Here is a 115343-nt window from a genome sequence, read left to right on the forward strand (position 1 = left end):
AGTATCAACAGCTAAATTAAAAAAAGTAGGTAAAAGAATTGAGATGATTAAACCTTATTATTCTGAAGTTTATGATGCATTCAATCAATTAATACCTAAATTAAGTAATTCAATTTATTTAAAAACAAAAGATCAAGTTATTAATAAAGCAATATGAGTCGTTTTTAATTCTAATTTAGGATTATGTGGTGGTTTTAATAATAATTTAAATAAATTAGTACTAGAACAATATCAACCACAAGATGAAATAGTTGTTATTGGTAGTAAAGGAGTTTCATACTTTACTAATCATCATTGTAAAATTATGCAATCTTATACTGAAATTAACATTCAATCATCATATAATGATTCGCAAGAGATATCTTTGTTGTTACTTTCTAAGTTTAATAATAAAGAAACTGATGCTATTAAAATTGCATATACAAAATATGTAAATACGGTAACAACAATTCCAACAATTATTGATTTATTACCAATTGTTTCTATTAAAACTAATCAAGAAAGTAATTTAATTCAAACTGATTTTGAACCAGACGCTAATACTGTTATTAATAGTGCTATTCCTTTATATGTTGGTGCCATTGTTTATGGTGCATTAGTAGAATCACAAGTGTCAGAGCAAGCATTACGAAGATTAGCAATGGAAAATGCTTCAAATAATGCCAAAGAAATGAAAGATAAATTATTAGTAAGTTATAATCGTGCCCGTCAAGGTGCTATTACCCAAGAAATTTCAGAAATTATTGGTGGCGCTGATGCCCAATCATCATAATAAAGGAGTAAACTAAAATGAAAAATGCAACTAGTAAAAAATCTATAACAATTAAAGAAAAAAATGTTAGTGATAAAAACTCTTTAAAAAAAGATAACACTAAAGTTATTGCTAAAGTAAAAGCAAAAGTGACTAAAAAAGTAGTTAATAGCAAAGAAAGTGTTAAAACTAGTAAACAATTACCAACTAAACGAAATATTGGAAAAATTGTTCAAATTTCAGGTCCAGTTATTGATATTCGTTTTAATGATAATAGTTTACCTAATTTAAATAATGCTATTAGTATTGATAATAATGGTCAAAAATTAATTGTTGAAGTTGCAAAACATATTGGTGATGATAGTGTTCGTTGTATTTCAATGGGTCCAACTGAAGGATTACTACGTGGTCTTGAAGCAGTTGATTTAGGAATACCAATTAGTGTTCCTGTTGGTGAAGAAGTTTTGGGTAGACTTTTTAATGTATTGGGTGAAGTCATTGATGATGGTAAAGAACTTAAAACTAAATTAAAATATCCTATTCATCGTACACCTCCTAGTTTTGATGAATTACAATCAAAATCTGAAATTTTAGAAACAGGAATTAAAGTCATTGATTTATTAGCACCTTATGCTAAAGGTGGAAAAATTGGTTTATTCGGTGGAGCTGGAGTTGGTAAAACAGTTTTAATTCAAGAATTAATTAATAACATAGCTAAAGAACATGGTGGTATTTCTGTCTTTTCAGGAGTTGGCGAAAGAACACGTGAGGGTAATGATTTATATTATGAAATGCAAGAGTCAGGTGTTATTAGTAAAACTGCTTTAGTGTTTGGTCAAATGTCAGAACCACCAGGTGCTAGAATGCGTGTTGCATTAACTGGTTTAACAATTGCTGAATACTTCCGTGATGAAAAACAACAAGATGTATTATTATTTATTGATAATATATTTCGTTTTACACAAGCTGGTAGTGAAGTATCAGCTTTATTAGGAAGAATGCCTTCAGCAGTAGGGTACCAACCAACATTATCGACAGAAATGGGTGCTTTACAAGAACGTATTGTATCAACAACACGTGGTTCTATTACATCTGTACAAGCAGTATATGTACCAGCTGATGATTTAACTGATCCAGCTCCTGCGACAACATTTACTCACTTGGATGCCAAAATTGTTTTAGATCGTAATATTGCTGCTTTAGGGCTTTATCCTGCTGTTCATCCTTTACAATCTTCATCAAGAATGTTAGATCCTGCTATTGTTGGTCAAGAGCATTATGATGTTGCGCAAAGAGTTATTGAAACAATTCAACGTTTTTCTGAATTAGAACCAATCATTGGTATTTTAGGAATGGATGAGTTGAGTGAAGAAGATAAAAAAATAGTAGCTAGAGCAAGAAGAATTCGTAATTTTTGTTCACAACCATTTCATGTTGCTGAAAAATTTTCGGGTTTAAATGGTATTTATATTCCGATTAGTCAAACTGTTAATAGTTTTAAACAAATTTTAGATGGTGAATGTGATGATTTACCAGAGCAAGCGTTTTTATATGTAGGAACTATTGAACAAGCAATTGAAAAGGCAAAGAAATTGAGATAATTGAAGGTGATAGTATGGCATTAAATCTTAAAATTATTACTCCTGATGGTATTTTTTTCGATGGAGAAGTACAGTGAGTTAATGTTAAAACAACTGAAGGATATGTTGGTATTCTTGAATGGCATACACCTTTGATTGCTAATATTCAAATATCGAAAATGTCATTTAAAATTAAAGAAAAAATTCGTAATTTAACGATTTCTGGTGGACTTTTGGTAACTGATTTACATATGGTTCGTATTATTAGTAATAAAGTTGAATATACATCAATTTTAAAAGAGCAAGAAACAAAGGTATTTGATGAGCGTATTAAAAGGGTTAGTGGAGGTTAATAAATATGCATGATTCACATTTAATAAAATGAATAATTGAAATAAGTATTTATCTTTTTAGTTTTATTGCTAGCGGATTTGCTGTAAAAGCAATTCCTTTTAATAAATTTCTTGATCATAAAAGAATAAAAGAATCATGAATTTTATATATGTTAACAACTTTAGTTTTTACTTATTGTATTGGTACGTTAATTATTAAATTTATTGGTTTAGATATTTGGTTTAATTTAAATTAATACTTAAAATTAAAAAAATAAAAATAGTAAGTGTTTTAAAATACTTACTATTTTTTTAATTACAATATATTATTAAAATTTATAGTAGTTATTGATAATACCTATATATATTATAAAATTTCTCCGAAATTACAATTATAGTAGTAAAAAAATCGTTTTTATTTATTTTATTGTTGTTTTTACTATTATATATATATATAATATTTTTATCTGTATAGAATAAAATTCTCATCTGTATAGAACAATATAGAATGGAGGTGAGAAAATGAGTAATTTTTTTCATAGTAAACAAACAACTCCTGAGGATAAGAAAAATCCTAGTTTTACTTTTAAAGGAACTTTCAATAAATTAGGTGGCAAAATGTTTGGCAAAATGCAAAACTTATCAAGAGCCATTGTTTTACCAATAGCTACATTACCAATAGCTGGCTTATTGTTAGGAATTGGTGGTGGTGGTGCTAGTGCTTTAAAGCAATTACCTAATCATGATAGTCTTGTTGGTATTATTAATATTTTTTCAATTATGCAATCAGCCGGAAACGTTGTTTTTGCTAATTTAGGATTGATTTTTGCTATTTCTATTGCTTTTGGTTTTGCAAAAGATAGTAAAGGTGTAGCTGCTCTTTCTGGATTTATTACTTTTATTGTTATGACTTCAGTTATTAGTGGCATGTTTTTTTGAAATCCTAAAACAGGAATGTTGGGATTTGATCCATGAGGTTTAGGTGAAGGTGCAAAGATTACTCCAGAAAGTGGTAAATCTTCTGGTTTATTTTCTTCTGTCTTAGGATTATTTCCTACGTTTGATACTTCAGTTTTAGGTGGCATTCTTGTTGGTTGATTAGTATCAGTTGTTCATAATCATTCATACAATATTCGTATGCCAAGAGTATTAGTTTTTTTTGGTGGTGAACGTTTTGTGCCAATTTTAGCTGTTTTTGTTGGAATAGGAATGGGATTAGCTTTTTTCTTTATTTGACCAATGTTATTAATTGCTTTTAGAGAAATTGGTAATGGCTTAGCAGCTGGTATGAATACAGGTCAACTTACCGATGGACAGTTAACTGGTGATAATTTTCATCCAACAGTTGGTGGAGCGTTTATTGCAATGTTTTTTGGAATTACTGAACGTTTATTAATACCAACAGGATTGCATCACGTTAATTATGCACCTTTCTGATATACTGGAATTGGTGGTACGTGAACTAATGGATCTGAGACATTTGTAGGAGCGTACAATATTTTCTTTGGACAATTTGCTTCTAATGCAGTAGGACACATGAATCAAACACCAGGAACAATGTTTATGAGTGGGCGATTTGCATATATGCAATATGGTTATCCATTTGCAGCGCTTGCTATGTGAATGTTAGCACGACCAGAAAATAAAAAAATGGTTGGTGGTATTTTAGGATCTGCTGCTCTAACTTCTTTCTTAACAGGAGTTACAGAACCATTGTTGTTTTCGTTCTTATTTGTAGCACCATTATGTTTTGTTTTCCATGCATTTATGGCAGGAATTAGTTTTATGATGGCGTATTTATTAAATATAGTTGTTGGTCAAGGTTTTGCTGCTGGATTTATTGACTTTTCTTTCTTTGGAATATTACCAAGTATTCTTGGTAAAGAAACAAGCTTCTATTGAGTATTTGCTACTGGATTAATTATGGCACCTGCTTATTTCTTTGGGTTCTATTACATTATTAAGTGAAGAAATTACAAAACTTTAGGTCGTGAAGAAGGAGAATTAGCAACCAACTTAGCTTTACAAAATGTTGAAAGTTCTTTAGATAAGTCTTCAAAAAAAGGTAGAACAAAAGTAGAAAATTTATTACTTGGACTTGGTGGAGCATTAAATATTATTGATGTTAACGCTAAAGATAAAGTATTAGTTGCAACTTTAAAAGATGCAAATATTTATTCAAAAGCTTTATTAAGATTAAGTGGAACTAAAAATATTAAAGTAATTGCCAATAAAGTTGAAATTACTTATCTTGATGGTGCAGAGTCTATTCATAAAACTTTACAAGCAGAAATGACAAAGAAACAAACATCAACACCTGATACTAATAAAGATAAAAATAATGATATGTTAGAAAATATTTTTAAAGGTCTTGGTGGACGAAGTAATGTTAAATTATTAGACAATTGTGCTACAAGATTGCGTGTTACAGTTTTTGATGAAACTAAAGTTGATGATAATATTTTAAAATCAACTGGTGCAGTTGGTATCTTTAAAAAAGGTACAGCTATTCAGGTAATTTATGGGCCACAAGTAGGTAATATTAAAAATGATTTATTAAAAACTTGAACTCCAAAATAAACTATTACTAAAATAAAAAAATGAGCAACTTTTTGAGTTGTTCATTTTTTTATTTTTAGTTACGGATAATGTTAAAATTATAATATAGGATGGAAGGAAAACTATGTTTTTTGATGATGAAGAAGAAAAGTTAGAAGAAGCTAGGTATGAAGAAATACAAACAAATATACAAAATTTAACATTAACAATTGATGTTAATATTGTTATTAAAGATTTATTTAAATATATTAAATTAAAATGTACACAAAAAATTAGAATTATGGATATATTAGCATTGTTTTTATCAATATTTTCAATAATTCTTTCAATATTATTAACTGTTATTGATAAAACTGATCAAAAAATTAGTTTTGAACTTCGAAAATTATTGTATGCGGTAAATATATTTAAAGATTTAACGGTGGTAATGGTATTAGTAATTGCATTATTTATGATTATTTATGAGATTAAATATTGAATTAAACAAAATAAACAATTCAAATCTTTTTATGCAGCAAATGCTGATTTTACACCTGAAGAAATTGTTTCGGAACTAATGGATCTTAATAATATTTTTAGTTTTAAGCATTGAAATGAAATTTCATTCCATATTAAATACTATAAAAAATGTAAATCATTTAAACGACATGCAATTTTAATCGCTATTTTTGATTATTATCAATTGCCAATTAATAAATGAAATTTAATGTATTTAAATCAAACAATTAATTATTTAAATAAAAAACATTTTCGTCATATTCTTAGAACCTGTTTAGGATCTTTTTTAACTTATTTTTGATTAAATTAATATCATAAATGTTATTTTATAGTTGAAAAATAAATTTTTAATCGATAAGTTGTCAAATGATAAAATCTTTTTAACAAAAAAATGACAAAGAAAATAAAATGTTAATTAACTGTCAGGTTAGAAATAATTATTCCCTTTTTTAGTTTAATTATGTTTAAAAGATTCCAAACAGGTTCTTAGATTATGCATATTTAGTTGTTTAGCAATAATAATGATTATTTTAATGAGTACTTTCCCTTCAATATTTTTAAGATAAAATATTTTATATAGATAGAAAGGTATATATGGAAAAATTTAATGAAGAAATAAAAATATTAACGACAATTTTTATTAATAATGCTAATATCAATACTAAAATTAAACAAGAAAAATTTTTAATCAATAATTTTGAATTTTATGGAATTTTAACTAGTAAACGAAAACCATTAGTAAAATTATTTTTAAATAAATGAAATAAAAATTTATCGTTAGTAAATAAAAAACAGTTATTTGAAACATTATATTTACAAAAAAATCGTGAATTTCAATATACAGCAATGGAATTTTTAAATCTTTGATGAAAGAAAAACTTAAGTTTTAATGACTTAGATTGGCTTTTATCGATAATTAAACATAATATTTGATGAGATATTACTGATTATTTTGATAATATTATTGGTGTTCTTATATTTAGCAACAATAATATTAGTGTTAGAGATCAATATTTATTTAAGTTAATAAATGATAGTAATTTTTGAATTCAAAGAATAGCAATTCAATCACAATTAATGTTTAAAGAAAATACTGATTTTAATTTACTATTTGCATTAATTAAGCCATTGTTATTAACAACAAATTTTTATCTAATACGTTCTATTGGTTGAGCATTGCGTAATGCCAAACGAGTTAATTCACAAAAAATTAATGATTTTATTAAAATTAACAATGTTAGTCAAAAAATAATTGTTGTTATTGATGAACATTAAAATTAAAATTGCTTATAAATAATATTTATAATAATATTCTTAAAATAGTGTAAGATTCACTTAATAGATAGAGAAAAATATTAAAATATAAATATAAGTTTTTGACCTATTTACTTTATTTTAAAGTAAATGGGTTTTTATTTGGAAAGGAAAAGCACATGCCTAATAATTATTCATTGATTGTTAAACCTCTTTTACAAGAAGAAGATATCATTAATAGTAATATTTCATTTTTTAAGACTTTACAAGTAGAATCTAGTACAACAATGATTTCAATAATACCTTCAATAAAAATATCAATTTTAACAGATCATGAAATAAAAACGGGAGATTGTCAAAAATCCGGAATAAATTAATTCATATAGTCTTATTATTTTTTAGACAAGAAATAATTTGGATTTTTATGAAATTGTACATTCATCTTACTATTTTTTAAAAGATAATACAACTAAAATACTTATAATTAAGTTTAGTAAGTGTTAAACTTATGAAGTAATATTTAAGGAGAATTTAAAGATGAAAATTAAAACACTGAAAAAATTACAGTTAATAACTGTATCACTATTTATTTTAACTATTTTAATTATAATTAATGGACTATTATTACTTGGTTTATTTCACGGAAAAGAAGTAGTAACTGTTAAAAATAATTATTTATTTAAAAATACAAAACGTTTAATATATGAATATAATGGTTTTACTTTGTGAAGTAAATATAGTTGATATTACATATTAACCAATAATAATATTTCTTTTAAAGATTTTGGAAATGAATATATTATTGATAATTATTATAGTTATCCTTTATTATGGTTAAAAATTGCAGTTATTTTTTCTACAATTGTAGTTCCGATTTTTGTCTCTATAATTTTGTCATTAACATTCTTAATTATTGGTTTAAAAAGAAAAATAAAAAATAATAATTTTTGAGATGCTATTGCAAATTGTGAAATAATAAGTAATTATTACATTCATTAAATTATGTTTCTAAATTTATTTTATTACATTTAAAAATAACCATTTTAATGTAAATACTAATATTATATGTTCTATTACCAAGCATTTCTTTTAAAACATGTCAAATATTAGTTTCAGTAAAGCAACCTATATTTCACTTTGCACCTTGATTTTCAATACCTTGTTTATTATTTTTAAAATACTGTTTTTTTAATTTTTTATGATTATCTAATTCTTTATATAAATAGTTAATTAATTCATCATATTGACCATTATTAATTAAATTTTTACAGTGATTATATTCTTTTAAATATTTTCCTTTATTTCCCGCCATTATTCCAAGATATAATGTTCTAATTAAATGAAATTTATCTAAAACAAACTGTGCACCTAAATAATCAGGCAACTTCTTTAATTCATCCTGCACTATCACCACAAATAATAATTTTTGCTTGTTCAATATTTTCATAAAATTTTTGACAATGCTCTTTAACAAATTCAGCAGTCTTTTTAACTCCAATTACTGTTCTTGTTGGTCTTATAATTGCCTTTACTCTTTTATTTTGTACTTTGTGATTAATATTATCTGTATATGTTACTATTAATCGCATAGAGTGTTTTATACCTTTACGTTTAAAATTTCAAAATTTTCGATGACCATCATCAATTGCTACAAAAATAGGTTGATTTTTTTCTAATTTTACTTTTTCTGGATTTGCTTCAATTACTTCTAAATTTTTAAAAATTCTATGAACAGTACTAACACTAATACCTGCTTTTTTACAAATAGCACAAATATCATGATATCTTTTTCCATCAGCAAAATATTCAATAATAGTTTGTTCAACATCTTCACCAATTCTTTTATATTTAGGTAATTTTAGTCATTCATCAACTAAACAAACACGAACTCATTTTTGTAATTCTTCATTAAAATATTCATAAATTCTTCTTTTATAAGTTACCATTCCATATAATGTTTTTCTTGTTCGATATTGATAATCAACAATTTTATATTTCTTTTTATCTCTTGTTTTAAATATTCTTCAATCTCATTTTTCTAATTTATTTGTTATATGTTCTAAAACTAGTTTATCAATTTTGGCATATTGTTCTCTAAAATTTCATTTATAATTAAAATCCATATTATTCTCCTAACTATTTTTTAAAAATCTAAATTTATTGTAAATATTTTTAAAATATTAATTTACTTGTTTATTATATAAATATATAAGTGTAATTTAAAATTAAATAAAAATTATTTAAAAAACAACTTTCATATTTAACATATAATAAACAATTTCAATATAATTAATAGTATAGGTCTCATAAAATAAACACCATTTATTTAGGCGTTATTTTGCATTTAAAAGCATACTTGTAAAAATAATCAAAAATAGTACAATTTATAAGTAAAATCAAGGAAAAAAGGAGATAAAAAAATGGGATGTACCAGTTATCACTATTTATTTTTAAATACAAATCAAAATTTTAGAAATAAAACAATTATTGATAATCCACCAACATATGAAGAAATATTAAAACAAGATAAAAAATCATTACCAACATATGAAGAAGCAACAAATAATTTTGAGATAGGAATTGATGCTTTTGATTATTTTAAAAATGAAATAAATTCTATTGATTTACAAAATAAAAATTCAACAAATGAATATAAATCATTTTTTTTAAAAATTTAATAAAAAATAAGGAGTAATTTAATATGAAAACATGAATAAAAACAAATTTAAGTAAAATAACATTAGCATTAGCACTAACTGGTGCAACAACTGGAACAATAGGATTAATCATGGGGGGTGCTTACCCATGAAAGTAAAAAATTAGATTATTATTTAACACCAGATGGACAAGCAATACATGGAAGCAGTATTATATGATGAAATAAAGCAATAAGTCCTGACAAAACATACTTGTATTTTGCTTGAAAACCTACTAATAAAGAAGACATAAAATGGGATGGTACTTATACACCAAATTACTTTAATAATTAAATTTCTAAGTTAATATAGGTAATATTTTCGTTATATTTATCAAATAAATTAATATTTTTTAAAATTATTTCTTGTTTATCAGTTACTAAAATTAAATCATAATTACCAGCACCAAATATTCCACTAATTTCAATCCGATTTAAGTTATTAATCGGGTTTTCAATTTGTAATTCAAATTCATTATTATTATCAATTTTTGATATTTCTTTATAAAATTCTAATTTAGAAAATAATTGAAATTTATTTGAACCATATAAGTTTAATGCGATTTCAATCTTATTATTTTTAATAAGCGCTCTTGTAAAGTATTTTCCATATTCACCATTACCAAGAGTCCAATCCGCTGGAATTAATGACGGAATGTTATTACTTTCTAATTCATTTGTAATAGATAATCAATTAAATTGGTTATCATCTAGTTTAAACAATTCGTTTTGACTGATATCATTATTTTTTAATTTAACATTATTAATATCTGTAAAATCAAAGTATGCAGATTTTAATAATACTTTTGCGTCTTTAAAATTTCAAATTTCACCAGTACCAGTATGAATAGGATTTGATTTTAATTCAAAGTAATAAGGTAATAAAATTTTGTTATCATCATTTAAACCTTTATTAATTGACATAATTGAATAAATATTATTTGATAACATAATAACTATTTGTTTAAATATTTTTATTTGTGGTAAATTTATGTAATTAGGATAATCTAATTTTCATTGTTTCAATAAATTAGTAATTACATCTTCTGGTTTTTGTCCTTCGAATTTTTGTCTTAATTCTGCTATTTTATTGGAAGGATTACCATTAGTATACTGTGCACCATCAAAGTTTCTATTATAACTATATGTATAAGTTAGCATATCTAATAATACTTTTTGTAAACTATCAATTGGTGGTCTATCTTTTATTTCTAGTTCAACATCATGAAATTTATTAGTTGTAGAAATAAATAAATTATAGTTACCTACTAAAAATCATGACTCTAATTTTTTATCTTTTAATTCTAATTCATCAGATAATGGTCATACTTTTGAATTTTTAGTAACATCATAACCAATTTTAGCATTAGTTACTCTTGCATTATTAATAATTTCTTTTCTTGTTTCACTTCCACCACCAATAGCAATTAAATCTAAAACTGATTTTTCTTGTCCTATAAATTGTTTTGCTAAATTTCAAGGTAAAATTTGTTCACTAAATCATTGTTCTAATATTCTAACTTTTGGTTGAGTTTCAATAGGCATTGATAATAGCGGAAATGCTATCTTATCTTTGACAAATAACTTAGGGTATACTTCCATATTGTCAACTTCACCAAGTACCTTTATATTGCCAAAAATCATGCTTCTAGGTGCTTTAATTTTTAAACCAGTTACTTTGATATCTTTATCTAATGGTTTTTGTAATTTAATAATAATTGGATAGCCATCTCTTGTTTTAAAGTCTTTAATTTTAATAATAGTAATACTTTTAGTACTTCTTGTTTTTGGATTTTGATAAGGCTGAGAATAGTTATTAATGATATATAAATTATCAATATTAGTTTCAGTCAATGGTTCATTAATAGATACTGCATATAACTTAAATTGATTTAATAAATTTATTTCTTGAAAAATTAAGTTTTTAATATCAGTCATACTATATTCAATAGTATTATCATTAATATTTGTACTTGCTCTTTGATTTAATTGCATAGTAAAATCTGATGTTTCAACAGCAGTAGTTTTTAATACTTTATCAATATCAATAAAACCTATTTTAATAGTGTTTGCTGAAAATTTTAAACTATTATTTTCATTATTTTTAAATAAACGTTCAATTTCATAAATATAAATTGTTCTTTTTTTAAATTCATCATATGCTCTATTAATATCTGGGTCACTAGTAGCACCCATCATATTTGTAAAATCATAAGGAATATTATCAATTAAATAATCATTTTCTACTTCTGCTTGATTAAGTTTAGTTTGTTTCTGTGGAAACTTCGTTTGTGGTTTGTTGTTGTTTTCCATTGTTCTCTCCTATTAATTGGTTATTTTCGGGATTAAATAATTGTAGTTTAACTGTTAAATTATTAATTTCTTGTTCATCATTAATATTAAATGTTTTACTATTTAATAAATCTTTATCTAAACGTACTAATATTTGAATAAATTTAAGAATATCAATATTAAATTGTCATAATTTTTGTTCAATATAATTAATAGTTGAAATATTTACAGCTGTACTTTCGGGAACTGATTGTTGTGCTGACTTCTTTTGACTTGGTATATGAATACCACAACGTTTAAATATTTCATTAACATTTCAGTCGTATATATCAGTTAAATTTTTACCTTTAAAATTACTACTTGTCATATTGATATTTTCGTTTTGTTCATTATTATCTCCACCACTTTTAAATATATAGTTTTTAGTAACCAAAGTTCTTACTGCATCTTCCATTAAAGATTGGATGGGTTACACTTTATTGGACACTAATTACGTAGACAAGTGAACAAATTAGTGAAAAGAAAGGAAGTATAATTATGGCCAATATTAACTCATATTCAGATGAATTTAAAAAACAAATAGTAGCTTTATATCAAAGCGGTAAGTCAGTGTCTTGTCTTGCTAAAGAGTACAATGTTACAAGAGCAGCTACTTATAATTGAATTAAGCAATTTACTAATTCAGGTAGTTTTAAAACTAAAGATAATCGTTCTGTTGAAGAAAATGAATTAATTAAATTAAGAAAAGAATTAAAACAATTAAGAATGGAAAATGATATTTTAAAGCAAGCAGCACTAATAATAGGCAGAAAATAAAAATTATTGTCAAAAATAAAGTTAAATATAAAATTCGCACAATGTGTCGTTTTTTGAAAATATCTAAATCAACATATTATTTTAACTTAAAGAAAAAAGAAAATAAAATCAAAAATAATATGTATGATGAAGCTGTTATTAGTGCTTTTAAAGAAAATAAAGAAGTTTATGGTACTAGAAGATTAAAAAAAATTTTAGAAAACCAAGAAATTTATTTATCACGCAGAAAAATTAAAGAAATTATGAATAAGCATAATTTAATATCAAAATACACTAAATTATCATTCAAAAATCATCATAATAAAGTCAATAATAGTCAAATAACCAATCTTGTTAATAGAAACTTTAATAATAGGGTTAAAAATGAAGTTATTGTTAGTGATTTAACTTACGTTCAAGTTAATGGTAAATGAAACTATATTTGCCTATTAATAGACCTATTTAACCGAGAAATTATTGGACATAGTGTTGGAGTTAAAAAAGATGCATTACTAGTATATCAAGCATTTATGCAATCAAATCGCTGTTTAAAAGATATCCAAATATTTCATAGTGATCGAGGTAATGAATTTAACAATAAAATTATTAATAATCTTTTATTAGCATTCAATATTACTCGATCTTTAAGCAAAAAAGGTTGTCCTTATGATAATGCTGTTGCTGAAGCAACTTTTAAAACTTTCAAAACTGAATTTATTAATGATAAAAATTTTACATCATTAATCCAATTAAAATTAGAATTATTTGATTATATCAATTGATACAACAACATAAGAATCCACAGCACTTTAAACTACTTAACTCCTATCAAATATCAAGAACAAGTGTCTACCAAAAAATAGTCCTAAAAAGTGTTGCCATTCCACTAAAACAATTTGTTCATAAATAACATCTAATGCTTTAATTTTATCCATTACTTTATTACAATCTGCTAATTCATTTGCTTTATTTCTCATAATTGCTATTGGTATATAGTTAATATTTAGTGTTTGTTCTTGTGCTAAATTAGGGTTATTAATGAATGATTTAAAATCTAGTGGAAATTGTTTTTTACTATCATTAACACTATAAATTGCACGATTAATAGTTACTTGTTCATTATTTAATGTATAAACTTCAAATAATCTTACAGTTTGTGCATTTTGTTGATAACTATCATAAAAAATAGTACATTGAATTAATTTACCAGTAATATCATAAACTCTTTGTTGTATATCAACTACTTGAAAATATAAGTCATCATTTGCAATAAAAATTAAATAACCACTAATTCCCAATTTACTTAATTTAAAAATAGAATTTCAATTTTTTCTATAAAATTCTTGTTGAATTAAATACTGCTTAATAGTTTCATTGTTAATATCTAGTGGAGCATTATATAAATTAGCATTATTTTCTGCTACAAAATCAGTAAAATATGTTTCATGATTAAAATCATTAAAACCAAAATAACTTAAAATAGAAGCATGTGTACTTTTACCTTTTAAAAAAGTTAATTTAGTTTTTTCTTCATTATTAGTGCTTTTATCTCTTCTTAAAAATCTACCTAACATAATATTCACCACCTTTTTTTAAAATATTTGATTAATTTTTAATACAATTTTTACTATAATAAATATAATTAAACCAGCAACAGCAGAAGATAATAAAACTCCTATTAAACCTAAAATAATTTTTATTATTTTAAAAAACATAATATTATTCCTGCAATTCTTGTAATTTTCATAAATTACCACCACTAATATTCATGTCTTCTCATTTAAAAACATCAATATTTTCATTTCTTGAACATAATAATTGTAATCTTCCACCCTCTTTTATATAAGTACTATATACTGTTACAGTTTGTGGAATACCAGAACCTAACGAATAAACAAAATCAGTAAATGTATAAATATCTGGTAATATTATTTTTTGTTGTCTTGGATTTAAATTAAATCATATACGATATAATTTATTTTCTTTACAATCATATCTAATTTCTTGATTTTTTATACCAGTAGTACTAATATTAAAGGCTACATCTTTTCATTTACCAATTTTTAAATCTTTTATTTTTTTAATTAATTCATTAATAGCACCAGCAATAGTTTTATCACTAGTTTCTAAATTAGCAATTTCAGTACCAAAAGTATTGAGAACAAAAGCATATTGAAATTGTGTTTTATCTATTTTATCTTCTAATTCTTTATCTACTTCTTCTTTTTTATAATAATCAGTTAAATCTGGGATATTTTTATTTAATGTTCTTAAATTAACAGCATCTTGTGGTTGTGTAGGGTCTGCTATATAAACAATTCTAGTATTATTTGAAGTAATAATTCTTTTTTCTTTAGGTTGAATAATATTAGGCGAATTAGGGTCTATTAATCATAATGATTCACCACTACCACCAGTAGCACTAATAGTATTAGTTTCTTTATCAATCTTAATATTTTCACCAGCAATTAATTTATCTTGTTTTTTGTCTAAGAACCTGTTTGGAATCTTTTAAACATAATTAAACTAAAAAAGGGAATAATTATTTCTAACCTGACAGTTAATTAACATTTTATTTTCTTTGTCATTTTTTTGTTAAAAAGATTTTATCATTTGACAACTTATCGATTAAAAATTTATTTTTCAACTATAAAATAACATTTATGATATTAATTTAATCAAAAATAAGTTAAAAAAGATCCTAAACAGGTTCTTAAATACTGGTTGTTCTTTAATCATTTTTTTAATAGTTTCTTCAATTTTTGAATTTTCTAAATTATTAGTTTTAAATTTTAAAAAATCATAAAATTCAGTTTTAACTTGATATTTTTTAAATATATTAATCATTTCTTTTTCTTTAATTTCTTGATTAAGTTGATTTAACTTATTTTCTAATTCAACAATTTTAGTTTCTTGTTGTAAATTATTATCTTCAGTTAAAGGTTCCGTATTTTGTTCAATATTAGTTTCATTTTCTAACATTTAAATCACACCTTTATTATTTATTTTCTTTACCATTAATTTTTTCATTAAGTTTTGCTAATTTTTTTTGATGTTTCATTACTTTATTATTTCTTCTAATATGTTTTGGAGTTGTAATAAATCTTTTAAATCAAACAATTAATTCTCTGCAAATTAATGTTCCTACACTTGTTCCAATAATAATTAATTCATGTAAAAATTCTTTCATTTTCAATTCTTTCCTTTCAATTATTTATTTTTAATTATTCATCAAATTGACCATTATTAATTCTTTCAATCATTGATTTTGAATTACTTATAATAGTTACCAATAAAGATATTTCTTTATTTAATTGTTCCATTCTTTCTTTATATGTCTGAATTTCATTGTTGTAATATTCAATCAATTTTTCTTTATTCATTAGTTATCATTCCTTTATAAACTATCATATGTAGTTAGTCTTTCATATAAAACATCACTACTTTGACTATGATTACTAATAGCATCACTATTAATTAATCTTCTTGTTTCATTTGTAAATGATGTTTCTTGCATTTCTTGATTATGATTTGTAGTTTCCATAGGTAATAAATTATGTATAATTTCCCTTGCACCAGCAACTATTGTTGGTACTGCATAAGCATTATTGAAATCATTATTAATCCCCATAGCAACACCACTACTAATCAAACATCCACCAGTTGCCATATTACATATTTTTCTTATTATTTCAAATCTATTAGGTATTAATTCACTTAATCCACTAATTAGTGGAATGGCAACACTTTTTAGGACTATTTTTTGGTAGACACTTGTTCTTGATATTTGATAGGAGTTAAGTAGTTTAAAGTGCTGTGGATTCTTATGTTGTTGTATCAATTGATATAATCAAATAATTCTAATTTTAATTGGATTAATGATGTAAAATTTTTATCATTAATAAATTCAGTTTTGAAAGTTTTAAAAGTTGCTTCAGCAACAGCATTATCATAAGGACAACCTTTTTTGCTTAAAGATCGAGTAATATTGAATGCTAATAAAAGATTATTAATAATTTTATTGTTAAATTCATTACCTCGATCACTATGAAATATTTGGATATCTTTTAAACAGCGATTTGATTGCATAAATGCTTGATATACTAGTAATGCATCTTTTTTAACTCCAACACTATGTCCAATAATTTCGCGGTTAAATAGGTCTATTAATAGGCAAATATAGTTTCATTTACCATTAACTTGAACGTAAGTTAAATCACTAACAATAACTTCATTTTTAACCCTATTATTAAAGTTTCTATTAACAAGATTGGTTATTTGACTATTATTGACTTTATTATGATGATTTTTGAATGATAATTTAGTGTATTTTGATATTAAATTATGCTTATTCATAATTTCTTTAATTTTTCTGCGTGATAAATAAATTTCTTGGTTTTCTAAAATTTTTTTTAATCTTCTAGTACCATAAACTTCTTTATTTTCTTTAAAAGCACTAATAACAGCTTCATCATACATATTATTTTTGATTTTATTTTCTTTTTTCTTTAAGTTAAAATAATATGTTGATTTAGATATTTTCAAAAAACGACACATTGTGCGAATTTTATATTTAACTTTATTTTTAGCAATAATTTCTACTTTCTGCCTATTATTAGTGCTGCTTGCTTTAAAATATCATTTTCCATTCTTAATTGTTTTAATTCTTTTCTTAATTTAATTAATTCATTTTCTTCAACAGAACGATTATCTTTAGTTTTAAAACTACCTGAATTAGTAAATTGCTTAATTCAATTATAAGTAGCTGCTCTTGTAACATTGTACTCTTTAGCAAGACAAGACACTGACTTACCGCTTTGATATAAAGCTACTATTTGTTTTTTAAATTCATCTGAATATGAGTTAATATTGGCCATAATTATACTTCCTTTCTTTTCACTAATTTGTTCACTTGTCTACGTAATTAGTGTCCAATAAAGTGTAACCCATCCATTTGTGTTTATTTAACAGTGTAACTTTCCAAAATAATTTAATTTTTTGATAAATATTTTTAGGAAATTTTCATTCGATATTGACACAAATTTATTAATTTTTAAAACATAATTTTTATAAATGTATTTTAGTTGTAATTCAATTTTATTAGTAGTAATATTTATTTACAATTACATAACAAAAGTCTTAATTTATTCTCGTCTAAATGACAATAAAGACAATATTGATAAAATTATTCCGCATTTTTGTTACCCGTCCATTAATTTTTAAAAGCAAAATAGGGAACTGTATTAATACAAGAATAAATTAGTATTGAAAATCAATTTAGTTTATATGAGAAAATTTAGTGATGTTTTTAAAAAAAGCATTAGAAGATTTAAAAGCTGAATACGAAGATAATCAAGATTATATATTCCTCATGATACAAGAACAAGAAAAATTAATAATATCTGTGCTATCAATACCAAACATTGAGATAAATATAAATATCATTATGTTTATCTTTTTAATTTAACATTAGGTATTAAAAAATATCAAAGCATTACTAATCATTTACAAATTAAAATTTTATCTTTAATTACTGAAAGTAAATATTTTTTATTGTATTTAATTAACTGAAAAATATATTAGTTGTGTAAATAATATTTTTTTATTCATATAAAAACAATTTTTAAGTTTTAGATTTCAATAGAATATATAATTTAAAAAAAATAAAATTCATGATATCTAGTTAATTGAATTAGAACACATTTTTACAATATAATCTATCAAAATAAAAACTCTATCTATCATTAATATTTATTTGCTTTTTTATATTGTTAATGATATTATTTTTAAGTACTTTTTATTAATAGTAATTTTATAAGTGAGGTGAAACCATGGCAAAAGCAAGCATCCATCCAGAGTATTTTCAAACTAAAGTAACATGTATAACATGTAGCAATAATTTTATAAGTGGTTCAACTAAGGGTAAAGAAATCCGTGTTGATACATGTTCAAGTTGTCATCCATTTTATACTGGAAAACAATCATTTGTTTCAGCAAAAGGAAGAGTTGAACGCTTTAATACAAAAGCAAGTAAACAAGTTGAAACAAAATCAAAAACTGTTCAAATAAACAAAGCAAAACCACAAAATACTAAAACTATTGTATTAGAAACAGCAAAAGATGTTCTAAAACTAACTGATACTAAACAAGTTAAAAAATAATTTTAATTAAACTAGAAACTAATAATAGTTTCTTTTTTTTATACTTTAAAAATAAAATTATTTACAGACATATTTACCATTAATTAAGTTAAAATATTGTATGTATACAACCCAATAAATATAGAATATAATTTTAATAGTATATGAAATAAAAAACTTTAAGGTAGGGAATGGTTTTATGGAAAAATCATCTGATTTTAATAAATTGGTAATAAGTAAAGGTATTAGATATAATACTGAGCAAACTAGTAACTTTAATTTTAGTATTATTAATTTATCCGTTGAAAAAGCCGTAAAAGATTGAAGTTTTGAAGGAAAATATCCTAGTTGCTTGGCAATTTTTAGTAATGATGAAGATAATATTGAAAAATTAATTAATGCTCTAGCAGGTTCTTCTGCTATTATGGAGGGTAAAATTTTAATTGATGATATTGATGTTACTTATAATAGTATTGGTTTTGAACGAAAAATGGCTTATGTTAGTATGCATTTACAGAGTTGAAATAAATTATTTAGTATTCAACGTAACTTAGCAAGAACAGCAATTACTAATAAACCCTTTTTACAAGAAATAAGCAATATTAATCAAAAAATTAAGACTGATATTGAAAACTTAAAAAATACAGGTTTAAATTTAGACAGTGGTTATTTTAAAGAAAAATTAATTAATATTATTAAAAATTTTATTAATGAAACACAAAGCACTCGTAATAATTTTATTAAAGAATATCAATATCAAATTAATCATTTTCATAAAAACTTTGCTCAAGAGAAATTTAATTTTGCTGGAAGTGAAAAATTAACAGATATTCTAATTAAAAAATTTACTGCCGAAGAAAAAAATATTATTGCAAATAATAACTTATTATTTTTACAATCTTTGCAAGATCGTATTTCTAGTTTAGAAAGTTTAGTGGGACCATGTTTTTGTGGATGTAATCCACCAAAAGAAAGAAAATGAGAGTTTCAACTACGAGAAATTAGTTTTGTTATTAAAGAAATAAATAATTATTTAAATAGAGAGATTAGTACTACTAGAAGTGAAATTAGAACTACGTTAAAAACTTGTAACAATCATAATCAAAATTTTAATAGCGAACTTAATCATTTAGTTTCATATCAACAAATTAAATGTACTCGTAGTCAAATTGATCAAATTTTAGACCAGTGAATTGACTTAGCAGAAGTACAAAGAATTAAATTTAATATGAAACAAGATTTTGTGGCAATGCAACTTTTACCAGATGAAATGCATTTACTTTTAAAAAATATTAAAGATGAAATTAAAATTTATCATGATAAAATTTTAAAAAATCCACAGTTACAAGATAAAGAAACATATCAACAACAATTACAAACTTTATATTCACAGTTAATTGATGTCCGTGATTTAATTAGTGAAAATATTGTTATGATATTTAAACATTTAGAACTAAGTCATTTATTGTCACTACGTTTAACACAATTAACAATAGTAGAACGACAAATAATAAAAATCATTCAACAATTAATTGTACCTACTAAAATTTTAATTTTACATAACCCATTTGAACTTTTAAATGTTGATAATAAAGAACAATTAGCAAATTGAATTAAAAAATTACAAAAATTTTTGAAAATAATTATTATTTTTACAACTAATAATCAAGTTGATATTAATTTATTAGCGACTAATGTTACTGTTATTGAAAATGAAATAATTATTCAACAAGGGAATGTTAGTGAAATCACTGATAAACCATTATCTTTAAATTTATTGAAAGAAATAAATGAACAGCATATTAATATTGCAAAGGGAGAATGAAATGCTCATAATTTATATTTTTATAATGTAAATTTAGGTAAGTTTGATGTTAAAACTGCTTCTACTATTGCTTTTAAATCAAATGCCATTTTGTTTAGTGCAAAGAAACCACGATTTACTTTTTTAAAAAATTCAATTATTATTAATGGTGTTATTAAAAATATTACTAAAGTTGATGATAAAAAAGCATATTTATTGATTGAAACTACTAAATCAGAACAATTTGAAGTTTTAACAAATAATAATGATAATTTAGAAGTGGGAACTGTTGGTTGAATTAGTATTACTAAAAATTCAATTTTTGTTTTTGATGATGAAACAAAACAATTAATTGGTACATGATAGAAAGGATATATAATATGAATAAGTTTAAAAAAGAAGCACAAGCAATTTATGAATTAATAAAAATCAGTAATCCAATTATTATTCATCGTCATATTAATCCTGATGGAGATGCTTTGGGTTCACAATGAGGATTAAAAAAAATTATTGAAGATAATTTTCAAAATAAAAAAGTACTTGTTCCAGGCGAAACAAATGAACATATGGCATCATTATTTCCACAACCAACTTTTGTTAAAAAAGAAGATTATGAAAATGCACTAGTAATAGTCACTGATACAGCTAATCGCGAACGAATTAGTGGTCAATTTTGAGAAGAAGGAAAAAAGATAATTAAAATTGATCATCATCCAATTGTTGATAAATATGGTGATATTGATTTAATTGAAGAAAAGGCTTCTGCTGCTTGCCAAGTAGTGGCGAAATGAGCACAAGTATTGAATTTAAAAGTTTCAGCTTTAGCAGCTAGAAATTTATTTCTTGGTTTAGTTACTGATTCTGGTAGATTTTTGTATCGCTCTGTTAATGAAGAAACTTTTCAGGTTGCTAGTTTTTTAGTTAAACAAAATTTTAATTTATTAGACTTATATCAAAGTTTATATATTCAAAATTTAAAAATCACAAGATTGAAAGGATATATATTATCAAATTTTAAAATTACTGATAATGGTGTTGCTTATATAATATTTAACGATAAAATAATTACTGACTTACAAACAAAAATTATTAGTCAAAATAAAATATTAAATATTAAAGGCGAAGTTGTTTTAAGTAGAGAAGATTTAACTAGTCAAGTTAATGTAATGTCAAATATTGATGGTATTAAAATTTGATTAATTGCTGCTTATGATCAAATGAATAGTAAAATTAAAGTTAGTGTTCGTAGTGCAAGATGAATAATTAATGATGCTATTGCAAAGTTTGGTGGTGGTGGTCATCAGACAGCTGCTGCTGCATATTTACAAAATATTAATGAAGTTGAAAAATTGATTGATAGTTTAGATAAAATTGCTAGTAAATCACCAGAATTAACAAACAATTAAAATTAGAGATGGAGTTGGATATAAATGTATAGTCGTTATAATGAGGGATGAATTGAAGTAATTACTGGTTGTATGTTTGCTGGAAAAACCGAAGAGTTTATGCGACGTATAAATCGTTTACAGTATGCTAAACGCAAAGTGCTAGTTTTTAAACCCAAGGTTGATATTCGTTATGATGCTAAAAAAGTAGTAAGTCATAAAGGAGTATCTATCACAGCGATAGTAATTGATGATCCAATGCAAATATTAAAACATATAGATAAAGAAATAGAAGCAGTTGCAATTGATGAAGTACAATTTTTTAAACCATCAATTATTGAAGTGATTAAAACATTAGCAAATCAAAATAAGCAAGTTATTGTTGCTGGTTTAGATCAAGATTTTCGTGGTGAACCATTTCCTGTTACTAAAGAATTATTAGCTTTAGCAGAATTTGTAACTAAATTAGATGCTGTTTGTGTAAAATGTGGTAAAGCAGCAACAAGAACACAACGTATTATTAATGGCCGGGAAGCTAGATATGATGATGAAATTATTTTAATTGGTGCGCAAGAACAATATGAAGCTCGATGTCGTAGTCATCATCGTGTCTTAACAAATAATCAGAATAGATAAATCAGGTGTGATATTATGAATGAAAAAACATTAGAACAGTTAATGCAACTTACTAAAAAATATAGTGAAATTGAAAAGCAATTAGAAAATCCCGAATTAATTCCTCGTGATAAATACACTGAATTAACAAAAGAACATAGTAGATTAGAACCAATTATTGAACAATATTGAAAATATGAAAAAATTGACAAAGAAATTATTGAAGCAAAAAAGGCATTAGCAACCGAACAGGATCAAGAACTTTGTGAAATGCTTAAAACAGATATTAAAGCAAATGAAATTGAATTAGAAAAAGCAGAAAATGAATTAAAACTAACACTAATTCCTAAAGATATAAATGATGATAAAAATGTTATTATTGAAATTAGAGGAGCTGTTGGTGGCGATGAAGCAAATATTTTTGCTGGTGATTTATATCGTATGTATAGTAAGTATTGTGAAATTCAACGATGAAAAATTGAAACTATTGAAGCAAAAGAAGCAATAAATGGTGGATTTAGTTATATTGCTTTTATGATTAAAGGTAAACATGTATTTGCTAAATTAAAGTTTGAAGCTGGTGGACATCGTGTTCAGAGAGTTCCAAAAACCGAATCACAAGGACGAGTTCATACTTCAATTGCAACGGTTGCTGTATTGCCAGAAGTTAATGAAGTTGAAATTAAAATAAATAATTCTGATTTAAGAATTGATACTTATCGTTCTAGTGGTGCTGGTGGTCAACATGTTAATACTACCGATTCAGCAATTAGAATTACTCATATTCCAACAGGTGTTGTTGTAACTTCACAGGACGGACGAAGTCAACATGATAATAAAGATAAAGCAATGCGGGTATTAAGAGCTAAACTTTATGAAAAAAAAGTTGAAGAAGAACAGGGAAGAATTGGTAATTTAAGAAAAACAGCTGTTGGTAGCGGTGATCGTTCAGAAAAAATTAGAACATACAATTATCCACAAAATAGAGTAACCGATCATCGAATTGGATTATCTTTATTAAAGTTAGATCGTATTATGGAAGGTAATATTGATGAAATTATTATTGCTTTAATTAGTAGTGAACAAAAAGAAAAATTAGAAAATATTGATGAAAATATTACAGTATTAAAATAAAAAAAGGAAGAAATTATTATGGATTTTAAGATTTTAGACTCTAGAACAAAAATTTTGTTTTTAATATCAGTTATTTTTTTATATGCGACATTAGGAACATTTATTACATTAACTTTTAGTAGTGGTATTATTCACATTTTATTTTTAGTTTTAACATTATGATTTGCTAGTGCATCTAGTTTAATTTTTCATTATTTATTATGAAAAAATTTAGAATTTTTACGAAATATTAATGGTAATAATATTAATAATTTTGGTTTTATTATTAGTATTTGTAGTTACATTATTCTTTTTCCAATTATTTGTTTATTAACAATTAGTTTTTTATTTATTTTTAGTATTATTGTTTTAATTCTCGTTGTTAATAATTTAATAAAAAAAACTTCAAGAAATAATAATTCATCTGTTAATTTTCAATAAAATATTTATTTTTGGAGTATAAATTAATGACTTATAGAGATTATCTTTTATTAGCAAAAAAAATTAATAAAAAAAATGAACAAATTAATAAGATAATTTTATTAAAGTTTATTAATAAAGATTTATCTTGATTATATGCAAATCTTAGTCAAACAATAGCAATAGATTTTTTAGAATCATATTTACAACTAGTTAAAAAATTTGTTGCTGGCTATCCTTTACAATATATTATTGGTTATCAATGATTTCTTGATCATAAGTTTGTTGTTGATAATAAAGTATTAATTCCCCGTAATGAAACTGAAGAACTAGTTAAAAATGTTTTTGTCTATGCGCAAAACATTTTTAATAATGATAATTTAAAAGTATTAGATTTAGGGACAGGCAGTGGTGCTATTGCTATTAGTTTAGCGTTAAAGAAACCTAATTGAAATATAGTAGCAAATGATATTAGCAAAGATGCATTAACTATTGCTAAGATTAATAACGATAATTTTAACCTAAAAAATATTAATTTTGTTGAAAGCGATATATTTACAAATCTTAAAAATCATAAATTTAATATTATTATTTCAAATCCACCATATATTGATGAGACAGCAAATACTTTTTCAAAACATAATTTACAATATGAACCAAAATTAGCTTTATTTGCTGATCATAAAGGATTATATTTTTACGAAGTAATTTTTCAACAATGTCATGCAGTTTTAGAAAAATCTTTTTTATTAGCATTTGAATTTGGTTTTGATCAAAAAGAAGCACTAACTATTCTTATTAAAAAGTATTTACCACAATATAATTACAAATTTATTAAAGATATTAATAATAAATGAAGAATGCTATTTATTTGGTAAGCATTATAACATATAAAAATAATTTAAGAACAATAATTTTGTCACTCAAAAGGTGACTATTTTATTTTTTGAAAAGGAAAATCTCATTTAATCTTTCAATTAGGATAACGGGGGCAGTTTTAATGTGGCGTATCATTGAAATATTAAAATATTTTCAGTATTCTTGTTCGGTTAATATAGCATTTCTAATGGAAAAATTTAATGTTACATTTCGAACTTTACAAAGAAATATTACTTTTATTAATACAATGTTAATAAAAATTAGTAATTGTAATATTTCCAGAAAGCAAGATTACTTTGTAATTAATGGTGACAATGAAATAATAGCAATAAATACTTTGCTTACACAGTTTATCCACATATCCAATGAATATCCTTTTGTTAGAATGAGTAATTTGTTCTTAATATGTGTATGACAAAAAAATATTTAAGTAGTGAGTGACTTATCAATATAAGCAACACAAATAAGTATAATTTAAAAAAAGACATTATTTACTTGAATAACTTTTTCTTTGAACAAAATTTAAGATTAAAATTAAAATTTGAACATAATAAAGGGTTTCAATTAGATGGTTATGAATGACATTTAAGATTTATAACCGCTATTATTATTATAAAACTTATTAGTAAAGATAAAAAAATTCTCTTAACTAACGATAAAGTCCTAACCTATATATACAAAAAAATAGAAATTATAATGATCAATATCGGTTATAAAAAATATTATGATGATCAACTAATATGATTTTTAACAATTCATGTACGAAAAATTAAACTTAATTTTTTTCTTGAAAAAGATGAACAAATTGAATTTAATTTAAACTTAAGTATAAAAAGAGAAGTCGAACACTTTAGATTAATAATGAGGCTTTTTAGAAATCTGTGTATCTTTGTTTTACAAAGTACTAGTTAAGATTAATTCTATCTTCAAATTTTATCATAAAATGAGCAATTGCTGTATTTCAATTTTGAATGGGCATTGTTCATTTTTTTGTTATATTTTCAATTGTTAAATAAAATATTTTCAATTCTTCCATATCATTAGGAAAAACTTTTTTATTTCTGATAACTTTTCGTAATTGACTATTAACAGATTCAATAGCATTTGTGGTATAAATTACTCTTTTAATTTCTGTTGGATAACTAATAAAAAATATCAAATTTTCTCAATTTTTATATCAAGATTTAGCAATTTGAGGATATTGTTTATTTCACTTATTTTCAAATGTTTCTAAAGCCTGCATTGCTTGTTCTTCACTACATGCAGTATAAATTGGTTTTAAATCTGCAACTAGAGATTTTCTATGCTTATATGAGACATATTTCAAACTATTTCTAATTTGATGAACGATGCATAATTGATGTTCTGTTTTAGGATAAACTGATTGTATTGCTTCTGACATTCCTGTTAAATTATCACTACAAGCAATAAGAATATCATTTAAGCCTCGATTTTTCATTTCTGTGAAATTGGCTAATCAAAATTTAGAACCTTCATTTTCACTAATTCATAAGCCTAAAACATCTTTTTTACCTTCTAAATCAACTCCTAAAGCTATATACACAGATTTGTTAATAATGCGTTTATCTTGTCGTATTTTAACTACTATGCAATCAAAATAAACAATCGGATAAACACTATCTAATGGTCGATTTTGCCATGCTTTTACATCATCAATAACATCATCAGTAATTTGACTAATAACACTTTCACTAATATCAGCACCATGATATAACTCTTGTAATTGCATTCTAATATCTGATAATGTCATACCTTTTGCATATAAAGAAAGAACTTGTTGATCAAAACCATCAAATCTTCTTTGTCTTTTTGCAATTATTACAGGATTAAAATTACTATTGCGATCTCGTGGTACATCAATCTCAATTTTACCTTGTTGAGTTATTAATTTTTTTGAACTTATACCATTACGAGCATTGTCACTATTACTATGTTGATTCTTATCATATCCTAAATAATTTTGCATCTCAGAATTCAACATTTTTTCTACTAATCTTTTTGTTAATTCTTTATACAAACCTCCTTCTTTAAAAACTGTTGTTAAATCTTCAGTATTTTCTAATAATAAATCTACTGCTTTTGATATTGGATCATTATTATTAATATTTTGCTTTTTAGCCATCTGTAATTCACTCTTTCTAGGTTTATTATAGAATTAATTAAACATAGTTATTTTTGTAAGTTACACAGATTACTAAACATTACCTTAATAATTGCTAAAGAGTTTGCTATCGAGTTTGATAAGTTTGAAACCAATTATTTTAATTTCATTTGTTTACTTAATATTAAAGTTGACAGTCAATTATTTCCAAATATAACTTCAGAAATTAGTAACATTACTCAAAAAATATTTTCTTTTATTACTTATGAATATCAGGTGTCTTTATATTCAAATACTTTTAAAAGTAATTTGAATAGTTTTCTTAGTGATAATTGATTTAAATTACAATTTAATTATTATAGTGATATTATTTTTACCTTGGATGATGCTTTTAAAATAGAAAGTGACTACCAATGAGGGCAACAACTCCTTTTTATTATAAATTCGCAATTAAAAAATAATTATTTTCCCAATCTTAATCTTTTACAAAATAAATTTTTAATGATTACTTTTCATAAAAGTTTTATAGCAAATGAGAACTGAAACATTCCCTTATATATATTCTTAATTGATGACTCCTATGCTAATAAAATTCAAATAGCTTCATTTATAAAAGTAAATTTCCCTAATATTTTAATTATTTCCCTAAAAAATAACTTAAGTAATAATTTGGGAGCATACCGATGTTGTCAATAATATTCAAATTTGTCTTAAAATTATAAAGTTAGACGAGAATAATTTTGACTTCAATATGCAATTGTATGTTAATCTTAACACTTGTAAAATATTAGTCAATAATAATACTTACTTTTGTCATTATTTAGTAAAAATTTCCTATTAGTTATCGAGTAATAATTTTCCAAAAGTGAAGTTATTTATATAACTTATAATTAATAATAATTCGATTTAAAACAGCCCTAAAAAGGGCTGTTTATTTTTTGAATACTATAAACCATATAAATTTTTAAATCGTTTGAATATGAGCAAATTTGGTGCCTTAAAATTAATTTTAAATATATAAAGATATTGCAATTGCAATATCTTTTTTATAATTTTAGTGAGTTTATTTTAAAACCCTTATAATTTTTATTTTCAAAGCTATTAATTTCAACTTCATCAAACTTTTTTATTTTTAACTTTTCTAAATTTTTGTTATAAATTTCCATTTTTAAATTTGATATTTTTTTTAATTCTTCTTTTATTGAATTAAATTTAATTTCAAAATAATTTACTTTTTGAGAAATAATTCTATGTTCATTTTCATATTTTCTTATTTCATTTCTTATTTTTAATTCATTTTTATTGTTAATATCTTGATTTGTTAAACAAGATATTTTTTTATTTATTTCTTTTTCTTTTCTTTTTTCATTATCTAGCTTTTTCTCCAAACTTCTAAATTCATTACTTAACTTAGAAATTTGATTTTGACTTTCTTGTAATTGTTTATCCATATATTAAAAATCCTTTCAAAATTAGAAACCTAATTGTTTAAAAATAAAACAATTAGGTTTCTAAAACTATTTTTAATTCATATTTATTATATTCATTAAAAATTGGTTTGTAAATAAAAAAGTTCCTATATGAAAACAAGGAACTAAATTTTTAGGGGTTATTTAGAATTTGTGTTTATTTAAGAACCTGTTTGGAATCTTTTATAAAATAACGTAAAATGACTATATATTTTAAGATAAGGGGTATATATGCATAAAAATTATCCAAGTCATGTTACTAAAGAACAATTTGAGAACATAAGATCAATTTTAGAAAATAGCAAAAAGAAAACAAAACCAAGAAATTTAGATTTATATGAAGTATTTTGTGCAGTTTTATATGTATTAAAAAGTGGATGTCAATGAAGAATGTTACCAAAAAATTTTCCAAAATGACAAACTGTATATTATTATTTTCAAATTTGAAGTAAAAATAGTGATAAAGAACCTAGCACTTGACAAGTAATTTTAAAAAAAATTAGTTAGAACCTGTTTAGGATCTTTTTTAACTTATTTTTGATTAAATTAATATCATAAATGTTATTTTATAGTTGAAAAATAAATTTTTAATCGATAAGTTGTCAAATGATAAAATCTTTTTAACAAAAAAATGACAAAGAAAATAAAATGTTAATTAACTGTCAGGTTAGAAATAATTATTCCCTTTTTTAGTTTAATTATGTTTAAAAGATTCCAAACAGGTTCTTAGAAAAGTTCGTATCAATAATGGTAGAAAAGAACAAACTAGTTTTTGTATAATTGATTCACAAAGTGTTAAGAACACAGATACTGCTAAAAATAAAGGTTATGATGCTGGTAAAAAAATTTCAGGAATAAAGCGTCATATTGCTGTTGATTCTCAAGGTTTACCACATACAATTTACATAACCACAGCAGAAAAAACAGATCGTAACAGTGCTATAATAATGATTGAAAATGAAAAAGAAAATTTATCTAAAGTTCAAAAAATACTAGTAGATGCTGGTTATACTGGTGAAAAATTTGCTTTTAAAATCAAAACAATCATAAATGCAAATGTTGAAGTTATCAAACGTAATGAATTACATTCTTTTGTATTATTGCCAAAAAGATGAGTTGTAGAACGAAATTTTGCATGATTAGAAAAATGCAGAAGATTATGAAAAAATTGTGAAAGAAAATTAAATACTAGCTTACAAATGGTTGTTCTTTCCTTTATTTCAATTTTATTAAAAAGATTTTAAACAGGTTCTTAGAATTATTTGGAGAAATTTTTATGAAATTTTGAAATTTGCCAATGGCAGATTTAGGTTTTAATTTAGGTAATTTTGTTGTTTTTATTCTTTTAATAAAGTTTGCTATGTCAGAACCTGTTTGGAATCTTTTAAACATAATTAAACTAAAAAAGGGAATAATTATTTCTAACCTGACAGTTAATTAACATTTTATTTTCTTTGTCATTTTTTTGTTAAAAAGATTTTATCATTTGACAACTTATCGATTAAAAATTTATTTTTCAACTATAAAATAACATTTATGATATTAATTTAATCAAAAATAAGTTAAAAAAGATCCTAAACAGGTTCTAACAGTGTAACTTTCCAAAATAATTTAATTTTTGATAAATATTTTTGGGAAATTTTCACTCGATATTGACATAATAATACTTACTTTTATAATTCAAAAATTCTTATTAATAATTACTTTAATAAGTTTTATTTTATTTTTGGTTTTTTTAAAATCTTTAATTTTAATTTATAATAACTGGATGGCAGTATTTATTTGATAGCATTTAAAATTAACCATTTTTGTATATATCAATATTATAAGTTCTATCACCAATCATATGTTTTAAAATTTGTTTAATATTAGTTTCAGTAAAGCAACCAATATTTTCAACTAATGCTTGGTTTAATACACCATCTTTGGCATTAATAAAATAACCAACTTTTAATTTTTTATATTGTAAAGTTAGTAATTGTAAAAAATTAATTAATTCATAATATTTACCTTTTGCAAATAAATTTATTGCATTTTCATAATGTAGTTTAGCAATTTTATTTTTTCTTCTTCCTGCCATTATACCAAGAAATAAAACATGAAAAGCATGAAATTTATCCAAAATAAATTTAGCATTTAAAATTGTAGCAGTTTTTCTAATTCATTTTGCACTATCTCCACAAACTATTAAATTTGCTTGGTCAAAGTTTTCAAAATATAAATTACCATATTTTTGAATAAATTTAACTGTTTTTTCTGCACCAATTTCTGTTTTTGATACTCTTATTTTACAAACTGCTCTTTTATTAATTAATTTTCCATTTTTCTTTTTACCAGTACAAAATACTATTAATCTCATAGAACATTTTTTACAATTTTTAGTATTGTGTTTTTCATTAAACTTAAATTTTCTATGTCCATCATCAATATTTATATATAAAGTTTGATTTGGTTGTAATACTATTTTAGGGATATTTGCTTTTGGCAATTCAAATTTTTGATATGTTCTACAAACTGTACTAGTACTTATTAAATCTTCAATAAAAGTATCACAAACATCACGATACTTTTTTCCATCAGCAAAAAATTTTAAAATTTGTTTAATAACATTAGGTGCAAGTTTACTATATTTTTTAACACCAAGATAGTTATCTAATAACGATACATATTCAGTTTTTTGTTTTTCTATGTTATAATATTTACAAATACGTCGTTTATAATTTAATAAACCTTTTTTTGCTTTTAATTTTCGTTCTCTGAATCTATATGATTTATATACAGATTTATCACATTCATTTCATAGTTGTTCATCTATTTTTGCAAATAATTCTTCTGTTTGTTTTAAACTTAATTCATCTTGATTAAAATCGTGTTTGTCTCAATCAAAAAGATTAAGGAATGGTAATTTTAACATTTTTAATGTTCCTTTCTTTTAAATAATTTAATTTTAACTTATATATGTTAATAAGGAGTAAATATGGCTTTTATTACTAGTTATGCACAACTAAATAAAAAATATAATCTTAATTTTAGTGATAATAATTATGGTTTTAGTTGAGATATTTTTAAACAATTTGTTGGTGATGAATGAGCAGAATTTTTCACTACTAATTGTTTTTATCGTTTTATACCAACAGCACGTGGAACAAGAAAAACTTGAAACTGCTTAGCATTTGATTTATTTATATGTTGTAATTTTAGTGATAGTAGTGTTCAAGAAGTAAGACGATATGAAAATACTCATAGTGAAACTACAATTGGTGCTTTAATGAATGTTTGTCAAGTTTTATTAGATACATATAATATTAATTTATTACCTAATAATACACATGGTATTAAATGAAAAATAACCAAAGATGGTCGATGTATTATTTTTCCTAATAATCAACAAATTGATTTTATTGGTTATGCTAATGGTAATAAAATTTTTGGAAAAGAAGCGGGTGGGTCAAGTTTTTTGGGTTCACGTACTGATGAAATAATAATGGCAGAAGAAAAAGAAACACTAACAGAAAAGCAATTAACACATAGATATGAGCGTTTACAAAATTCTATGTTTAGAAGTAATCATATTAAAGTTTCAAATGAACCAATTAAAGAATGAAGTTGAACTTTTATTGATAAAAATATATATAGTCCTACTTTTGGAAAATTAATTACTCGTTATTTTTATAAAAGTTTCTTTATTACTTTTACATGTAATCCTTATGATAAATATCATCCATTTTATTTAAAATACTGTACGCCATTTTTACCATTAAATGATGAAATAATTAAAAATCTTAAAAAAATTGGCAAAGTTTATTATGAAAATAAAGATATATTTAGTGGTTTAGGCTTATTTATTTTAAGATTTACTATTCAACCATTTTGAAAAAAATTACCTGAAATTCAACAAAAAACTTTATTAGAAATGGAAAAAAGTAATCCTGATGAATTCAATACTGTTTTTTATGGTTTTGAATTTTTAGATAGTGATGCAACAATTTTTCCATTTCAAAAAACAGTAAAATATTGACAACCATATGATTTAAAACAATTTTATAATCAAGAACAAGATATGTATAAATTTGATTTTTATTCAGTTGGTATTGCTTGAGCTACGGGACCAAAAGACCATATTGTATTTATGATAGTTGGTTTTAAAGAATATAATAATACTGGATATTATGACCCTTATGTTATTTGTGAATTAGTAGTTACATCCAATGATTTTATTAATGAAAATGAAAAAATTAATGCTTATGTAAATGAAATTTTAGGATTAATGGATAATTTTGAAAATTTTGACCAAGCAATTTATTTTTATGATGATAAAGCAAGAACAGCAATTGATTATAGTAAAAAATATTTTCCTTATAAAAATAACAAAGTTCAATATATACAACCTAGAACTGATGTAATTGTACTTAAATCATTTATTAATGACTTATATCTTAGTTACAATAATCAAATGTATGAACTAAAAGAAATAGCTTTAAAACCAATTATCAAAGAAAATTTAATAAAAACTAAAAAAGTTTATATACCCAATAAAAATCATCCTTGAAGATATGGATATTAATAATTCCTAATTAAAGTTATATAAGATTTACATTTTGTGAATACTAAACCATATAAATTTTTAAATCATTTGTATATGAGCAAATTTGGTGACCTAAAATTGATTTTAAATATAAAAGAAATTGTAATTGCAATCTATCGTTTTTACATTTGTGGTAAGTTTGATTTATTCGGATTTATTAATAAATTATTTAAAGTTGCATTATTAATTTTATTAACATCTATATTTATTTCACTATTTGATTTTCTTATATATAATTCTTTTACTTTTTTAATATTTCCAAAAAGTTCTTTTGATATTTTTATAAAAAAATCATTTTTTTCTTTAATTATTTTATTTTTATCAATTTTTCCGAAAGTAAATATTTTTAATATTAAATAACTAATTTTTTTAAATTTGCTAATCTTTTGTTTTTTTAAATTTTCATTAATATCAACAATAGTAGTTTGGGCTAAATTAACTCTATTACTAATAATTTCTGGAGTAAATTGATTTTTATCAATGATTATTTTTATCAATTCTTTATTAATTCATTCATATTCTTCTTGTAAATTTTTATTCATTTTTTCATCCTTTCAAAATAAAAACTCATTTACTTTGAAATTAAAGCAATGAGTTAAAAACTTATATTAAGTTTAATTAAATTATACAAAAAAATCCTATATTAAAAACAGGAATTAAAATTTTAAAGGTTATGGTTATTATAATGTCTTTTATCAAATTTTAACTAAATATGGCATACCAAAAGCATTTTATACTGATAACAGAACAGTTTTTGGATATAAGAAAAAAATCGATGCGGGTAAAATAAAAACAGAAAATGACACTTATACTCAATTTCAAAAATGCTGTAATGATTTGGGTGTTGAAATAATTAGAACTTCAATTCCACAAGCTAAAGGTCGAATTGAACGCTTATTTGGAACACTTCAAAGTCGATTAATTAGCGAACTAAGACTTAATAAAATTAAAACTTTAGAAGAAGCTAATCAATTTCTTAAAACGTACATAAACTTTTTTAATAAACAGTTTGCTTTTCCTATTGATGATAATAAATCTGCTATGATTAAAGCTCCTACACAAGAAGAAATAAATATTTATCTTTCAATATTTTCTAAAAGAAAAACAGATAGTGGTTCAACTATAACATATTATAGTAAAAAATATTTTCCTTATAAAAATAACAAAGTTCAATATATACAACCTAGAACTGATGTAATTGTACTTAAATCATTTATTAATGACTTATATCTTAGTTACAATAATCAAATGTATGAACTAAAAGAAATAGCTTTAAAACCAATTATCAAAGAAAATTTAATAAAAAGTAAAAAAGTTTATATACCCAATAAAAATCATCCTTGAAGATATGGATATTAATAATTCCTAATTAAAGTTATATAAGATTTACATTTTGTGAATACTAAACCATATAAATTTTTAAATCATTTGTATATGAGCAAATTTGGTGACCTAAAATTGATTTTAAATATAAAAGAAATTGTAATTGCAATCTATCGTTTTTACATTTGTGGTAAGTTTGATTTATTCGGATTTATTAATAAATTATTTAAAGTTGCATTATTAATTTTATTAACATCTATATTTATTTCACTATTTGATTTTCTTATATATAATTCTTTTACTTTTTTAATATTTCCAAAAAGTTCTTTTGATATTTTTATAAAAAAATCATTTTTTTCTTTAATTATTTTATTTTTATCAATTTTTCCGAAAGTAAATATTTTTAATATTAAATAACTAATTTTTTTAAATTTGCTAATCTTTTGTTTTTTTAAATTTTCATTAATATCAACAATAGTAGTTTGAGCTAAATTAACTCTATTACTAATAATTTCTGGAGTAAATTGATTTTTATCAATGATTATTTTTATCAATTCTTTATTAATTCATTCATATTCTTCTTGTAAATTTTTATTCATTTTTTCATCCTTTCAAAATAAAAACTCATTTACTTTGAAATTAAAGCAATGAGTTAAAAACTTATATTAAGTTTAATTAAATTATACAAAAAAATCGTATATTAAAAACAGGACTTAAAATTTTAAAGGTTATTTGGAATTTGTGTTTATTTAACAGTGTAACTTTCCAAAATAATTTAATTTTTTGATAAATATTTTTAGGAAATTTTCATTCGATATTGACACCAAATAAGTATTATTGTTGACTAATATTTTTCAAGTGTTAAGATTAACATACAATTTCATATTGAAGTCTAAATTATTCTCGTCTAAACTTATAATTTAAAGACAATAATTGAATGTTATAGACAACATCGGTACGCTCCCGAAATTTTATTACGTGATTTATGAATAAAACCAATTTTACCTTCTTTATTAAAAATTTGAATTAATTGATTAATTCTTCTAATAGTTAAGTTAAGTTTACTTTTAGCTTGATGCTTAGATAATTTTTTAATAGTACTGTCGTTTATAATCTTATATTTATATTTTTCTTTCATAGTCATGCTTCTTTCCATATTTATCACCAAGTATATTTAACTTCACTTTTGGGAAATTTTTACTCGATAACTAATAGGAAATTATCACTAAATAATGACAGATACAACTTGTTCTCTTGTCAATGACTGAATTTGTGATAACGTAAAAGATTAAATTTGTTCTGCTGTAAATGATACAACTTGTTCAATTATTGATGAATTATTTTTTGTTTATTAAAAGTTGAAATTATTTTTCTTCCAAAAAATTTACGCTGCTCTAATGTAAAAATTTGTTTTTGTTCTGGTGTAAATGATGCAATCGGTTTTTCTGTAAATTCTGGGATTTGTTCTTTTGTAAAAGCAGAAATTTGTAACGGTGTAAACGTAGGAATTTGTTCGATTGTAAAAAGAGGAATTTGTTCTGGCGTAAATACAGAAATTTGCAACGGTGTAAACGCAAGGATTTGTTCTGGTGTAAAAATTGGGATTTGTTCATATGTTAAATACGGAATTTGTTCTGGCGTAAATGATGCAATCTGTTTTTTTGTAAATGACTGAATTTGTCATAATCAAAATCATTGAATTTGTTTGGGTCTAAGAACCTGTTTAAAATCTTTTTAATAAAATTGAAATAAAGGAAAGAACAACCATTTGTAAGCTAGTATTTAATTTTCTTTCACAATTTTTTCATAATCTTCTGCATTTTTCTAATCATGCAAAACTTCGTTCTACAACTCATCTTTTTGGCAATAATACAAAAGAATGTAATTCATTACGTTTGATAACTTCAACATTTGCATTTATGATTGTTTTGATTTTAAAAGCAAATTTTTCACCAGTATAACCAGCATCTACTAGTATTTTTTGAACTTTAGATAAATTTTCTTTTTCATTTTCAATCATTATTATAGCACTGTTACGATCTGTTTTTTCTGCTGTGGTTATGTAAATTGTATGTGGTAAACCTTGAGAATCAACAGCAATATGACGCTTTATTCCTGAAATTTTTTTACCAGCATCATAACCTTTATTTTTAGCAGTATCTGTGTTCTTAACACTTTGTGAATCAATTATACAAAAACTAGTTTGTTCTTTTCTACCATTATTGATACGAACTTTTCTAACTAATTTTTTTTAAAATTACTTGTCAAGTGCTAGGTTCTTTATCACTATTTTTACTTCAAATTTGAAAATAATAATATACAGTTTGTCATTTTGGAAAATTTTTTGGTAACATTCTTCATTGACATCCACTTTTTAATACATATAAAACTGCACAAAATACTTCATATAAATCTAAATTTCTTGGTTTTGTTTTCTTTTTGCTATTTTCTAAAATTGATCTTATGTTCTCAAATTGTTCTTTAGTAACATGACTTGGATAATTTTTATGCATATATACCCCTTATCTTAAAATATATAGTCATTTTACGTTATTTTATAAAAGATTCCAAACAGGTTCTAAGAACCTGTTTGGAATCTTTTAAACATAATTAAACTAAAAAAGGGAATAATTATTTCTAACCTGACAGTTAATTAACATTTTATTTTCTTTGTCATTTTTTTGTTAAAAAGATTTTATCATTTGACAACTTATCGATTAAAAATTTATTTTTCAACTATAAAATAACATTTATGATATTAATTTAATCAAAAATAAGTTAAAAAAGATCCTAAACAGGTTCTTATATCCAAAAACTGTTCTGTTATCAGTATAAAATGCTTTTGGTATGCCATATTTAGTTAAAATTTGATAAAAGACATTATAATAACCATCTAATGTTTCTTGATGATCAAATCATAGCCCGACAATATTGCTTGTAGCATCATCAATTGCAGCATGTAAAAATGCTTTTGGTTTATCATTACCAAATCAATGATGATTACTTGCATCCATTTGAATTAATTCACCAAAATTTGTTCTACGATTTCTTGTTGGATGTAAGTTATTTTTCTTATTTTTATGTTTTTTTGGTGAAGTGAGTTTTTCTTTAATTAATATAGTATAAGAACCTGTTTAAAATCTTTTTAATAAAATTGAAATAAAGGAAAGAACAACCATTTGTAAGCTAGTATTTAATTTTCTTTCACAATTTTTTCATAATCTTCTGCATTTTTCTAATCATGCAAAACTTCGTTCTACAACTCATCTTTTTGGCAATAATACAAAAGAATGTAATTCATTACGTTTGATAACTTCAACATTTGCATTTATGATTGTTTTGATTTTAAAAGCAAATTTTTCACCATTATAACCAGCATCTACTAGTATTTTTTGAACTTTAGATAAATTTTCTTTTTCATTTTCAATCATTATTATAGCACTGTTACGATCTGTTTTTTCTGCTGTGGTTATGTAAATTGTATGTGGTAAACCTTGAGAATCAACAGCAATATGAAGCTTTATTCCTGAAATTTTTTTACCAGCATCATAACCTTTATTTTTAGCAGTATCTGTGTTCTTAACACTTTGTGAATCAATTATACAAAAACTAGTTTGTTCTTTTCTACCATTATTGATACGAACTTTTCTAACTAATTTTTTTTAAAATTACTTGTCAAGTGCTAGGTTCTTTATCACTATTTTTACTTAAAATTTGAAAATAATAATATACAGTTTGTCATTTTGGAAAATTTTTTGGTAAGTGGAATGGCAACACTTTTTAGGACTATTTTTTGGTAGACACTTGTTCTTGATATTTGATAGGAGTTAAGTAGTTTAAAGTGCTGTGGATTCTTATGTTGTTGTATCAATTGATATAATCAAATAATTCTAATTTTAATTGGATTAATGATGTAAAATTTTTATCATTAATAAATTCAGTTTTGAAAGTTTTAAAAGTTGCTTCAGCAACAGCATTATCATAAGGACAACCTTTTTTGCTTAAAGATCGAGTAATATTGAATGCTAATAAAAGATTATTAATAATTTTATTGTTAAATTCATTACCTCGATCACTATGAAATATTTGGATATCTTTTAAACAGCGATTTGATTGCATAAATGCTTGATATACTAGTAATGCATCTTTTTTAACTCCAACACTATGTCCAATAATTTCGCGGTTAAATAGGTCTATTAATAGGCAAATATAGTTTCATTTACCATTAACTTGAACGTAAGTTAAATCACTAACAATAACTTCATTTTTAACCCTATTATTAAAGTTTCTATTAACAAGATTGGTTATTTGACTATTATTGACTTTATTATGATGATTTTTGAATGATAATTTAGTGTATTTTGATATTAAATTATGCTTATTCATAATTTCTTTAATTTTTCTGCGTGATAAATAAATTTCTTGGTTTTCTAAAATTTTTTTTAATCTTCTAGTACCATAAACTTCTTTATTTTCTTTAAAAGCACTAATAACAGCTTCATCATACATATTATTTTTGATTTTATTTTCTTTTTTCTTTAAGTTAAAATAATATGTTGATTTAGATATTTTCAAAAAACGACACATTGTGCGAATTTTATATTTAACTTTATTTTTAGCAATAATTTCTACTTTCTGCCTATTATTAGTGCTGCTTGCTTTAAAATATCATTTTCCATTCTTAATTGTTTTAATTCTTTTCTTAATTTAATTAATTCATTTTCTTCAACAGAACGATTATCTTTAGTTTTAAAACTACCTGAATTAGTAAATTGCTTAATTCAATTATAAGTAGCTGCTCTTGTAACATTGTACTCTTTAGCAAGACAAGACACTGACTTACCGCTTTGATATAAAGCTACTATTTGTTTTTTAAATTCATCTGAATATGAGTTAATATTGGCCATAATTATACTTCCTTTCTTTTCACTAATTTGTTCACTTGTCTACGTAATTAGTGTCCAATAAAGTGTAACCCATCCAAACATTCTTCATTGACATCCACTTTTTAATACATATAAAACTGCACAAAATACTTCATATAAATCTAAATTTCTTGGTTTTGTTTTCTTTTTGCTATTTTCTAAAATTGATCTTATGTTCTCAAATTGTTCTTTAGTAACATGACTTGGATAATTTTTATGCATATATACCCCTTATCTTAAAATATATAGTCATTTTACGTTATTTTATAAAAGATTCCAAACAGGTTCTAAAGTGTGCTATATGAAATTTTAATTTTTTCTTCATTAATTAATTTCTCATGGAAACGTTGAAAATTAAAATTATAATATTTGGTTTTATACAAGTTTATAATTTCATTTTTAATTTTAATATTTGTTGCTTTATTAGAAATTTTATTACGTGATTTATGAATAAAACCAATTTTACCTTCTCTATTAAAAATTTGAATTAATTGATTAATTCTTCTAATAGTTAAGTTAAGTTTACTTTTAGCTTGATGCTTAGATAATTTTTTAATAGTAATGTCGTTTATAATCTTATATTTATATTTTTCTTTCATAGTCATGCTTCTTTCCGTATTTATCACCAAGTATATTTAACTTCACTTTTGGGAAATTTTTACTCGATAACTAATAGGAAATTATCACTAAATGATGACACGGGGCAGGAGATGCTGCAAATGCAGCAATTTTTGGTAAAATTGTTCATGGAATGGCTTTTTTTGCATTAATTATTTCATTAATTAATGTACCGCAAATTATTGCTAACATATTATTAATTAAGGGAAAATTAAATAGTTCTATTCTTCCAGGAGTATTAACTATGCTTGGATTGGGAATTGTAATTATTGGAATTTTCTGTGGTGTTGCATTTTTACTGGAAAATTTGAAGACGAAGTTGAAAAATCACAAGATGAAAACTTCATTCATCGTAACTTTAACGTTCCGAGTTGAGAATCAAAAACAACTAATGAAACTGTTGTTAATGCTGAAGTTAAATCAGAAACTTCTAACAATGATGAATTAGCTACAATGAAACAAAAGATTCAAGATTTATAAGAAAAAATTACAGAACAAAAAGATAAAAAATAAATTATTTGTAAGAACCTGTTTAGGATCTTTTTTAACTTATTTTTGATTAAATTAATATCATAAATGTTATTTTATAGTTGAAAAATAAATTTTTAATCGATAAGTTGTCAAATGATAAAATCTTTTTAACAAAAAAATGACAAAGAAAATAAAATGTTAATTAACTGTCAGGTTAGAAATAATTATTCCCTTTTTTAGTTTAATTATGTTTAAAAGATTCCAAACAGGTTCTAAGAAAGATTCTCCTTAAATTGTAATAATTATACTCTAGTGAAAAAATAATTGAGATACTTTTTCTAGAGTATTTTTAATTATTAAATTTTTTGTGGAATCTATATATTAAAAATTATGTTCGAAAAATATAAAAATTTTTATATATAAATAAGTTTAAAAATAATAATATGGAAGTTAACTAAAAATAATAGATTTAAGTTAGAGTAAAATTTATATGTTATGATAAATATAGTTATTAAAGGGTGTATAGAATCAAGAAAGTGTATTATCAATAATTTTAAAAATACAATTGATATTACGTTAATCTTTGAAAATATAAGGAATAAGTTTTAGTAAAAAAAGTAAAATTTAATTTATTAAATATTTTTTAAAATTTTTTATTTGGAGGGAGAAAATTTATATATTAAGATAAATTAATTGTAATCATATATTATGGGAGGCAAAAAATGAAAATTGTATTATCTGGTGTAGTTGGTGTTGGTAAGAGCACTATTAGTAGAGAATTAGCAAAATTATTAAAATATAAAATTATGGACGAGCCAGTTACTAGTAATCCCTATTTAGATGATTTTTATCAAAATCCTTTAGAATATGCTTTTAAAATGCAAGTATTTATGTTGATGGCACGAAGTAAACAATTAAAAGAAGCACAAAATTTTAACAATGTTATTTTTGATCGCAGTATTTTAGAAGATCCTATTTTCGTTGAAGTATTAAAAGCTCAAAACAATATGAATGATAGAGATTATGAAGTGTATTTAAATTTTTATAATAATGTTATTATTTCATCACTTTATTTTGATCCACAAATTAAACCCGATTTAATTGTCTATTTAAAAGCAAATCTTGAAAACACAATTGAACGCATAAACCTTCGTGGTCGTGAATCAGAAAAACATGTACCTCATGAATACTGAAGTTTATTAAATAAAAAATATGAACAGTGATATGAAAAAGAAAAAAATAACTTTAATTTTTTAGTAATTGACACTAATGATTTAACTCCTAAGGAAATAGTGCAAAAAATAATTGATTATATAAAATAAAATTTCTTATTGAAATCAAATTTTTATTTAGTCATTTTTTCTCATGTTATATTAATAATTATTGTTATTTTTCCTGTCAATATCGAATGAAAATTTCCTAAAAATATTTATCAAAAAATTAAATTATTTTGGAAAGTTACACTGTTAAATAAACACAAATTCCAAATAACCTTTAAAATTTTAATTCCTGTTTTTAATATAGGAATTTTTTTGTATAATTTAATTAAACTTAATATAAGTTTTTAACTCATTGCTTTAATTTCAAAGTAAATGATTTTTTATTTTGAAAGGATGAAAAAATGAATAAAAATTTACAAGAAGAATATGAACGAATTAATAAAGAATTGATAAAATAATCATTGATAAAAATCAATTTACTCCAGAAATTATTAGTAATAGAGTTAATTTAGCTCAAACTACTATTGTTGATATTAATGAAAATTTAAAAAAACAAAAGATTAGCAAATTTAAAAAAATTAGTTATTTAATATTAAAAATATTTACTTTTGGAAAAATTGATAAAAATAAAATAATTAAAGAAAAAAAGAGGCTTTTTAGAAATCTGTGTATCTTTGTTTTACAAAGTACTAGTTAAGATTAATTCTATCTTCAAATTTTATCATAAAATGAGCAATTGCTGTATTTCAATTTTGAATGGGCATTGTTCATTTTTTTGTTATATTTTCAATTGCTAAATAAAATATTTTCAATTCTTCCATATCATTAGGAAAAACTTTTTTATTTCTGATAACTTTTCGTAATTGACTATTAACAAATTCAATAGCATTTGTGGTATAAATTACTGGATGGGTTACACTTTATTGGACACTAATTACGTAGACAAGTGAACAAATTAGTGAAAAGAAAGGAAGTATAATTATGGCCAATATTAACTCATATTCAGATGAATTTAAAAAACAAATAGTAGCTTTATATCAAAGCGGTAAGTCAGTGTCTTGTCTTGCTAAAGAGTACAATGTTACAAGAGCAGCTACTTATAATTGAATTAAGCAATTTACTAATTCAGGTAGTTTTAAAACTAAAGATAATCGTTCTGTTGAAGAAAATGAATTAATTAAATTAAGAAAAGAATTAAAACAATTAAGAATGGAAAATGATATTTTAAAGCAAGCAGCACTAATAATAGGCAGAAAGTAGAAATTATTGCTAAAAATAAAGTTAAATATAAAATTCGCACAATGTGTCGTTTTTTGAAAATATCTAAATCAACATATTATTTTAACTTAAAGAAAAAAGAAAATAAAATCAAAAATAATATGTATGATGAAGCTATTATTAGTGCTTTTAAAGAAAATAAAGAAGTTTATGGTACTAGAAGATTAAAAAAAATTTTAGAAAACCAAGAAATTTATTTATCACGCAGAAAAATTAAAGAAATTATGAATAAGCATAATTTAATATCAAAATACACTAAATTATCATTCAAAAATCATCATAATAAAGTCAATAATAGTCAAATAACCAATCTTGTTAATAGAAACTTTAATAATAGGGTTAAAAATGAAGTTATTGTTAGTGATTTAACTTACGTTCAAGTTAATGGTAAATGAAACTATATTTGCCTATTAATAGACCTATTTAACCGCGAAATTATTGGACATAGTGTTGGAGTTAAAAAAGATGCATTACTAGTATATCAAGCATTTATGCAATCAAATCGCTGTTTAAAAGATATCCAAATATTTCATAGTGATCGAGGTAATGAATTTAACAATAAAATTATTAATAATCTTTTATTAGCATTCAATATTACTCGATCTTTAAGCAAAAAAGGTTGTCCTTATGATAATGCTGTTGCTGAAGCAACTTTTAAAACTTTCAAAACTGAATTTATTAATGATAAAAATTTTACATCATTAATCCAATTAAAATTAGAATTATTTGATTATATCAATTGATACAACAACATAAGAATCCACAGCATTTTAAACTACTTAACTCCTATCAAATATCAAGAACAAGTGTCTACCAAAAAATAGTCCTAAAAAGTGTTGCCATTCCATGAGATTTTCTATGCTTATATGAGACATATTTCAAACTATTTCTAATTTGATGAACGATGCATAATTGATGTTCTGTTTTAGGATAAACTGATTGTATTGCTTCTGACATTCCTGTTAAATTATCACTACAAGCAATAAGAATATCATTTAAGCCTCGATTTTTCATTTCTGTGAAATTGGCTAATCAAAATTTAGAACCTTCATTTTCACTAATTCATAAGCCTAAAACATCTTTTTTCCTTCTAAATCAACTCCTAAAGCTATATACACAGATTTGTTAATAATGCGTTTATCTTGTCGTATTTTAACTACTATGCAATCAAAATAAACAATCGGATAAATACTATCTAATGGTCGATTTTGCCATGCTTTTACATCATCAATAACATCATCAGTAATTTGACTAATAACACTTTCACTAATATCAGCACCATGATATAACTCTTGTAATTGCATTCTAATATCTGATAATGTCATACCTTTTGCATATAAAGAAAGAACTTGTTGATCAAAACCATCAAATCTTCTTTGTCTTTTTGCAATTATTACAGGATTAAAATTACTATTGCGATCTCGTGGTACATCAATCTCAATTTTACCTTGTTGAGTTATTAATTTTTTTGAACTTATACCATTACGAGCATTGTCACTATTACTATGTTGATTCTTATCATATCCTAAATAATTTTGCATCTCAGAATTCAACATTTTTTCTACTAATCTTTTTGTTAATTCTTTATACAAACCTCCCTCTTTAAAAACTGTTGTTAAATCTTCAGTATTTTCTAATAATAAATCTACTGCTTTTGATATTGGATCATTATTATTAATATTTTGCTTTTTAGCCATCTGTAATTCACTCTTTCTAGGTTTATTATAGAATTAATTAAACATAGTTATTTTTGTAAGTTACACAGATTACTAAACATTACCGAAAAAAATGATTTTTTTATAAAAATATCAAAAGAACTTTTTGGAAATATTAAAAAAGTAAAAGAATTATATATAAGAACCTGTTTGGAATCTTTTAAACATAATTAAACTAAAAAAGGGAATAATTATTTCTAACCTGACAGTTAATTAACATTTTATTTTCTTTGTCATTTTTTTGTTAAAAAGATTTTATCATTTGACAACTTATCGATTAAAAATTTATTTTTCAACTATAAAATAACATTTATGATATTAATTTAATCAAAAATAAGTTAAAAAAGATCCTAAACAGGTTCTTAGGAACACATGATTATATTAATAGTTTAGCAATAGGTGAAGATGGTTCTGTTTTTGCTGGAGCTAATAATCATGGTAAAATTTATAAAAGTAATGGTGTAAATGATTTTCAATTAATTAAAGAACAAAATGATGCTGGGTCAATAAAAAGTTTAGTCGTAGATACTATTGGAACTATTTTTGCTGGTTCTGATAATGGTAATATTTATCAAATTAATAGTGGAAGTATGTATTCTAAAATTTTAAATACAGGTCATGAAATTAAACGATTAATTATTGATAGAGATGGTGTTTTGTTCGCTGGTGTTGATTCAAATCAAATATATAAAAAAGTAAAAAAAATCATCTATTTTTTGCAATATGTTAGGAATAGATAATGATAATGAACATATTCTTGCCTTAACAATTAATTCAGAAAATACTTTATATGCTGCAGGAACTGAAGGAATTTTGTATTCAAATAAAAATTTTAAGTAACATTTTAAATGTTACTTAAAATTAAATATATTAAAAAAAATTTAATTAAAAAAAATGTTGGTTCTTATGATATAAAATTAGATTTTTTTAATGCTATACTTATTTATAAAGTTTAAAATAATATGAAAGGAAGAAATTATGAAAGTAATTAAGGTTAAAAATATTACGAAATCGTATAATGGTAATGTTGTACTCGGACCTATTAATTTAGAAATTGAGAGTGGTAGTTCTGTTGCTATTTTTGGTGCTAATGGTGCTGGTAAAACCACATTATGTGAGATTATTAGTAATACTAAAAATGCAAGTACAGGAGAAATTGAATATAACTTTAATAAAAAAGATATTCCATATGTTGTTGGAATAAATTTTCAAGATCAAGTTTATCCTAACTTTATAACAGTTAAAGAATTAATAAATTTTTATCATAAGATTTATTTAGATAAAATAAAACCCGAAATTTTTAATAGTATGTTAGATAAGTTTCAATTAAAAGAATTATACAAACGTAAAGTAAATAGTTTATCGGGTGGTCAAAGACAAAGAGTTAATTTATTTTTATCATTATTTCATCAACCAAAAATTTATATTGGTGATGAGATTTCAACTGGTTTAGATGTTAAAACAAGAATTGATATTATTAATTTTTTACAAGAACAAATTAGTTTGAATAACATTACTTTAATTTTAGTTAGTCATAACTTAGATGAAATCCAAGCTTTATGTAAACGTATTATTTTTTTAAAGGATGGTCAAATTATTGATGATACTACTGTTGTTGAAGTTACTAAAAAATATGGTTCATTATTAAAATATTATTTAGAAAAAACAGAAACACCATTAGAAATAACTACGAGAAAGGAAAAAAAATAATGCTAGCAATGTTTCAATTATTATTTGGTTATTTTAAGAAATCTTTCCATAGTATTTTCTTTGGCTTTATTTTCCCTATTATTATGTTAACAATTTTAGTTGCTGTATTAACACCCGGTAACCCAAATGTTGCACAAACAGTATTACCGGGGTTAGTGATGTCAGCTTCACCAGTATTAGGAATTGTTACTTTATCAATGACATATTCTGATTTTAAACAATCAATAATTATTAAAAGAATTGGTGCAACACCATTAAAACCATGACAATTTATTAGTAGTATTTTAATATTTCATGTTATTTTAATTTTTATTGGTAGTTTTTGAACATTAGGAATTGGTGCAGCTTTATATCATAATCAGATTAATTGAGAACTAATTAATTGAGGTTATATATTACTAGCAATTCTGCTTTCATCAATTATGTGTTCAGCAGTAGGAATAATGGTTGGTATTCTTGCTTCTGATTTTAAAATTGCTAATGCTTTTGCTTTATTATTATATTTGCCAACATCATTTTTATCGGGTCAATATATTCCGTATGTAGCCATTAAAGGACAACCAGTTTTAGTTATTATTGCTAAAATTATTCCTTTTTCTTATCCTGTTTCTATTATGAATAGAGGATGAAATAATTATGGTACTCCAAATGATTTAATCAATGCAGCACTTTTTGATAATTACTGAATACCAATTTTAGTTAGTTTACTTTGAATTGGAGCATTAATATTTGGAGCAATTATGGCTTATAAATATCGACGAAAATAAATTAATCTATAATAATAAAAATAGTTACCATTTTGATAACTATTTTTATTTCAATCAACAACTAGCAAACTTAAATCTACTGTAAGAACCTGTTTAGGATCTTTTTTAACTTATTTTTGATTAAATTAATATCATAAATGTTATTTTATAGTTGAAAAATAAATTTTTAATCGATAAGTTGTCAAATGATAAAATCTTTTTAACAAAAAAATGACAAAGAAAATAAAATGTTAATTAACTGTCAGGTTAGAAATAATTATTCCCTTTTTTATTTTAATTATGTTTAAAAGATTCCAAACAGGTTCTAAGAAAATCAAATAGTGAAATAAATATAGATGTTAATAAAATTAATAATGCAACTTTAAATAATTTATTAATAAATCCGAATAAATCAAACTTACCACAAATGTAAAAACGATAGATTGCAATTACAATTTCTTTTATATTTAAAATCAATTTTAGGTCACCAAATTTGCTCATATACAAATGATTTAAAAATTTATATGGTTTAGTATTCACAAAATGTAAATCTTATATAACTTTAATTAGGAATTATTAATATCCATATCTTCAAGGATGATTTTTATTGGGTATATAAACTTTTTTAGTTTTTATTAAATTTTCTTTGATAATTGGTTTTAAAGCTATTTCTTTTAGTTCATACATTTGATTATTGTAACTAAGATATAAGTCATTAATAAATGATTTAAGTACAATTACATCAGTTCTAGGTTGTATATATTGAACTTTGTTATTTTTATAAGGAAAATATTTTTTACTATAATATGTTATAGTTGAACCACTATCTGTTTTTCTTTTAGAAAATCTTGAAAGATAAATATTTATTTCTTCTTGTGTAGGAGCTTTAATCATAGCAGATTTATTATCATCAATAGGAAAAGCAAACTGTTTATTAAAAAAGTTTATGTACGTTTTAAGAAATTGATTAGCTTCTTCTAAAGTTTTAATTTTATTAAGTCTTAGTTCGCTAATTAATCGACTTTGAAGTGTTCCAAATAAGCGTTCAATTCGACCTTTAGCTTGTGGAATTGAAGTTCTAATTATTTCAACACCCAAATCATTACAGCATTTTTTAAATTGAGTATAAGTGTCATTTTCTGTGTTTATTTTACCCGCATCGATTTTTTTCTTATATCCAAAAACTGTTCTGTTATCAGTATAAAATGCTTTTGGTATGCCATATTTAGTTAAAATTTGATAAAAGACATTATAATAACCATCTAATGTTTCTTGATGATCAAATCATAGCCCGACAAATATTGCTTGTAGCATCATCAATTGCAGCATGTAAAAATGCTTTTGGTTTATCATTACCAAATTAATGATGATTACTTGCATCCATTTGAATTAATTCACCAAAATTTGTTCTACGATTTCTTGTTGGATGTAAGAACCTGTTTAGGATCTTTTTTAACTTATTTTTGATTAAATTAATATCATAAATGTTATTTTATAGTTGAAAAATAAATTTTTAATCGATAAGTTGTCAAATGATAAAATCTTTTTAACAAAAAAATGACAAAGAAAATAAAATGTTAATTAACTGTCAGGTTAGAAATAATTATTCCCTTTTTTAGTTTAATTATGTTTAAAAGATTCCAAACAGGTTCTAATAGTTAAGTTAAGTTTACTTTTAGCTTGATGCTTAGATAATTTTTTAATAGTAATGTCGTTTATAATCTTATATTTATATTTTTCTTTCATAGTCATGCTTCTTTCCATATTTATCACCAAGTATATTTAACTTCACTTTTGGGAAATTTTTACTCGATAACTAATAGGAAATTATCACTAAATAATGACATTTTTGTTATTTTTCCTTTACTTTAAAGGTAATTACGTTATAATATTGTATGAGTCAAATATTTAAAAATCAAACTTAATATATTTACTCCTTGCTCATCAGAGCCATTGCCCAAAAGGAGGTCTTCGAACATTGGAAGATTTAAAACAAAAGCATAATTATGAAATTATGTACATCGTTGATGATCAAAATCAAGAAAAAGCACAATTAATTAAAAAAGAATTTTGTGAAATTTTAACTAAAAATGCTGGAAAAATTACTAAAGAACAAGATTCTATTCGTCAATTTGCTTATCCTATTAACAAAAAAGTTAAGGGTCATTATTTTATTATTGAAGTGTTAACTTCGCCAGAAAACATTGCTAACTTTAATCGTGTAGCTTTAAATAAACAAAGACAATTAGACGTAATGCGTTTTTTGGTTATTAATTTAGATAGTGAAAAAATTAATAAGTTTAAACCAAAACGCCAAGTAGAATCTAGTTCTTTCTCTAGACCAACAAGACCAGGAAATCGTCCTTCTTATAATCGTGATGAAAATGGTGAAAGAAAACCAAGACCAATCGCTGGTACTGAGTCATCTTATCGTACAAAAACTAATTACCAAAATTCAAAAATAAATACTAATAATAATGCATCGAATACTGAACAAAAAGATTAATAAAATCTAAGTTAAAAGTGAGGATAAAAAATGAATATTGTTACATTAATTGGTAGAATCACTCGTGATTTAAAGTTACATCAAACTTCAACAGGAAAACCTTTTACTTTTTTTACACTTGCAGTTAATAATATTCAAAATCAAGCTGATTATATTTCGTGTGTGGCTTGAAATAAAGTTGCTGAAAATATGACTAATTATTTAGTTAAAGGTTCTTTAATTTCAGTTTCAGGAAGACTGTCAGTAAGAAAATCAACAGATCAGAATGGAAAAGAACTATATATTACTGAAGTGGTTGCACAAACTGTTACTTTTTTAGATAATCGTAAAAAAGATAGTAGTGGTAATAACACTAATATTAATTATTCAAAACCAAGAGATGAGAATAAAATTCATTTAGATGATGCTTTTAAAAGTCCTAATTATAGTACTGATATTGCCTTTACTAATAATAATCAGCTTCAAGAAAAAGAAGCGGCTATTCAAAATATAGAATTTGATGAAGAAGATATCATTTGAGATTTAAATAATTAAAGGAGGATAATTATGAACACTGGTAAACCAAGAAATTTTACAAGAAGAAAATCTTGTTTTATTACTAAAAATAATATTACTTATATTGATTATAAAGATATTGAATTACTAAGTAAATTTATGGGTAATAATAACAAAATTTTGCCAGCAAGAACAACAGGTACTAATCCAAAGTATCAACGTTTAATTGCTAAAAATATAAAACGTGCCCAAATCATGGGATTATTAAAATATTCAAGATAAAAAAATTGAGTAAGTTTACAAATCTTACTCAATTTTTATTTATTTTTATCTTAAAAATATTTTATTTTAAATAATAGTTTAAAATTAAAATAAAAAGACTTTAATAGTATTATATTACATAAAAGATAATGGCTGTTTTTAATATTAGTGTTATAGTATAATTAATAATATTAGAAGGAAGTGACAAAGTGTTCAAATCGTTAAGAAATTATCATTTAATAATGATTGTTTGATTAGTAATTGAAATTTTAATTGGCTTGACTTATTTTATTGTTAATATTGAGACAGCAGAACAAGTGGTCACTATTACTGTAATTTTAAGTTTAGTTTTAGGTAATTTTATTATTGTTTGTCTTTATATTTTTCTATTTAGTTTATGAATTCGTCATCGTTATATTAACACAGCTGAAATCATAAAATTAAATAATGCACAAGCTTTAACTTTTGGTAGTGTTGGTATGATTGTTTTAGATAGTGATTTATCAATTATGTGAGTAAGTGAATTTTTAGAAGATAAAGGTTTAGGTAGATTAATTGGAAAATCAATTGTTAAACTATCAAGAGATTTAGAACAATTAATTAGTAATAATATTACTCAAATTACACTTAAAATTGAAGATATGCTTTATGATGCTATTTATTTAGTACAAACTAGAACAATTTTGTTACAAGAAACAACTAAATATCATTTCTTATATAATAAATTGCAGCAAGAAAAATTAGTTTTTGGTGTAATTAGTATTGATAATTTTTATAATTCTTTACAAAAATTAAGAGTTGAGAATCAAATTCGTGTTGAAGCATTTATTAAAACTGAATTAAATGATTTTGCTAATAATTATTCAGGTTTATTATTAGGTAATATTGAAGATGGTTACAATATTTTGCTTTATCAAAATGAATTTAATAAAGCAAGAAATGATAACTTTCTACTTATTAAAAATATTCGAGAAGGTGTTAAAAAATTTAAAGCAGATATTACGTTATCTGCTGGTTTCTCTTATGGTAATGCTATTAGTAAAGATCTATATGATTTGGCTATTGAAAGTAAAGAGTTAGCAGTTTATCGTGGTGGTGATCAAGTAGTTATTCGTGAATTTGGTGGTAATACAGTTTTTATTGGAGGTACTATTGAAGCAAAACAATCAGAATCTAAAATTAATATTAGAATGTTTGCACAATCATTATATAATGAAATAAAATTAGCAGAAAACATTTTAGTTATGGGACATGCGGCTGCTGATTTTGATAGTATTTCTTCAGGAACAGCTATTATTGAAATTGCTAAAAGCTTAAATAAAAGTGCTCATTATGTTATTAATCAAAATGAAGTTGATGAAAAAACATTAAAAATTCTTCATGAACTTGTTCCTGAAAGTTATATTAGTCGTAATTTTATTACAGGTAAACAAGCACTTAAATTTCTTCATGCAAATACTTTATTAATTGTTGTTGATACTCATAATCCACAACGTGTTGATAGTCCTGATTTATTAAGTAAAGCTGTAAAAATTATTATTATTGATCATCATCGTGTTTCTGATGAATCAATTAGTAGCACCATTACTTCTTATATTGATGCAGGAACTTCTTCAACAGCTGAAGCAATGACAGAAATTATTTATTATAATGATTTTAATAATATTGAATCAGAATTTTTATGAAATATAATGTTTGCAGGTATTTTAATTGATACTAATAATTTCCAAGTAAGAACAACAAGAAGAACTTTTGAAGCCTGTGGATTATTAACTGATTGAGGAGCTTCTCCTTCTAAAGTTAAAGGATTATTGAAAAATAGTTTAAATGAACTAATTGATAAATTTGCTTTAATTAGTCACGCCCAAGAAATTAAAAAAGGATTTTTAGTTGCTGTTGGTGATGAAAACTTAGAAGTACATACTTCATATTTAGCCCAAATTTCAGAAATGTTGTTAGAATTACGTGATTGTAAAGCATCATTTACTATTGCTTATGATCGTCAAGGACGTGCTTGTTTATCAGCACGAAGCAACGGTGAAATAAATGTTCAAATTATTTGTGAAAACTTAGGTGGTGGTGGTCACTTTAGTGCTGCTGCTGTCCAAAGTAGTAAATTGGGAATTAGAGCATTGTATGATGAATTGGTAAAATTAATTGAAAGTGGCGTATATCAAAGCGAGAGTGCTACTACTGAAAGGTATTAAAATTATTAAAATAGAAAGTGAGATGTTTACAATGAAAGTTGTCCTTTTAACGGATGTTAAAAATTATGGTAAAAAAGGTGAAGTTGTTAGTGTTAGTGATGGTTATGGTAAAAATTATTTATTACCAAGAAAATTAGCTGTAATTGCTACATCAGAAGCATTAAAAATTAATCAAAAAGTAATTGAAAATAAAAAAATACAACGAGAAATGGAATTAGAAGATTTACAAAAAATTAAAGAACAATTAGTTTTAATTACTTTACAATTTAAATTAAAAAGTAATAATGGTAAAATTTCTGGTGCTATTTCTTCAAAACAAATTTGTGAACAACTAGTGCAAAAATTTAACATTAAAATTGATAAACATAAATTTGTTAAATTTAATCCTATTAATGAATTAGGTATAACTAACATTAATATTAAATTAGATGTTACAATTATTGCACAATTAAAGGTTGAAGTTTTAGGAGAATAATTATGTCTAACAATGGTCAATATATAAATAATGCAGAAGTTAATGTTTTAAGTGCGATGATTCAATCATCACCAGCATGTGAAAGTGCATTAAATTTATTGGCACCACATGATTTTACAATTAATTCTAATCAAATTATTTTTAAAACAATTACCAATCTTTATAAAAATAATTCTGGTATTGATATAACAACTATTGCCGAAGAATTAGTTAAGCAAAATAATTTGGATAAAATTGGTGGAATTGAATATTTATCTTCTTTAGTGGCTCAATATATTACTGATGCTAATTTAAAAGAACACATTGATATTTTGATTGAAAGAACTACTAAACGACAATTAGAAAATGCTTTAAAAAATATAGGTAAAGAGTTACAAAGTGAAAAGTCAATTAATGAAGTTTTAATTGCTGCTGAAGCTCAAATTGTACAAGTAAGTAGTGAACGTAATCATGAAGAGATGTTGCCAATTAGTGAACACATTGATGATGTGGTAACTAAAATTGAACAACTACAAAAATCAACAGTTAATATTACTGGTACAAGTTCAGGTATTAACAATTTGGATATGATTACTAGTGGTTTTCAGCGAGGTGACTTAATTATTTTAGCAGCTAGACCTTCAATGGGGAAAACCGCCTTAGCACTTAATTTTGCTTTAAATGCTGCTAATGAACAAGATAATAAAAACGATGTTGTTGTTATTTTTTCATTAGAAATGCCAAAAGATCAATTAATTACAAGAATGATTTCTTGTCAAGGACATTTTGATGCTAATCGTTTACGTAATAAGTCTAAATTTACACAGGCTGATTGAAATCGTATTAGTGCTACTGCTGAGCAATTGAAACAAAAAAGAATTATTATTGATGATACACCTGGTTTAAGAGTTTTAGAGTTACAAACTAAATTAAGAAAATTAAGTCGTGAAAATAGAATTAAGTTAGTAATTATTGATTATTTACAGTTATTAACTGGTAGAGATAGTGAATCACGTCAACAAGAAGTTTCAAATATTTCTCGTAGTTTAAAAATTTTGGCAAGAGAATTAAGAGTACCAATTGTTTGTTTATCACAATTATCAAGAATGGTGGAGAGACGTGAAGAAAAACGTCCTTTAATGTCTGATTTACGTGAGTCAGGGGCTATTGAACAAGATGCTGATATAATTATGTTTTTATATCGTGATGATTATTATAAGGAAAAAAATAGTGAAGAAACAACAAGTTCACAAGAAAGTAATCTTGCTGAAATTCTTATTTCTAAACATCGAAATGGCCCAACAGGAAAAGTAGTAACTGTTTTTATTCCAAAATGAGGTAAGTTTGAAAATTATACAGGATAAAAATAATAAAAAACCTAAAATTAAATTTTAGGTTTTTTTTAAAAGAAGTTAATAAATTAAATTAATTAGTTTTTATTATCCTTCTGGATTTAAACTTTTAAATAGTTTTCCTTTATTATCACTAATTTTAGTTCCAGCGTAAACAGTGCCATTGACATTTAATAAACTATGTACTTCACCCCCACTGCTACTTCAACTAAAAATACCAATTGCTACTGTATAGACAACTTTAAATAATCTTCCTTTACCATCAGTAGTTTTTGTTCCAACAAAGATTGTATTATTGTCATTAACTAGACTTAAAACTTCGAGGCTTTTTAGAAATCTGTGTATCTTTGTTTTACAAAGTACTAGTTAAGATTAATTCTATCTTCAAATTTTATCATAAAATGAGCAATTGCTGTATTTCAATTTTGAATGGGCATTGTTCATTTTTTTGTTATATTTTCAATTGCTAAATAAAATATTTTAAAAACTGACATATCATTAGGAAAAACTTTTTTATTTCTGATAACTTTTCGTAATTGACTATTAACAGATTCAATAGCATTTGTGGTATAAATTACTCTTTTAATTTCTGTTGGATAACTAATAAAAACTATCAAATTTTCTCAATTTTTATATCAAGATTTAGCAATTTGAGGATATTGTTTATTTCACTTATTTTCAAATGTTTCTAAAGCCTGCATTGCTTGTTCTTCACTACATGCAGTATAAATTGGTTTTAAATCTGCAACTAGAGATTTTCTATGCTTATATGAGACATATTTCAAACTATTTCTAATTTGATGAACGATGCATAATTGATGTTCTGTTTTAGGATAAACTGATTGTATTGCTTCTGACATTCCTGTTAAATTATCACTACAAGCAATAAGAATATCATTTAAGCCTCGATTTTTCATTTCTGTGAAATTGGCTAATCAAAATTTAGAACCTTCATTTTCACTAATTCATAAGCCTAAAACATCTTTTTTACCTTCTAAATCAACTCCTAAAGCTCTATATACACAGATTTGTTAATAATGCGTTTATCTTGTCGTATTTTAACTACTATGCAATCAAAATAAACAATCGGATAAATACTATCTAATGGTCGATTTTGCCATGCTTTTACATCATCAATAACATCATCAGTAATTTGACTAATAACACTTTCACTAATATCAGCACCATGATATAACTCTTGTAATTGCATTCTAATATCTGATAATGTCATACCTTTTGCATATAAAGAAAGAACTTGTTGATCAAAACCATCAAATCTTCTTTGTCTTTTTGCAATTATTACAGGATTAAAATTACTATTGCGATCTCGTGGTACATCAATCTCAATTTTACCTTGTTGAGTTATTAATTTTTTTGAACTTATACCATTACGAGCATTGTCACTATTACTATGTTGATTCTTATCATATCCTAAATAATTTTGCATCTCAGAATTCAACATTTTTTCTACTAATCTTTTTGTTAATTCTTTATACAAACCTCCCTCTTTAAAAACTGTTGTTAAATCTTCAGTATTTTCTAATAATAAATCTACTGCTTTTGATATTGGATCATTATTATTAATATTTTGCTTTTTAGCCATCTGTAATTCACTCTTTCTAGGTTTATTATAGAATTAATTAAACATAGTTATTTTTGTAAGTTACACAGATTACTAAACATTACCAAATACACTAAATTATCATTCAAAAATCATCATAATAAAGTCAATAATAGTCAAATAACCAATCTTGTTAATAGAAACTTTAATAATAGGGTTAAAAATGAAGTTATTGTTAGTGATTTAACTTACGTTCAAGTTAATGGTAAATGAAACTATTGGAATGGCAACACTTTTTAGGACTATTTTTTGGTAGACACTTGTTCTTGATATTTGATAGGAGTTAAGTAGTTTAAAGTGCTGTGGATTCTTATGTTGTTGTATCAATTGATATAATCAAATAATTCTAATTTTAATTGGATTAATGATGTAAAATTTTTATCATTAATAAATTCAGTTTTGAAAGTTTTAAAAGTTGCTTCAGCAACAGCATTATCATAAGGACAACCTTTTTTGCTTAAAGATCGAGTAATATTGAATGCTAATAAAAGATTATTAATAATTTTATTGTTAAATTCATTACCTCGATCACTATGAAATATTTGGATATCTTTTAAACAGCGATTTGATTGCATAAATGCTTGATATACTAGTAATGAATCTTTTTTAACTCCAACACTATGTCCAATAATTTCGCGGTTAAATAGGTCTATTAATAGGCAAATATAGTTTCATTTACCATTAACTTGAACGTAAGTTAAATCACTAACAATAACTTCATTTTTAACCCTATTATTAAAGTTTCTATTAACAAGATTGGTTATTTGACTATTATTGACTTTATTATGATGATTTTTGAATGATAATTTAGTGTATTTTGATATTAAATTATGCTTATTCATAATTTCTTTAATTTTTCTGCGTGATAAATAAATTTCTTGGTTTTCTAAAATTTTTTTTAATCTTCTAGTACCATAAACTTCTTTATTTTCTTTAAAAGCACTAATAATAGCTTCATCATACATATTATTTTTGATTTTATTTTCTTTTTTCTTTAAGTTAAAATAATATGTTGATTTAGATATTTTCAAAAAACGACACATTGTGCGAATTTTATATTTAACTTTATTTTTAGCAATAATTTCTACTTTCTGCCTATTATTAGTGCTGCTTGCTTTAAAATATCATTTTCCATTCTTAATTGTTTTAATTCTTTTCTTAATTTAATTAATTCATTTTCTTCAACAGAACGATTATCTTTAGTTTTAAAACTACCTGAATTAGTAAATTGCTTAATTCAATTATAAGTAGCTGCTCTTGTAACATTGTACTCTTTAGCAAGACAAGACACTGACTTACCGCTTTGATATAAAGCTACTATTTGTTTTTTAAATTCATCTGAATATGAGTTAATATTGGCCATAATTATACTTCCTTTCTTTTCACTAATTTGTTCACTTGTCTACGTAATTAGTGTCCAATAAAGTGTAACCCATCCATTTTAAAACATATAATTGGTGATAGAACTTATAATATTGATATATATACAAAAATGGTTAATTTTAAATGCTATCAAATAAATACTGCCATCCAGTTATTATAAATTAAAATTAAAGATTTTAAAAAAACCAAAAATAAAATAAAACTTATTAAAGTAATTATTAATAAGAATTTTTGAATTATAAAAGTAAGTATTATTATTGACTAATATTTTACAAGTGTTAAGATTAACATACAATTGCATATTGAAGTCAAAATTATTCTCGTCTAACTTTATAATTTTAAGACAAATTTGAATATTATTGACAACATCGGTATGCTCCCTAGTATTTTAGCGAAAAAACTAGGAACAGAACTATTACCAGCTTGATATCAAAAAGGTAATAACTATGCTGTAGGTGGAGCACAAGCCGGACAAAATCATAGTTGAGAATATCAATTATTCTTAAATCATTATTCTATTGACCACCAAGCTAATCAATTATTAAAAGATCATAAAATACAAAAAAATGATGATATTTTTATTGAAATAGGTGGTAATGATCTGCTTTCTGCTATGGATGAAAATTCAACAGCAAAATAAAAGTCAATTATTAATAATGCAATAACAACTGAATTTGAAACTGTTGATACATTAATTAATGCTGGTGCTCAAAATTTAATAATTGCCAATGTGCCTAACATTAGTAATATTCCAAAATATGTTAATGAAAAACAATCTGTTAAAGAAGTAGCAAACCACTTATCAAATGAATATAATAACAAATGAAATGATAAAATTACTGAATTAATGAAAAATAATTCTGATATTAATATCAGACCGTTTGACTTAGAAACTAATTTTAGTGATTTATTATCTGAAGCACAAGAAATAGGAAAAAATATTACTAATGAATCAATAAAATGATCAATTCCCGGTTTAGCTTTAAATTTAAATCCAAGATATATTGATGGAACAACTCCAGAAACTATTAATAATAATTTTTTCTTTGATTATGTTCACCCAAATAAATGAGCACATGATCAAATTGGTCTTGAACTATTCACTGAACTTACTTCATAAAAAATGTAACACAAACAATTAATTAACAATATTTTTATTCTTAATTTATTTTAATATATATAGTATTAAAGTAGTATAATACATATAAAGCCAAGAAAGAAGGTGTATTTAATGATTAAAAAGATTAACGATGATCTAAATGATTATATTAGTGAACATCTAAAATATCAAATGCTTAGTTTTAAATTAAGTAATGATGCAAATCAAAAAGGATATCCTGGGTTTGCACGCTTCTTCCAAGTAGAAGCAGCTGATGCTGTTGTTCATATTCGTAAAATTTGTAACTATTTAATGGATCAAGATGCTCAAGTTGAAATTAAAGACATTAAAGTTCCAACTTTTACTACAAAAAACATTGAAGAAACATTAAAAAAATTAAAATCTACTAAAGAAGAATTACTTGATTTTACTAATAAACTTGTTAAAAGTGCTCGTGAAAATAATGATAATTTAACTGCGAAATTTTATGACTGATTCTTAATTGATTTCTATGAAGAAATTGCTTATGAAAAAGACTTATTGGATTGAATTGCAATGTCTAATAGTAACCTTTATAAAATTGACAAACGTTTACTAAAAACTGAAGAGCCAGATACTTTAAAAGTTATTGTTCCATTTTATGAACCCGAATAAATTTCATATTTAACTCTTAATTTTCACCAAAAATGTATAAAAAAATTATACATTTTTTATTTTTTTATAAAAATTTGTTGTATTTTTTTGTTTTTCTTCTACTTGATAGTTTAAACTGTATTTAATATTTCTGCTTTTGTTTCCAAAGGTAATTGAGATTCTATTAAGCCCCTATTCTCTCATTTTTGTTTGCTTGCATTTTTTTGATTGTTCTGATAAAGGTTGCTGTAACTCTGGAATTTCAGTACTTATTAATTTTCATACTTCATTTAAAGATGTTAATTTTATTTCTTCTTCATTTAATTTATTTTTAATTTTTTGTTCTTCTTTTTTTTGATCTTGTCAACTAGGTTTCTCATTTTCTTCATTTATTTCGGTTTGGATTTCAATACTTACTAATTTTGATTGATTAATTGTTCTTAAAGTCTCCTAAATTTTTTCCTTTTTTTTCTCTAATTGCATTTTCTATTATTTCTTACAGTAATTGGTATTTCTCCAATTCATACAAAATGAATTGAATATTTATTATCTATAACTGGCATTTTTTTAATAACTCTTATATTTTATTTAAATGCATTGTTTAAAAATGATAATTCATCTTCAATATTTAATCTTGGAAATAATAATTCTTTTTTATTAACAGATTTATTAAAAACTTCATTCAAGTTAATATTGACTATTGGTTTAGTAATTTTTAAGACACCCAATTGTTCATGAATTTTTAATGAACTATTAACCAAAATTGGACTTAATAAAGCACTACTAATAATTAAAATATTTGCTAATAAATTTAAAATATTATGTAATTCAATAGTTTTATTATTTTTATGTAAATCTCATGGTTTTGTTAAATCAATTAATTTATTACCACTAGTTATTAATTTAAAAACGACATTAATTGCTTCATGAATTTGATACTCATCCATTTCAATATTAAAATCATTAATAGTACTTTTAATAATTTTAATTATTTCTATTGCTTCTGGTTGTAGCTTATTTAAATTAACTTTGGGAATTTTACCATCACAATATTTAATGATCATTGTAACTGTTCGCGAAAGCAAATTACCTAAATCATTAACAAGATAAGAGTTATAACAATTTAAAAATAATTCATGACTATATTTTGCATCATGACCAATAATAATTTCTTTCATTAAAAAAAACCGTAATCCATCGGTACCATAACGATTTACTAATACTAAAGGATCAATAACATTACCTTTTGATTTTGACATTTTTCCTTCTTCATTAGTAATTCAACCGTGGGCCAAAATTCGATTTGGTTGTCTCAAGTTTAATGCCATTAATAAAATTGGCCAATAAATCATATGAAAACGACTAATTTCTTTACCAACTAAATTCACAATTTCACAATTTGAATCTAGTCAAAATTTTTTAAAATTAATGTCATCATCTTGTAAATAACCTAATCCTGTTAAATAATTACTTAATGCATCAATTCAAACATAAATAACATGTTTTGGATCTTCTAATACTGGTACCCCCCAAGTAAAACTCGTTCTAGTAACACTTAAATTTTCTAAACCTGGCGTAATAAAATTATTAATCATTTCCGTTTTACGATTAAGTGGTCATAAAAATAATGGATGTTCATCATAATATTTTAATAATTGTTTAGTATATTTTTCCAATTTTAAAAAATATGATGGTTCTGATAAAGTAGTAATATTACCTTGACATATTTTACATGTATTATTAGTTTTATTAATTTGGCTATCTGTCAAAAATTCTTCACAAGAAATACAATATGACCCTTCATATTTTCCCAAATAAATATCATTTTGTTTTAATAATTTGCTAAATATTTTTTTAACACTTAAAATATGATTTTTATTAGTTGTTCTAATAAATTTATCATAATCAATATTTAATTTTTTTCATAAATTCTTAAACCCAATAACAATATCATCAACAAATTTTTGTGGAGTTTGTTTATTTTCATCCGCCTTTTTAGCAATTTTTTGACCATGTTCATCACTTCCAGTTAAAAAGAATACTTCATAACCTTGCATTTTCTTATAGCGAGCTAAAACATCAGCAATAATTGTTGTATAAGCATGTCCCAAGTGTAATTTAGCACTAGGATAATAAATAGGGGTAGTAATATAAAATTTTTTTGTCATTATTTGCTCCTAAATTTAATAATTATAATTTTACATTAAAATAGCATTATTTATTGTAATACTTATTTAAATTAATAATATTTTATTAATTTTTATTTTTTTATAAAATGGAACATTTTTGTTGATATTGATTTTCATTAAAACCATTATCAGAGTTAACAGCATCTATATCAACGTTTAAGTAAAACTGATAATCACTATTTACGTGTTAAATAACACTACTTTTTTCATTATCATAATTATTTACTGGTAAATACTGATTACCGTTACTCATTAATGGTTGATTTTGTAATTTTCTTGAACTTGCAAAATCATATCAATGTCTCAAAAGATCATTTTTTTCTCATTGTCTTCTTTTTTCTTTTTCTATTTTTTCTAAAATATTATTAAGTTTTAAAATTTTTAATCCAACCTTTTTCAATTCTTCTTTTTGATTACTTATATTAACTTTTTCACATACTATTTTGTTAATTCGTTTTTTTTCAAAATTATAATAACCAAAAGTTAAAAACTTAACTAATTTATTCTTAAATTTAAAAATTTTACTTGTTTTTTGTTTTTCGAAAATTTCTAACTTTTTAATACTATTTATATTATAAGAAAGAAATATAGATTGTTTTTTAATATTTGACTGCAATGTTTTTTCACATTTATATTTCTTATTATTAATATAATATAATATTATTTTTATTTTATTAATTTTCTTTTTTAATAAATTAACATCTATTTCTCCATTATCTTTTAAGTATCGATCATCTAAAACATCATAAAAGTGTTCTTCACTATCATATCTTGTAATAAAATTAAAATCTTGATCTATAAAAGGAAAACTATTATCGATTTTGTATTTCTTCATAATTTTCACTCCTTAAACTTATATAATCTAGTGATTAATTACAATATTTTCTTAATCTTTTATATTTATTGATTATTAGATAAAATAAAAAAACAAAAATTAATAAATTAAATGCTAATTAAATTTAATATTAAACATTATTTATCTTTAAAAACTTTTTTAAAAATATAATCAACATTTATTAAAAAAATATTATTATTACAACATTCATTTAACTGTTCACTAGTTAAATATTGATTAATATTATTCTTTATTAATACATCTTTAAAATTAATCATTTTATTTTGTGCTTCTAAAGTGCATTTTTGAATAAAATCATAAGCAATTTCACGTGTTATTTTTGGATTATTTTTAATAATAGCCAATAAAACTACTTGTGAAAAATAAAGTTCATTAGCTTTAGCAATATTATTTGCCATGGCACTAGTATTAATTACTAAATTATCTAAAATATTTGTCATTATATTAATAATAAAATCTAATATATGATAAATATCAGGTAACATAATGCGTTCATTAGAACTATGAGAGATATCACGTTCATACCATAATAAATTATTCTCATATACTATACTATTATAACTTCGAACTAATCTTGCTAAACCACAAATATTTTCAGAACCAATTGGATTTTTTTTATGTGGCATTGAACTTGAACCTTTTTGTGAAATAGAAAATCCCTCTAAAAGTTCATTAACTTCGCTACGTTGACTCAAACGAATTTCTAAAGCTATTTTTTCAATTGTTGTAGCAATTGAACTTAATTGTGTAATTAAAAAAATCAAACGATCACGTTGTACTACCTGCGTAGCAGAACTGTCAACTTCCATTTTTCATTTTTTGGCAATAAATTCACTAACTTTTGGCGAAATATGAACAAAATTACCCATAGCACCCGTAATCTTAATAACTTCAACTTGTTTTCTTGCTAATTCCAACCTTACTAACTGTCTATTTATTTCATCGTATCATAAAGCAAATTTTAATCCTAATGAAGTTGGTTCACCAAAAATACCATGACTGCGACCAATTACTAATTGATCTTTATATTTAAACGCTAACTCTTTTAATTTCAATTGTAAAGTAATTAAAGCTTTTTCAATAATTTCATTTGAAAATTTTATTTGTAGATTTTGGACACTATCAACCATATCAGTTGAAGTTAAACCATAATGAATTCAACGACTTTCAGTTTTTAAGTTAGCACTTAACATTCTAGTAAACGCAACTACATCATGTTTAGTTTCTAATTCTAATTTATTCATTAATTCAATATCTAACTTAGCATTTTTTTTAATTAATTGAAAATCTTTAAAAGGAATTATATTTAAATGTTGTAATGATTCACAAACATCAATTTGAAAATTCATTCATAAGTTTAAACGATTTTTCATATTTCAAATATTAGTCATTGCTTTTGTTTCGTAACGTTCAATCATTTTTACTCCTTAATAAATATAGTTTGTTTACGATCTGGACCAACAGAAAATATTCTAATTGGAACACCCACCAACTCACTAATTTTTTTTAAATAATTTTTAGCATTTTCTGGTAATTCATCATAACTAGTAATATTAGTAATATCTTCATTTCAGCCAGGCATAGTAATAAAATGTGGTTGACATTTATTAAAGTTATTAATTTGAGAAGGTATGTATCTAATTATTTCGCCATTTAAAGTATAATGCGTACAAATGCTTAATGTTTCAGTACCAGTAAGCACGTCTAACAACATAATAGCTAAACTAGTAAATCAATTAATTTGGGCACTATACTTAGCAATAACTGCATCAAATCATCCAATTCTTCTTGGTCTTTTTGAAACTGTGCCATATTCATTACCAGTCATACGAATATAATCTGCTAATTTACCAAAAACTTCACTAGGAAACGCACCAGCACCAACTCTTGTACTGTATGCTTTAGTTACACCAATAATTTCATTAATTGCTTTTAAAGAAATACCTGAACCAATAGCAATTGAACTAGCACTTGGATTAGAAGATGTTACAAAAGGATATGTACCATGATCTAAATCTAATAAAGTACCTTGTGCTCCTTCAAATAATATCTTTTTATTTCTAACTAATTGTTCATTTAAAAATTGACCAGTATCAATAATTAAATCTTTAAAATATGGTAATAATTCTAATAAACGATTATATATTGTTTGCGCATTAAATTCTTTTTCATATCCATAAACATTTTTTAATATTTTATTTTTAATTAACAAATTATCAGTAATCAATTCTAATAGTCGTTCCTTATCTAATAAATCGCCCATTCGAATTCCAATCCGATTAACTTTATCAACATAACAAGGTCCAATTCCTTTTTTAGTAGTGCCAATAGCTTTATCACCCTTAATTTTTTCTTCATATTCATCAAATGCTAAATGATAAGGTAAAATAATATGAGCACGATCAGAAATTCGTAAATTTTGACAACTAAAACCAGCAGCTTTTAAATATTCAATTTCAGAAACTAATTTTTCTGGATTAACAACACAACCATTAGCAATAACACAATATGAATCTTTATTAAAGATACCAGAAGGAATAATACTTAATTTATATTTTTGATGATCAAAAACAATTGTATGTCCGGCATTATCACCACCACTTCAACGAACAATAACATCAGAATTTTGACTATAATAGTCAGTTATTTTACCTTTTCCTTCGTCACCTCATTGACAACCAATAATAGCAGTAGTTTTAAATGGTTTTGGTTGATCAATTTTTGATATTAAAATATTTTTAGTATTGACAATTTTATTAGTAATTTTTTGATTTTCTTCTTTTATTATATGTTTTGACTTTTCAAAATCTACTTTCATCTTATTAATGATTGGCTTAACAGTTTCAGTTTTTATTGATTGCGTTTTTACTTTAGTTGCTTTTTTTACATCTTTAACTTTTGGTTTAATAGTTTTATTAAGTTGTTCAACTTTAGTTTTTGCCTTTTCTATTGTTGGTTTGATTATATTTTTTTTTGCTTTCATATTGTCTCCTTTATACTCAAAAAAAAGTATTTATAAATTAATTATATAATTATTTAATAATGATTATCAAAATATTGTTATTAAAAATAAACTAGTAAAGGAAACTTAAAAAATGAAATGAAATTTTGATAATGACAGTTTTCAAAATGATAATAATGATGATTTTGACAAACTTTGTCCTATTTGTAAGCAGAAATTACTAGAAGCAAAACTTGAAAAAATAAATGAAATAAATCAATATCAGCAAACACAAAATGATATTTTATTAATTGAAGAAATTAAAAAAAGAAAAAGAAACACAACTTTATGTTTGCTTATGTAGAAAACATAAAAATGAAAATATTCTTTAATATTTTTATAATATATTAATTATTTTTTATTATATTTATTCATAATATTTTCAAATTTACTATCAGTAATTCAACTACTAATGCTTTCTACAAAAAATTGTTTATGATCGTTTATATTCTTTAACTCATCATTACTAAACTTACTCAAAACTCAATCAGCCGTGTTAAAATTAGGATTTTTACCAACACCAATCCTTAATCTTTGAAAATCTTTACTACCAATTTGATTAAAAATACTTTTAATTCCATTATGACCAGCAGCACTAAATTTTTGTTTATATTGAAATTGACCAAAATTTAAATCAACTTCATCGTGAATAATTAACACATTTTCAATTTTAATTTTAAAATAATTCATAAAATTTGAAACACAAAAACCTGATAAGTTCATAAAAGTTAATGGTTTCAAAAAAATAACATCAGTGCCATTAACAACAGTTTTAACATATTGACCATTAAATTTAGTTTGATTAATTTTTAATTGTAATGTTTCACAAATCATATCAATAACAATAAAACCAATATTATGACGTGTCAATTCATACTCTTTACCTGGGTTTCCTAATCCAATAACTAATTTCATCTACTTTAAATTTCCTCTTTATTATTTTTTACTATTTTTATTATTAATTTTTTTTATTAACTCATTTGTTTTATCATCATAAACTTTTGTTAATGATTTATTATTAATTGAAGCATCAATCATTTTTGCAATAAAATCAGCAATTGAAATAATTTTTAAGCCATTAAATTTTTTTTCTTCAGAAATTTCAATAGTATTAGTAATAACAACTTCCTTAATAATTCCATCAATAACAGCTTGTTTCAAATTTTTTGAAGCTTGCCCACTAAAAATACCATGAGTAGCTAAAATATAAACTGATTTTGCACCATGTTCTTTAATAGCTTTTGCTGCATTAATAATAGTACCGCCTGTATCAATCATATCATCAATAATAATAGCATTCTTTTCTTTAACATCTCCTAATACAAACTTAACTTGACTTTGATTAGGAGTTGTTCTTCTTTTATCAATAATTGCCAAAGGTACACTTAAATAATTACCTAATCTTCGAGCACGAGTAACACCACCATGATCTGGAGATACAACAACTAAATTAGTTAAATTTTCTTCAATTAAATAAGATGCTAAATCTTGAGTTGCTCGTAAATCATCAACAGGAACATCAAAAAAACCTTGTTCTTGTGGTGAATGTAAATCAACAGTAATAACACGATCAACACCCGCAACAGTTAATAAATTTGCAACAAGTTTACAAGTAATAGGTTGTCTACCACCTTGTTTTCGATCTTGACGAGCATAACCAAAATAAGGAATTACTACATGAATTTTAGCAGCAGATGCACGAACTAAAGCATCAACAAAAATTAATAATTCCATTAAATTATCATTAGTTGGCGGCGAAGTTGATTGGATAATATATACCACTTTCCCTCGTACTGATGTTATAGATTGAATGTTAAATTCACCATCAGCAAAACGACTAATTTCTGCTTTTCCAGGTTCAATATTAAGTTTTTTACAAACTTCTTGTGTAAATTTTTGACTAGCACTTAAACCAAAAACTACAATGTTTTCTACATTATTCATTAAATCCTCCTTTACATGTTTCTAAAAATTATAATTATAATTTCATTATACAATGTTTATTACAATTTAAGTATATTAAATTTAAAGACTATTAATTAAAAATAATTAATAAAAAGTTATATCTTTTGCAAGAAAAAATAAAATCATTATAATAGTTAACGGATAATAAATATTTAAAAATATGTTTATTAATAAACAAGGATTATTGCTGAGGTGTTTTATATACTTATTATCCACAATCTAATATCATTAATTTTAATAATTATATAATTATTCTGAAACGTATTTATTATTAATAATAGTAAATAACTGGTAAAACATTGAAAATGTTAATTCTTCAGATCTTATTGTTAATGTTCAAGATAAGTCGTTAATTAAATTAACGGCTTTTTCTTTACTATTTAAATAAATACCCAAATTGTTAACTAATGTTTTTCTCTTATTAACAAAGCAACTTCTTACAAATTTTCAAAATAATTGTGGTTCATCAAGTTGAAATTTAGGATTTACTTTAAAATAAACAACACTACTTGTGACATTAGGTATCGGAGTAAAATTATTAGGACTAACATCAAAAATAATTTTAACATCACAATAAAATTGACACATAACAGAAAGATTATTATATACTTTAGTTTTAGGTTTAGCACAAAATCTTTGTGCAACTTCTTTTTGCATCATTAATGTAAATGAATCAAATAATTCAATATTTTCTAATAATTTTAAAACAATTTGTGAGGTAATATAATAAGGCAAATTTGCAATTACATGAATTTTTTGATTTATTGCAAATTCTTCATTAATGATTTTTTTTAAATCTAAATTTAAAAAATCATCATTTATAATTTTTAAATTTTTGTATTCATTTAACTCTTTTTCTAAAACAGGAATTAATTTTTTGTCAATTTCAATTGTCACAACTTTTTGCGCAGTGCTGAGTAATTTATTGGTTAAATGACCAATGCCCGCTCCAATTTCAATAATGCCATCTTCATCTTTAAAATTACTAGTTTTAACAATTTTATCAATTATATTATTATTAATTAAAAAGTTTTGTCCAAACTTTTTAACTGCATGTAAGTCGTATTTTTTCAATATTTTTTTTGGATTTTCCATTATTATTCTCCAATTCACATTTTTAGTTAATTATATACTAGTAATAATTAAACAAATAGTTAGCCAACTAATCATATATGCTAAATTTACTACTAGCAAATCTACATGTGGTAATATTAACATATATCAACTTAATAAATAAGTATTAATTTGAGTGGGAAAAGGAGATGATTTTTATATGGCAACAAAAATAGAGGTTACTAATGACGGACACAATAACCAAGACGTTAATATTGTTTCTCTAGATTTAGGAACAAGAAATTTAATTGTCAGAGTTAATGGAAGGGTTGTTTATAGTCAACCATCAGCAATTGTATTTGATACAGAAAACGGAGAAGTATTCATTGGTGAAGCTGCTTTATTAATGAAAGAAAAAACTCCAGCGAATAAAATTTTCAGAGAACCAATGGCTAATGGTGTTATTAGTGACAATAATGCTTTGATTGCTTTATTAACTGAAATTTTTACACAAATTATTGATGTGAAAGCTGAAAAAATTTGAGAAAATTCAGTAGCACTTGTAGCTATTCCATCTAAGGTTTATAAATTAGATAGAACTGTTTTACGTGAAATTCTACAAGGAAAAAAAGTAGCTAAAATTCCAATTTATAGTGATAAATTTCCCAATAGATATAATGCAAGTAATGAAAGCGTAATGAAAGCTGAAAAAGTTGTTATTGTTCCTGAAGTAAAATTGGCAGCTATTGGCGCTGGGGAAGCACTTTGAGATGCTTCAGGAGTATTTATTCTTGATATTGGTGGTGGAACTTCTGACTGTGCCATTTTATCAAGTGGAGAAGTTATTGTTCAAGATTCAATTCCAATTGCTGGAAATGCTATTGAACGTAGTATTAAAGAACATTTTGAAAAAATGCACTATATATCTCTTAGCTCAATGGAGGCTGAAAAAACAAAAATTAGTGCTGGTATTTGAATAGATGGTGAAAAAGATAGTGAAAATAAAATTACTATCCATGGAAAAAGTACTAAAACTAAAAAACCTGAACAAATTACAGTTCCTAAGCAAGAAATAGCTAGAGTAGTTACCGAAGCCTTTGAACCAATTGTTGCACTATGTAGTGACATTATCGATAAAGCCGGACCTGCCTTTTCAGAAATGATTATGAAAGACGGTTTAACTATCACTGGTGGGGGTGCTTTGCTTGAAAATATTACAACTTATCTAAAAAAACGACTAAATTTAGAACATGTGATATCTGCTAATAATCCAAGAGAGTGTGTAATTAGAGGAACTCAAGCCTATGAAACTCATAAACAAGATGTATATGAAAAAGGATTCATTAGACCAAGTAATTAAAATTCCAGGTGTGTAGAAGGAGGAAAAAAAATGGGATTATTTGATAAAAAACCCAAAGAAAACTTAAATAAAAAAAGTAATATTAAGTCTATTAATGACTACCAATGATTAGCTTTAGATGTCGGAACAGAAAACTTTAAAGCAAGGTATGTTAACATTGGACTTACATATGATGCTCCAACTTATCTTGCTGAAGACTATGAAAAAAATGTTATTCTTTATGGTGAAGAAGCTAAAACTTTAATTGATAAAACAAATGAAAATGTTGTTATTAAGCGTCCAGTTCGTGATGGTAATATTACTGATCCAGATGCTTTACAACGTATCCTTGCTAAAATTTTTCAAGATTTTAGACTTGAAATTAAAGATTCAAAACAAGCTGATAAAAACCGTAATTTAATTGTTTTAATGGCAACACCAAGTGAAATTAATTCAGTACAAAGAGAAGCACTAGAAAATATAGTTCATCGTTTAGGAGCACTTCGTGGATTTGTTCAAGAAGAAGTTAAAATGGCAGCATTAGGTTCAGGCCAAGATATTTTTGGAACTGCAATTATGTGTGTTGATATTGGTGGGGGAAGTACTGATATTGCCGTACTTAGCAACGATTCAATCCTATATTCATATACAACACATTGTGCTGGAGACTATTTAACACAAAAAATTCAAGAATACATAACTAAAAAGCATGCTTTAAAAATTGGTACTAAAGAAGCAGAAGATGTTAAAAAGAACATCGGTTCACTTCTTAAATATCAAGATGAAAAACCATACACTATTTCAGGTGTTTCATTACCTAGATTAGACTCTCAACCAGGAGAAACAATGTCAATTTCTAAAACTATTGAAATTACACCAGAAGAAATTCGTGAAAATGTAATGCAAGTTCAATTTAGAGAACATGTTATTCCATCAATTCGTAGAGTACTAAGAACTTCTGGGGAAAAAGCTGCTGGTAGTGTTAGTGACTTAAAGAAAAAAGGTAAGGGAATCACAATTTGTGGTGGTGGAGCTTACATTAAAAAAATTGATGAATTTATTAAAGAAGAATTGGCTAAGGAATATTTCATCGAAGTTAAAGCTGAAAAAGGTACAAAACCAATTCGTCAAAAATATGAGGGAGATATCTTTGAAGTACGTGTTGCTCAAAATCCTTTAGATAATGTTATTGATGGTTGTGTAAAATATCGTGATACAATTTACAAACAATTAATAGCTGAACAAAATCCTAACCGCGAAATTCTAACAAAAGACGAAGATTTAGGATAAAAAATAAGTTTAAATAAAATGCACTTTTAAAATTTATAGAAGTGCATTTTTTACCTATATAAATAATAAATTACTATATAAAATTAAAAAATTAATAATCACGCTTAAAATATATCATTAACTATTTCAAAAAAAAGGGAGCGTACCGAAGATGTCGGTAACTAAAAAGTTTTAAAAATAGCTCCTTTCTTTTTTTACCCTTGAATTAAAAATAAATGACAAAAGACGAGAATAAAAATCTTGTCTTTTTTTTGTAATTGTAAAATTTTAAAATTTTTATTATTAACACTCTTTAAATATCTACTACACGCAGTGACCAAGTAGGAGAAAGTTAATAATTAATAACCCTCTTTAACGCTATTATCAACACGTGTTAGGGAACTAAAAAAGTGAACTACAACACAGTTGTTAAAAATAGTAGCTAGCATGTGGACTTGCATGGATAAATAAAAAGTGGAGTGATACCTAATAAAATATACTAACCAGTAATGGTAATTCTTGGGGTGGGAGCGAATTGGAAACTAGTATATATAGACCTGTTGTAGGGACCTATTGTATTAATTCTATTCTTTATTTAACCAACCTTGCCACTCCCCAGTGAGCAAGTGTTGGTTTTATTTTTTATTTTTTTTGAAAAAATTTTTGGGCGAGAAAATAAATTGTGAAATTTTAAAAAAAATTGAGCGGTGCCGGTTCAATTAAAATATTAATTTGCTAAACACAAATTAAATAAATATTGAATCGAATGCCTCAATGTTTTTTAAAATTTCACAATTTATTTTTGAGCCCAGAATTGATGGAATGAATAAAACGAATAGTAGTATTATTAATAATCTAAAAATCAAATTATATGTCCTTTATGCTAGGAAGCAACAGGACATATTTAGGAAAGGATTATTATGCAAATAGAATTTAAAAAAGAACAAATTGTTAAAGATAAACCACAATCTATTCTTATTGATTATGTTGAATATAGATTATCACTGCCAAAATGAATGATTAAAAATAATTCTTTTATTGTTGACAACAGTTACACGTATTGAGTTTTTAATTTAGAAAATATTAAAAGAGAATTAAGTGGTAATGAATTAATAAAATTATTAGAACCATATATTAAAGACCAAAAAATAATTGTTAATAAACCAATTGCTCCAAAAGAATATTATCTTAATGATATAAAACTTGAACCATTAACATTTTATGAACAGCATAATAGTTGATTTATGGGTGAAATAACAGATAACAAAACTAAAATTACTAATCCTTGTTTTAAATATAACATTACGTGAGAAGAAAACAGAAAAGGTTTTAAAATAAATAATCCATATAATAAAGATGATTTACCAATTAATTACATAGTTACTTCATATAAGGAAATTTCAACTCATAATGAAAAAGTATTTTTGTTGAACATGTAAACAACATAAATTTGATTATTTATTCTTTAATACTAATGATATAAAAACAAGAAAATATTTTTTAAGAGATAAAAATAGTAAAGCAATTTGTTATGACTGTATTTTAAATATTAGGTTAAGTAGGAGGTATAAATATGGATAAAGAAAAATTAATTAGTTGATTAAATTTAATTTTAGATAGTGATATAGAACAATATAATAAAGAAAAAGACATATATTATTTAAATAAATTAAAAGGTTCAATTGATATTATTAAAATTTTAATTAATAAAATACAATGCAGAGAATTTGATTAATAATGAAATATGACTTAATTATTGGAATTGACCCTGCTGGTATTGGTAATAATGGAATTGTTATATATTCAAATGAAACTAATAATATTATTTTTAATGAAACATTCAATACATTAACTGTTTTATGAACTAAAAATATTTATAAAGAAAAATTTCAATTAATTAAAGAACAATTTATTAATAAAAAAATATTAGTTATTGTAGAAAATTTCTTTTTAAGTTCAAAACAATTATTAACTAATCCATTTACAATGTTACAAGAGCAACTACTTATAATTGAATTAAGCAATTTACTAATTCAGACAGGTTTAAAACTAAAGATAATCGTTTTTTTGAAGAAAATGAATTAATTAAATTAAGAAAAGAATTAAAACAATTAAGAATGGAAAATGATATTTTAAAGCAAGCAGCACTAATAATAGGCAGAAAATAGAAATTATTACTAAAAATAAAGTTAAATATAAAATTCGTACAATGTGTCGTTTTTTAAAAATCTCTAAATCAACATATTATTTTAATTTCAAGAAAAAAGAAAATAAAATTCAAAATAATATTCATGATGAAGCTGTTATTAGTGCTTTTAAAGAAAATAAAGAAGTTTATGGTACTAGAAGATTAAAAAAAATTTAGAAAACCAAGAAATTTATTTATCACGCAGAAAAATTAAAGAAATTATGAATAAGCATAATTTAATATCAAAATACACTAAATTATCATTCAAAAATCATCATAATAAAGTCAATGATAGTCAAATAACCAATCTTGTTAATAGAAACTTTAATAATAGGGTTAAAAATGAAGTTATTGTTAGTGATTTAACTTACGTTCAAGTTAATGGTAAATGAAACTATATTTGCCTATTAATAGACCTATTTAACCGCGAAATTATTGGACATAGTGTTGGAGTTAAAAAAGATGCATTACTAGTATATCAAGCATTTATGCAATCAAATCGCTGTTTAAAAGATATCCAAATATTTCATAGTGATCGCGGTAATGAATTTAACAATAAAATTATTAATAATCTTTTATTAGCATTCAATATTACTCGATCTTTAAGCAAAAAAGGCTGTCCTTATGACAATGCTGTTGCTGAAGCAACTTTTAAAACTTTCAAAACTGAATTTATTAATGATAAAAATTTTACATCATTAATCCAATTAAAATTAGAATTATTTGATTACATCAATTGATACAACAACATAAGAATTCACAACACTTTAAACTACTTAACTCCAGTTAAATACCAACAACAAATGTCTACCAAAAAATAGTCCTAAAAAAGGTTGCCATTCCAAGTGTAACCCATCCACCTACTGGATTTACTCATTATGATACATGACAAAAATTTTTAGAAGCAAGAAGATTTGATATGTTAGCACAAAAAGATTTTCAAGGTATATTAACTTGTAAGAACCTGTTTGGAATCTTTTAAACATAATTAAACTAAAAAAGGGAATAATTATTTCTAACCTGACAGTTAATTAACATTTTATTTTCTTTGTCATTTTTTTGTTAAAAAGATTTTATCATTTGACAACTTATCGATTAAAAATTTATTTTTCAACTATAAAATAACATTTATGATATTAATTTAATCAAAAATAAGTTAGTAATTTTAAATTTAAAGATGTAGATACTGGCTTAGTTATAGGAAGTCCAACTGTAGATTATAAAAAAATAAGTCAAAAATATATGTCAGCAATATTAAATTTTAATAGTGTAGTATTTAGTTCATTAATTCAAATGCCTTATGATAGTCTACAATGATTACCATTTGCTTTAAGTTCAATTCCATTAGTAGGTAAATTATTAAATGCTTTAACATTAGGTATACCAGTAGGATTTATTATTACTCAAAATTCTCAACAATATAAAAATATGTCATTTTTTAATGGTTTTATGTCAGCATTTTTTGCTTCAAATTTATCAAGTATTATTGGTAATAATGATACAAATTGATTTATACCTTTAAATGTATTTAGTAATTCAAGTGAATTTGCATTAGGTAAAATGTTAGGTTCACATGTTAGTACAACTGCTATGACAATGAAATTAAGTGATAGAGTAAGTGTTTATCCATGAGACCCTACTACTGGTAAGAAATTAACTGTAAAAGAACAAATATCAACTGTTGATTTATCACAAAAGAAAAATAATAAAGTTTATATTTTAGCAGAAGATACAGAGTTTTTAGATATAGCAAGTCCATTTACAAATGAAGATAAAGATTGTCAATGAAATCCAACAGCAAATGGAGTTATTGATGGTTCAAATTATGCTTATATTATTGATACAATTGTAACTCAATCATTACATCAAGGTGAAGAAAGACATACATTTATAGTGATAATCCATTTACTTATCAAGGTGATTATAATGAAATATCAGTTGCACAGTTTAGATATAATAATATGGGATTATTTACTAGTAATATGTTTAATTGAACTACTTTATATAAATTAAATAATGATGAATATTCAGAAACTGAAGAAACTACTTTTAGTTATCCAGCAAAAATATTACCACCAAGTCCTCAAAATATAGCAAAATCAATAATTATTAATCCAGATTTAAAAATAGAAATGACATCAAATAATATTCCTTTAACAGATACAAGTTCAATTCCAGTAAAAGATAATCTTGATAATTGATGAAATGCTAATTCAAATAAATTAGTTAATTATGAAGTTGATTTGAAATTATTATTAGACCCTACATTATTAATTAAATCTTTTAATGATTTAAAAAGATATTATAAATCAATAACTATTTATTATAATTATGATATTGAAACAATACAAGAAGTGCATAATAATTCAATTCCCACTATAACATCAACTTTATATACTGATTTTTCTATAGAAGAAAATTTTGCCAATCCAAAAAAATATGATGGAATTCAAGAAATTTTATTAAAAGATTTAATTTTGCAAGATAACCCGCCGGTTAATAACCTTAGATTCGGTTATTGAAGTCATAATACTTCTGGTGCTACAATACAACTTGAAAAAGAAAGTGGTATTGCTAATATATATGGAATAACTAACGAACATTATAATTTAAATAATTACAAATTTAAAATCAAAGATAATGGTAATATTGGTGGTTGAGAAAATAGTTTTGAAAATAATAATTTTTTAAATTATTGTATTGTAAATAATAATTTGAAATGAAATTTTTATTTACAAGCAACATTAGGAAAAATTGAAAATATGTGATATATTACGGGTAAAATTGGCGAAGATGATAAAGCATACGCTAGAATATATTAATAGTATTAAAGCAAATATATATAAAATAATACTAAATTCAAGATAATTATGATAGTATAATATTATTAAGTTAAGTAAAATATTCAAGGAGTAAATTATGGATACAAAAAATGTTATAACTCATGAAATAGAAAAGGAAAAATTTGTTGGTAAAATCTATAATAATAAGTTTTTTTTAATAACTATTATGATGACAGCAACAATAATTTTGATGATAATAGTTGCTTCTCTATTTTTTGCTTTCTTTTGAAAATAATATTTCCCCAAAATCTTAAAATAATGTATAATAAAACCTAATCTATTAGGTTAGATAATAGATTAGGTTTAAGGTTAAAAGTTATCAGAAATGATAACTTTTTTTATTTTCCAAAATTTATTTTAAAATCTCTAAAATTAATATATACTTAGATTACTTACTTATGTAAGTATTGGAATGGCAACACTTTTTAGGACTATTTTTTGGTAGACACTTGTTCTTGATATTTGATAGGAGTTAAGTAGTTTAAAGTGCTGTGGATTCTTATGTTGTTGTATCAATTGATATAATCAAATAATTCTAATTTTAATTGGATTAATGATGTAAAATTTTTATCATTAATAAATTCAGTTTTGAAAGTTTTAAAAGTTGCTTCAGCAACAGCATTATCATAAGGACAACCTTTTTTGCTTAAAGATCGAGTAATATTGAATGCTAATAAAAGATTATTAATAATTTTATTGTTAAATTCATTACCTCGATCACTATGAAATATTTGGATATCTTTTAAACAGCGATTTGATTGCATAAATGCTTGATATACTAGTAATGCATCTTTTTTAACTCCAACACTATGTCCAATAATTTCTCGGTTAAATAGGTCTATTAATAGGCAAATATAGTTTCATTTACCATTAACTTGAACGTAAGTTAAATCACTAACAATAACTTCATTTTTAACCCTATTATTAAAGTTTATATTAACAAGATTGGTTATTTGACTATTATTGACTTTATTATGATGATTTTTGAATGATAATTTAGTGTATTTTGATATTAAATTATGCTTATTCATAATTTCTTTAATTTTTCTGCGTGATAAATAAATTTCTTGGTTTTCTAAAATTTTTTTTAATCTTCTAGTACCATAAACTTCTTTATTTTCTTTAAAAGCACTAATAACAGCTTCATCATACATATTATTTTGATTTTATTTTCTTTTTTCTTTAAGTTAAAATAATATGTTGATTTAGATATTTTCAAAAAACGACACATTGTGCGAATTTTATATTTAACTTTATTTTTAGCAATAATTTCTACTTTCTGCCTATTATTAGTGCTGCTTGCTTTAAAATATCATTTTCCATTCTTAATTGTTTTAATTCTTTTCTTAATTTAATTAATTCATTTTCTTCAACAGAACGATTATCTTTAGTTTTAAAACTACCTGAATTAGTAAATTGCTTAATTCAATTATAAGTAGCTGCTCTTGTAACATTGTACTCTTTAGCAAGACAAGACACTGACTTACCGCTTTGATATAAAGCTACTATTTGTTTTTTAAATTCATCTGAATATGAGTTAATATTGGCCATAATTATACTTCCTTTCTTTTCACTAATTTGTTCACTTGTCTACGTAATTAGTGTCCAATAAAGTGTAACCCATCCAACTTCTAGTTAAATAGACATTAGAAAATGACATATCGAATGTTAATTTTGCAGGAAATAAAAATTGAATGTGTCAATCAAGATTATCAAAAAATAATGCAGTAGTTATACCTCTAAGAACCTGTTTGGAATCTTTTAAACATAATTAAACTAAAAAAGGGAATAATTATTTCTAACCTGACAGTTAATTAACATTTTATTTTCTTTGTCATTTTTTTGTTAAAAAGATTTTATCATTTGACAACTTATCGATTAAAAATTTATTTTTCAACTATAAAATAACATTTATGATATTAATTTAATCAAAAATAAGTTAAAAAAGATCCTAAACAGGTTCTTAAACAGGTTCTAATAGATTTTGGTTTTTGAAAAGATTTTAAACCTGTAGAAACTACAAAATCTCAACTTTCATAAGCTGGATTTGATACTGATGAAGTTTTATAACTATGAACAATATCTTTTTTATTTTCACTAAATTCATAAGTTATTTCTTTAACTTCTTTTGGACTATTATTTATATTTAAAAAATTATTTGCATTTGTAAACGCTAAACCAATCGTTCCTAATAATGTTACTAAAGTTTTCATATATATTTTCCTTTCATAAATTAAAATATTACATTTTTATTTTATTAAACCTCTGGAACTCAATTAACTTTTAAATCGTTATTTTCACCAATAAAATGGTTCTTTCCTTCATCTGTTAATGTTAATTTAACATGTGTATCATGTTCTTTTAAATCTTCTGTAGTTAAAGGATCGCCATCTACTTTTACAATATTAATCATATTAATATCTAATTTTGAAAAACCATTTTGTTTTTTTTTAATTCTTTTACTAAAATAGTTTTAAATTCAGCAATATCTGCTTTACAATTTACAGTTGGAGTTGTTAAAAATTTTAAGTTTTGTTTAACAAATAAATTTAATGAAACATCATATTCAACTGTTTGATCTACTAGTTCAACTTTATTTGTTTATTGTTTTACTCCTTTATATAAATTTAATTTAACTTTAATTGTAATAAAATTTTCTGAACCAATAATTAAACCTTGTTGATCTTCTGCAGAATATATTGCTATTAATTCATTTTCTTTAACTTCAATATTTTTATCTTTGGAAATTTTTTGAACTGGAACTGTATTATTAATTGGTACTATAATAGTTGCTAAATCTACTGTTAATTTTGATCAAACAAAATCATATGTATTATTTTCTTCATTATATTTAATACCAAAACCTTCTAAATTACTAAAGTCATCAACATTGTAACTAGAAGCAAATGATTTACTTAAAATACTTTCTGATGTTTTACAAGCAACTATTGCTGTTGTACTTACTGTTGTAAATCCAATCGTTCCTAAAATATTTAATCATTTTTTCATTTTTATAAAAACCCCTTTTTTATACACTTATTATATTATTATTTTTAAAAAAAATAAAAAAATACATTTTTAAATGTCAACAATATTTTTTATCGATTAAAATGTATTTTGGGCGGTTGTCAAATTTACGAAATAATTAATTATCATATTAGTAACTTATTTCCAAAATTACCATTTAAAAATGATGATAGACAAATTAAATTCTCTTTTACCATTAAATTTATATTCGACGTATTTTAAAAAATATAGATTTTATAAGATAAAATAAAAATTATTATCAAAGGAAAAAGACAAGAAATAATCTTGTCTTTTTTTGTAATTGTAAAATTTTAAAATTTTTAATAAACGTCTTTAACGCTATTATCAACACGTGTTAGGGAACTAAAAAAGTGAACTACAACACAGTTGTTAAAAATAGTAGCTAGCATGTGGACTTGCATGGATAAATAAAAAGTGGAGTGATACCTAATAAAATATTGGAATGGCAACACTTTTTAGGACTATTTTTTGGTAGACACTTGTTCTTGATATTTGATAGGAGTTAAGTAGTTTAAAGTGCTGTGGATTCTTATGTTGTTGTATCAATTGATATAATCAAATAATTCTAATTTTAATTGGATTAATGATGTAAAATTTTTATCATTAATAAATTCAGTTTTGAAAGTTTTAAAAGTTGCTTCAGCAACAGCATTATCATAAGGACAACCTTTTTTGCTTAAAGATCGAGTAATATTGAATGCTAATAAAAGATTATTAATAATTTTATTGTTAAATTCATTACCTCGATCACTATGAAATATTTGGATATCTTTTAAACAGCGATTTGATTGCATAAATGCTTGATATACTAGTAATGCATCTTTTTTAACTCCAACACTATGTCCAATAATTTCTCGGTTAAATAGGTCTATTAATAGGCAAATATAGTTTCATTTACCATTAACTTGAACGTAAGTTAAATCACTAACAATAACTTCATTTTTAACCCTATTATTAAAGTTTCTATTAACAAGATTGGTTATTTGACTATTATTGACTTTATTATGATGATTTTTGAATGATAATTTAGTGTATTTTGATATTAAATTATGCTTATTCATAATTTCTTTAATTTTTCTGCGTGATAAATAAATTTCTTGGTTTTCTAAAATTTTTTTTAATCTTCTAGTACCATAAACTTCTTTATTTTCTTTAAAAGCACTAATAACAGCTTCATCATACATATTATTTTTGATTTTATTTTCTTTTTTCTTTAAGTTAAAATAATATGTTGATTTAGATATTTTCAAAAAACGACACATTGTGCGAATTTTATATTTAACTTTATTTTTAGTAATAATTTCTATTTTCTGCCTATTATTAGTGCTGCTTGCTTTAAAGTATCATTTTCCATTCTTAATTGTTTTAATTCTTTTCTTAATTTAATTAATTCATTTTCTTCAACAGAACGATTATCTTTAGTTTTAAAACTACCTGAATTAGTAAATTGCTTAATTCAATTATAAGTAGCTGCTCTTGTAACATTGTACTCTTTAGCAAGACAAGACACTGACTTACCGCTTTGATATAAAGCTACTATTTGTTTTTTAAATTCATCTGAATATGAGTTAATATTGGCCATAATTATACTTCCTTTCTTTTCACTAATTTGTTCACTTGTCTACGTAATTAGTGTCCAATAAAGTGTAACCCATCCAGTATATTATGATGATGATATAAAAAAGTTCTCAAACTTATTTTTTATTTTATAAATAATTAGGTGTCAACCTAATTAAAAAGTTACCTTAATTGGTAACTTTTTTTATTATATCTTTGTATATTATTTTATTCATTTTTTAAATATGTTAATATTTAAATGAAAGTGTAAATAGATAGGTGATAAAAATGAAAAAAAGGAAATAAGAGATAATTTATTATCAATAACTAAGTATTTAGTTGAAAAACATAAAATAAGACTATCAGTTAAAATTCAAAAAATATTATATTTTTTATTTTTAGATTACCTTAAAGAAAAAAATCAAAATTATTTGAAGAAGAATTTGAAGCTTGAGTATATGGACCTGTAATTCCCAAGATTTTTCATTATATTCAAAATCATGGTTTTGATTTTACAGAATATTATGATTATGATGAAGAAGTGATTAAAGAAATTAAAACATTAGAAAATAATGTCAATATCGAGTGAAAATTTCCCAAAAATATTTATCAAAAATTAAATTATTTTGGAAAGTTACACTGTTAAATAAACACAAATTCTAAATAACCCCTAAAAATTTAGTTCCTTTTTTTCATATAGGAACTTTTTTATTTACAAACCAATTTTTAATGAATATAATAAATATGAATTAAAAATAGTTTTAGAAACCTAATTGTTTTATTTTTAAACAATTAGGTTTCTAATTTTGAAAGGATTTTTAATATATGGATAAACAATTACAAGAAAGTCAAAATCAAATTTCTAAGAACCTGTTTGGAATCTTTTAAACATAATTAAACTAAAAAAGGGAATAATTATTTCTAACCTGACAGTTAATTAACATTTTATTTTCTTTGTCATTTTTTTGTTAAAAAGATTTTATCATTTGACAACTTATCGATTAAAAATTTATTTTTCAACTATAAAATAACATTTATGATATTAATTTAATCAAAAATAAGTTAAAAAAGATCCTAAACAGGTTCTAAGTTAAGTAATGAATTTAGAAGTTTGGAGAAAAAGCTAGATAATGAAAAAAGAAAAGAAAAAGAAATAAATAAAAAAATATCTTGTTTAACAAATCAAGATATTAACAATAAAAATGAATTAAAAATAAGAAATGAAATAAGAAAATATGAAAATGGACATAGAATTATTTCTCAAAAAGTAAATTATTTTGAAATTAAATTTAATTCAATAAAAGAAGAATTAAAAAAAATATCAAATTTAAAAATGGAAATTTATAACAAAAATTTAGAAAAGTTAAAAATAAAAAAGTTTGATGAAGTTGAAATTAATAGCTTTGAAAATAAAAATTATAAGGGTTTTAAAATAAAATCACTAAAATTATAAAAAAGATATTGCAATTGCAATATCTTTATATATTTAAAATGAATTTTAAGGCACCAAATTTGCTCATATTCAAACGATTTAAAAATTTATATGTTTAGTATTCAAAAAATAAAAAGCCCTTTTTAGGGCTGTTTTAAATCGAATTATTATTAATTATAAGTTATATAAATAACTTCACTTTTGGGAAATTATTACTCGATAACTAATAGGAAATTTTTACTAAATAATGACATATTTTATTTAGCAATTGAAAATATAACGAAAAAATGAACAATGCCCATTCAAAATTGAAATACAGCAATTGCTCATTTTATGATAAAATTTGAAGATAGAATTAATCTTAACTAGTACTTTGTAAAACAAAGATACACAGATTTCTAAAAAGCTTCATAATTGCTTTTGCCAATCTATTTCATCTTTAAAAAATCAGATTTATTAATTTTTTGTTGAAATTTCATTGCTTCTTCATGTGTTGGTAATTTGTCTTTATTTTCTTTTAATATACTTTCATACGTTGATAATTTATCTTCATTTTGTTCTAAAATTTCTTCATCTAAAACATCGTTAGTATTTTGCATTAAAAAAAATTAAAAACTTCCAAATGATTATTTCAAACGACTAACATTAAAGCATTATGTCCATATTCATTTACTTGATAAAGATTTCATTATTATCTATTAAATACTTAACTATCTCTAAATCATTATCTTCGATAGCTAACATCAAAATAGTGAAACCATCTTTAATTTACATAATTTATACTAACAGCATTCCTAACTAATAATTTAACTTTTTCTAAGTTATTATTCATAATAACTTGTATTATTTTTTCATTTTTCTTATTAATAAATACTCTTTTTTTTCTAATGTACTTTTTTTCTCTTTCTATAAATTAAACTTGATACAATAATAAATTTAATCTTATTAGTTTAAATTGTATTTAATATTTCTGCTTTTGTTTCAAAAGGTAATTGAGATTCTATTAAGCCCATATTCTCTCATTTTTGTTTGCTTGCATTTTTTGATTCTTCTGATAAAGGTTGCTGTAACTCTGGAATTTCAGTACTTATTAATTTTCATACTTCATTTAAAGATGTTAATTTTATTTCTTCTTCATTTAATTTATTTTTAATTTTTTGTTCTTCTTTTTTTGAATTTTTTTTATTTAAACTATTTTTTAAATTATCACAATTTTCAGTAGTTTTTTTAATTTCCATTGCAAAAAAATCTCTAATATTTTCCAATGTTGTAGATAAATCTTTTACTTCATCTTCATGTAATTCCTTTATTGAAATTAATTTTTTTTCTAAATAATTTATTTGAAATTCTAGTTTTTCAATGGTTTTATTTTGTTCTTCAATTTTTTGATCTTGTCAACTAGGTTTCTCATTTTCTTCATTTATTTCGGTTTGGATGTCAATACTTACTAATTTTGATTGATTAATTGTTCTTAAAGACTCCTGAATTTTTTCTTTTTTTTCTCTAATTGCGTTTTCTATTATTTCTTTTTCTTTTAATTTAAAATTAATTTCTAAAGTTGTGAAATCATCTTTAAATTCATTTTCTATTTTTTCATTTTCTTCTCTTATGTTTTCTAAATTATTTTGAACGTTAAAATTTTCATTAAATTTTTTAATACTATCAGCATTTTGTTCTCAATAATTTTCAATAATCTTAATAAATTCCATATTTTCTAATTTATTAACTTCTTTTAAGAAATTAATAAATATTTTTTGATCTTTACTAATATTTTTAATTCATTTTTCTTTTATTTTTTTAAGTTCAAACATCATCGTATGTTTATTTTGCTTAAAAAAATCCTCAATTTTATTAATTTTATCTTCAATTTTTTTTATTTTTTTATCATTAATACTTAACTCAGTATCATGTCTTGTAATATTATCTTGTAACTCCGCAATATAATCATTCTTTTTCTTAATATCACTATTCTTTTTTTTAATAACTACATCTATTTCTTTTAAATATTGTTTTTTTCCTTTTTTATCATCTGAAATATTTGGAATAAATATTAAATTTTCAATATTATTTTTATTTTCTTCTAAATCTTGCAAGTAAGTAATTTTTTTAATTTTTATATTTTTCTTTCGTTTTTCTAAATTTTCAATTTGTTTTCTTTTTTCTGCTATCTCTTTCTCATGTATTATAATTTGTTCTTTTTTTTCTTCTAATTCATTTTTAAATAATTCTATACTTTCTTTCACTTTATCTTTAGTTTTAATAATTTCTTCTTGTTCACTTATTAATTCTTTTTCTCGATCATTATATTTTTCAAATATATCATTGTATATTCTTTCTTCATTTTTAATAATTTTTTTAATATATCGGTTAAATATGTCATCTATTAATTCAAAGAAAAATACAAAATTTTTATCAAATTTACTTTTTAAATCTTTATCTTCATTTAAAATTAATTTATATTCATCTCCACTTTTCATTCTAAATGCTCAAAAAGATAAAATTAATTGAGTCATAACTTCTTCTTTAAAAAGGTTTTCAAAAATTTTCTCTTTTTTATTTTCTAATTCCTCATTTTTTTGATATAGACTACGAATTTCTTTATCAATTTTTATTTTTAATTCTCGTGTTTTTTTTAAAAACTCTTTTTTATTTTCAAAAATGTTTAAATTTATTGTTTTTAAAAAAATAATATCATTACTTATTGTTTCACTTAAAAAATTAAAAAGATTAAAATAATCTGTGATTTCAGTAAACTCAGTACTATTTTGGCTAACTTTATTAATTTTATTTTGTTCAATTAATGTTTTATTTTTCTCCAAGGATAATAATTTTTCATTTTGTTCTTTAATTTTACTATCAAGTTCTATTAAAAAATAATCTAATTGTCTAATTAATTTTAAATTTTCTTTTTTTTCTCAAAAATAAGAAAAGAAATTATATTTTAAATCATTTCTTAATTCTTTAATTAATTTATCTAAATCAGTTTTTTTATTTTCTTTTAATTGAGTTAATGGTGCTGATGTACTTGGGTTTTCAAAATCAGTATCTTCTGAATTAGAAAAAAAATTATCTTTTTCATTGTATTCTTTAAAAAAATTCTTAAAAGTTTCAACAACTTCGTCTAAATTTTCATCAGTTAAAGGATAATTTCTAAATTTTTTTATTAATTCATTAAATCAAGGCATAAATCTTATTCTCCTAAATTTTATTTATAAAATAAAAAAACCAATTGTTTTTAAATAAAACAATGGGTTTGAAAACTTATATTTTTCAATCTTTTGTGTTAATAACAATAAAACGCTCCTTATTCTAAAGAACTATCTTGATTATAGCTAATTAATTTATCTTTTTTTTAAAAAAAGATAAATTACTATTATATGTTTATATAATAAAAATTTATCACAAAAATTATTTTTCAGTTTTGGGTTTCATATGTGGAAATAATAATACATCTTTAATACTATTTTGACCAGTTATTAACATAACCAAACGATCAATACCAATGCCCAATCCACCTGTTGGTGGCATACCATATTCCAATGCTTCAACAAAGTCTAAATCCATAGTTGCTGCTTCATCATTACCACTATTTTTTTCTTTTACTTGCTCTTCAAAACGATTATATTGTTGCAAAGAATCATTTAATTCCGAATAAGCATTTGCATATTCTCTACCAGCAATAAATAATTCAAAACGATCAGTAAACTCTTTACTATTTTTATTTAATTTAGCAAGTGGTGAAATTTCAATTGGATAATCAAAAATAAAAGTAGGTTGAATTAAAGTTTCTTCAACAAAAGATTCAAAAAATAAATTAATAATATGACCAGTACTATTATAATGATCTGGAATATGAAGTTTATAATTTTTTGCAAGTTTTAATATAAGTTTAAATGTTTTATTTTTTTCAATATTTCTAATATTATCATCTTCAATATTATGATATTTTAAAATCATATCACTAATTTCTTGGAAAATTTTAGTAAACTCTTCATCTTTGATCATAGCTTTTTTAATTGAATCAATCATACTAATTTTTTTTCATGATTTTTCAAAATTTAATATATTTTCATCATATTCTAATGTTAATTTATTATGCACTGTATTAATTAAATGTTTTATACAAGACTCTGTTAAATCCATCATATATTTCATATCTTGATAGGCAACATAAATTTCAATAGTTGTAAATTCTGGATTATGTTTTTTACTCATACCTTCATTACGAAATAATCTACCAATTTCATAAACTTTTTCAAAACCACCAACTATTAATCTTTTTAAATGTAATTCAGTAGCAATTCGTAAATATAAATCAGTTTTTAATGTATTATGATGAGTAATAAAAGGTTTAGCGGCAGCACCACCATATACTTCTTGTAAAATAGGTGTTTCAACTTCTAAATAACCTTTATTATTTAAAAAACTTCTTAATTCATTAATAATTTGTGTACGTTGTAAAAATGTTTTTTTAGTTTCTTGATTCATAATTAAATCTACATATCTTCGTCGATAACGTTCTTCAATATCTGTTAAACCATGAAATTTATCTGGTAAAAGTCTAAGTGCTTTTGATAACATTACAATATCATAGACTTGAACTGTTAGTTCTCCTTTATTGGTTTTCATAACCTTACCTTTAATACCAAAAAAATCGCCTAAATCTGCATATTCTGCAAATCATTCAATTTTTTTTTGATTAACATATTCTGGTTTTAAATAAATTTGAAATTTACCTGTTTGATCTTGCAAATGAGCAAAGATTGAACCCTTTCCCATTTCTCTTTTTGTCATTAATCTACCTGCCATTTTAATTTGATCATTAGGTAAATTAGCAACAAATTTTGCTAACTCTTCTTTATTTTTATTTCTAAATTCGCTATTTAAAGTTTCACAATTATAATTTCTTTCTCAATTACGCCCATAAATATCATAATTTTGCTTATATAAATCTTGTATTTTTTGATATCTTAATGCTTCTTGCTCTGTCAAAATACGTCCATTAATTTCAAGTTTAGTTTCTTTCATTGTTTTCATCCTTTGTATTTAAAATAAGTATTTAAAATAAAAAAATTAAATTAAATAAGATTGTTTAGGTTTATACATAATGATATCAATTTTCAATACCAAATTCTACTGTCAACAATTAATTTTAAATTTTATAATAAAACCCTTATATTTATAATAAGGATTAAAGTTTAATTTAAATATTTCTACTAATAGATATCTATAAAAATTAGAGATAATTTATTAAACATTTTTTACTTTCTAAATGAGGCTTTTTAGAAATCTGTGTATCTTTGTGGAATGGCAACACTTTTTAGGACTATTTTTTGGTAGACACTTGTTCTTGATATTTGATAGGAGTTAAGTAGTTTAAAGTGCTGTGGATTATTATGTTGTTGTATCAATTAATATAATCAAATAATTCTAATTTTAATTGGATTAATGATGTAAAATTTTTATCATTAATAAATTCAGTTTTGAAAGTTTTAAAAGTTGCTTCAGCAACAGCATTATCATAAGGACAACCTTTTTTGCTTAAAGATCGAGTAATATTGAATGCTAATAAAAGATTATTAATAATTTTATTGTTAAATTCATTACCTCGATCACTATGAAATATTTGGATATCTTTTAAACAGCGATTTGATTGCATAAATGCTTGATATACTAGTAATGCATCTTTTTTAACTCCAACACTATGTCCAATAATTTCTCGGTTAAATAGGTCTATTAATAGGCAAATATAGTTTCATTTACCATTAACTTGAACGTAAGTTAAATCACTAACAATAACTTCATTTTTAACCCTATTATTAAAGTTTCTATTAACAATATTGGTTATTTGACTATTATTGACTTTATTATGATGATTTTTGAATGATAATTTAGTGTATTTTGATATTAAATTATGCTTATTCATAATTTCTTTAATTTTTCTGCGTGATAAATAAATTTCTTGGTTTTCTAAAATTTTTTTTAATCTTCTAGTACCATAAACTTCTTTATTTTCTTTAAAAGCACTAATAACAGCTTCATCATACATATTATTTTTGATTTTATTTTCTTTTTTCTTTAAGTTAAAATAATATGTTGATTTAGATATTTTCAAAAAACGACACATTGTGCGAATTTTATATTTAACTTTATTTTTGACAATAATTTTTATTTTCTGCCTATTATTAGTGCTGCTTGCTTTAAAATATCATTTTCCATTCTTAATTGTTTTAATTCTTTTCTTAATTTAATTAATTCATTTTCTTCAACAGAACGATTATCTTTAGTTTTAAACCTGTCTGAATTAGTAAATTGCTTAATTCAATTATAAGTAGCTGCTCTTGTAACATTGTACTCTTTAGCAAGACAAGACACTGACTTACCGCTTTGATATAAAGCTACTATTTGTTTTTTAAATTCATCTGAATATGAGTTAATATTGGCCATAATTATACTTCCTTTCTTTTCACTAATTTGTTCACTTGTCTACGTAATTAGTGTCCAATAAAGTGTAACCCATCCAACTTTTTTATTTCTGATAACTTTTCGTAATTGACTATTAACAGATTCAATAGCATTTGTGGTATAAATTACTCTTTTAATTTCTGTTGGATAACTAATAAAAACTATCAAATTTTCTCAATTTTTATATCAAGATTTAGCAATTTGAGGATATTGTTTATTTCACTTATTTTCAAATGTTTCTAAAGCCTGCATTGCTTGTTCTTCACTACATGCAGTATAAATTGGTTTTAAATCTGCAACTAGAGATTTTCTATGCTTATATGAGACATATTTCAAACTATTTCTAATTTGATGAACGATGCATAATTGATGTTCTGTTTTAGGATAAACTGATTGTATTGCTTCTGACATTCCTGTTAAATTATCACTACAAGCAATAAGAATATCATTTAAGCCTCGATTTTTCATTTCTGTGAAATTGGCTAATCAAAATTTAGAACCTTCATTTTCACTAATTCATAAGCCTAAAACATCTTTTTTACCTTCTAAATCAACTCCTAAAGCTATATACACAGATTTGTTAATAATGCGTTTATCTTGTCGTATTTTAACTACTATGCAATCAAAATAAACAATCGGATAAATACTATCTAATGGTCGATTTTGCCATGCTTTTACATCATCAATAACATCATCAGTAATTTGACTAATAACACTTTCACTAATATCAGCACCATGATATAACTCTTGTAATTGCATTCTAATATCTGATAATGTCATACCTTTTGCATATAAAGAAAGAACTTGTTGATCAAAACCATCAAATCTTCTTTGTCTTTTTGCAATTATTACAGGATTAAAATTACTATTGCGATCTCGTGGTACATCAATCTCAATTTTACCTTGTTGAGTTATTAATTTTTTTGAACTTATACCATTACGAGCATTGTCACTATTACTATGTTGATTCTTATCATATCCTAAATAATTTTGCATCTCAGAATTCAACATTTTTTCTACTAATCTTTTTGTTAATTCTTTATACAAACCTCCCTCTTTAAAAACTGTTGTTAAATCTTCAGTATTTTCTAATAATAAATCTACTGCTTTTGATATTGGATCATTATTATTAATATTTTGCTTTTTAGCCATCTGTAATTCACTCTTTCTAGGTTTATTATAGAATTAATTAAACATAGTTATTTTTGTAAGTTACACAGATTACTAAACATTACCTTCTAAATATTAATTTTGTATAAAATATGTTTTGTTAAAATATCACTTTTATTTATTTTTGGATGATAAAATTCTTTTATTTTTTTCATACCTATTCGTTTCATTACATTTTCTGATTTAATATTTAATATACTAGTAAAACTATAAATTTCAGTTAATTTTAAATTGTTTTTTGCATATTTTAAACATTTTTTAGCTGTTTCTGTTGCTATTCCTTGACCTTAAACACTTTTTTTAAAACGCCAACCAATTTCAATACATGGTCTAAAATCAACTTCGCTAAAGCCAATAAAACCAATAAATTTATTGTCTTTTTTTAAATTCAACAGCATAAAAACCAAATCCATTATTATTTAAATTATTTTTAATTTTCAAAAAATAATTTTCTGTATCATCTTTTGATAATGTACTAGAAAAATATTTCATGACATCTTTATCAGAATTTAATAAAACAAGTTCATCTAAATCACTATCTTTTCACTGTCTAATTTTTAATCTAGGGGTTTCAAAAAATATCATATTTTTACTCCTTTGTTATGATATTTTTTCTATTAACAATTTGTTAGTTTATTTAATTAATAATATTAACTTCAATTTATTTCACTTGGTTTCATTGGTTTTTCATTATTCTTTACACTAATAATTTTACCATTTTTAACGTTAATAACAGTATTTGCAACATATTGGAAGTTAGGGTTATGAGTAACCATAATAATTGATGTTTTATATTCTCGATTAACATCCAATAAAATCTCTAACACCTTACGCCCCATTTCCTCATCAAGTGCTCCTGTTGGCTCATCACAAAATAAAATTGTCGGATTTTTTGCTAGTGCTCTACCAATCGATACTCTTTGTTGTTGTCCACCTTATAATTGACTTGGAAACTTATTCATATGTTCATCCATTTCAATAACTTGAAAAATATCATCAATACTCATATTTTTATTTTTATTTTTAGCAAGATTTTCACCAACTTCAGCATTTTCACGAGCAGTTAAATTAGTTAATAAATTGTATTGTTGAAAAATAAAACCAACATTATCTCGTCTAAATTTAGTTAAATGACTATCTTTTAATAAAGATAAATTGTATCCCGCCACAAAAACATCACCAGTATTAGGTTTATCCAATCCCGAAATAATATTTAATAATGTTGTCTTACCACTTCCCGATGGTCCTAAGATAACAACAAAATCACCTAATTTAATTTTTAAATTAACTCCTTTTAATACTTCATATTCTAAGTCTCCAGTTAAGTAATATTTTTTAACATCAAATAATTCAATAACATTAGTTTGAGTATCAGGAGTATTATTAGTCATTGATATAATTTTACCTGTTAAAATTTCTTTTGAATGAGTTTTTGTTAATTTTTTAATTGCTTTTTGATTATCTTTAAAGGCTTGCAATTTAGCTTTATTAGCTTCTATTTCTTCCTTTGATTCTGGTTTATCATGAGATTTATGAGTTACTGGTGGTATTGTACCTTCGGTTTTAGATACTGACTTCTTTGTAAAACTAGATTCTAACTTATTTTTAGTTACTTGTTTACTTCCAATGTCTTTATCATCTTTTTTAATTTCCTTATTATCTTTTTTTCATTATCATTTCTCCTTTTTAATTCCATGCTTTTATAAATAACACACTCATTTTATCAATTACTTTATCTTATTTATATAGAAATGCTTAAAAAATATTTTAACTTCCTTGTAATAAAGCTGTTACTGGTTTGTATTTAATTAAATATAACCCAACAGCATAGCCAATAACCATTATTAAAAATACCATTCCAAAGCAAGATAAAATTGTAACTAGATTAGCAGCCACATTAAAAACAACGCCTGCTTTAGTTGCAATAATTAAAGTAATAATATTTCACACAACATAAGAAATAATAGTACCTAAAATAAAAGCAACCAATAAAGCAATAATATAGGAGCCAATAATCAATCTGTTAATTTCATTTACACGATAACCCAAAGATTTCATCATTGCAATAATTAATAAATTATTATCTAAAATCATATTAACAATAATTACCAATACAAAAGCTACAGCAAATAATGTTAAAATTTTTGTAATATTTATAATTGTTCTAATTCCATCAAATATTTCAACTAATAATCTTTTAACTAAATCATTAATAAAAGGTATTTTATTAATAGGTTCTAAATTTTTTGCTAATATTTGTTCTTTAGTATATTCTACAGATGGTTGCAAAATATTTATATAATTTAATGGAAAAATATTGCTCTCTTTGGATAATCAATGATTAAAAGAATCTGATATTGGTTTTGGATCTTCTGACGGGGAAGGTTTTATTAATCCAATAGATGTTCGTAAATCATCAAGATTAATATAAACATTCGAATTGTCTAAATTATTTTCAATAATTCCTTTAACTTGATAAATTACTGGAATTGTATAATTATATCAACTTGCTAACATTAAAAAGTGATCATCAATTTTATAATCATTTAAAATTGATAATGTTTTTGAAATAACTGCTGGTAAAATATAAGCTGTAGTTGTTATATTTTGTCCTTGATTATCAGTATAAGTAACTTTTTGTGCTTGTAAATTATGAGAATTATTAAAAATAGGATCAATATCACGATTTTTTGCTTCTTTAAAGTTAAATCAATTTTTTCAAACTAAATCTTGATATGGATCATTATAAAGTCCTGTTGCTTTAATTTTTTTTGTGAGCATGCGGCCCTGATTATGTCCTTTTCATTCATTAGGAGGTCTTAAATTTATTTCAATAGTTGGATAATACTTATTATTATAAATATTTAAACCTAAACTAATACCAGGCAACGGGTTTATTTCTGGATTAATACCTGTATTTGTTGAAATATAATTAAATATTTGATGAATATTTTGACAAATAATTTCCATTAATGGTTCAGGTAGTATCTTTTTTGGATTAATAAAATCTTCACAATCAGATTTAGTCTTAGTTTTTTGATAAAGGATATTAATTTCTTCGCTATTCATAAAATAATCTTTAAAATTATTATTATTAATAACACTTTCAATTTTTTTAGCTTTACTATCATTATCAATATGAAAATCATCAGCTACTCATTGATGATATTTATTAGTACCAGTTTCTTTATCTTTCACAATATCTTTTTCTGAAACTCAATCAAAAACCTGCTTATCAATACTTAAATTAGAATCATTAGTATATGTATACATTGATGAAGTTGATGTATTTCATTTAACATCTTTATTGTAATATCCATATAAATTATTTATTTTATTATCAAATAAATCAGTAGCTGAACTTTGAAATAGTAATAAAAAACTAACAAAAATAAAAGTAAAAAATACTAAAAATAGTTTTCCAACCGATTTTAGAGTGAAAGCAATTGCTAAACGTTGTTTAAATGGTCAATAACGAAAGGGGTATTTTAAAACTGAAATTAGTTTAGAACTTGAATTACTTGGTCTATCATAAATTAATAATAATGGACTAACACGTAATTTTGTTTCCGATTGCATATAACTAATTACTATAAAAATAATAGGAATAATTATTAAACTTACAATAAATACTATCCAACTAAAAAATAGTATTGGTAATGGCATAAAAAACCCAATGTTATTTAACGAATTAAATCATATTTGTAATCCTAGACCAATACCTAAACCAATAATACTAGAAATGAATGTTATCAAAAATATTAAAATTACAAAACTAATAGCAATTTGAAAATTACTATAACCAAGAGCTTTTAATAATCCTATCTGTGGTTTTTGTAAATCAATTTCTTTTCTAACATATGACATAATGATAAAAATAATAACTAATAATACTACAAGAGTAATTGCCGTAAACATTATATTTTCCATTTTAAAACTCTCTAAAATTTGTCCTGAACGAATATCTTCACTATCACTACTAATAATTGAACCAAAACTAAAACTAAAAGTTTTAATTAAAAGTTCTTCTAACTTACTAACAAAATAACTATCGTTATTGTTAACTCTTAATAAAAATATATTATTTAAATTAGTTCTAAATGTAGAATTTTTTATTAAATTATTAAACCATTGATTTGACATATAAACAGGACTTGTATTTTCAGATGTCGGATTAGGATTTGTTGCAGTACGACTACCAGTAATTCCCCAATAAGCATAGCCAAAACCAACAACTTTTAATTTTTCAACTTTATCAATAACTGTTATATAATCATTTAATTTAATATTATTAATACGTGCAAATTCAGGATTGATCACTATTTCTAATGGATTAATAGGTTTAATGCCTTCGGAAATATAAACTTCATTAATATTATTTCTTTTTGGAGCAAAATCAAAAGATTCACTTTTTTCTGAAGTATAAAATCCATTTTCTAATGAATAATAATTTTTTTTAAGAGAAATAACGTTTTCATAATCAAAAGTTTTAAAAAATGATTTAGCAAGTTCATAATGTTGCAAATTATAAATTTCATCATTTTTAACTTCGTTTTCTAAAATATCATTAAATAATATTCCTTGATAACTTAATCCTCAGTTTAACAAATAATTTTCAAAATCTTTATTAATTTCTACTCCCGAAGGAAGGGTAGGAAAACTATTATTTCTAAGATTATTTTCTTTAATTTCATCTATCTGTGCATAAATTTCTGATTCATGTAGATGACCTTCAAATTGTTTTTTGATAATTGTTTGGATTCTTGATGTTACAGTAGCAGTATCTTTATAATTATTTAATAATTGTAAATTAATACGATAGTCATATTTACCACTATTGTTTAATACTGTATAAAAACTCGATTCAGCTCTTGATGCTGTACTATAAAGCGCAGAAAGAGTAGAAATTACAATAACTAATAGTATTATAATACCTAAATATTGTAATAATCTTTTCTTGATTCCTCTTAAAACATTAACAAAAAGATTGCTCATTATAACTCCAATATTCTTATACAACTTAAAAACTGCTAATAGTATAATTTTATCATAATAAAATAATGCTAATTATATTTGAACTATATTAAAAAATAAAAATTTTAATATTATTATTAACTTCTAAACTTATTTACTTAACTACTTTTTTACATTTTTCTAAAATTGCAATTTTATTAAGGTCAGCAATACCAACATAAGGTAAGTTTCTCAATTTTTCATCGTAATCAAGACCATATCCCACTAAAAAATGATCAGGAACTTCAAAACCATATCAATCAGCTTCAATTTTAGCAACTCTTTTAGATTTCTTATCTAATAGAGTAATTATTTTTACCGATTTTGCTCCAAGTTCTTGTAAATGATCACGAATTTTAAATAACGAATTACCTGAATCAATAATATCTTCAACAATTAATAAATCACGACCCTTAACATTATTAATAACATCCATTCTTATTTTTGGTTTATTTACCGCCTTTGTTTGCCCTAAATATGACTCTACATACATAAAATCAACCAAACAATCAATCTTAAGATTTAACATAAATTGTGATAAAAAAGGTAAACATCCTCTTAATATCCCTACTAAAATAATGGGCTCTTTATTATCTTTATAATAACTATTAACTGATTTTGCAAGTTCAATAATTTTATTATTAATTACATCAGTACTTAATAATATTTTTTCTACTAATTCATGTTTTTCCAACATTGTTTTTCTCCTTATTACTTTTTATATTATATTTACCAAATAAAAAAAGAAAATAAAACAAAACTTACACATTATTGAAAATATTAAAATAGTAAGTTTTGTTTTTTATTATAATAATTTAATTATTTCTTCTTAGGAACAACTGATATTGTATCATCATCAGTCCCTGAATTATTATCTTCCTTTTTATCATTTGATTCATTATCCTCTTTGGAAGGATTTTTACTATTTTTTTGCATTTCTTTTTGCATTTCTATTACTTCAATTGGTAATTTATTATATTTATCAATATATTCTATTTGTTCAGCAGTAATTGTTTCTAAAGTCATTAATGATTTAGCAATTAATTCTAATGTATCTTTATGTTTTTTAATTGTTGCTACTGCTTCAATATAACAAACATCTAATAATTTTTTAATTTCTCCATCAATTTTAGATGCAATATCATCAGAAAACTTATTTGCTGCAAAAGGTGAATACTCATTACGTGGACTTTCAAATTGAACTAATCCTAATTCAGATGACATTCCATATTCAGTTATCATTTTTCTGGCAATATTTGTTGCTTTTTCTAAATCATCATGAGCACCAGTAGTAATATTTGCATTACCAAACATAATTTCTTCTGAAGCGCGACCACCTAAATAACCAGTAATAGTTGCTCTTAAATGTACTTTTGAATAAAACATAGTATCTTCTTTAGGAGTCATAATAGTATATCCACCTGCTTGTCCACGTGGTATTATTGTAACTTTTTGAACTTTAGAAGCATATTCTAGTTTTAAACCAATAAGAGCATGTCCAGCTTCGTGATATGATACTATTTTTTTATCCATATCAGTAATTACTCTTGAAGTTTTAGCAGGTCCACCAACAACTCTATCAATAGCTTCATCAATTTCTACTAAACCAATAACTGTTTTATTATGACGAACAGCTAACAACGTTGCTTCATTTAATACATTTTCTAATTGTGCACCACTAAATCCTGGCGTTCTCTCTGCTATTCTTTGAAAATTAACTTTTGGCGAAATATTTTTATTACGAGCATGTAATCGTAAAATTGCTTCACGTTCTTTAATATCAGGTCAACTTAAAGAAATTTGACGATCAAATCTACCTGGACGTAATAACGCTTCATCAAGTACATCAGCACGGTTAGTGGCAGCCATAATAATAACTCCCAAGTTAGTTTCATATCCATCCATTTCAACTAATAATTGGTTTAAAGTTTGTTCATTAGTTGCAGTTGAAACTGAGGCACGTTTTCTTCCTACTGCATCAATTTCATCAATAAAAATAATACAAGGAGCACTTTTTTTAGCAGTAGTAAACATTTCTCTAATTCTTGAAGCTCCAACTCCAACAAAAACTTCTTCAAATTCAGAACCAGAAATTGAAAAGAAAGGAACACCTGCTTCACCAGCAACTGCTTTTGCTAATAAAGTCTTACCAGTACCAGGCGGTCCTACAAGAAGAACTCCTTTTGGCAGTCTTGCACCCATTTGTGCATATTTTTGTGGAAACTTTAAAAAATGAACAACTTCTTCTAATTCCAATTTTTCTTCTTTAATACCAGCAACATCAGTAAATCTAGTATCTGATGTTCTAATCTTAGCACGACTTTTTCCCATTGAAAAAGGACTCATGCCACCACCGGCACCCATTTTATTCATTTTAGAAAATAATCAAAATGAACCACCAACTAATACTAATATTGGAAACATACTAATTAAAAATGTTTTTCAAAACGGAACTAATTCACTAATAATTGTGGGGTTAATATCAAAGCCTTTACCCTCTTTATCTTTTCTGAATAATTTTTCAATAACATCATGATAAAAACCACCTGTAGCAGTTCCAGAAACTGTCGCTTCAAATCGTTTTACTTTACCATTAATTCCTAAAAAACCTGTAATATAAGTAGTATGATCAAAAAATTGAACTTGTACTCCATCAATTTTACTAACAGTGTCACTACTATTGCCAGGGAGTTTACCATCTCTAAGTAATGTTTCTAATTGAAATTGATCTAAAGTTAAAGCATTACCTCTTAAAAAATATCACAATAAAATTCCAACAAATACTAAAAAAGCAACGAATAGTGCAACAATCATTCAATTAATTTTAATTCGCGTTTGCATTATTTTTTCACCTACGTTTAATTTCTAATTTATTTTCTTAAATAATACCATAATATTTTAGCACATACAAATTAGGTTTCTCACTAATATTGTTTTTATTTACTGATAATTTTGGAATTGCCACTACTTTTCCGCTTGAATTTATGATTACTGGTCATATAAGACGTTCACGATATGGAATTTTATTATCAATAAATAAACGATTAATTTTTTTTGTACCAAATGGTGTCTCAATTTCTTCTTCACCATTATTAGTTCTAATTGTTAATGGAAAATCTGATTTATTAATATATAAAGCTTGAAATTCACCACCTGTTGGTTCAGTTTTAGAAATAGTAATTTCCTTAAAATTATAGTTATTTATTTTAGAAATTTTATAACTAAATTGTTTTGGTTCATTTTTTTCACTAATATATGCAAAATTATATTCTTTAATAACTCAAGTATTTTCAGAAATACAAATAGTAATATTTGGTTTACTAGATTTAGTTAAAACTCTAACTATTTCTTTAATTTTAGCCTTTTTTAAAGATAAAACTAATTCTTCATCATATTGGCTTAAAAATTCATAGATAATCATTTGTTGTAATTTAAATTCATATTTTTTAAATTCATTAATAGCAAGCACATCATCATTAATAATGGTATTATAAATTACTTCAAGTTCATCTTTCAGTAACTCTTGTTCACTATTTAATTCTTTAATTTCACTTAACATTAAATTAATATCAAAATCAGTAAGTTTATTAATTTGTTGTTGTCTAATTCGATTTCTTTCATAAATAATTAATTCATTTGTTTCATCAAATCCATATTTAATATGATACAAAGTTAAATAGTCAATAATATCTTCTTTTTTTAATTCTAACATTGGACGATAAACCGATAAAGATTTATATGTTGTTTTAAATTTTAATCCATAATAAGAAACTATTGCCTTGCGTTGTTTTTGAATAATATATGTTTCAAGTAAATCGTAAATATGATGTGCTACAACAAGATTATAAACTTGATATTTTTGAGCAATTTCATTAAAAAAATCATATCTAAGTACACGTGCTTGACTTTGAAAATTTTGTTTTTTATTGTATTCCTCTTCTTTAATATTTTTTACTTCTAAAGTTATTTTATTATTTGTACAATATTCTCGAACAATTTGCTCATCAACATTACTACTTCAACGTTTATGATAATTAACATGACAAACAATAATTTTAAACTCATTACGTACTAAATTATCTAATAAAAACATACTATCTGGACCACCTGATACAGCTAATAAGTAAGTTATTTTTTTATTAAGTTTATTTAATCAATTAATATTCATTTTAAACACCTAACCTTACACTTATATTAAGATTATTTATATCACTTTGCTATTTCATCAATATAAGTATTATTTTCATTATGACAAATCAATGGTGGCAAAACAATCATTCCTTCTTTCACTAAAATCCTGCTTCAATTAAAAAAACATTGGCAGCCTGATTAATTTTAGGATAAACTATTTGTAATTTTTTAGGTGTAATTTGATATTTTTTTAATAAAAGCAGTGTTTCGTTTATTCTTTCTACACTATTTATCATAACCAATCGCCCTTTGTCTTTTAATAATTTACTTGCGCTAGCAATAATCTCCTCTAAATTAATATATACTTCATGTCTTGCTACAACTTTTAAAGGTTGTGCTTTTACTTTGCTTTTATCTCATAAAGGAAAAAAAAGGTGGATTACATACAATTAAATCAACTTTTTCTTTTTCTCTTTGAGCATAAATTTTTATGTCTTCATGAACAATGACAATTCTTTTTTCTAAATTATTAAGTTTTATATTTTCTAAAGCAAGTTCAACAGCTGGCTCTTGAATTTCAATACCAATTACTTTTCCTTGAAATTTTGCCGCTAAAATTATTGGAATAACAGCATTATTAGTTCCAAAATCAATTATTGTTTTAGTACTGGGTTTTATTTTAATAAAATTACTTAATAAAATAGTATCCAAAGAAACACAAAACATATCTTTTCTTTGAATAAGCTTAATTTTTTTATCATCTTGATTTAAAATTAAATTTTTTTTGTACTTTCCATAGTTTAATTATCACTTACCTTAATAAGAAAAGAATTTATTAATAAATTTAAGTTAACATTAAATTTTAATTTAGTAATTGTAAATGAAATTTGTTCTAAAATATAGGCTATGTTTTTTAAATTACTATTTTTTCATAAATTAACTAAACTTTCAATAAAAAAATTATTAAAATCATACTTTTTAAATAAAAGAAAAGTTAATTTATTAAAAACTACTAAATTAAAAAATCTAAAAAAGTAAATAATTTCTTTTTTTAAACTAATTATTTTTTTATTCAAAAGTTGATTGTTAACTTTTTTATCATTATCATTAATAATAAATTGTTTAATAATTTCAATATATTTTTTTAATTTAAGTTTACTGCTTTCATCTGTCAAAAAAGTAGTATTTGAAAATATTTTTAAAATTAATAATTGTTCATCATCATAATCGTTACTAACAAATATATCATTTTCTTTTGAACAATTTATCAATTGACAACGAGATTTAATAGTAGGGAGTATTTGATTAATATTAGTGGTAGTAAAAATTACATAAATATTTTTAGATAATTCTTCTAAAGTTTTAAGCATAACATTTGAGGCTGAAGTTGAAGAAAATTCAATTTGATTTATTAAATAAATTTTATTAGCATCTTTTTCTAAATTAGTTTTAGAAAAATCATTAATAATTTCTAAAACAATATTTTTATTCATAATATTATTTTTACTAAAATCAAATTTTTTAAAATCAAAATAACTATTAGTTTTAATTTTAAAACAATTTTGACACATATTTTCTTCAGTACATTTTTTTAATTGATTATTATTTTTACAAACAATTTTTTTTATTAACTTATTACTAACATTTATATTTAATATTTTATTTTTCGAATACAATAAAATTACCTGTGGAATATTTTCCATTACAAAAATAGAAAAATTTTCTGATTCTTCATTTTCAAATAAAATTACATTATTTTCCTTCATTAGATCCTCTAATTTTAATTTTTTTTCCTTTAAAACCTTTTTCTTCAACTAAATTTATGATTAGTTCATAAACACTATTAAAAACTTTTTTTTCTGATAAATTAGCATTTATTGTATGAACGCGATTTGGATTACTAATAGCAATTTTTTTATAACCATTATATACTTTTTGATGAAATTCTAATGTTTCTTCATCTAATCTATTCAATTTTTCACCTTTTCTTAATAAAATTCGTTGTAAACCTATTTCTGGTTTAATATCAAATAAAACCGTCAAATCAGGTTGATAATCTTCAAAAATAAGCTTTTGAATAAGATTTATTTTATCAATATCTAAATTTCTAGCATAACCCTGATATGCTAAAGTTGAGTCAGAAAAACGATCAGAAATAATGATTTTATTACTGTTTTTATTTGGCAGAATTTTTTCAATTAAATGTTGTCTTCTAGCTGCAATATAAAGCAAAACTTCTGTTCATGGATCCATTAATGTATTTTCTTTATTTAAAATAACTTGTCTTATTTGTTCAGAAATTTCGCTACCACCTGGTTCTCTCGTAATAATAACATCAAAACCATCTTGTTTTAATTGTTCTTTAATCATTTTTAAAACTGTAGTTTTACCTGCACCTTCTGGCCCTTCAAAGGTAATAAATAACATTTTTCTACCTCTTTCTATGCTAAAATTACTAAACTTTTCTAAAACTTGCCAGCAATATTTTTTTCTTTTTCATCTATTTGTTTTAATGCTTTATTTAGTTCTGTTTGTAGCATATCATTAATACTTGAATAATCATTTTCTGCTTCTTTTAATAATCCTTCAATATTAATTGAAACTAGTTTACGTCCACCTGTTATAATAATTTTAACTAAACCATCAATATCAGAAAAAGTAAATTCTTCTTTTTTAAATTTTGTTAACTTTCCTTGAATTGCTTGTGCTTGTGCTAGCATTCTTTTCATATCCATATTTTTCACCTCATATTTTTATATTTCTTCAATTTCAGTAAATATTTTTTTTATAAAATTTAAAGTCGGATCTCTATCTACATTGGTAAATGACTCAATTACAGGTTTTGATATTACAATATCTACTGGTTTTGGTAATATTTTTTTTGTTAGTAACTCTTGATATTTTTTTCTTGTTTCCTGTCATTGATTTTTATCAAGGGCATAAATCATGTATTCATTTTCTAATAAAATATTTAAAAATTCTCTATGTTCTTTACTTAAAAAACTTTGATTTATTAAATCAGATTGAATAATATTTTTGGTAATAATAATAATGCCATTAGTAGATGCTGCCGCAATAATAGTATTTATATAAACTTTAGTTATGTTTCTAAATTTATTATCATTAATAAATTTAGAAATATTTTTTCACTTTTCACTAACTTCTTTTCTAATATTTTTATCAGCTTGTAAAATTAAATTAATGGCTTTATCAATTATCTCATCATTTTTTAAATTTTTCACAGTTGGTACATTAAAAATTTCTTTTTCTTTAATACTAGTATTTTCTTCTTTTACTAAAATTGAAGTTAATTCTTCATTATTTTTATCTATTTCGCTTTTTTTTAAAATTTTTGTTATTTCATCTTTACTATTTAAATTTATACTTTTATTTTCTATATTCATAATAGATATTTTTGTTTTTTCTAAATAATTTAATGAATATTTATTCTCAAAATTTTTAATTAAATTTAATATTTTTAGTATTAATGTTGGTTTTAAATCATCAACATCTTCTTGAATTAAAATGTCATTAAATGAATTCAAAATTAAAAGTAAATCAGATTTTACTACTTCAGAAAAAATATTTACTTGTTGAATATTTATCATTTTAAGTAATTCTGTTTTTTTAGTAATAGCATAAATTAATATTTCTTCAAGAATGTAAATAAAATCAATAATATTTTTTTTATATTGAATAGTATATTCATCAAATAATGTTAATTGTTTTATTACTTGCTCAATATTACAATTAAATATATTAATTAAAAATAATATTTTATTTTTTGTTGATAAAACAGAAAATATTTTTTCAACATTTTTAAGTGTTATATTATTACCATAATTAAATGTTTTTTCTAAATAATTTAAACCATCACGTAAAGATCCTTCGCTCAATATTGCTAATTCCTCTACTGCTTCAACCTCAAAATTAATTTTTTCTTTTGTTAAAACATCAATAAAATGTTTTTTAGTTTCATTTACATTAATTTTTTTAAATTCAAATCATAAACAACGAGAAATTATAGTTGGAATTACTTTATATGGTTCTGTTGTTGCTAAAATAAAAATAATATGTTGTGGTGGTTCTTCTAAGGTTTTTAATAATGCGTTAAAAGCAGAAGTTGTTAACATATGAACTTCATCAATAATATAAACTTTATATTTAAAATTCATCGGTAATAAGTTAATATTATCTCTAATACTTCTTATTTCATCAACACCATTATTGGAAGCACCATCAATTTCTAAAATATCAATACAATTATTTGAACTAATGTTTATACAATTTTCACAAGTATTACATGCATCTCCATCAATGTTATTTTGACAGTTAATTGCTTTAGCAAATATTTTAGCCGTTGATGTTTTTCCTGTACCTTTTGAGCCTGAAAATAAATAAGCATGATTAAAACTATTATTTAAAATAGAATTTTTTAATATTCTTACAATATTATCCTGACTAATTATTTCTGAAAAAGAATTTGGTCGATACTTTCTATAAAAAGATTTATGTTTCATTTAAATCACCTATATTTATCCTAACAATTTTTTATAAAATTTGTTATAAAAACAATTATTATAAATTACGAATTTCTCCAAAAAAACTTTGTAACATTTCTTTACTATCTAAGTTTAAAGAATAAGTATATTCACTACGATGATTAAATCTTTTATCTAATGTTAAATTATAGAGTGATTCAACGCATCCAAACTTACTATCTTTTAAAGCAAAAACAATATGTTTTATTCTTGTTTGTAACAAAGCCCCTACACACATTAAACATGGTTCTAATGTTGTATAAATAGTACAATTTAATAAACGTCAATTATTAATTTTTTTACATGCTTTTTTTATTGCAATAATTTCCGCATGTTGAGTTGGATCTTTGTCTTTTTCCTTTTTGTTAAATCCTCTACCAATAATATTATCATTTTCATCAACAATAATTGCACCAATTGGAACATCACCATTAATAGCAGCTTTTTTAGCAAGCTTTAAGGCAATTTCCATATAATTTTGTTTTTTCATTTAAAGAAACCTCTTTTTTATTTTTCAAAATAAAACCACCGCACACAATCCTAATCCTTATGGCTGCTACCTTTCGGTCCTGACCCGGTTCGAATGTAATTGTTGCAGTGGCATTATTAATTATAACATTTTTTTTATAAAAAAATACATTTTTTTTAATTTATAATGTTTCACGTGAAACATTATAAATTAAATAGTTTTTAAATTATTCATATAAGGTTGTAAAACAATAGGTATATTTACAACATTATCTTCTTCAACATAAAAATTTTCTAAAATTGCTGCAACAACTCGATCAATAGCTAATCCCGATCCATTTAGTGTATGTGGACCTATTTTCTTATTATCTTGACTAACTCTAGTTTCCATTCTTCTTGCTTGAAAATCTTCACAATTACTACATGAAGAAACTTCACGATAACACATTTGAGAAGGTAATCATAATTCTAAATCATAAGTTTTAGCAGCACTAAAACCAATATCACCACTACATAAATTAATAACTCTATAAGGAATATCTAATTTTTGTAAAATTAATTCAGCATTATTAGTTAACTCTTCAAGGGCATCATAAGATTTTTCAGGATCAACAATTTGAACTAATTCTACTTTATTAAATTGATGTAATCTAATTATTCCTCTTGTATCTCTACCAGCAGAACCCACTTCTGAACGAAAACATGGTGTATAAGCACACATTTTTATTGGTAATTCAGAAAAATTAATAATTTCATTACGATAAATATTTGTTAAAGGAACTTCTGCTGTTGGAATTAAATACTGTTCGTTATTTAATTGAAATAAATCATCTTTAAATTTAGGAAGTTGCCCTGTACCAAATAAGTTTTCTTTATTAATAATTAATGGTGGTAAAAATTCAGAATAACCATTTTTTAAATGAGAATCAATCATAAAATTCATTAATGCTCTAACTAATAAAGCACCTTTATTTTTATACATAATAAATCTAGTACCACTTAATTTAGTTGCTTTTGAAAAATCAATTATATTTAACTTTTCAGCAATTTCTCAGTGTGGTTTACTATTTTTTTTAATAACTTTCCCTCATTTTCTAACTTCTTGATTATTAGTTTCATCGTTTCCTTGTGGAACTGAAAAATGTGGTATATTAGGAATTACTAACTGTAATTCATATATTTTATCTTCTAAATCTACAATTTTTAAATTATTTTTTATAATTTTTTCTTTTAAAATAATCATATCATCTTTAATTTTTTTTATTTGATCATTTTTTTTATTTTTTAATAATTCACCAATTTGTTTAGACTGTTTATTTCTTGTTTCTTCTAATTTTTGATTTTTTGTTTTTAAAGTTCTTATTTCTAAATCTAAATTAAAAATTTTATTTATTTCGTTTTTATAACTTTGGCCCCTTGTTTCTATTTTATTAATAGTTTTTTCCAAATTATTACGTATTTTTTCTATATCAATCATTTTAGCACCTCTTAAATTAATCAATAAAAATAGTTTTTTCTTTAGTGATTGGGATTGTTACAATTGAAGAAATTGCATCATCTTCTGTTTTAAATCTAATTAATTTAACACCTATAGTATTTCTACTTGTAGTTCTTATATCTTCTAAAGAAAATCTAATAACTGTACCTTTTAAAGTCATAATTAATAAATCATTACTATTATTAGTGTTACTTATTGAATTTATACCAATTAATTTTCCTGTTTTTTGAGCTAATTTCATAGAAATTACACCCTTACCACCACGATTTGCTAAACGATATTCTTCAAATCGTGATATTTTTCCATAACCTTTCTCACTAATAGAGACAACTAAATCACCATCTTGATTAGAACACATTCCAATTACATGAGTACCTTTTGTATCTATTCCTTTTACTCCGCTGGCTATTCTTGACATTACTCTAACTTGATTTTCATTGATTCTAACTGCTCGTCCATTAGCCACAGCAATAATTATTTCATTATTACCTGTAGTTTTCAGAACATCTACTAATTGATCATTTGAACGCAATTTAATAGCTATCTTACCATTTTGGTAAATAGATTTAAATTGATCTAAAGTTGAACGTTTAATAATTCCTTTTTTAGTAACAAAAAATAAATTAGCATTTATATCATAATCTTCTGATATAGCAATTATTGTTTTAATAGTCTCATTTTTTTCTGTTGCTATTAAATTAACAATTGGTGTTCCTTTAGCTGTTCTTGAATAATTTGGTACCTTATGAGCACGAATTCGATAAACTTTTCCTTTATTACTAAATATTAACAAATCAGAATGAGTTGAAGTAATTAAAACTTTATCAATATCATCAGTATTAATATCAGTGCCACCAACACCTTTAACACCAACACCACCACGATGTTGAGTTCTATATGTATCTAAAGGTAAACGTTTAATATAACCACTTTTTGAAAGCGTTATAACCACCTGTTCTTCTTTAATTAAAGCTTCATCAATAATTTCACCTTCATAATTTTCAATAATTTCAGTTCTTCTATCATCACCATAATTTTGTTTAATTGTTGTTAACTGAGAAATCATTAATTCTATTTGCTTAGAAGGTTCATTAATTAAAGTTCTTAATCGAATAATTTCTTCATTAATAAATGATAATTCATTATTTAATTTTTCTTGTTCTAAATCTGTTAAACGTTGCAGTTTCATTTCTAAAATAGCTTTAGCTTGTTTTTCAGAAAATTCAAATTTATTCTGTAAATTAGTTAATGCTTCTTCTGTTTTCTTTGATTCCTTAATTATTTTAATAATTTCATCAATATTTTGTAATGCTTTAACAAGACCAAAAATAATATGATATTGATGTTCATATTTTTTTAATTCAAAATTAGACTTATTAAGAATAATTTCAATTTGATGTTCAATATAAATTTCAATCATTTCTTTTAAATTCATTACTTTAGGTTGTTTATTATGTAATGCTAATAAATTTATTGTGAATGTTGTTTGTAATGAAGTAAATTTATATAGTTGATTTAAAATAAGTTCAGCATAATCAATATTTTTAATTTCTAATACTAATCTTATTCCTTCACGATTAGATTCATCTCGCAAATCAGTTATATAATTTACTTTTTTTTCTTGAACTGCTTTAACTATATTATTTATTAAATTAGTTTTATTAGTTTGATAAGGTATTTCTTCAACAATAATTGCAGGTTTACCATTTGATAATTTTTCAACTTTAGTTTTACTACAAACTGTTATTGTTGATCTTCCGTTTAAATAAGCATTTTTAAATGAATTTACGCCTAAAATCATTGCACCTGTAGGAAAATCAGGTCCTTTAACAATATCTAATATTTCCATAATATCACAATCAGGATTGTGAGCTACAAAAATAATTGCATCAACTATTTCTCTTAAGTTATGTGGTGGAATACTTGTTGCCATTCCAACAGCAATACCTGTTGTTCCATTAACTAATAAATTAGGAAAATAAGCTGGTAAAACACTAGGCTCTTTTTCAGCACCATCATAATTTTCAACAAAAGTAACTGTATTTTTATTTAAATCTTTAACCAACTCTCCTGCCATTTTACTCATTCTAACTTCAGTATATCTCATAGCAGCAGCACTATCACCATCAATTGAACCAAAATTACCTTGGCCATCAGCTAAAGGATAACGATAATTAAATTCTTGTGCCATTCTTACCATTGTTTCATAAACTGCAATATCACCATGAGGATGAAATTTTCCAATACATTCTCCAACAATACGTGCTGCTTTTTTATAAGGTTTATCATATGTCATACCTAAAATTGCTAAAGAATATAAAATTCGACGATGTACTGGTTTCAATCCATCTCTTGCATCTGGTAAAGCTCTTGAAACAATAACTGACATTGAATATTCTAAAAAACTAGTTCTCATTTCATCAGATATATTACGAACATATTTATTAGAAATAAATGTTTCATTTTTTTTAGTTATTTCGCTCATATATAAACTCCTAATTTTATTTTATTAACTTTTAAGCATCAATGTTTTTTACATATTTAGCATTTTCTTGAATAAATTCTTTTCGTGGAAATACATCTTTCCCCATCAATATTGAAAAAGTTTCATCTGCTTCTGAAGCATCATCAATACTTACTTGTAATAAAATTCTATGTTGTGGATCCATAGTTGTTTCTCATAATTGTGTGGCATTCATTTCTCCTAAACCTTTATAACGTTGAATGTTAAAATTAGTTCCATTAAAATTATCTTTAATTTCTTGCAATTCTTGATCATTATATGCATATTTAACAAATTTACCACTATAAAATTTATATAAAGGAGGCTGAGCTATATATATATAACCAGCATCAATTAAGGGACGCATGTAACGATAAAAAAATGTTAATAATAATGTTTTAATATGTGAACCGTCAACATCAGCATCAGTCATAATAATAATTTTATGATAACGTAATTTAGTAATATTAAATTCTTTACCAACACCACAACCAAAGGAAATAATAAGATTATTTATTTCTTCGTCAGAAAAAACTTTTAAAAGTCGTGCTTTTTCAACATTAATTATTTTCCCTCTTAATGGTAAAATTGCTTGAATTTCTCTACTTCTTCCCAACTTTGCAGTTCCACCAGCTGACTCACCTTCGACAAGAAAAACTTCTGTTTTAGTTGGATCTTTAGAAGAACAATCTGCTAATTTACCAGGTAAATTAGAAAATTGTAAAGGTTTTTTTCTCGAAGTCATAATATTCTCACGTGCTTTTTTAGATGCTAAACGTGCACTTACTGATAAAATAACTTTGTTAATAATAATTTTTGCTTCAGCAGGGTTTTCCAATAAAAATTTATTAATTATTTTTCCAGTTACATTAGAAACAATTTTTCTAACTTCAGAATTACCAAGTTTTGTTTTAGTTTGCCCTTCATATTGTGGATTAGGATGTTGAACTGAAATAATTGCTAAAATTCCTTCTTTAACATCATCACCAGTAAATGTTTCATCATTATTTTTTAAAAGATTATTTTTTTTCGCATAAGAATTCAATTCTCTTGTTAATGCTAAACGAAAACCATCTTCATGTGTTCCACCTTCAGGTGTATTAATATTATTACAAAATGAAAATATTTGAGATTCTTCACTTTCATTATATTGAAAAGCTATTTCTGTGTTTATACCATTTATTTCAAACTCTCCATAAATAATTTCATGTTTTAAAGATTCAAATTTATTATTTAAAAAGGCAACATATTCTTTAATGCCCCCTTCATAACAAAAAGTTTCTTCTTTATTTTCACGTTCATCAATAACTTGAATAGTTAAACCTTTATTTAAAAAAGCAAGTTGTCTTAACCTTGTTTTAATTATTATAAAACTAAAATTTACAGTTTCAGTAAAAATACTTTCATCAGGTTTAAATAAAACAGTTGTTCCTTTTTTATCACTTTGTCCAATAACTGCCAATGGTAATTCTGGTTTACCACCTTCAATATATTTTTGAAAAAAAATATTACCATCACGGTAAATAGTAACTTCCAAATACTTACTTAAAGCATTTACTACTGAAGCACCAACACCATGCAAACCACCTGATACTTTATAAGAACCATTATCAAATTTTCCACCAGCATGTAATGTAGTAAAAACCGTTTCTACTGTTGAAATATTAGTCTTTGGATGTATATCAGTAGGAATACCTCGACCATTATCTTTTACTAATATTTCATTATTTTTAGTAATAGTTACAGAAATTTTTGTACAAAAACCGGCAATAACTTCATCAACAGCATTATCAACTATTTCTCAAACTAAGTGATGTAATCCTCTTTCTGCAGTGGAACCAATATACATTCCAGGTCGTTTTCTAACTGCTTCTAGTCCTTCTAAAACTTGAATTGAGTTAGCATTATAATCATTTTGAGTCCTTGTGCTCACTATTTTCACTCTCTTTCATCATTAAATATTTTCATTAATTTAATAATGAAAATATTTAAAATTTCAAAAATAAATTCAAAAAAAGACTTTTTATTCTTTAAAATAAGCATATTATTTTACATTTTATGTATAAATTATACATTTTTTTTGATTTAAAACAACATATTTTTTTTAAAAGAAAAATTAAAAAATCTTTATTCAAAAATAATAAATTACTTTTTTAAAAATATTTAACAAAAAATCTATTTAAAATTTTCTATTAAATTAATAATACTATTTGCCATTTGTTGATGAAATCACATACCTGGATGAAACTCATCAAAATAAAAATATTTATTTAAATTACTTTCATTAACTCCAGAATTAAAAACTGGTTTATAAGAATATTTTGTTTCTTTAGACATCATTTTACAAATTGTAGCACTAGTTTCAACAATTCCATCTGGAATTTTATTTTTAAAATTATTCATATCAGTTGCTAATTCTCTTGAAAGAAAAAAAGGTGTAATAATATTTTTATAAATTATTTTCATTTCTAATATCATTTTTTTTCATCGTTTTTGATATTCAATACATGTTTTACGTGCTATTTGTATTTTTTGTTGATTATTATGTAATATCTTTTTAATTTTTGGTGTTAATGTTAAGTCAGGAACATCACTAATAATAATTTTATTTGCACCATTTTTAATTAATAATTTTATTGCTTTTTTTTCTTCATTTATTACATTATTAATCTTACTGTTAATAATAATAGGATCTGTTTTATTCATTAAATTACCAATATCATTAGCTCCCATTTCTATTCAAATAACATCTTTTTTTTGTAAAGAATGTTGTAGTAACAACATTTGTGTTTGATGAGACAATTCAAAAGTTTTAATAATATCTAAATTATTATCACTGCTATCAGCAACTTCTCCTCCATAAGCATAATTATTACCCAAACTTTGAAATGTTTTACCATTGATGTTAAATAATCACCCAGGTTTAAAATTAATATTTAATTTTTCAGCAATTAATTGTGAAGCTACTTTATTATTACTTCAACAATTATTATAATAAGGTTTATCTAATTGAAAATGTTTAAATTTACTATTACTATTTTCTAAATATTGATTTTGTGCAAATGTTCCTGCACCAGTATCTGATAAACTATCTCCTAAAACATAAAATTCACTAATACTATCTTGCTTATTTTTACAAGCAATTATATTTAAATTAGTAAAAATTAAAATAGTAAACATACTTAACAATTGTAATTTCTTCTTCATTATTTTTTACCTTTTCTTAGCTTATTAATTAAAAATAACTATTTTAGTTATATCATATTATTTTTCTCCAATTGGTAAAACTAGTTGTAATAACCCAGTTTCTTCTTCACTATCAATAATTGTATAATTTTTTGGTCAAGAAATTTTCAAATTTACTTTTTTACATTTATTAAAAGATTTTAAAGCATTAATAATTAATTTTGAATTAAAAACTACTTTTATTTCTTCTTTTAAACTTTTAGATTTCACAATATGAAATTTTTTAAATTGTTCAATTACTTCACCTATACTATCATTATTAGATAAACAATTAATTTTAAAATCATTTTTTTCCACATTGATTCAAAATTGAATCATAGGTGAAGTATCTTTTTTTGCTAAAATTATTGATAATTCAATAATTTTTAAAAATTCTCTAACGTTATTAATTTCAATAATATTTTTTTCTTTTTCTATAATATTTTTAATAATATCATCCGTATTTGGATAAGTACCTTCAATCATTCGTGTTTGAAATAAAAAATTTTCAATTTCAATAATTAAATTATAATCATTTTCAAAATAAAAATTTATATTTGAATTTAAATCACTAGTAATTTTATCAATTTCATTTAATAAATGAACTGGAATATTAAACTCTTTATTACTAAATTCTAATTTTTCTTCAAAAGAAAATCACTTTTTTGCTAAACAATATCCATCAGTTGCTGTAACAAATAACTTTTGATCATTAAATTTAAAATTAATTCCACTTAATGCTGGTTTATTATTGTTTGTATTTGTTGCAAAAGCAATTTGTTCATTTATATTTTGTAACAAACTTTTATTAAAAGATACTTTATTTTTAATATTTTTATTAAAGTTAATTTTTGGAAATTTTTCAATTGTCAATGTACTTAGTTTGAAGATAAAATCATTATTATCGTTTTTAAAATTACTAATGATTAAGTTATTAATTTTAAGTTCAAATAAAATTCATTCATCTTCTAATTTACTAAAAATATCATAAATAATTTTAGTATTAATTAATACCGAACCAATATTTAATATTTTTAAATATTTTTCATTATTATTTAGTTCATATTTTAATGATAAATTACCATTAGATGCGGTTAAAATTATTTTTTCTTTTTCAACTTCTAATAAAAAACAAGATAATTCTTCATAATTGTTATTAGAAATTGTTATTTTTATTATTTTTTTTATTATTTTGAATAATATAGAACTTTTGATTTCGATTTTCATAAATATCTCCCATTTTTAAACATTAATAATTAATTATATATTATATATATTAATTACTATTATTTATTTAATTATTATTAATATTAAAATGTGGATTAATGTGAATAACTAATTTTAACTTATAAAATCATTAAAAAATCAGGATTTTATAAGTTAATAATTTATGATTAAAATAGTGGATTAATTGTGTTTTAAACATTCACGTGATAATCTTTCAATATTTTTTTTAAATTCATAATTAGTTTCAATATTTTTTTTAATTTTGTTATAAGCATTCATTACTGTTGTATGATCTTTACCTCCAAATTCAGAACCAATTTTTGTATATGATTCATTTAAAAGTGTTTTTATTAAATACATTGCTACATGGCGTGCTATTGTTATCGTTTTAACTCTAGAAGTACTAATCAATAATTTGATTGGAATATTATAATATTCAGATACAATTGTTTTAATTTTTTTAATAGTTAGTTTTTCTTTTAATGAAGTATTTGATGTTTTAAAAGCTTTCATAACGTCTTCAAGCACTATTAAATGATTAGGCTTTATATATAAAATGCTATAAAAAATTAATCTATTTAATGCTCCTTCTAATTTTCTAACATCACTATTAAAATTTAAAGCAATAAAACTTAAAGATTCTTCAGTAAAAATACTTGGATCATAATTTAAAGACTTAATTTTTTCTTTTAAAATAATTAATGAAGTTTCAAAATCTGGTGAATCAATACCAACACTTAAACCACTTTGAAATCTTGAAACATTTCTTTCTTCAAAACCATATAAATCATCAGGATGTTTATCTGATGTAATAACAATTTGTTTTTGTTTGTTAACAAAACTATTAAATATATGAAAAAATATTTCATTTGTTTTACTACGATTAGCTAAAAATTGAATATCATCAACTAGAAGAACATCGTATTGATTAAATGAATCTTTAAATTTTTCAATATCATTAACATTTTGTTTAATAATTTCTGGTACCATACGACCAAATTCTTCAGAAGATAAGTAAAGTACTTTTTTTTGATTATTATATTTTGTTAGTATTTCATTTTCAATAGCATGAAGTAAATGTGTTTTTCCTAATCCAGAATTACCATAGATAAATAAGGGATTTCAATACCTACCAAGTTCTATGGTAATTGAAAATGCTGCTTGATAAGCATCGTTATTTGATTCACCTTTAACAAAGTTATTAAATTGAAATTGTTTTTTAATTTGTTGCAATTTATTAAATTCAACAAAATCTTTTTCTACATATATTTTTTGTTTCTTTGCTTCATTAAGTTCTAAAAATTCAATTTGAAGATTTTGTTGAATAATTCTTTCCAAAATTTCTTTAACTTTAAATGTTATATTTTTAGTTAAAATTTCTTTTGCAAATAGTGAATCAACAATAATTAAACATTTATTTTCAAAAATATCATAAATATAAGTGTTTTTAATATAGTTATTAAAAATACTTGGATCAATCATTTCATCATATTGAAGAAAATTTCTAACTTTATTTCAAATATTTTGAAAGTTTTCTCGTTTATTATCAGTGTCATTCATTTTAAAAACCTCTTTAATTAATATAATTATTGTGGATAAATTGTGGATTAATGTTGATAACTTTTTTATAATTATAATCTGTATTATACTTTTAAAAAAAATAAAAAAAATAATATTTATTATTTAATATTATAAATGATTTATTTTTTTGTTAAACTAATATTGTTTTTATTAAAAACAAACAGAATAATTTGTTAAGATATAAATATTATGTTAGAATACTCTTAATGATTTTTTATTAGAATTTTAAAAAAAGGAGAAAAAAATGAAACCGACATATCAACCAAGTAAGAGAAAACATCAAAAAACTCATGGTTTTTTTGCAAGAATGAAATCTGCGACAGGGATTAATGTTATTAAAAGAAGACGTCAAAGAGGACGTAAAAAATTAACAGCATAGTTTAAAAAATAAAATAAGGTGAACAAAATATGGAAAAAAAATACCGCCTTTTGAAAAATCATCATTTTAAATATTTAATTAATGAAGGAAAAAGTATTTCAAATGGTCAATTTTTTATCTATTATATGAATAGAGTAGATTTTGAAACTATACGAGTAGGTGTATCAGTAGGAAAAAAACTAGTTCGTTTTGCTTTTGCACGTAATAAGATTAAACGTCAAGTACGAGGAATGTTAGTAGATATTAAAAAAGATTGACCAGTAGATATAGTAATTATGATTAGAAAAAATTATTTATCTAATACATATGAAGAAAATCTTAGATCTTTATTACATCTTTTAATGAAAATCCCATTATAGGAGAGTAAAATTAATGCAATATAAAAAGTTTTTATTTCCTGAACAACAGAAAAAAAACGTTTGATTAAAAATAACATGAAAATGAACTAAAATTATTTTAGGGACTTTTTTATTGATGTCAACACTTTGAGGTTGCGGTCAGACTATGGGTGATCCTAATGTTGCAACTAGTGATGTTATTTCAGCTTATGATTTTCAAAAATATAATGTAGCGGCTGTTTTTTTTGAATTACTTATTGGTAACAGTGATGTAGCAAAAAATCACATTTTTCATTTTAATGGTAATAATATTTATGAATATGGATTTACAGGGATTAGAACATGAAGTGAAGCTTGAACGCAAACTAAATCACCGTTCTTTGGAATGTTTGTTTATCCAATTGCTTGAATCTTAGTTAGTATTTCTGCTGGATTAAGTGGTGGAGTTGATGTAAATTCAAAATATTGATCAGTAAGTGTTATTTTTGCTATTATTTTTACAACCTTAATTATTAAACTTATTACATTAGTATTTACTTTTAAAGCCCAACAAAATCAGGAAAAAATGCAATCAGTGCAAATGAAAACTTCCGAAATTCAAGCCAAATATAAACATTCACGTGATCCAAGTGCAAAACAAAAACAACAAATGGAATTAATGGCTATTTATAAAAAAGAAGGAATAAATCCAATGGCTGCTTTTATTCCAATGTTTTTATCACTTCCTTTCTTAACAGCTATGTTTACTGTTATGAAATC

109 protein-coding genes, 1 other RNA gene and 15 pseudogenes (2 of these 125 running past the window's edge) are annotated in these 115343 nt (G+C 23.5%); 55 read left to right on the forward strand and 70 right to left on the reverse strand.

From position 1 onward, the window contains the following. The 9 genes from atpG to ACXUB0_RS08055 all read left to right on the forward strand — a co-directional run. Positions 1-772 carry the 3' portion of an ATP synthase F1 subunit gamma gene (gene atpG / locus ACXUB0_RS08015; RefSeq protein WP_458258339.1) on the forward strand. Its footprint begins 80 nt before the window's first position, so the window shows 772 of its 852 coding nt (coding positions 81-852); the start codon falls outside the window, past its left edge; the stop codon is at positions 770-772. Between the two features lie 17 nt (positions 773-789). Next, entirely contained in the window at positions 790-2352 is a 1563-nt protein-coding gene (gene atpD, locus ACXUB0_RS08020; RefSeq protein WP_252319366.1) for a F0F1 ATP synthase subunit beta, read from the forward strand. Between the two features lie 14 nt (positions 2353-2366). Continuing rightward, entirely contained in the window at positions 2367-2684 is a 318-nt protein-coding gene (locus ACXUB0_RS08025; protein WP_458258340.1) for a F0F1 ATP synthase subunit epsilon, read from the forward strand. 5 nt (positions 2685-2689) lie between these two features. Further along, positions 2690-2920 (forward strand): hypothetical protein, encoded by a 231-nt coding sequence (locus ACXUB0_RS08030; RefSeq protein WP_174480957.1) that lies wholly within the window; start codon positions 2690-2692, stop codon positions 2918-2920. A gap of 265 nt (positions 2921-3185) precedes the next feature. Beyond that, the gene (locus ACXUB0_RS08035; RefSeq protein ID WP_458258341.1) at positions 3186-5243 is read left to right on the forward strand and encodes a PTS transporter subunit EIIC; all 2058 of its coding nucleotides are present in this window, start codon (positions 3186-3188) and stop codon (positions 5241-5243) included. Positions 5244-5346: 103 nt separating this feature from the next. Further along, complete coding sequence (locus ACXUB0_RS08040; RefSeq protein WP_458258342.1) at positions 5347-6030, forward strand: hypothetical protein; 684 nt, start codon at positions 5347-5349, stop codon at positions 6028-6030. A gap of 284 nt (positions 6031-6314) precedes the next feature. Further along, a complete protein-coding gene (locus ACXUB0_RS08045) occupies positions 6315-6995 on the forward strand; it encodes a DNA alkylation repair protein (RefSeq protein WP_458258343.1) in 681 nt (226 codons plus the stop codon). A gap of 158 nt (positions 6996-7153) precedes the next feature. After that, positions 7154-7351, forward strand: a complete 198-nt coding sequence (locus ACXUB0_RS08050) for a hypothetical protein (protein ID WP_458258344.1) — start codon at positions 7154-7156, stop codon at positions 7349-7351. Positions 7352-7511: 160 nt separating this feature from the next. Next, positions 7512-7973, forward strand: coding sequence for a hypothetical protein (locus ACXUB0_RS08055; RefSeq protein WP_458258345.1), 462 nt, complete (start codon positions 7512-7514; stop codon positions 7971-7973). Between the two features lies 1 nt (position 7974). Here ACXUB0_RS08055 and ACXUB0_RS08060 read toward each other — a convergent pair whose 3' ends face one another. After that, a complete protein-coding gene (locus ACXUB0_RS08060; protein ID WP_458258346.1) occupies positions 7975-8358 on the reverse strand; it encodes a hypothetical protein in 384 nt (127 codons plus the stop codon). Then, on the reverse strand, positions 8321-9097 hold the full coding sequence (locus tag ACXUB0_RS08065) for an Mbov_0401 family ICE element transposase-like protein (protein WP_458258347.1): 777 nt from the start codon (positions 9095-9097) through the stop codon (positions 8321-8323). The genes ACXUB0_RS08060 and ACXUB0_RS08065 overlap by 38 nt, the downstream gene beginning before the upstream one ends. A gap of 297 nt (positions 9098-9394) precedes the next feature. On the opposite strand from ACXUB0_RS08065, the gene ACXUB0_RS08070 reads away from it, so the two are divergent. Then, the gene (locus tag ACXUB0_RS08070; RefSeq protein ID WP_458258348.1) at positions 9395-9652 is read left to right on the forward strand and encodes a hypothetical protein; all 258 of its coding nucleotides are present in this window, start codon (positions 9395-9397) and stop codon (positions 9650-9652) included. A gap of 117 nt (positions 9653-9769) precedes the next feature. Continuing rightward, the gene (locus tag ACXUB0_RS08075; RefSeq protein WP_458258349.1) at positions 9770-9964 is read left to right on the forward strand and encodes a hypothetical protein; all 195 of its coding nucleotides are present in this window, start codon (positions 9770-9772) and stop codon (positions 9962-9964) included. Here ACXUB0_RS08075 and ACXUB0_RS08080 read toward each other — a convergent pair. Then, on the reverse strand, positions 9961-11982 hold the full coding sequence (locus ACXUB0_RS08080; RefSeq protein WP_458258350.1) for a hypothetical protein: 2022 nt from the start codon (positions 11980-11982) through the stop codon (positions 9961-9963). The two genes, ACXUB0_RS08075 and ACXUB0_RS08080, sit on opposite strands and share 4 nt — an antisense overlap. Then, the gene (locus ACXUB0_RS08085; RefSeq protein WP_458258351.1) at positions 11933-12415 is read right to left on the reverse strand and encodes a hypothetical protein; all 483 of its coding nucleotides are present in this window, start codon (positions 12413-12415) and stop codon (positions 11933-11935) included. Before ACXUB0_RS08085 ends, ACXUB0_RS08080 begins: the two co-directional genes overlap by 50 nt. Before the next feature lie 83 nt (positions 12416-12498). On the opposite strand from ACXUB0_RS08085, the gene ACXUB0_RS08090 reads away from it, so the two are divergent. After that, positions 12499-13619 (forward strand): IS3 family transposase gene (locus ACXUB0_RS08090; RefSeq protein ID WP_458258119.1). Its coding sequence is split into 2 segments (ribosomal slippage): positions 12499-12775 and positions 12775-13619, totalling 1122 coding nucleotides; the frame shifts between segments, so codons are not numbered across the junction. Here ACXUB0_RS08090 and ACXUB0_RS08095 read toward each other — a convergent pair. From ACXUB0_RS08095 to ACXUB0_RS08125, 7 genes are all read right to left on the reverse strand, one after another. After that, positions 13575-14330, reverse strand: coding sequence for a hypothetical protein (locus tag ACXUB0_RS08095; RefSeq protein WP_458258352.1), 756 nt, complete (start codon positions 14328-14330; stop codon positions 13575-13577). The two genes, ACXUB0_RS08090 and ACXUB0_RS08095, sit on opposite strands and share 45 nt — an antisense overlap. A gap of 18 nt (positions 14331-14348) precedes the next feature. Then, entirely contained in the window at positions 14349-14471 is a 123-nt protein-coding gene (locus ACXUB0_RS08100) for a hypothetical protein (RefSeq protein WP_255495889.1), read from the reverse strand. A gap of 946 nt (positions 14472-15417) precedes the next feature. Further along, complete coding sequence (locus ACXUB0_RS08105) at positions 15418-15738, reverse strand: hypothetical protein (protein WP_458258353.1); 321 nt, start codon at positions 15736-15738, stop codon at positions 15418-15420. Between the two features lie 16 nt (positions 15739-15754). After that, positions 15755-15946 carry a hypothetical protein gene (locus ACXUB0_RS08110; RefSeq protein ID WP_338957816.1) on the reverse strand — a complete coding sequence of 64 codons (192 nt, stop codon included), beginning with the start codon at positions 15944-15946 and terminating at the stop codon, positions 15755-15757. 34 nt (positions 15947-15980) lie between these two features. After that, on the reverse strand, positions 15981-16139 hold the full coding sequence (locus tag ACXUB0_RS08115) for a hypothetical protein (RefSeq protein ID WP_338957552.1): 159 nt from the start codon (positions 16137-16139) through the stop codon (positions 15981-15983). A 14-nt stretch (positions 16140-16153) separates the two neighbouring features. Next, positions 16154-16597: a hypothetical protein gene (locus ACXUB0_RS08120; RefSeq protein WP_458258354.1), complete on the reverse strand. Its 444-nt coding sequence runs from the start codon at positions 16595-16597 to the stop codon at positions 16154-16156. Next, positions 16513-17633 (reverse strand): IS3 family transposase gene (locus tag ACXUB0_RS08125; RefSeq protein WP_458257454.1). Its coding sequence is split into 2 segments (ribosomal slippage): positions 16513-17357 and positions 17357-17633, totalling 1122 coding nucleotides; the frame shifts between segments, so codons are not numbered across the junction. The genes ACXUB0_RS08120 and ACXUB0_RS08125 overlap by 85 nt, the downstream gene beginning before the upstream one ends. 954 nt (positions 17634-18587) lie before the next feature. On the opposite strand from ACXUB0_RS08125, the gene rpmE reads away from it, so the two are divergent. The 8 genes from rpmE (at position 18588) to ACXUB0_RS08165 (ending at position 26024) form a co-directional block, all read left to right on the forward strand. Continuing rightward, positions 18588-18917 (forward strand): 50S ribosomal protein L31, encoded by a 330-nt coding sequence (rpmE, locus tag ACXUB0_RS08130; RefSeq protein WP_458258355.1) that lies wholly within the window; start codon positions 18588-18590, stop codon positions 18915-18917. 178 nt (positions 18918-19095) lie between these two features. Continuing rightward, positions 19096-21066 (forward strand): ATP-binding cassette domain-containing protein, encoded by a 1971-nt coding sequence (locus tag ACXUB0_RS08135; RefSeq protein ID WP_338988098.1) that lies wholly within the window; start codon positions 19096-19098, stop codon positions 21064-21066. A 14-nt stretch (positions 21067-21080) separates the two neighbouring features. Further along, positions 21081-22106, forward strand: coding sequence for a DHH family phosphoesterase (locus tag ACXUB0_RS08140; RefSeq protein WP_458258356.1), 1026 nt, complete (start codon positions 21081-21083; stop codon positions 22104-22106). Positions 22107-22130: 24 nt separating this feature from the next. Further along, a complete protein-coding gene (locus tag ACXUB0_RS08145) occupies positions 22131-22721 on the forward strand; it encodes a thymidine kinase (protein WP_338988100.1) in 591 nt (196 codons plus the stop codon). Between the two features lie 15 nt (positions 22722-22736). Beyond that, entirely contained in the window at positions 22737-23834 is a 1098-nt protein-coding gene (gene prfA / locus ACXUB0_RS08150) for a peptide chain release factor 1 (RefSeq protein WP_458258357.1), read from the forward strand. Between the two features lie 18 nt (positions 23835-23852). Next, a complete protein-coding gene (locus ACXUB0_RS08155) occupies positions 23853-24254 on the forward strand; it encodes a hypothetical protein (RefSeq protein WP_252320576.1) in 402 nt (133 codons plus the stop codon). Positions 24255-24280: 26 nt separating this feature from the next. Beyond that, a complete protein-coding gene (gene prmC / locus ACXUB0_RS08160; protein WP_458258358.1) occupies positions 24281-25111 on the forward strand; it encodes a peptide chain release factor N(5)-glutamine methyltransferase in 831 nt (276 codons plus the stop codon). Positions 25112-25523: 412 nt separating this feature from the next. Beyond that, the gene (locus ACXUB0_RS08165; protein WP_458258359.1) at positions 25524-26024 is read left to right on the forward strand and encodes a hypothetical protein; all 501 of its coding nucleotides are present in this window, start codon (positions 25524-25526) and stop codon (positions 26022-26024) included. On the opposite strand, the gene ACXUB0_RS08170 is transcribed toward ACXUB0_RS08165, so the two are convergent. Further along, positions 26017-27255 carry an IS256 family transposase gene (locus ACXUB0_RS08170; RefSeq protein ID WP_458258360.1) on the reverse strand — a complete coding sequence of 413 codons (1239 nt, stop codon included), beginning with the start codon at positions 27253-27255 and terminating at the stop codon, positions 26017-26019. The two genes, ACXUB0_RS08165 and ACXUB0_RS08170, sit on opposite strands and share 8 nt — an antisense overlap. A 1025-nt stretch (positions 27256-28280) precedes the next feature. After that, entirely contained in the window at positions 28281-28685 is a 405-nt protein-coding gene (locus ACXUB0_RS08175; protein ID WP_458257569.1) for a hypothetical protein, read from the reverse strand. Positions 28686-28934: 249 nt separating this feature from the next. On the opposite strand from ACXUB0_RS08175, the pseudogene ACXUB0_RS08180 reads away from it, so the two are divergent. The 3 genes and pseudogenes from ACXUB0_RS08180 to ACXUB0_RS08190 all read left to right on the forward strand — a co-directional run. Beyond that, positions 28935-29204: pseudogene (locus ACXUB0_RS08180) on the forward strand (transposase); the annotation flags it as partial. 248 nt (positions 29205-29452) lie between these two features. Beyond that, a pseudogene (locus tag ACXUB0_RS08185) lies at positions 29453-29947 on the forward strand (IS5 family transposase); the annotation flags it as partial. A gap of 32 nt (positions 29948-29979) precedes the next feature. Next, complete coding sequence (locus tag ACXUB0_RS08190; RefSeq protein WP_458258221.1) at positions 29980-30144, forward strand: hypothetical protein; 165 nt, start codon at positions 29980-29982, stop codon at positions 30142-30144. Between the two features lie 357 nt (positions 30145-30501). On the opposite strand, the gene ACXUB0_RS08195 is transcribed toward ACXUB0_RS08190, so the two are convergent. Beyond that, positions 30502-31617 carry an Mbov_0401 family ICE element transposase-like protein gene (locus tag ACXUB0_RS08195; RefSeq protein WP_458258361.1) on the reverse strand — a complete coding sequence of 372 codons (1116 nt, stop codon included), beginning with the start codon at positions 31615-31617 and terminating at the stop codon, positions 30502-30504. A 63-nt stretch (positions 31618-31680) separates the two neighbouring features. On the opposite strand from ACXUB0_RS08195, the gene ACXUB0_RS08200 reads away from it, so the two are divergent. Next, positions 31681-33267, forward strand: a complete 1587-nt coding sequence (locus ACXUB0_RS08200; RefSeq protein WP_458258362.1) for a hypothetical protein — start codon at positions 31681-31683, stop codon at positions 33265-33267. 143 nt (positions 33268-33410) lie between these two features. On the opposite strand, the gene ACXUB0_RS08205 is transcribed toward ACXUB0_RS08200, so the two are convergent. After that, positions 33411-33830, reverse strand: a complete 420-nt coding sequence (locus tag ACXUB0_RS08205; protein ID WP_458257688.1) for a hypothetical protein — start codon at positions 33828-33830, stop codon at positions 33411-33413. 133 nt (positions 33831-33963) lie between these two features. On the opposite strand from ACXUB0_RS08205, the pseudogene ACXUB0_RS08210 reads away from it, so the two are divergent. Continuing rightward, positions 33964-34647, forward strand: a pseudogene (locus ACXUB0_RS08210) (ISNCY family transposase); the annotation flags it as partial. 143 nt (positions 34648-34790) lie between these two features. Here the strand turns inward: ACXUB0_RS08210 and ACXUB0_RS08215 are convergent. From ACXUB0_RS08215 to ACXUB0_RS08255, 9 genes and pseudogenes are all read right to left on the reverse strand, one after another. Next, positions 34791-35210, reverse strand: a complete 420-nt coding sequence (locus tag ACXUB0_RS08215; protein WP_458257688.1) for a hypothetical protein — start codon at positions 35208-35210, stop codon at positions 34791-34793. A 365-nt stretch (positions 35211-35575) separates the two neighbouring features. Further along, a pseudogene (locus tag ACXUB0_RS08220) lies at positions 35576-35767 on the reverse strand (ISNCY family transposase); the annotation flags it as partial. Positions 35768-35937: 170 nt separating this feature from the next. Beyond that, on the reverse strand, positions 35938-36174 hold the full coding sequence (locus ACXUB0_RS08225; RefSeq protein WP_458258363.1) for a hypothetical protein: 237 nt from the start codon (positions 36172-36174) through the stop codon (positions 35938-35940). A gap of 160 nt (positions 36175-36334) precedes the next feature. Then, positions 36335-37124, reverse strand: a protein-coding gene (locus ACXUB0_RS08230; protein WP_458258104.1) for an IS5 family transposase whose coding sequence is annotated in 2 segments (ribosomal slippage) — positions 36335-36862 and positions 36864-37124 — 789 coding nt in all. Because the reading frame shifts where the segments join, the coding sequence is not laid out codon by codon here. Positions 37125-37412: 288 nt separating this feature from the next. Next, positions 37413-37736: pseudogene (locus ACXUB0_RS08235) on the reverse strand (ISNCY family transposase); the annotation flags it as partial. A 9-nt stretch (positions 37737-37745) separates the two neighbouring features. Then, positions 37746-38373 (reverse strand): annotated as a pseudogene (locus ACXUB0_RS08240) (IS5 family transposase); the annotation flags it as partial. A gap of 24 nt (positions 38374-38397) precedes the next feature. Then, positions 38398-39518, reverse strand: a protein-coding gene (locus tag ACXUB0_RS08245) for an IS3 family transposase (protein ID WP_458257450.1) whose coding sequence is annotated in 2 segments (ribosomal slippage) — positions 38398-39275 and positions 39275-39518 — 1122 coding nt in all. Because the reading frame shifts where the segments join, the coding sequence is not laid out codon by codon here. A gap of 81 nt (positions 39519-39599) precedes the next feature. Beyond that, a pseudogene (locus ACXUB0_RS08250) lies at positions 39600-39758 on the reverse strand (transposase); the annotation flags it as partial. Between the two features lie 68 nt (positions 39759-39826). Further along, positions 39827-40141 (reverse strand): annotated as a pseudogene (locus tag ACXUB0_RS08255) (ISNCY family transposase); the annotation flags it as partial. Between the two features lie 146 nt (positions 40142-40287). Between ACXUB0_RS08255 and ACXUB0_RS08260 the strand changes: the two are divergent. Next, positions 40288-40602, forward strand: a complete 315-nt coding sequence (locus ACXUB0_RS08260) for a hypothetical protein (RefSeq protein ID WP_458258364.1) — start codon at positions 40288-40290, stop codon at positions 40600-40602. 745 nt (positions 40603-41347) lie between these two features. Then, positions 41348-41947 carry a deoxynucleoside kinase gene (locus ACXUB0_RS08265; protein ID WP_252320085.1) on the forward strand — a complete coding sequence of 200 codons (600 nt, stop codon included), beginning with the start codon at positions 41348-41350 and terminating at the stop codon, positions 41945-41947. A 587-nt stretch (positions 41948-42534) separates the two neighbouring features. On the opposite strand, the pseudogene ACXUB0_RS08270 reads toward ACXUB0_RS08265, so the two are convergent. Then, positions 42535-42750 (reverse strand): annotated as a pseudogene (locus ACXUB0_RS08270) (transposase); the annotation flags it as partial. 76 nt (positions 42751-42826) lie between these two features. Here ACXUB0_RS08270 and ACXUB0_RS08275 point away from each other — a divergent pair. After that, positions 42827-43947, forward strand: a protein-coding gene (locus tag ACXUB0_RS08275) for an IS3 family transposase (RefSeq protein ID WP_458258365.1) whose coding sequence is annotated in 2 segments (ribosomal slippage) — positions 42827-43103 and positions 43103-43947 — 1122 coding nt in all. Because the reading frame shifts where the segments join, the coding sequence is not laid out codon by codon here. 28 nt (positions 43948-43975) lie between these two features. Here the strand turns inward: ACXUB0_RS08275 and ACXUB0_RS08280 are convergent. After that, a pseudogene (locus ACXUB0_RS08280) lies at positions 43976-44820 on the reverse strand (IS256 family transposase); the annotation flags it as partial. Between the two features lie 996 nt (positions 44821-45816). Between ACXUB0_RS08280 and ACXUB0_RS08285 the strand changes: the two are divergent. Then, positions 45817-46548 (forward strand): ABC transporter ATP-binding protein, encoded by a 732-nt coding sequence (locus tag ACXUB0_RS08285; RefSeq protein WP_458258366.1) that lies wholly within the window; start codon positions 45817-45819, stop codon positions 46546-46548. A gap of 83 nt (positions 46549-46631) precedes the next feature. Next, entirely contained in the window at positions 46632-47315 is a 684-nt protein-coding gene (locus tag ACXUB0_RS08290) for an ABC transporter permease (protein ID WP_458257703.1), read from the forward strand. 273 nt (positions 47316-47588) lie between these two features. On the opposite strand, the gene ACXUB0_RS08295 is transcribed toward ACXUB0_RS08290, so the two are convergent. The 3 genes and pseudogenes from ACXUB0_RS08295 to ACXUB0_RS08305 all read right to left on the reverse strand — a co-directional run bounded on the left by ACXUB0_RS08295 (position 47589) and on the right by ACXUB0_RS08305 (position 49058). Then, positions 47589-47795, reverse strand: coding sequence for a hypothetical protein (locus ACXUB0_RS08295; protein WP_458258367.1), 207 nt, complete (start codon positions 47793-47795; stop codon positions 47589-47591). Positions 47796-47870: 75 nt separating this feature from the next. Continuing rightward, positions 47871-48729, reverse strand: a pseudogene (locus tag ACXUB0_RS08300) (ISNCY family transposase); the annotation flags it as partial. A 185-nt stretch (positions 48730-48914) separates the two neighbouring features. Further along, positions 48915-49058, reverse strand: a complete 144-nt coding sequence (locus ACXUB0_RS08305; protein ID WP_458258368.1) for a hypothetical protein — start codon at positions 49056-49058, stop codon at positions 48915-48917. Positions 49059-49272: 214 nt separating this feature from the next. On the opposite strand from ACXUB0_RS08305, the gene rpsF reads away from it, so the two are divergent. The 6 genes from rpsF (at position 49273) to dnaB (ending at position 54581) form a co-directional block, all read left to right on the forward strand. Continuing rightward, positions 49273-49800, forward strand: coding sequence for a 30S ribosomal protein S6 (rpsF, locus tag ACXUB0_RS08310; protein ID WP_458258369.1), 528 nt, complete (start codon positions 49273-49275; stop codon positions 49798-49800). Positions 49801-49830: 30 nt separating this feature from the next. Next, positions 49831-50334, forward strand: a complete 504-nt coding sequence (locus ACXUB0_RS08315; RefSeq protein WP_458258370.1) for a single-stranded DNA-binding protein — start codon at positions 49831-49833, stop codon at positions 50332-50334. A gap of 12 nt (positions 50335-50346) precedes the next feature. Then, positions 50347-50577, forward strand: coding sequence for a 30S ribosomal protein S18 (rpsR, locus tag ACXUB0_RS08320; RefSeq protein WP_252320083.1), 231 nt, complete (start codon positions 50347-50349; stop codon positions 50575-50577). A gap of 188 nt (positions 50578-50765) precedes the next feature. After that, on the forward strand, positions 50766-52763 hold the full coding sequence (locus ACXUB0_RS08325) for a DHH family phosphoesterase (RefSeq protein WP_458258371.1): 1998 nt from the start codon (positions 50766-50768) through the stop codon (positions 52761-52763). 31 nt (positions 52764-52794) lie between these two features. After that, on the forward strand, positions 52795-53238 hold the full coding sequence (rplI, locus tag ACXUB0_RS08330; RefSeq protein WP_458258372.1) for a 50S ribosomal protein L9: 444 nt from the start codon (positions 52795-52797) through the stop codon (positions 53236-53238). A gap of 2 nt (positions 53239-53240) precedes the next feature. Continuing rightward, positions 53241-54581 (forward strand): replicative DNA helicase, encoded by a 1341-nt coding sequence (gene dnaB / locus ACXUB0_RS08335; protein WP_458258373.1) that lies wholly within the window; start codon positions 53241-53243, stop codon positions 54579-54581. A gap of 350 nt (positions 54582-54931) precedes the next feature. Here the strand turns inward: dnaB and ACXUB0_RS08340 are convergent. Next, a pseudogene (locus tag ACXUB0_RS08340) lies at positions 54932-56172 on the reverse strand (IS256 family transposase). 260 nt (positions 56173-56432) lie between these two features. After that, positions 56433-57553, reverse strand: a protein-coding gene (locus ACXUB0_RS08345; RefSeq protein WP_458258374.1) for an IS3 family transposase whose coding sequence is annotated in 2 segments (ribosomal slippage) — positions 56433-57277 and positions 57277-57553 — 1122 coding nt in all. Because the reading frame shifts where the segments join, the coding sequence is not laid out codon by codon here. 393 nt (positions 57554-57946) lie between these two features. On the opposite strand from ACXUB0_RS08345, the gene ACXUB0_RS08350 reads away from it, so the two are divergent. The 3 genes from ACXUB0_RS08350 (at position 57947) to ACXUB0_RS08360 (ending at position 59326) form a co-directional block, all read left to right on the forward strand. After that, positions 57947-58213 carry an SGNH/GDSL hydrolase family protein gene (locus tag ACXUB0_RS08350; RefSeq protein WP_458258375.1) on the forward strand — a complete coding sequence of 89 codons (267 nt, stop codon included), beginning with the start codon at positions 57947-57949 and terminating at the stop codon, positions 58211-58213. 90 nt (positions 58214-58303) lie between these two features. Continuing rightward, positions 58304-58693 carry a hypothetical protein gene (locus tag ACXUB0_RS08355; protein WP_458258376.1) on the forward strand — a complete coding sequence of 130 codons (390 nt, stop codon included), beginning with the start codon at positions 58304-58306 and terminating at the stop codon, positions 58691-58693. 111 nt (positions 58694-58804) lie between these two features. Then, a complete protein-coding gene (locus tag ACXUB0_RS08360) occupies positions 58805-59326 on the forward strand; it encodes a ferritin-like domain-containing protein (RefSeq protein WP_458258377.1) in 522 nt (173 codons plus the stop codon). 563 nt (positions 59327-59889) lie between these two features. Here the strand turns inward: ACXUB0_RS08360 and metG are convergent. The 4 genes from metG to ACXUB0_RS08380 all read right to left on the reverse strand — a co-directional run bounded on the left by metG (position 59890) and on the right by ACXUB0_RS08380 (position 65333). Then, on the reverse strand, positions 59890-61473 hold the full coding sequence (gene metG, locus ACXUB0_RS08365; protein WP_458258378.1) for a methionine--tRNA ligase: 1584 nt from the start codon (positions 61471-61473) through the stop codon (positions 59890-59892). A 208-nt stretch (positions 61474-61681) separates the two neighbouring features. Beyond that, positions 61682-62329, reverse strand: coding sequence for a hypothetical protein (locus ACXUB0_RS08370; protein ID WP_458258379.1), 648 nt, complete (start codon positions 62327-62329; stop codon positions 61682-61684). A 137-nt stretch (positions 62330-62466) separates the two neighbouring features. Continuing rightward, positions 62467-63768, reverse strand: coding sequence for an adenylosuccinate lyase (purB, locus tag ACXUB0_RS08375; RefSeq protein WP_458258380.1), 1302 nt, complete (start codon positions 63766-63768; stop codon positions 62467-62469). 2 nt (positions 63769-63770) lie between these two features. Next, positions 63771-65333, reverse strand: coding sequence for an adenylosuccinate synthase (locus ACXUB0_RS08380; protein ID WP_458258381.1), 1563 nt, complete (start codon positions 65331-65333; stop codon positions 63771-63773). Positions 65334-65445: 112 nt separating this feature from the next. Between ACXUB0_RS08380 and ACXUB0_RS08385 the strand changes: the two genes are divergently transcribed. Next, positions 65446-65655 (forward strand): hypothetical protein, encoded by a 210-nt coding sequence (locus tag ACXUB0_RS08385; RefSeq protein WP_174481299.1) that lies wholly within the window; start codon positions 65446-65448, stop codon positions 65653-65655. A gap of 47 nt (positions 65656-65702) precedes the next feature. On the opposite strand, the gene pth is transcribed toward ACXUB0_RS08385, so the two are convergent. The 3 genes from pth to rsmA form a co-directional block, all read right to left on the reverse strand. Then, a complete protein-coding gene (pth, locus tag ACXUB0_RS08390) occupies positions 65703-66266 on the reverse strand; it encodes an aminoacyl-tRNA hydrolase (protein WP_339047823.1) in 564 nt (187 codons plus the stop codon). A 21-nt stretch (positions 66267-66287) separates the two neighbouring features. Continuing rightward, positions 66288-67295, reverse strand: coding sequence for a ribose-phosphate diphosphokinase (locus ACXUB0_RS08395; RefSeq protein ID WP_286641660.1), 1008 nt, complete (start codon positions 67293-67295; stop codon positions 66288-66290). Between the two features lie 270 nt (positions 67296-67565). Continuing rightward, positions 67566-68411 (reverse strand): 16S rRNA (adenine(1518)-N(6)/adenine(1519)-N(6))-dimethyltransferase RsmA, encoded by an 846-nt coding sequence (gene rsmA, locus ACXUB0_RS08400; RefSeq protein ID WP_458258382.1) that lies wholly within the window; start codon positions 68409-68411, stop codon positions 67566-67568. Positions 68412-68589: 178 nt separating this feature from the next. Between rsmA and ACXUB0_RS08405 the strand changes: the two genes are divergently transcribed. From ACXUB0_RS08405 to ACXUB0_RS08450, 10 genes are all read left to right on the forward strand, one after another. After that, positions 68590-69729, forward strand: coding sequence for a rod shape-determining protein (locus ACXUB0_RS08405; RefSeq protein ID WP_458258383.1), 1140 nt, complete (start codon positions 68590-68592; stop codon positions 69727-69729). A 30-nt stretch (positions 69730-69759) separates the two neighbouring features. Beyond that, positions 69760-70998, forward strand: a complete 1239-nt coding sequence (locus ACXUB0_RS08410; protein WP_458258384.1) for a rod shape-determining protein — start codon at positions 69760-69762, stop codon at positions 70996-70998. An 899-nt stretch (positions 70999-71897) separates the two neighbouring features. After that, the gene (locus tag ACXUB0_RS08415; RefSeq protein ID WP_458258385.1) at positions 71898-72416 is read left to right on the forward strand and encodes a hypothetical protein; all 519 of its coding nucleotides are present in this window, start codon (positions 71898-71900) and stop codon (positions 72414-72416) included. A gap of 134 nt (positions 72417-72550) precedes the next feature. Continuing rightward, a complete protein-coding gene (locus tag ACXUB0_RS08420) occupies positions 72551-72712 on the forward strand; it encodes a hypothetical protein (RefSeq protein WP_338960339.1) in 162 nt (53 codons plus the stop codon). A 2-nt stretch (positions 72713-72714) separates the two neighbouring features. After that, positions 72715-73062 (forward strand): hypothetical protein, encoded by a 348-nt coding sequence (locus tag ACXUB0_RS08425; protein WP_458258386.1) that lies wholly within the window; start codon positions 72715-72717, stop codon positions 73060-73062. A 124-nt stretch (positions 73063-73186) separates the two neighbouring features. Further along, on the forward strand, positions 73187-73342 hold the full coding sequence (locus ACXUB0_RS08430) for a hypothetical protein (RefSeq protein WP_458258387.1): 156 nt from the start codon (positions 73187-73189) through the stop codon (positions 73340-73342). Positions 73343-73383: 41 nt separating this feature from the next. Next, positions 73384-73986 carry an IS3 family transposase gene (locus tag ACXUB0_RS08435; protein WP_458258808.1) on the forward strand — a complete coding sequence of 201 codons (603 nt, stop codon included), beginning with the start codon at positions 73384-73386 and terminating at the stop codon, positions 73984-73986. 421 nt (positions 73987-74407) lie between these two features. Beyond that, positions 74408-75178 (forward strand): hypothetical protein, encoded by a 771-nt coding sequence (locus ACXUB0_RS08440; RefSeq protein WP_458258388.1) that lies wholly within the window; start codon positions 74408-74410, stop codon positions 75176-75178. Further along, positions 75148-75987, forward strand: a complete 840-nt coding sequence (locus ACXUB0_RS08445; protein WP_458258389.1) for a hypothetical protein — start codon at positions 75148-75150, stop codon at positions 75985-75987. The genes ACXUB0_RS08440 and ACXUB0_RS08445 overlap by 31 nt, the downstream gene beginning before the upstream one ends. Before the next feature lie 97 nt (positions 75988-76084). After that, positions 76085-76243 carry a hypothetical protein gene (locus ACXUB0_RS08450; protein ID WP_458258390.1) on the forward strand — a complete coding sequence of 53 codons (159 nt, stop codon included), beginning with the start codon at positions 76085-76087 and terminating at the stop codon, positions 76241-76243. A gap of 196 nt (positions 76244-76439) precedes the next feature. On the opposite strand, the pseudogene ACXUB0_RS08455 reads toward ACXUB0_RS08450, so the two are convergent. From ACXUB0_RS08455 to ACXUB0_RS08475, 5 genes and pseudogenes are all read right to left on the reverse strand, one after another. After that, positions 76440-77559, reverse strand: a pseudogene (locus ACXUB0_RS08455) (IS3 family transposase). Between the two features lie 368 nt (positions 77560-77927). Next, complete coding sequence (locus tag ACXUB0_RS08460) at positions 77928-78221, reverse strand: hypothetical protein (RefSeq protein WP_458258391.1); 294 nt, start codon at positions 78219-78221, stop codon at positions 77928-77930. 44 nt (positions 78222-78265) lie between these two features. Next, positions 78266-78421, reverse strand: coding sequence for a hypothetical protein (locus tag ACXUB0_RS08465; RefSeq protein WP_338987926.1), 156 nt, complete (start codon positions 78419-78421; stop codon positions 78266-78268). A gap of 188 nt (positions 78422-78609) precedes the next feature. Beyond that, the gene (locus ACXUB0_RS08470; RefSeq protein WP_458258392.1) at positions 78610-79017 is read right to left on the reverse strand and encodes a lipoprotein; all 408 of its coding nucleotides are present in this window, start codon (positions 79015-79017) and stop codon (positions 78610-78612) included. Positions 79018-79517: 500 nt separating this feature from the next. Further along, a protein-coding gene (locus tag ACXUB0_RS08475) for an IS3 family transposase (RefSeq protein WP_458258393.1) occupies positions 79518-80638 on the reverse strand; the annotation gives its coding sequence in 2 pieces (ribosomal slippage) (positions 79518-80398 and positions 80398-80638; 1122 coding nt in all). A 1086-nt stretch (positions 80639-81724) separates the two neighbouring features. Between ACXUB0_RS08475 and ACXUB0_RS08480 the strand changes: the two genes are divergently transcribed. Next, positions 81725-82066 carry a hypothetical protein gene (locus ACXUB0_RS08480; protein ID WP_458258083.1) on the forward strand — a complete coding sequence of 114 codons (342 nt, stop codon included), beginning with the start codon at positions 81725-81727 and terminating at the stop codon, positions 82064-82066. 180 nt (positions 82067-82246) lie between these two features. Further along, entirely contained in the window at positions 82247-82414 is a 168-nt protein-coding gene (locus ACXUB0_RS08485; RefSeq protein WP_458258824.1) for a hypothetical protein, read from the forward strand. Positions 82415-82473: 59 nt separating this feature from the next. On the opposite strand, the gene ACXUB0_RS08490 is transcribed toward ACXUB0_RS08485, so the two are convergent. The 27 genes and pseudogenes from ACXUB0_RS08490 to dnaA all read right to left on the reverse strand — a co-directional run bounded on the left by ACXUB0_RS08490 (position 82474) and on the right by dnaA (position 113846). Continuing rightward, complete coding sequence (locus ACXUB0_RS08490) at positions 82474-82644, reverse strand: hypothetical protein (protein ID WP_458258394.1); 171 nt, start codon at positions 82642-82644, stop codon at positions 82474-82476. A 70-nt stretch (positions 82645-82714) separates the two neighbouring features. Beyond that, entirely contained in the window at positions 82715-82813 is a 99-nt protein-coding gene (locus ACXUB0_RS08495; RefSeq protein WP_458258809.1) for a hypothetical protein, read from the reverse strand. A 182-nt stretch (positions 82814-82995) separates the two neighbouring features. Beyond that, positions 82996-85230, reverse strand: coding sequence for a hypothetical protein (locus ACXUB0_RS08500; RefSeq protein WP_458258395.1), 2235 nt, complete (start codon positions 85228-85230; stop codon positions 82996-82998). A 223-nt stretch (positions 85231-85453) separates the two neighbouring features. Next, positions 85454-87073, reverse strand: a complete 1620-nt coding sequence (locus ACXUB0_RS08505; RefSeq protein ID WP_458258396.1) for a lysine--tRNA ligase — start codon at positions 87071-87073, stop codon at positions 85454-85456. A 298-nt stretch (positions 87074-87371) separates the two neighbouring features. Next, positions 87372-88492 (reverse strand): IS3 family transposase gene (locus tag ACXUB0_RS08510; protein WP_458258397.1). Its coding sequence is split into 2 segments (ribosomal slippage): positions 87372-88249 and positions 88249-88492, totalling 1122 coding nucleotides; the frame shifts between segments, so codons are not numbered across the junction. 75 nt (positions 88493-88567) lie between these two features. Further along, a pseudogene (locus tag ACXUB0_RS08515) lies at positions 88568-89662 on the reverse strand (IS256 family transposase); the annotation flags it as partial. An 86-nt stretch (positions 89663-89748) separates the two neighbouring features. Continuing rightward, entirely contained in the window at positions 89749-89958 is a 210-nt protein-coding gene (locus ACXUB0_RS08520) for a GNAT family N-acetyltransferase (RefSeq protein ID WP_458258810.1), read from the reverse strand. 91 nt (positions 89959-90049) lie between these two features. After that, positions 90050-90265: a GNAT family N-acetyltransferase gene (locus ACXUB0_RS08525; RefSeq protein ID WP_458258398.1), complete on the reverse strand. Its 216-nt coding sequence runs from the start codon at positions 90263-90265 to the stop codon at positions 90050-90052. Between the two features lie 65 nt (positions 90266-90330). Beyond that, positions 90331-91179, reverse strand: a pseudogene (locus tag ACXUB0_RS08530) (ABC transporter ATP-binding protein). Between the two features lie 268 nt (positions 91180-91447). Beyond that, positions 91448-94675, reverse strand: a complete 3228-nt coding sequence (locus ACXUB0_RS08535) for an FtsX-like permease family protein (RefSeq protein ID WP_458258399.1) — start codon at positions 94673-94675, stop codon at positions 91448-91450. A 133-nt stretch (positions 94676-94808) separates the two neighbouring features. Then, on the reverse strand, positions 94809-95390 hold the full coding sequence (gene hpt / locus ACXUB0_RS08540; protein ID WP_252319078.1) for a hypoxanthine phosphoribosyltransferase: 582 nt from the start codon (positions 95388-95390) through the stop codon (positions 94809-94811). A gap of 122 nt (positions 95391-95512) precedes the next feature. Further along, entirely contained in the window at positions 95513-97534 is a 2022-nt protein-coding gene (ftsH, locus tag ACXUB0_RS08545) for an ATP-dependent zinc metalloprotease FtsH (protein WP_458258400.1), read from the reverse strand. Between the two features lie 37 nt (positions 97535-97571). Continuing rightward, a complete protein-coding gene (gene tilS / locus ACXUB0_RS08550) occupies positions 97572-98861 on the reverse strand; it encodes a tRNA lysidine(34) synthetase TilS (RefSeq protein ID WP_252319076.1) in 1290 nt (429 codons plus the stop codon). 121 nt (positions 98862-98982) lie between these two features. Next, positions 98983-99120, reverse strand: coding sequence for a hypothetical protein (locus ACXUB0_RS08555; RefSeq protein ID WP_458258401.1), 138 nt, complete (start codon positions 99118-99120; stop codon positions 98983-98985). 115 nt (positions 99121-99235) lie between these two features. Continuing rightward, a complete protein-coding gene (locus ACXUB0_RS08560) occupies positions 99236-99535 on the reverse strand; it encodes a methyltransferase (RefSeq protein ID WP_458258402.1) in 300 nt (99 codons plus the stop codon). An 89-nt stretch (positions 99536-99624) separates the two neighbouring features. Further along, on the reverse strand, positions 99625-100590 hold the full coding sequence (locus ACXUB0_RS08565; RefSeq protein ID WP_458258403.1) for a hypothetical protein: 966 nt from the start codon (positions 100588-100590) through the stop codon (positions 99625-99627). Continuing rightward, a complete protein-coding gene (gene tmk / locus ACXUB0_RS08570; RefSeq protein WP_458258404.1) occupies positions 100577-101251 on the reverse strand; it encodes a dTMP kinase in 675 nt (224 codons plus the stop codon). The genes ACXUB0_RS08565 and tmk overlap by 14 nt, the downstream gene beginning before the upstream one ends. Before the next feature lie 38 nt (positions 101252-101289). Further along, positions 101290-101559 carry a YbaB/EbfC family nucleoid-associated protein gene (locus tag ACXUB0_RS08575; RefSeq protein WP_210368440.1) on the reverse strand — a complete coding sequence of 90 codons (270 nt, stop codon included), beginning with the start codon at positions 101557-101559 and terminating at the stop codon, positions 101290-101292. A gap of 18 nt (positions 101560-101577) precedes the next feature. Further along, positions 101578-103344 carry a DNA polymerase III subunit gamma/tau gene (dnaX, locus tag ACXUB0_RS08580; RefSeq protein ID WP_338987936.1) on the reverse strand — a complete coding sequence of 589 codons (1767 nt, stop codon included), beginning with the start codon at positions 103342-103344 and terminating at the stop codon, positions 101578-101580. A gap of 58 nt (positions 103345-103402) precedes the next feature. Next, positions 103403-103855: a nucleoside deaminase gene (locus tag ACXUB0_RS08585; RefSeq protein WP_338974350.1), complete on the reverse strand. Its 453-nt coding sequence runs from the start codon at positions 103853-103855 to the stop codon at positions 103403-103405. Between the two features lie 24 nt (positions 103856-103879). Next, an RNA gene (gene ffs, locus ACXUB0_RS08590) (signal recognition particle sRNA small type) lies at positions 103880-103974 on the reverse strand. Between the two features lie 70 nt (positions 103975-104044). Next, the gene (serS, locus tag ACXUB0_RS08595; RefSeq protein ID WP_458258405.1) at positions 104045-105310 is read right to left on the reverse strand and encodes a serine--tRNA ligase; all 1266 of its coding nucleotides are present in this window, start codon (positions 105308-105310) and stop codon (positions 104045-104047) included. A 16-nt stretch (positions 105311-105326) separates the two neighbouring features. Further along, a complete protein-coding gene (gyrA, locus tag ACXUB0_RS08600) occupies positions 105327-107816 on the reverse strand; it encodes a DNA gyrase subunit A (RefSeq protein ID WP_458258406.1) in 2490 nt (829 codons plus the stop codon). A 31-nt stretch (positions 107817-107847) separates the two neighbouring features. Then, positions 107848-109770, reverse strand: a complete 1923-nt coding sequence (gene gyrB / locus ACXUB0_RS08605) for a DNA topoisomerase (ATP-hydrolyzing) subunit B (RefSeq protein WP_458258811.1) — start codon at positions 109768-109770, stop codon at positions 107848-107850. 239 nt (positions 109771-110009) lie between these two features. Then, positions 110010-111041: an SGNH/GDSL hydrolase family protein gene (locus ACXUB0_RS08610; RefSeq protein ID WP_458258407.1), complete on the reverse strand. Its 1032-nt coding sequence runs from the start codon at positions 111039-111041 to the stop codon at positions 110010-110012. 57 nt (positions 111042-111098) lie between these two features. Next, positions 111099-112286: a DNA polymerase III subunit beta gene (gene dnaN / locus ACXUB0_RS08615; RefSeq protein WP_252319050.1), complete on the reverse strand. Its 1188-nt coding sequence runs from the start codon at positions 112284-112286 to the stop codon at positions 111099-111101. A 180-nt stretch (positions 112287-112466) separates the two neighbouring features. After that, positions 112467-113846 carry a chromosomal replication initiator protein DnaA gene (dnaA, locus tag ACXUB0_RS08620; RefSeq protein ID WP_252319048.1) on the reverse strand — a complete coding sequence of 460 codons (1380 nt, stop codon included), beginning with the start codon at positions 113844-113846 and terminating at the stop codon, positions 112467-112469. A 265-nt stretch (positions 113847-114111) separates the two neighbouring features. Here dnaA and rpmH point away from each other — a divergent pair, with 265 nt between their 5' ends. The 3 genes in view from rpmH to yidC are tightly spaced (at most 29 nt apart) and all read left to right on the forward strand, a layout consistent with a single transcriptional unit that may run on beyond the window. Next, entirely contained in the window at positions 114112-114246 is a 135-nt protein-coding gene (rpmH, locus tag ACXUB0_RS08625) for a 50S ribosomal protein L34 (protein WP_174481423.1), read from the forward strand. Positions 114247-114275: 29 nt separating this feature from the next. Further along, positions 114276-114605: a ribonuclease P protein component gene (rnpA, locus tag ACXUB0_RS08630; RefSeq protein ID WP_252319042.1), complete on the forward strand. Its 330-nt coding sequence runs from the start codon at positions 114276-114278 to the stop codon at positions 114603-114605. 13 nt (positions 114606-114618) lie between these two features. After that, positions 114619-115343, forward strand: the 5' portion of a protein-coding gene (gene yidC / locus ACXUB0_RS08635; protein WP_458258408.1) for a membrane protein insertase YidC. 457 nt of this gene lie beyond the right edge of the window; 725 of the gene's 1182 nt are visible here — the first part of the coding sequence; its start codon is at positions 114619-114621; its stop codon lies off the right edge, out of view.

The organism is Spiroplasma endosymbiont of Dactylopius coccus, from assembly GCF_977110965.1.